The following is a 95527-nucleotide window of genomic DNA, read 5'->3' on the forward strand; positions in this document are numbered from 1 at the left end:
GAAAGTCGCAATCATCGCCGTCGCCAGAAAGCTTCTCACCGTCCTCAACGCCATGCAGAGAGACAAAAAGGCCTTCGCATGAACACAGTTGCCATGCCGTCACCATCCGAAGCGGTATTCCAGTCGAGGAAGACCAAGATAGAAAACCGCAATCGTTTGGGACTTTGAAGTGCGTGCGAGGCATGGGTCCCCGGCCTTGACGGGCCGAGGATGACGACCGGTTTCAACGCTTCGACCAATCGTCAGCCGTTTCCATATGCCGTAGTAGGACTCGAGCGTGATGCCGAAAGCTTGCATGACTTTTCGTATCACGGCTTCTGACAAACATCCGGTTAGAGTGAGCATGAGGACCAATCCTGTCGCGTTTCACTCTAACCGCGTTTTCGTCTTGCTCGCCTTCAGGGCTCGTCATGGCAGGCTTCGCGTCAGTGCCTTGTGCTTGAACGGAGCCCGCTCTATCGCGCATCACCCGATGGCGATGAGTCGCCGCAGGGTTCGCGGCAAAATGCAATGCGGCGAGGGATGAAGGCGTGAAGACGATGGGCAGCGCGGAGCGGGGACACAGCGCGGGACGGGGCGCTCGGCGGACGTCCCTGTTCGAGGCGCTGGCCGGGCGCATCATGCTGGCCAGCGGCTGGCGCCGAGCGCTTCTGGCGGCTCTTTCCGGCGCCATCGCGACCCTCGGCTTGCCGCCCTTCGACATTCCCCTTGCCGGCTTCATCGCCTTTCCGGTTCTCGTTTGGCTCCTCGATGGGCTGGGCCGCGATCCGGGGGCAGGCGCGCTCAAGCGTTTCGCCGCGCCCTTCGCCATCGGCTGGACCTTCGGCTTCGGCTATTTCGTCGCTGGCCTGTGGTGGCTGGGCGCCGCGCTTCTCGTCGATGCAGGGAGCTTCGCCTGGTTCCTGCCCTTTGCCGTTCTTGGCCTCCCGGCGATTTTGGCGATCTTTTTCGGACTGGCAGCCGCGCTCGCGCGTCTCGTCTGGTCCGACAGCGCCTGGCGCATTCTGGGGCTCGCCAGCGCCTTCGCTTTAGCGGAATGGGGGCGCGGCTTCGTCCTGACCGGCTTTCCCTGGAACGAGATTGGCCTCATCGCGCTCAGCCATCCGGTTTTGGTCCAGTCTGTCAGTCTCATGGGGCTTCAAGGGATCACGCTGCTTGCCGTTCTGATCTTTTCGACCCCCGCGATCCTTTCGGATCGGCGCGGACGATGGCCGGTCGCGGCGCTGGCGCTCGCCCTCGTCGTCGGCCAGATCGGCTATGGGATCTGGCGTCTTGACGCCCATCCACCGAGCGCGAGCGAGACTGTCGCCATCCGCATCGTGCAGCCCAATATCCGCCAGAGCCTCAAATGGAACGCGCAAGAGGCCGAGCGCAATTTCGAGAAGCTTCTTGAGCTTACGGCCATGCGCCCCGCTCCCGGCGAGGACGTCGTGGACAGCGAGACTCCGGCAGATGACCGCCGGACGCTGATCGTCTGGCCCGAGACCGCCTTTCCCTTCGTCCTGACCGATAGGCCGGACGCCCTCAACCGTCTGGCCGACACGCTCCAGCCGGGCGAGACACTGATCGGCGGCGCTGTACGGGTGGAGCGTTCGGAGGCCGACCGAGCGCGTTTCTATAATTCGATCTATGTGATCGACGATCAGGGCACGATCGTCGAGGCGGCCGACAAGCTGCATCTCGTGCCCTTCGGCGAATATCTGCCCTTCCAAGACCTTTTGGAAAGTTGGGGCGTCTCCAATCTCGTCCAGATGCCGGGCGGCTTCTCCGCTGGCGCCTCGCGCCGAGCGGTGGAACTCGCGGGCGCACCCTCTTTCCTCCCCTTGATCTGCTACGAGATCATTTTTCCGGACGAGATCACCCTCGAAGATCCGGCCCCTGGCTTCATCCTGAATGTCACGAACGACGCCTGGTACGGCGAAACGCCTGGCCCCTATCAGCATCTGCGAATGGCGCAAGTGACAGCCGTCGCCCTCGGTCTTCCCCTGATTCGAGCTGCCAATACGGGCATTTCCGTTGTCGACGACGCCCTTGGGCGCGAGCGCTCGGGCCTTGGCCTCGGCGCGACCGGAACGATCGATCTCGCCCTGCCGACCGAGACCATCGACACTCCCTATCGGCGCCACGGCGCGCTGCTTTTTTGGGGGCTTTGGTGCGTCTTCACTCTCCTTTCTGTGGTTTTTCGGCTAGATTTGCGCCCTCGGATCGATTGACAGTTCTGTTGAGCGGAGCCTACGCCGATAGAGGACCGCCGTTTGGCGCGCATGGATGGATCCCCGTGTTCCCGCCAGCCGGTTGCTCGTCGAGCCAGCCGGGTCTTTGAGGTCTCGGGCTTTGTAAGCAGCGCATTCGGAAGGGCGAGCGATGCAGGTGAACAAGAAGAAGCCGAATCCGATCGACACCCATGTCGGTTCGCGTGTCCGGCTTCGGCGCACGATGCTTGGCCTCAGCCAGGAAAAGCTCGGCGAGGCGCTCGGGATCACCTTCCAGCAGGTCCAGAAATACGAAAAGGGATCGAACCGGATCGGCGCCAGCCGGCTGCAACGCATCTCCGAAGTCCTGAACGTGCCGGTGTCCTTCTTCTTCGAGGATGCCCCCTCCAGCGGCCAGCCGACGCCGGGCTTCGCCGAATCCTCCGGCGGCGACTATGTCGTCGACTTCCTGTCCTCGTCGGAAGGCCTTCAGTTGAACCGGGCCTTCGTCAAGATCTCTGATCCCAAGGTTCGCCGCCGCGTAGTCGAATTGGTGCGCAGCCTTGCCGAAGAGGAAGAGGCGGGCGACGAGGGGTGAGGCTGCCGCCCGCCTGCGTTACCGGTTTCCATTTCAAGGCTTTTTCATCACACCGACAGACAGGCGCCGTCGTCACCTTGACGACGGCGACGTTATCGCCTTCAAGGCACCTCACTTGACGATGGGGCCGCTGCTGGCGGCGTCCGACAGCGGTTTCGTCTTTCAAAGGAACCGTGTTGGGACCAGGCGAAGCCCTCTCGTCCTGAAGTCCGGGCCATTTCCAAGGACCCGTCCGGACTTCGGTCTGAAGGCATCCGATGGATCGCATCGCCGGCATGGATTTCCAGCCCGCAGCGGGGGCGATCTGCTCAACCGCAAGGGAGCATATACGAATATGGCGCATGCCAATTACGTCTTCACGAGCGAAAGCGTCTCGGAAGGTCATCCGGACAAGGTCTGCGATCGGATTTCGGACGAGATCGTCGATCTCGTCTATCGCGAGGCCCGCAAGGCCGGCGTCGATCCCTGGTCGGTGCGCGTGGCCTGCGAGACCCTGGCGACGACGAACCGCGTCGTGATCGCCGGCGAGGTTCGCCTGCCGCCTTCGCTGATGAAGCAGGACACCAAGTCCGACAAGATGGTGGTCAATGCGGGCCGTATCCGCTCGGCCGCGCGCCGCGCCATTCGCGATATCGGCTATGAGCAGGACGGCTTCCATTGGAAGACTGCCAAGATCGACGTCCTGCTTCATTCCCAATCCGCCGACATCGCGCAAGGGGTCGACAAGGCCCATGAGGTGCGTGACCAGGACGGGGTGAACGAGATCGCCGAAGGCGCGGGCGACCAGGGCATCATGTTCGGTTTCGCCTGCCGCGAGACGCCGGAATTGATGCCGGCGCCGATCTATTACGCCCACAAGATCCTCGAGACTCTGTCGACGGCCCGCAAGGCGGGCGAGGGCGATGTGGCAAAGCTCGGCCCCGATGCCAAGAGCCAGGTCTCAATCCGCTATGAGAACGGCGTGCCGGTCGAGGCAACATCGATCGTCCTGTCCACCCAGCATGTGGACGAGAGCTGGGATTCGAAGAAGGTCCGCGAGGTCGTCGAGCCCTATATCCGCGAAGCCATGGGCGATCTTCCGATTGCCGACGATTGCGTCTGGTACATCAACCCGACCGGCAAGTTCGTCATCGGCGGACCGGATGGCGACGCGGGTCTGACGGGACGCAAGATCATTGTCGACACCTATGGCGGCGCGGCGCCCCACGGCGGCGGTGCCTTCTCCGGCAAGGATACGACCAAGGTCGATCGCTCGGCCGCCTATATGGCCCGCTATCTCGCCAAGAATGTCGTCGCCGCCAAGCTGGCCGATCGCTGCACGATCCAGCTGGCCTACGCGATCGGCGTCGCCCAGCCGGTCGCTGTCTATGTCGATCTCGACGGGACCGGCGCCGACGTCACCGAAAGCGAGATTGAAAAGGCGATTCGTGCGACCGTCGATTTGTCGCCGACCGGCATTCGCCGCCATCTCGACCTCAACAAGCCGATCTATGGCAAGACGGCCGCCTATGGGCATTTCGGCCGTAAGCCGGGCCGCGACGGCTCCTTCTCCTGGGAAAAGACCGATCTCGTCGCCAAGCTGAAAGCCGCTCTCAAGGGCTGATCGAGCGGCACCCCTTTTCGACACTTTGCACGCCGGGCCTTTCAGGGTCCGGCGTCGCCTTTTCCGCCACCGGCTTTTCGCATTCTCGAAGGTCTCGTCATGACCGAGCACGACCATCCGACCCGCCAGAGGGAGGCCTTTTTCGGCCGGCTGAAAGGACCGCGCCTGCGCGATCGCCAGCAGAGCCTCGTCGACGAGCTTCTGCCCAGGCTAACCGTCGATCTCTCAAACCCCGCCCCGGACGATCTGAGCGCTCTCTTCGATGGGCGGGTCGATGGCGTGCGTCTCGAAATCGGCTTTGGCGGCGGAGAGCATCTCCACCACGAATCGGGCCGCCATCCGAATATGGGCTTCATCGGTGTCGAGCCGTTCCTGAACGGCATGGCGAAGATGCTGGTCGCGCTGGACGAAGCGCCGCGGCCCAATCTGCGTCTCTTTGACGACGACGCGACGCTCCTTCTCGACTGGCTGCCCGAGGCGAGCCTGTCCGGCATCGACCTGTTCTATCCCGATCCCTGGCCGAAGAAGCGCCATTTCAAGCGCCGCTTCGTTAATCAACGCAATCTCGACCGTTTTGCCCGGGTCTTGAAGCCGGGGGCGCCCTTTCGCTTTGCCTCCGACATCGACACCTATCTGAATTGGACGCTTCTTCATTGCCGCGACCATGCCGATTTCGAATGGCCGGCGAGCGGGCCGGACGATTGGCATCTGCCTTACGAGGGCTGGCCGGGAACGCGTTATGAAGCGAAGGCCAAGAGGGAAGGGCGCCGGCCTGCCTATCTGACGTTCCGACGCCGTTGATCGGCGCGTCGTCGAGATTGCCCAATCGGGATCGTTTTCCAGTTCCTGCGTGGCCACTTGTGCTCTGAGAGGCGCGAGTCATGGCTTGAATTGGGAAGCAAGACGGCGTATATCGACATCATCTTCTCAACGATGGTTTTCGTGAGAGTGGGTCCCCAAAGGTCCCGCTCTTTTTTGTTTGCGACGACCATTTCGTGAGAGCGTCATCGATAGCGGGCCGCAAGTGGCCCACATAAAACGAACGGGTGAGCGTCATCGCAACGAGCGAGCGGATCGTCAAAGAGCAGGGACTGGAGGCGAAAGTCGCCGAGATCATCGAGCCGGCGATCGAGCAGATCGGCTATCGGCTGGTCCGCGTCAGGATCTCCGGCATGAACGGCATGACCCTTCAGATCATGGCCGAGCGACCGGACGGTACCATGACGGTCGAGGGATGCGAGGAAGTTTCGCGCGCCATCTCGCCGGTCCTCGATGTGGAAGACCCGATCGACAAGGCCTATCACCTGGAAGTCTCGTCGCCCGGCATCGACCGGCCGCTCGTGCGCCATTCCGATTTTGAGACCTGGGCCGGCTTCCTCATGAAGCTCGAGACCTCCCGCCTCGTAGGTGAGCGCAAGCGCTTTCGCGGTAAGGTCGTCAAGGTCGAACCCAATCAGATCACGATCGATCGCGATCAGCCGGCCTATGGCGAGCCGGCTTCGGCCGTCATCCCCCTCGATGCCATTGCCGAGGCCCGGCTCATTCTCACCGACGAATTGATCGAAGCCTCGCTCAAGGCCGACAAGGCGCGGCGCAAGGCGCTCGCCGCCGAAGGTGCGTCGGATGAAGACGAGAGCGATGACGAGGCCGCGACGGCCGACGATCGAACGGGCGCAAGCCGCCCCCATTGAACACGTCGCTTTGCGGCTTGGATCGCCCCGAACCGGGCGGGCCGCAGACGACAAACGCATTTCGAGAAAGCGGACGCCCCGTCACGAGACAAGGGAGCGGACCCGATCGGAGGACAAACCCATGGCAGTCAGTGCGAATAGGCTGGAGCTTCTGCAGATCGCCGACGCCGTCGCGCGCGAGAAGACGATCGATCGCGAGATCGTCATCGAGGCGATGGCCGATGCGATTCAGAAGGCGGCCCGCAGCCGCTACGGCCAGGAGACCAATATTCGCTGCGACATCAACACCAAGACCGGTGAGATGAAGCTGCAGCGCCTGCTCGAGGTCGTCGAGCATGTGGAGGATCCGGCCCGCCAGATCTATCTGGAGCTCGCTCGCGACAAGAACCCCGACGCCGAGCCGGGCGACTTCATCGCCGAGCAGCTGCCGCCGATGGATTTCGGCCGAATCGCCGCACAGTCAGCCAAGCAGGTCATCGTGCAGAAGGTGCGCGAGGCCGAGCGCGATCGCCAATATGACGAGTTCAAGGACCGGGTCGGCGAGATCATCAATGGCGCGGTCAAGCGCGTGGAATATGGCAATGTGATCGTCGATCTCGGCCGCGGCGAGGCGATCATCCGCCGCGACGAGCAGATCCCGCGCGAGCTCTTCCGTCCTGGCGACCGCGTCCGCGCCTATGTCTATGACGTGCGCCGCGAGCCGCGTGGGCCGCAGATCTTCCTGTCGCGCACCCATCCCCAGTTCATGGCCAAGCTCTTCCAGATGGAAGTGCCGGAAATCTATGACGGGGTCATCACCATCAAGGCGGTCGCCCGCGATCCGGGCTCGCGCGCCAAGATCGCCGTCATCTCCTCCGACTCGTCCGTCGATCCGGTCGGCGCCTGCGTCGGTATGCGCGGTTCGCGCGTTCAGGCGGTGGTCGGTGAGCTCCAGGGCGAGAAGATCGACATCATTCCCTGGTCGCCTGATGCGGCCTCCTTCATCGTCAACGCGCTTCAGCCGGCGGAAGTCGCCAAGGTCGTGCTCGACGAGGATGCCGAGCGCATCGAAGTCGTGGTGCCGGACGATCAGCTGTCGCTCGCCATCGGTCGGCGCGGCCAGAATGTGCGCCTCGCCTCGCAGCTGACCGGCTGGGATATCGACATCCTGACGGAGGAGGAGGAGTCCCAGCGCCGTCAGAAGGAATTCACCGAGCGCTCCGACATTTTCATGCAGGCGCTCAATGTCGACGAGATGGTCGGCCAGCTTCTCGCCTCGGAAGGCTTTGCGAGCGTTGAAGAAGTTGCCTATGTTGATGCCGACGAGGTGTCGTCGATCGAAGGCTTCGACGAGGACACCGCGGCCGAAATTCAGGAGCGTGCCCGCGAATATCTCGATCGGCGCGAAGCTGAATTCGACGCTAAGCGCGTGTCCCTCGGCGTATCGGACGATCTGCGCGAGATTGCGGGGCTAACGACGCCGATGCTGGTGGCGTTGGGCGAGGATGGCGTGAAGTCGCTGGACGATTTCGCCGGTTGCGCCGTCGACGATCTGGTTGGCTGGACCGAGCGCAAGAATGGCGAGACCCAGCGATTCGAGGGAGCTCTGTCGGGCTTCGACGTAAGCCGAGCCGATGCCGAGCAGATGATTTTGTCCGCCCGTCTGAAGGCCGGCTGGATCGAAGAAGAGCCGCCGGTCGAAGACGAGGTCGAGAGTGACGGTGAGGGTGAGACCGAACCGATGGACGCCTGACCGTGCCCCGGCACGTAAAGGCGATCATGGGCGAAGGCCCTGGCCGGACCGAAGAGGAATGGGAGAATGACGGAGCGGAGGTGAACGACCGCAGCTGTATCGTCAGCCGGGAGCGGATGGACCCGGAACGGCTCATCCGCTTCGTCCGGGGGCCGGACGGCACTGTGGTTCCCGATCTGAAGCGTCGTCTTCCGGGCCGGGGAGCGCATGTGCGGCTCGACCGGCGGGCGGTGGACGAGGCGATGAAGCGTCGCCTGTTCGCGAGAGCCTTTCGGGCGGAGGTGACGGGCCCGGCCGATCTGGGGGGGCTGGTCGACGAGCTCCTCGCCAAGGCCGCCCTCGGTGCTCTCGGCTTGGCGCGTAAAGCGGGGCAGGTGGCGACCGGTTCGTCCAAGGTCGAGGCCTCGGTGCGGCAAGGAAAGGGGCTTCTCGTTCTCCACGCCAAAGAGGCGGCCGAGGACGGCAGGCGTAAGATTGCAGCGGCGCGCACGGTCGCCGCTGCGGAAGGATTTAACGTTCCTGCCATCGATCCATTCTCCGGAGCGGAAATGGATTTGGCACTGGGTGGGGGGAATGTGATACATGCGGCGATCCTTGCCGGGGATGCAGGCTCGTTCGCTGTCAGGCGCCTTTCGGCGCTCATCGAATACAGGGGCGAGAGCTCCGGGCAGGATTTGGCGAGCGCCGAGGAGGCGCTGATGCGAGGTCCCGCGATGAAATAGGCAAACGATCGGGAACGCGCCGATGGCGACGCGATTTCCCCGGAACGAACGAGCACGGCAAAGCGACCCGTGCAGGAAGCGGAAACGTAGATGAGTGATACCAAGTCCGGCGACGACAAGACGCTGAGCGTGAACAACAAGAAGACGCTGTCCCTGAAGCGGAGCGGCGTCGAGCAGTCCACGGTCAAGCAGAATTTCTCGCATGGGCGCACGAAGGCCGTCGTGGTGGAAACCAAGAAGCGACGGATTTCGAAGCCCGAGGACCGCGAGGCTTCTCCGCAGGTGGCTGCGGGGCTGAAGCCGCGCGTCCAGCCGCCTGCGCCGGGAACGGCCGCGCGCGGCGTCACGCCGCCACCGCCTCCGCCGCAAAATTCCGGAAAGCCGCGCCCGATCGAATTTTCCAAGAAGGCCGAGCAGACCGAGGCGGCAGCGCCTACGGCGCAAGCTGCCGAGGTGAGCGAAGCGGCCGCGCCAGCGGTTGAAGCGCAGCAGGCACCTTCGACGCCGCCGGCCGCCGAAGCCCCGGCACCCGTTGCCGAGACGCCGAAGGAGGCCGTTGCCGAGGCGAAGGCGCCCGAGCCCAAGCCCGAGGCTGCGAAGCCGGCTGTCGCAGAGACCCCGGCAGCGCCGGCTGGCGAAGCTCCGAGCGCTTCGGAGACGCGCGCCGAACCCAAGCCTGCCTCGCCCACTCCGGCGGCGACCTCCCAGGCTTCCGCGCCCGCCAAGCCTGCGGCTCCCGCCCAGCCCCAGACACCCGCCCGCAGCGAGCGTCCGGCCCAGCAGGACCGCCAGAATCAGCCCTCAGGCCCCAATCGCGGTGGCGCGCCGGCCGGTCGCTACGGCAATCAGCCCCAGCGTGGACGCGACGATCGTCGCGATGGCCGCGACGGCCAGGGCCAGCGTGGCAACAATCGTCCGGGTGGTCCCGGCGGCCGTGACGATCGCCGGGGTGGTTCCGGCGGTGGCCAGCAGCCGGGCGGTCGCCAGCCCCGTGGCGCCGTTCTTTCCGATCTGTCTTCGCGTGAGATGGATGCCCGTCGCCGGGCGCTCGAAATCGCCAAGCAGCGCGAAGTCGAGGCTCGCCGCGTCTTCCAGGAGGAAGAGGCACGCCGAGCCGCCGACGACGAGCGCCGCCAGCGCGAGCGCGCGGAGGCGGAGAAGCGTGCGGCCGAAGAGGCCGAGCGTATCGCTCGTGAGGCCGAGGAGAAGCAGAAGGCCGAAGCCGAGGCCAAGCGTCGTGCAGCCGCCAAGCCCACCGCTCGTGGCGGTGCCGCAGCCGCGCCGGCCGCTCCGGTCTCACCCGCCGACGCCGAAGCGGCTCTGGCCCGTGGCATCCGTCCCGACGCCCGCCGCAAGGCTGGCGACGACGAGGACGAGAGCAGCCGCAACCGGGTGCGCAAGGGTGCGAAGGCTCCGGCCGAAGCGCCTCGCGCGACCAAGGGCGCGGGGGATCGCCGCCGTGGCAAGCTGACCCTCGACAAGGCGCTTTCGGGCGACGAGGGCGGTCGCAGCCGGTCCCTGTCCTCGATCCGCCGCCGTCAGGAGAAGTTCAAACGCTCGCAGCAGAGTCAGCCGCGAGAGAAGATTGTCCGCGAAGTGATACTGCCAGAGACCATCACGATCCAAGAGCTCGCCAACCGTATGTCGGAGCGCGCGGTGGACGTCATCAAGTTCCTCATGAAGGAGGGACAGATGATGAAGCCGGGCGACATCATCGAGGCCGATCTCGCCGAGCTCATCGCTTCGGAATTCGGTCATACGGTGAACCGTGTCGCCGAGTCCGACGTCGAGGAAGGCATCTTCGGCGTTCAGGACAACCCGGAAAATCTCACGGGACGTCCGCCGGTCGTCACGATCATGGGCCATGTCGACCACGGCAAGACCTCGCTTCTCGATGCGATCCGCAAGACCAAGGTCGTCTCGGGCGAGGCCGGTGGCATCACCCAGCATATCGGCGCCTATCAGGTGGAGCAGAACGGGCAGAAGATCTCGTTCATCGATACGCCGGGCCACGCCGCCTTCACCGCCATGCGTGCCCGTGGCGCCCAGGCTACGGACATCGCCGTCCTGGTGGTCGCGGCCGACGACAGCGTGATGCCGCAGACGATCGAGTCCATCAATCACGCCAAGGCGGCGGGTGTGCCGATCATCGTGGCGATCAACAAGATCGACAAGCCGGACGCCAATGCGGACAAGGTTCGTCAGGGCCTTCTGCAGCACGAGGTCTTCGTCGAGACCATGGGCGGCGAGGTGCTCGACGTCGAGGTGTCGGCCAAGACCGGTCTCGGTCTCGACAAGCTCCTCGAGGCGATCCTGCTGCAGTCCGAAATTCTCGACCTGAAGGCCGATCCGAGCCGCACCGCCGAAGGCGTCGTCATCGAGGCGCAGCTCGACAAGGGCCGCGGTCCGGTCGCGACCGTTCTGGTCCAGACCGGTACGCTAAAGCAGGGCGACATCGTGGTGGCCGGCGACGAATGGGGCCGCGTGCGCGCCCTCGTCAACGACCAGGGCGCTCAGCTCAAGGAGGCTCCGCCGTCCATGCCGGTGGAAATCCTCGGCATGCAGGGCACCCCGGCTGCCGGCGATCGCTTCGCCGTCGTCGAGAACGAGGCCAAGGCCCGCGAGATCTCCGAATATCGCCAGCGTCTCGCCCGCGAGAAGCAGGTGGCGAAGTCGGCCGGTCAGCGTGGCTCGCTCGAGCAGATGATGTCGCAGCTGCAGGATACGGGTCTCAAGTCCTTCCCGCTGCTCATCAAGGGCGACGTTCAGGGCTCGATCGAGGCGATCGACGGGGCTCTGGAGGCGCTCGGAACCGACGAGGTGCGGGCTAATATCGTCCATTCGGGCGCTGGTGCGATCACCGAATCGGACGTCTCGCTCGCGGCCGCCTCGAATGCGGCGATCATCGGCTTCAACGTGCGTGCCAACAAGCAGGCTCGTGAAGCGGCCGACCGCGAGGGCATCGAGATCCGCTACTACAACGTCATCTACGATCTCGTCGACGACGTGAAGGATGCGATGTCCGGCTTGTTGTCGCCCGAGCGGCGCGAGACCTTCATCGGCAATGCCGAGATCCGCGAGGTCTTCAACATTACCAAGGTCGGCAAGGTCGCTGGCTGTCTCGTCACCGAAGGCGAAGTCGAGCGTGGGGCCGGTGTGCGCCTCATCCGCGACAACGTCGTCATCCACGAGGGCACCCTCAAGACGCTCAAGCGCTTCAAGGACGAGGTGTCGAAGGTCATCAGCGGCCAGGAATGCGGCATGGCGTTCGAGCGCTACGAAGATATTCGCCAGGGCGACATCATCGAGTGCTTCCGCGTCGAGCATGTCGCGCGGACCCTCTGACGCTTCGGGAATTCGAAGCGCTATCCGTTGAGATTGGCGGGCGGGCTTTTTAGAGCCCGCCCGTTTTCGTCTGCGTCGTCGGTAGTCGTTTGCGAAATCTCGATATCGCCGAGTGTCTGAAAAATCAGCGTGCCATGATATCTTGCCCGTCCTAGTGGGAATCGATCACAAATATGTTGCCTCAGGCTTCGTTGAGCGCCATCTTCTCTGTCGCTTCAGCCTCACGCCGATGGACGGGACCGGCATGAGATTGGCAGGAGTTTGACTGTCGCACCGGATCGTCGAGCGCGTCGCGCTCGACGAACTAGCTTTGTGATTAGCGGCTGCGGGGCCGGAGGGTAACGGATATGAAGAAGGGGTTGGGCACGGCGATCGACGCGGTCGAAGAGCGCGTCGAGAACATTTGCGGCTTCCTGCACGATCTCGACAAGGGCGAACCGGTCGACGCCGAAGCCTTGCGCGATGCGGTGCATGACTGTGCGAATGTCACCCAGTCCATGCGGAGCTTGAAGCGCTTGGCGGACCGGATGGATAACAACTCCGCGCCTCAGCCCGAATGATAGGGTCTCCGACTGATCCAGTCGGTCTCCGTATCAAAGCCCGCGCGGCGGTACAGCGGCCTCAATAATCCGTATCGCGAGGCGATCAGATGGGTTTCGTATGAGCCGACAACCGGTCGATCTTTGCGATGTCGTCGCCCTTTACTGGCTAGCGAGAACGATCGCCGGGTCGTGGTCTTCGTGCGGCGAAGTTGGCTGCTCGAACGGGTGGGTTTCTTCTCGCCGGCGCCGCTCCGTATGCCGCTGCCAGTCGTCGGCGAAGCGCTCGAAGGCCAGGCCCATGGCGCGGGTTTCGCTGCCGAGCCAGGGAAAATGCCCGTAGCGGAAGGACAGTTGTGCTTCCGCCTCGTCGCGATCGAGGCCCTCGACTACATACCGATAGATTGCGGAGGCAAGGCCCGAGCGATCCGCGCCCGCTTTGCAATGGACGAGGATGGGGCGCGGCGCTTCCATCATCACATAAGCGAGGCTGCGCAATTCTTCCTCTGATGGGATTTGGGTTGCCGACAAAGGCAGGCCGATGAAATCGACATGGAGGTCCTGAAGAACTCCGCGTTCGGCGGAAAGCCATTCGCTGCCTTCGCCCGACCTGAGATTGATGACGGTCTTGATGCCCGTTTCTTCGATGAGCGCGCGTAGCTTCTTCGGGGACAAGGTCCCCGAGCGATAGAGATCCGGGCTGACTTCATGGATGTTTCCGGTCGCCTGAAGATAGGCGGCATAGCCAATCACCGGCGCGGCAATCGCCGCCACCCCGATCCAAAAGCCGACCGTAAGCCGGCCAATCCAACGCAACATGCCACCCTCGCTATCAGACCTTCGCGTTTGAAAGTCTCATAGGGCAGGTCGATCTCGTTCATGCGTCAGCGAGATGACGATTGGGTGTCGCGATATCGAATTGAAACCACACGGCATCCGCTCGATCGGATCGAGAGTTTTTCCAAAGCCGGGCGCGACTTGGGTCGCGGTCCAAGAGCAAAGGCTGCGGAAGCCGCCAATCATCCAAGCGCGGGGCGATTGAGTCCTTTCGGCAATTGACGGTCGGCAAAAGCGGGTTACCTATATTTGCTCGAATATAACGGTCCTTTGGCGCGAAGGACCAGATCGAGGGTTCAGGATGTCGCCTGTCATCACGTCGTTTCGCCGGGCTGCTCCGATGTCTCGGTCCTTGGCCGGCACTCTCTTTGCGGCGATTGTCGGGGGGCTGCTCCTTGCGCCGCCCATCAAGGCAGCCAATGCCGGCGAAACCCATGTGGCGCTCGCGGCGAATTTCACGGATGCGGCGAAGGAGATCGCGGAAAGCTTCGCGGAGACGACCGGCCATCAGGCCGTGCTGAGCTTCGGATCCACCGGACAGCTCTACAACCAGATCGCTCAAGGGGCGCCCTTCGACGTGTTTCTGGCGGCCGATGCGGAGCGCCCCGCCCGTGCGATCGCGGAGGGCTATGGCGTGCCGGGCTCCGCCTTTACCTACGCCATCGGTCGGATTGTGTTGTGGAGCCCCGATGCAGCGATGGTGAAGGGCGCGGAGACCCTTCGCGGGGGCGATTTCGACAAGCTGGCGATCGCCAATCCTGAAACGGCGCCCTATGGCAAGGCGGCGATCGAGACGCTTCAGGCCCTCGGTGTTTACGAGGCCCTTCGTGGCAAACTCGTCCAAGGCAACAACATCGCCCAAACCTTTCAATTCGTCGAGACCCGCAATGCCGAGCTCGGCTTCGTCGCTCTGTCGCAACTGATGGGAATGCAGAACGGCTCTCGCTGGCTCGTGCCCCAGGATCTCTACCAGCCGATCCTCCAAGATGCGGTTCTCCTCTCGAGCGCGGAAGGAAACGAGGCGGCCAAAGCCTTCGTCGATTTCCTGAAAGGGCCGGAGGCGCGCGCGATCATCGAGGCCTATGGATATGGCACCGAAGCGAGCGTGAACTGATCGCCCATGGTGCCCTTCACCGACGAAATCGGGATGGCAATCCGCCTGACCATCGAGCTTGCGGCACTGACGACGATCATCCTCCTCGTCCTCGGCACGCCGCTCGCCTGGTGGCTCGCTCGATCGAAAGCCCGGTGGAAGGAGGTAATCGCGGCGATCGTCGCCTTGCCGATCGTCCTGCCGCCAACGGTGCTCGGCTTCTATCTTCTGGTGGCGCTCGGCCCCGATGGGCTCGGCGGGGTCCTGTCCGCCTTCGGCGGCGCCCGCACGCTTGCCTTCACCTTCGAGGGGCTGGTCATCGGCTCCGTCATCTATTCGCTGCCCTTCGTGGTCCAGCCGATCCGCAACGCCTTCGAGGCGATGGGGGAGCGGCCGATGGAGGTGGCGGCCACCTTGCGGGCCTCGCCGATGGAGGCCTTCTGGCGTGTGGCGATCCCGCTGGCGCGACCGGGCTTTTTGACCGGCGCCGTCCTCGGCTTTGCCCATACGGTCGGCGAGTTCGGCGTCGTTCTCATGATCGGCGGCAACATTCCCGGCGAGACCAAGGTGCTCTCGGTGGCGATCTACGATTTCGTCGAGACGCTGAGATGGCGGGAGGCCAATATTCTCGCGGCAGGCATGGTCGTCTTCGCCTTTCTGGTCATTCTCGCGATGATGCTTCTGGAGCGTCGCATGCGCCAGGTGGCGCCATGAAGCCGGAGGACGAACTCTCAGGCGAGGATGCCGGCGCGATCGACATCGCCTTTTCCGGGCGTCTCGGAACCTTCGATCTCGACATCGCCTTTCGGGCGCCCGGGAAGGGCGTAACCGCCCTGTTCGGGCCCTCCGGCTGCGGCAAGACGAGCGTGCTTCGATCCGTGGCGGGGCTTCAGAGGCTCGCTGGCCACTGCCGGCTCGGCGCCTCGATCTGGCAGGATGAAACGCGATATCTGCCCACCCATCGCCGGCCGATCGGCTATGTCTTCCAGGAGGCGAGCCTCTTTCCCCATCTATCGGTGCGCGGCAATCTGCTCTTTGCCTCCAAAGGCAAGGCGCCGCGCGAGGGCGAGGCGTTGCGGCGCTTCGAGGAAGCGGTCGAGCTTTTGGGACTCACCGCGCTTTTGTCTCGCGCGCCGGACACTCTGTCGGGCGGTGAGCGCCAGCGCGTCGCCATCGGCCGGGCGCTTCTGTCCGATCCGCGGCTTCTTCTCATGGACGAGCCCTTGTCGGCGCTCGACAAGGAGACGCGCGAGGACATTCTGCCCTATCTCGAACGCCTTCACGAAACCCTGGCGATCCCGGTCCTCTACGTCACCCATGACATGGCCGAAGTTGAGCGGCTCGCCGATCATCTCGTGCTTCTGGAAAAGGGCCGCGTGCGCGCAAGCGGGCCGCTGAGCGCGCTTCAGGCCGATCCCGATCTGCCGATCGCGCGCAGCCGCGATGCCGCCGTGAGCCTTGCGGGAATCGTCTGCGGCTTCGATGCCGATTATGGCTTGATGGAGCTCGACGTCGCGGGCGCGTGCTTCATCCTTCCCGATCCTAAGGGCCACGATCTCGCCGATCCCGTTCGCATCCGGGTCGCGGCCGGCGATGTCAGCCTGTGCCGGGAGGTCCCCGGTGCCACCTCCATCTTGAACATCCTGCCGGTCACGATCGTGATGGCGAGAGCGATCAATGAGCGCGAAATGCTGGTGCAGCTCGCTTTGGGCCACGGGGACGAGAAGGCGCGGCTTTTGTCGCGACTGACGCGCAAGAGCTGGGACAATCTCGACCTGACGGAGGGCGGGCCTTGCTACGCCCAGATCAAGAGTGCGGCTCTCGCCCGCCAGTGAATAAGTGGAGAGCGGGGGGCCAGGCGAGCGTTGATGTTTTCTCAATATAACGGAAGGAGGCGGATATGGCCAGGCTGAGCCTGCGCGTCGATCTCGAACCCGGCGGACGGATCGGGCCGGGCAAGATCGCGCTGCTCGAGACGATTGCCGCCTTCGGCTCGATCTCGGCGGGCGCGAGGGCGATGCAGATGTCCTATAAGCGCGCCTGGGATCTGGTGGAGGAGATGAATGCGCTTTTCGGCCGGCCCGTGGTCGCGGCCAAGACCGGCGGGCGACGCGGCGGGGGCGCCGAGCTGACGCCGCTCGGCCTGTCCCTCGTCACGCGATACCGCGCGATCGAGACAGCCGCGCTCGCTGCCGCCAAGCCGCAGATCGAGGCGCTCGAGGCCGAACTCGGCGATGGCCCGAAATCGACCGCATGCAATTGAAGATTGATTTTCGGATCGCGCTGGAGCCCTGGCGAGGCGGGGTCGATCGGGGCTTAGCGCTGACAACCGATCTCGTTCATGATCGCCACCACCGCCGAGCGCGACTTGCAGACATTCTCGCAGGGAATGCCGTCATGATCCCGGTCTGCGCCGGGGTGGCGCCCTTCACACCAGGCGATCACGGCTTGTCGGCAGGTCGAGTAGCTCTTGCAGGAGGCGGCCACCGCCGGACTGCTCGCTGCCATCGTGGTAAGGATGAGCGCCGCGTAAACAAAGCGACTATGCGCCAAAGTCATTCTGATTCCATTCAATAAGTCATTTTTACGAATATACAACTTTCGCGTTTAGCCATCGAAAAGCAAGTCGAATGTCCGGTGCTGGCAAAAGGGGCGACGGCAGGCGGTTCTGACCCGGTGGCGCGGCCATGCGTGATTGCCAAGACGGTCCGGCATTCGCTCGCCAGGCGCTGCTCGACGTCACTTCATCTCGTCGTCGATCTTCCAAACGTCACGATGGCGTGCTAGCAGCCCTTGCCATCCTTTTTCGCGCTGCGGCAAAGCTCCGCCGCGCCTCATGTTCCGGAAGGACTGGCATGGCCCGCATCATCGAAACCGCGACGGGAGCAATGGCTCTCACCTTTGACGACGTCCTGCTGCAGCCGGGCCATTCGGAGGTCATGCCCGGCCAGACGGATGTTCGAACGAAGATCACGCGAGAGATCGCGCTCACCATTCCGATCCTGTCTGCCGCCATGGACACGGTCACCGAATCGCGCCTCGCCATCGCCGTCGCCCAGGCCGGCGGCATCGGCGTCATCCACCGCAATCTGACCCCGATCGAACAGGCCGAAGAGGTTCGTCAGGTCAAGAAGTTCGAAAGCGGCATGGTGGTCAATCCGGTGACGATCGGCCCCGATGCGACTCTGGGTGACGCCCGCGCGCTGATGGCGATGCATGGCATTTCCGGCATTCCCGTCGTCGCCAATGGCGGGGTGGGCGGCCAGACGCGCGGCAAGCTGGTCGGCATCCTCACCAATCGCGACGTCCGCTTTGCCTCCGAGGACAGTCAACCGATCCACGAGCTGATGACCAAGGACAATCTTGTGACCGTGCGCGAGACGGTCTCTCAGGAAGAGGCCAAGCGCCTTCTCCACAGCCATCGCATCGAGAAGCTGCTCGTCACCGACGAGAATGGCCATTGCATCGGCCTCATCACGGTCAAGGATATCGAAAAGTCCCAGCTCAACCCCCATGCGGCCAAGGACGGGCAGGGCCGGCTTCTGGCGGCGGCCGCCACCAGCGTCGGCGAGGATGGCTTCGAGCGCGCCGAGCGGTTGATCGACGCCGGTATCGACCTCCTCGTGATCGACACCGCCCATGGCCACTCCCAGCGCGTTCTGGACGCCGTCGCCCGCGTGAAGAAGCAGTCCAACCGGGTGCAGATCATCGCCGGCAATGTGGCGACACCCGCCGCGGTGAAGGCGCTGATCGATGCGGGCGCCGACGGCGTGAAGGTGGGCATCGGGCCGGGCTCGATCTGCACCACCCGCGTCGTCGCCGGCGTCGGCATGCCCCAGCTTTCCGCTGTCATGGGCGCGGCGGAGGAAGCCTCCAAGCACGGCGTGCCGGTGATTGCCGATGGCGGCATCAAATTCTCCGGCGATCTTGCCAAGGCGCTCGCGGCCGGTGCGTCCGGCGCGATGATCGGCTCCCTGCTTGCCGGCACCGACGAAAGCCCCGGCGAGGTCTATCTCCATCAGGGCCGCTCCTACAAAGCCTATCGCGGCATGGGCTCGGTCGGCGCCATGGCGCGCGGCTCGGCGGATCGCTATTTCCAGGCGGAGGTGCGCGATACGCTGAAGCTGGTGCCCGAGGGCATTGAGGGTCAGGTCGCCTATAAGGGGCCGGTCTCTGGCGTGCTTCACCAGCTCGTCGGCGGCTTGCGCGCTGCCATGGGCTATGTGGGCGCGAAAGACCTTCCCGAATTCCAGCGCAAGGCGGAATTCGTCCGCATTTCCAATGCGGGTCTGCGCGAGAGCCATGCCCATGACGTGACGATCACGCGCGAAAGCCCAAATTATCCGATGGCTGGATAATACCAGCGGACATATGAAAGCATCGCTTTCGAATGTTCGCTGGTAGCCCGAGCGGCGTTTGAGCCCCTTGCCGGGCGTGGATTGACCCAACGGGTCAATTCATTCGTCCGGCTGTAAAAGCAACTCGACGGCCGCTTCAGGCCTTGCTGCCAAGAAGAAGCCCCCTGGCGCGGTGACGGCGCCAGGGGGCTTTGTCATTTCTTAAGGGGCAGGTTGAGTCGAACGGGCCTCAGCCGAGCGTCTTCGACCACTCGGAATACCAGTCCCTGAACAGATTATATTGCGCTTCGACATAGCCCTTCTGAGCGGGCGTCAACGCATCGGTCTCGTTGAAGTGCAGCGTGTATTCCGCGTCGCCGCTCAGCACCATCAGATGCTTGTAATAGAGGACGAGGTCCGGCCCTTCGTCGAAGGAGGCGAGCACATAGAGCGCCTCGTCGAGTTCCTTGGCCTTCACCCGCGCTTTCGCATCGCCTTGTGCAGCCTTCTGGCAAAGCTCGATGAGATGCAGAACCTCGCGGGGCAGGGCATTGCCGATGCCGGTGATCGTGCCCGTCGCGCCGCAATTCACATAGCCGTGGAAGACATTGGTATCGACGCCGGCCATGAGGACGACGTCCTCGCTTCCCGAGGTGATGTTCTCGGCCGCATAGCGCAGATCGGCCGCGCCGCCGAATTCCTTGAAGCCAACCAGATTGGGATGCTCGGCGCGTAGGGCGAAGAAGAGATCGGCACGTGTCGCAAAGCCATAATAGGGGCTGTTGTAAATGACCGCCGGCAGGTCGGGCGCCGCCGAAAGCACCGCTTTGAAATGAGCCTTCTGAGCCGTCGGCGAGACGCCGCGCGACAGGACGCGCGGGATGACCATCAGGCCCTTGGCGCCGACCTTGGCGGCATGGGCCGCATGGGAGACCGCGCTCTTTGTATTGACCGCGCCTGTGCCGACGATGACCGGCACCCCGGCATCCGCGAGGCGCTTCACGCCCTCTTGGCGCTCTTCATCGGTCAGGAGCGGCCAATCCCCCATCGAGCCGCAATAGACGACCGCCGACATGCCGAGATCGACCAACTCGCGGCCCTTTTTGACAAGCGCGTCGAAATCCGGCGTGCGATCGCTTGTCGCCGGTGTCATTAAAGCCGGGATGCAGCCGGTGAAGATCGAATTATCCATCAAGGAAGTCCTTTCTGACGAGACGGGAGCGGCGGGACGGGCTCGTCCGGCACCGCCGCGTGAGGATTGGTCGAGGCGTCGAATGCGGACCGAAAACTCCAGAGAGGGGCGTTCGGCGCGGCATGCGGGTGTTCGAATTCGTGTCTGAGACCAAGGCCTGCGGCTATCGGCTCAAAGTGCGAATGTTAGGGATCGCTGCGCTCAGAAACCGACGATCTGCGACGGAAGCCATGTGGCGAGCGCCGGAAAGAGGGCGACGATCAGAAGCGTTGCCACCTGCAGCAGGATAAAGGGCACCACGCCGCGACACATCTGGCCATAGGTCATGTCGCTCGGTGCGATCGACTTCAAATAAAAGATCGACGAAGCCATGGGCGGGGTCAGATAGCTCGTCTGAATGACGATGATCACCAAAGTGCCGAACCAGACCGGATCGATCCCCGCCGAGCGAATGAAGGGCGTGAAGAGCGGCACGCAGATGAGGACGTTCGCGGTCCAGTCGAGAACGAAGCCGAGCAGGAAGACGATCAGGAGGAAGAAGACGATCATTCCCGCTTCGCCGAGACCCGCACCCGCCACCGCCGAGCGGATCAGGCTGGAGCCGCCATTGGCCGCGAAGGTGCCCATGAACATGGTGCCGGCCGCCACGATCAGCAGGATCATGGCGGAGATGCGAACCGTGATGTGGAGCGATTCGCGCAGCATGGCGAAACTGAAGCGGCGATAGGCGATCGACAGGATCAGGGCGCCGACCGCGCCGACGGCGGCGGCCTCGGTTGGCGATGCGATTCCGGCCAGAAGCGATCCGAGAACGGCGACGATGAGCGCGATGATCGGCGCAAGCGAGGTCGCGGTTAGCTTCAGTTTGTCCGCGAGCGAGACATCGAGGAGCTCGTCGGCCCCGGCCGATCCGGTTTCGAGGGCGCTCGCTCCCAGAGACACTGGCTGGCGGCGCCGGGCGATCGAGCCGTCGACGAGGATATAGACGACGAAGAGAGCGACCATCAGGAGACCTGGCAGCATCATGCCTGCCAGGAGTTCGCCCACCGACATCTGCGCGAGCGAGGCATACATGACAGCGATCACGGAGGGCGGGATCATGGTCCCGAGCGAACCGCCAGCGCAGATCGTGCCTGCGATCAGGCTGTTGTCGTAGCGCATCCTCTGCATGGCCGGAATCGCCATCATGCCGATCATCACCTCGACGGCGCCGACGACGCCGGCGGCGGCGGCAAAGACCGCGCCCATGGCAATGGTCGCGATGGCGAGCCCGTTGGGCAGGCGCGCCATCCAGAGCTGCATGACCTTGAACAGGCGTTCGGCAATGCCCGACCGCTCGAGGATCGCGCCCATGAGGACGAACATCGGGATGGCGGCCAGGATGAAGTTCGTCGAGGCGGAATAGAACGAGCCATAGAGCTGGGCCGGGGCCAGCATGCCGAAACGGGCGAAGCCGGCAGCCGCCGCGACGAGGGCGAGCGAGAAAGCGATCGGAATGCCGGCGAGGACGAGCGCGAACAACGCCGGAAACATCAGGGAGGCGACGAGCATGGTGATCAGGCCTCGATCTCGAATTCCGCTTCAGTGCGGCCGAGAGCCGCGCGAAGGCCATGGGCGAGGATTTGGAGGGCGAGCGCGACGAGACCGAGCGCGATGAAGGAATAGAAGGGCCACATCAGCGGCGCCCAGGGGCTGACCATCTCGACCTCGCCGCTCTGATAGGCGCGCAGGGCCCGACCGATCGCCACATAGGCGAGAGAGGCGAAGATGGGCGCGAGGCAGAAGAGGAAAATCACGGCCTCGATCCCCAAACGCAGGCGTCTCGGCATCCGTTCGGCGAGAAAGTCGATCCGCACATGGGCGTCCTCGCGCAAGGCATAGGCGGCGCCGAGCACGAAAAGAACGCCGGTGCACATATAGGAGATGTCGAAGGCCCAAAGGGTCGGGGCGGCAAAGACATAGCGCGCGACGACCTCATAGATCATCGCGGCTACCAGGATGAGCGTCACAGCTTCCGCCAACCGGAACAGGGCGCGGGAGACGGCGTCGACCAATTTGAGAATGGGGGTCATCGTCGAGTTCTGTCCCTTGGCGGGTGGGGGCTGAGGCGAGCGTCCTGCCGGCCGAGGTGGAACGATCCGACGGGCGGAGGCGCCCCTTCCTCCGCCCGCCATCCAGCAGGATGGATGATCAATCCTGATTGCGGATGAGATAGCTGCTCTCGGCTGCCCAGCTCTTCTCGAAAGCCATGTAGTTGGCGAGAAGTTCAGCCATTTCGGGCTTGCCTTCGCTCTTCAGCGTCTCGGCCTTCTTGGTGATCCAGTCGACGCCGGCCTCCGAAAGCTCGGTGACGAATTCGGGATCGAGCGTGATGATCTCGTTCGGGCCCTTGCGATAGGTTTCCAGCGCTTTGACGTCCTCGGCATAGAAATGCAGCAGTGCCTGCATGGTGGTGAGATCAGCCGCCTTCTCGATCAAGGGCTTCAGCTCGCCGTCGAGCGCGTCCCATGTCTCCTGCTTCAGAACCACTTCCCAAAGGAAGGTGGGCTGATGGACGCCGGGCACGATGATGTATTTCGCCGCTTCGTGGAAACCTTCCGGCAGATTGCCCGAGGGCGGGCCCCATTCGATCAGGTCGACGCCCTTGCGCTGGAGGAGCGTATAGATCTCGCCTGGCGGCACGACGGTCGGCACCGCGCCGAAATAGTCCTTCATGACCTCGGCCCAGGGACCGGAGGTGCGGTATTTCAGGCCCTTCAGGTCCTCTGCCTTGCGCACGGGCACATTGGAATGAGCCATGATCTCGGAGGAGCCGATGCCCACGACGAGGCTCTTGAAGCCTTCGGAGGCGCGGAAGTCGTAGAGCGCTTCCTTACCGCCGCCCTCATAGATCCAAGTGATGAAGGCTTCCGGCCCCATGCCGCCTGGGAAACCGGCGAAGATCGCGTTCATCGGGTCCTGATTGACGCGGTAGCTGGGGGTCGAGTGACCCGCCTGGACGACGCCATCGGCGACGCCCTCATAGACCTGGAGCGCAGGGACGAGAACGCCGGCGCCGAATGGCTCGATGTCCACGCGCCCGTCGGTGAGAAGCTCGACATTGTCGGCGAAGCGCTCGAGGAAATTGACGTAGTAGGGCGAGCCCTCCGGAACGGAGGTCGGGACCTGCCATGTGACCTCCTGGGCGAGGCCGTTGGTGGGGACGGCCGGCATCATGGCCATGAGGATCGGCGCGGCGAGCGCCCAGCGCTTCATTGTCTGGAGCATCGAATGGTCCTTCCGGCTGTTCGAGCACGCGGCTCGCGTTTGACGACATGATCGAGAAAGGCGCGAACGACCCCGCGCAGCCGCCATGGCGGCTGCGTGCGCGAGTGGTTCCTCGCGATCGTCGGCGACCCTTCAGCGGGTCTCGTTCAGTTGATGACGAAAAGCTAACCCAAGCGGGGGATGCTGTCCACGCTGAAAATACAAAAAAAATACATGAAGCTTGGTCAGACAGCCTCGGTCTCGATATCCGGGGTTTTCGCGACGACAAGAGATTCGGCTCAAGGACCGTTCTGCCCGATCGCGACGGTGTCAAATGCCTGGAACCTGCGCGCTGGAAAGAGCTTGGATGCGGCGCCCCGTCGTCAGAGGGCGATGTCGCCATTGATGCGCCGATCGGCCGCGATATAGGCCTGGATCTGGCGAACGATCTGGTCCGCATGCGCTTTCGCAATTCGATCCGCCGCCTCGACATCGCGTGCCTCGATCGCAGCGACCATCGCCTTGTGCTCGTCGAGATAGGCGCGCGGAAGTTCGTCATTGAACGAGGAATAATAGTAGCGCAGGAGCCGTCGTCCCTCGTCGAGCAACCGCTCGAAGAGCTCGATATAATAGGGGTTCCGGCCGGCCTTCGCGATCGCAAGGTGGAAATCGCGGTTCACCTCGATCATCGCGGCGACGTCACGCGCTGCGACGGCTTTGGCGTAGCCGGCTTCGAGGTCGTGGATGCGACCAATCTCGCCATCGTCCCGATGTTCTGCTGCAAGTCGCGTCGTCACCCGGTACATCAACGTCAGCGCGTCGAAGAAGTGCGAGAGTTCGAGGAAATTGATCGGGGCGACCACCGTCGAGCGATTAGGGAGCGTCACCACCAACCCTTCGCTGGAGAGGCGGATCAAGGCCTCGCGGATCGGCGTGCGGGACATGCCGAAGCGCTCGGTCAGTTCCGTCTCGTCGACCGGGCTACCCGGCGCGATCGTCAGTTCGAGGATCTCGCGCTTCAGCATCTCATAGGCCGTGGCGACGCCGGAGCCGCGGCGGGGCCTGGTCGAGGCCTTGAGGGTGACGTCCTTGTCCTGCATGAGCTTCGTCCCGAATCCTGCCGCCGCCGATCTAGAGGACCGGCCATCTGGCGCGACAGATAGGACGGAATCGACGCTCGTTGCGGTCGTTGATGTCAGGAAAGTGCGATGGCACCAAGCACGGATTGCGGAAAGTGGGGACGAGCCCTCTTTCACGCCATCATGCTAGCGAAGGCCGACGGTCTGCCCTAAGGCCGCATGCGGCGCCGGGTTCCGAAAGAGGGTGCCCATATCAGGGAGGACATCCATGAATCTCTACAGGCTGTTGAAGCGCCGGGAGGATGAGGGGCGGCCGGTGCGCGTCGGGCTCATCGGCTCCGGGAAATTCGGCTCGATGTTCCTAGCGCAGCTTCGCCGGACACCGGGCATGCATCTTCTCGGCATCGCGGATCTCTCCGCGACGCGGGCCCGCGAAGCACTCGCTCGCACCGGCTGGGACGTGGAAGCGGCCGTCGCGCCCGATTTCGAGACCGCACTCAAGACCGGCCGCACCGCGATCACCGAAGATCCGGAGGCGCTGATCGCGGCCTCGGGGCTCGATGTCGTCGTCGAGGCGACGGGCAATCCCGCCGCCGGCATTCGTCATGCTCTGATCGCCGCCCGCGAAGGCCGGCATATGGTCATGGTCAATGTGGAGGCTGACGTTCTGGCCGGCGCCCATCTGGCGGGGGAATTCGACAAGGCCGGCCTTGTCTATTCCATGGCCTATGGCGATCAGCCGGCGCTCACCTGCGAGTTGATCGATTGGGCCCGGGCTTGCGGCTTCAAGGTGGTCGCGGCCGGCAAGGGCACGAAATATCTTCCCGCCTATGCGGCCTCGACGCCGGACACGGTCTGGGACCATTACGGCCTGACGCCGGAAGAGGCCGAAGCGGGTGGTATGAACCCGCAAATGTTCAATTCGTTCTTGGACGGGACCAAATCGGCGCTCGAAATGGCGGCGATTTCCAATGCGTCCGGGCTTCTGGCGCCGCGAGGCGGGCTGCTCTTTCCGCCGGCCGGCACCCACGACCTGGCCAATGTCCTGAAGCCGCGTTCGTCGGGCGGCATGCTGGAAGAAGCCGGCATGGTCGAGGTCGTGTCCAGCGTCGAGCGCGACGGTCGCCATGTCTTCGGCGATCTCAGATGGGGTGTCTATGTCACCTTCGAGGCAGCGGAAGAGGCCGGCGTCGGCGCCGATTACGTGCGCCGCTGCTTCCGGGAATATCAGGTGCTCACCGATCGTTCGGGCCGCTATGCGACGCTCTTCCGCCCGACCCATCTCATCGGGCTCGAACTCGGCATCTCGGTCGCGAGCGCGGCTCTTCGCGGCGAGGCGACGGGACGCACGGAAGGCTTCGTCTCCGATGTCGTCGCTGTTGCCAAGCGCGATCTGAAGGCGGGCGAGATGCTCGACGGGGAGGGTGGCTATACGGTTTGGGGCCGACTCGCCCGCGCAGAGGACTCGCTGGCCGCCCGCGCGCTGCCGATCGGCCTTGCCCATGGCATGGCGCTGAAGAGACCCGTCTCGGAAGGCGCGATGCTGAGCTGGGACGATGTGGAAGCGAGCGACAGCGAGGCGGTGTCCATCCGCCGCATGATGGAGGAAAAGGCCCGCGCCGTGTGAGGCGCGAGTGAGCCTGCCTCGATATGAGGTGTGACCTCAGTCCGCCTTCGGGCGCGAGACGATGGCGAGTGCGTCCTGGAGCGTGCGCACCGCTTCGGCCCGTCCGCTTTCACCGAGCCGGTCCGGGTCGATCTCCACCGTCATGCCCGGCATGCGCCTCGACAGGCTCGGCCCGGTTTCGGTTGCCTGACCGATCAGGATCACCCGATAGGGAACGACGTCTCGGCCGATGCCCTTGAAGCGGACCGGCTCCATCGGCTCTGCCAAGACATCCTCGCGCACCAGGGCATAGGTCTCATAGGACAGGACAATACCCCCCGGCTCGGCGATCTGTTCGAGGCGGGCGGCGAGATTGGCTTCCTTGCCGATGATCGTATAGTCCATCCGGCTTTTGGAGCCGAAATTTCCCACGTTGCAGATGCCGGTATTGATGCCGATCCGCGCTTTGAAGGGATGCTCGACGCCACGCTTTCGCCAATAGGCTTCGAGTTCGCCGAGGCGCTTCTGCATGGCGATCGCCATCGCGACGCAGGCTTTCGCGTCCTCCGCGACGCCGCGGCTGGTCGGATCACCGAAAAAGGCGACGATCGCATCGCCGATGAATTTGTCGATCGTCGCACCATAGGCTTCCGCGATGGTCGACATCTCCGTGAAATATTCGTTCAGGATCACCGTCAGGTCTTCCGGTTGAAGGCGGTCGGCCGTAGCCGTGAAATCCTTGATGTCGGAGAAAAAAATCGTCAGCTTCTTGCGATCGGTGGAGATTTCCGTCGGTTTGGTGCCGGAAAAGATCGAGTGGAAGACCTGGAGCGGAATATATTTGGATATGCCGTCAGAGACGCGGCTCAGAAAGGCGTTCTTGGTTTCCAATTCCTGGCTGAGGGCCTCGAAGCGCTTGGCTTTTCGAAACTGCACTGCGGCGACCATGAGACCACAGGCGCCGGCTGCTACCATATAGGTCATCAGCCATTTGAAAGCCCAGAGATTGAGCGTCAGCGGCTGACGCACCCGAAAGACCTGGAGGCCGCGAACGTCGCCAACCTTCCAGTCGGTTTTCGGACTGTCGGGATGGGTGTTGTGGCAGTTGACGCAGGCTTGCTCCATGACGAGCGGCGTCGCGACGGCGATTTGCCGTGTCAGGAAGTTGCCGGACACGTCGATCACGCGCGCGGCTGGATCGCCGGACGCTTCGAAGGTCGCGAGAGCCTCCTCCTCGAAAGGCGATAGTCGATAGGGCTCGCGGTTCAAGAATGGATAGTGAGAGACGAAACTGTATTCGACCTCTTTCTGCCGGGCGCGGATTTCCTGGCCGAGTTCGATCGACAAGGTCGCGGGCACCGGAATGCCGCCGGAAACGGCATGATAGGCGTTGAGCGGCGTCGCCTTGCCGCCCGCTGCAACCACCCGGTCGACGATATTGCGAGCGTAATAGGTTCGGAAGATCGAAATGACCGCATTGAGCGTGTTGGCTTGGCTCGTCAAATTCTGATCGGACAGATTGCGCAGGTCGAGCCAGACGCAGACTGGCAGAGCGAGGATCGCGGTCATGACGACTATGACAAGCGCGAGCGGCTTATCGAGGATCCGTTCGACGGACTTAAGCATGAAGACGGTCCGGCTCGTTCAGATGGCGATCCCGAGAGAGAATACCCATATGACGCTCCTTGAGAAGCTGAAATCGCCGCAGCTCTCTCGCGGGCGCATCTGATTTGAGTGCGCCTCTCGGCTCCTGCGACCTGCCAATGAGCCGGTTCCGCGCGCCAAGCCGGTTCGCGCCCGCCGGTGCCATCTCCTCTTTGCGGCAGCTTTCCTCTATGGCGGGGCCATGACCGACTTCTCCGATCTCTCACGCGAACTCGATCGCTGGCTGGATATGGGGCGCAAGGCGAACCTTTGGTGGCGCGACGACGACGCTTGCCGGGCGAGCCCGGCGCTGACGCGTCTCGTCGCGGCCGCCCGCCGACATCATGTGCCTTTGGCGCTCGCCGTCATTCCGGCGCGTCTCGATGGCAGTCTCGAAACCTTTATCGAAGAGGAGGGTGGCGCCGACGTTACCATCCTCCAACATGGCTTTGCCCATGAAAATCATGCGGCCGCCGGTGGTCGTGCCGTCGAATGCGGCGGCGCACGGCCGGCGGAGGCGGTGATGGCGGAGTGTGCCGAAGGGCATCGCAGTCTTCGCTCGGCCTTCGGCCGGCGTTTCCGTAAGGTCATGGTGCCGCCCTGGAACCGCATTGAGGGCCCGGTCGCCGAGGCGCTGCCGGCGGCGGGCTATGAGGCGCTGTCGGTCTTCGGCCCGCGCCCGGTCGCTCTGGCCCCTGAAGGGCTGATGGAAGTGAACGCCCATCTCGATCTTCTCACATGGAAGGGCGGTGCGCGCTTTGCCGGCGCCGAAAAGCTCGTGCGTCTCTGCGCCGAACGGCTGGAAGACCGTCGGCTTGGCCGATCCGATTCGGCCGAGCCCTTCGGCATTCTCACCCACCATCTCGATCATGACGAGGCGACCTGGGATTTCCTCGATCGCCTTCTTGCCCTCCTCGCCGCTCATCCGGCCGTGCGTTGGCCGAGCGCGGCCGAGCTTTTCGATGCCAAAGAGCGCGCGACATGAGCGCCGTGGTCCGACCGGCGGGCGAGGCGGATATCGAGCCTGTCGCGGCCCTGCTCCACGAAAGGATGAACGCCAAGATCGCGCCGGAGCGCTGGCGCCGTCTTCTCGACTATCCCTGGCGCCCGAAGGGTGTCGAACGGGGCTGGTTGGTCGAGGACGCCGGGCGCATCGTGGGCTTCATGGGGACGATCTATAGCGACCGGCCGACTCGGCTCGGCCCGCGCCGCTTCTGCGACCTCTCCTCCTGGTATCTCCTCGCCGATTATCGCGGCGACGGGACGGGCGATCGTCTGCTGCGCTCAGGCATGGGGCGTCCCGACGTCACCTATCAGACGATGACGGCGCGCCGCGCGACGGGGCGCAAAATCCGAGCCCTGGGCTTTTCGATTCTCGATGCGACCCGCAGCCTGTTCTCGCCCGATCCCACGCGCCCGCCATTCACCGTTATCGACGAACCGGAAATGATCCGCCAGCGTCTGACGCCGGAGGAACGCGATGTCTTCGATGCCCATCGCGGGCTGGCCATCCATCAGGCGCTGGTCGGAGTCGGCGACCCGAAGGCCGATGGAGGACGCGGCATCTGGCTCCTCTGGCAGCGCAAGCTGAAGGGCGATGCGATCGCCTATCACGACGTCGTCCATGCATCCGACGCGCGATATCTTTCGGCTGAAGCTTCGGCGATCGCGGCGAGCATGGTCAGCGGCGATCGTGGCGTCCTCTCCATCGACACGCGTTTCATGAACCCGCGAGACGATCAGGGCACGGTCGAGACGATACCGCTCGCCAGATGGTATCGCTCGCTCGATCTGTCTCCCGGCGATATCGACCATCTCTTCTCCGAGGTTTTGCTCCTCGATCAGAAACTGCCTTGACCGTCGCTCTTAGCTCCATCTGCCTGATTTATTTGGATGGCTTGGTATTCGGCCGGCCGCTCCGGCGGGTGGTCGGATGCGATTGGGAGGCCTTGCGCAGCCGTTCGAGGAGGGGGCCGCCCCTGTCGCTGCGTTGCGCCACTCGCCGGCGAGATCGCACAAAGCCTTCTCTCACGGGCTTGATCGGGCTATCGCGACGCAATAGGACAAGCAAATCCACTTGGCGGAAGATCGATGACGTTGCCAGGAGTGAGGATGCAGGGCCGGCCTCCGCGCGTTTTGATCTATAGCCACGACACGTTCGGCCTGGGCCATCTGCGCCGATGCCGCGTGATCGCCCAGGCGCTCGTCGCCCATCGGCCCGATACGACGGTGCTGATCATTGCGGGCTCGCCCGTCGTCGGCTCCTTCAGCTTCCCACCCCAGGTCGATTTCATTCGCGTGCCAGGCGTCACCAAGCTCGGCGCCGACAGCTATGCCCCGTCCAATCCCGGCCTGACCATCGAGGATCTGACCGAGATCCGGTCGGAGATCATCAAGAAATCGGCGGAGATCTTCGCGCCCGACATCTTCCTTGTCGATAAGGAGCCGCTCGGCATGCGCGGCGAGGTGGAGGCTTCGCTCCACCATCTGAAGGCAGCCGGCACGCGGCTTGTCCTTGGCCTTCGCGACATCATGGACGAGCCGTCGCGCCTTGCCGAGGAATGGCGCCGCAAGGAGGCCTTCGACGCGCTCGAACATCTCTATGATGAGATCTGGGTCTATGGCTTGCCGGAAATCTGCGACCCTCTTGAGGGAATCGGCGTATCCGACAAGGTGCGGCGCAAGGCGGTTTTCACCGGCTATCTCCAGCGGGCCGATGACCCCTCCGGCGCGCTGCCCGAGGGCATGCCGGCCGAGGGCGAGGAAAAGCCCTTCATCCTGGTGACGACCGGCGGCGGCGGCGACGGCGCCATGCTGGTCGACTGGGTGCTGAGGGCCTATGAAAGCGACCCTTCCATCGGCGTCGGCGCCAAGATCGTCATGGGGCCGTTCATGGACTCCTCGAATCAATCGGATTTCCAGCGCCGGGTCGCCCGGCTTCCCGATGTCGACGCCATCACCTTCGCCGCGAGCATCGAGCCCCTGTTCGAGCGCTCCCTCGGCGTGGTCGCCATGGGCGGCTACAACACCTTTTGCGAGATCCTCTCCTTCGACAAGCCGGCCATCATCGTGCCGCGCCGCCAACCCCGACTTGAGCAGGAAATCCGCGCTCGCCAAGCCGAGAAGCTCGGCCTGACCCGTATGCTGAGCCCGGATTTGTCGGATGATGCGAGCCTGATGGCCGCCGGCATCCGGGCCTTGAAGACCCAACCGCGCCCGCGTTCAGCCGCCGTGCCGGACATTCTGGGCGGCTTGTCGGCCATCTGCAATCTCGCCGATGCGGCCTTTGCCACCTCCGGTAAGGCGTCGACGCCCTCTGTCGTGCCCCATCACTTCGAGCCTGTGCGCCGCCCTGTCTCCGGCTCAGGACACGGATGAAAATCGCCTTCTATGCGCCGATGAAGTCGCCGGAGGACCCTCGTCCCTCGGGCGATCGAACGGTGGCGCGACAGCTTCTCGCCGCGCTTCGGCTTGGGGGCCATGAGGTGGACATCGCCTCGACCTTTCGTAGCTGGGACAGCGGTTCGCCCGAACGCCAGGCGCGGATCGAGGCTCTTGGCAGGCGCCTCGCAAACCGCATCGTCAAGCGCGCAAGGGGCGGACCGCGCCCCTACGATCTCTGGTTCACCTATCATCTCTATCACAAGGCGCCGGACTGGCTCGGACCTCTCGTCGCTCAAAGCCTCGCCATTCCCTATGTCGTTGCCGAGGCCTCGGTCGCGAACAAGCGGCGGGAGGGCGCGTTTGCGACGGGCTATCGGGGGAGCCTCGAAGCGCTTCGTGCGGCCTCGCTGGTGGTCGGCCTCAACCCGGCCGACCGCGCCGGGGTCGAGCCCCATTTGCTGCCAGGGGCGGCCTATCGTGACCTGCCGCCCTGGCTGGATGCGCGGCCTTTTCTCCAGGCGTCGTTGAGCCGTCCTGAGGCTCGTAGCGCGCTTGCCGCCCGGTTCGCCGGTTCGGTCGGGCCCGAGCCGATCCTCCTTGCCGTCGGCATGATGCGTAAGGATCAGAAGCGGCTGTCCTATCTTTGTCTGGTAGAGGCTCTCGCCCGCGTCTCCCAGCCGTTCAAACTGGCGATCGTGGGGACCGGGCCGGTCGAGGCTGAGATCAGGCAAGCCTTCGCGCCTTTCGGGGCGAATGTCGTCTTTCTCGGCGCGCAGCTGCCCGAGGCGATGCCGGAAATCTATGCCGGCGCCGATCTCCTCGTCTGGCCCGCGATCAAGGAGGCCTTCGGTATGGCGCTTCTGGAAGCGCAAGCCGCCGGAACGCCGGTGATCGCAGGCGCGAGCGGTGGCGTCGCCGCGATCGTCGAGGACGGCGTCACGGGCCGCCTGACACCGGAGGGCGATGCGGCGGCTTTTGCGGCCGCGCTTCAGGACTGCCTTGCGGCGGGCGATCGCCTGCGGGCAATGGGGGAAGCCGCGCTTGGCCGGGTGGCGGAGCGGCACGATCTGCCGGCCGCGGCGAAGGCACTCGACGCGATGCTTCAGACGCTTGCCCGAAGCACCGACCCGTTCCTCTCAAAGGCGATCTAATGCGCGTTCTCTTTCATGTTCAGCATCTTCTCGGCGTCGGCCATTTGAGACGCGCCGAACTGATCACTGAGGCACTCGCCGACAAGGGCGCGGAAGTGACCGTCGCGCTTGGCGGCCATCCTGTGCGGGAGATCGCATTTTCCCGCTCGCACGTGGTCCAACTGCCGCCGACCCATATTCGTGGCGCCGATTTCAAGACGCTTTATGACGAGGCAGACCGGCCGATCGACGAGGCGTGGCGGGAAAGACGCCGTGACGCGCTTCTCGATCTTTATCGCGCGGTTCGGCCCGACATCGTGCTGCTCGAACTTTATCCCTTTGGACGCTGGCGCTTCGGTTTCGAGTTGGAGCCGCTCCTCGAGCTTGCCGGCCGAGACAAGCCGAAGGTCAAATGCATCGCCTCCGTGCGCGATATCCTGGTCGAGACCAAGCGCCCGGAGCGGTTGGCGAAAGGCCTTGAAATCGCCAAGGCCCATCTCGACGCCGTGCTCGTCCATTCCGACCCGGCGCTCTTCACCTTCGGCGAGACCTATCCCCATGCCGACGAGATCGCCGACATCACCCGTTATACCGGCTATGTGACCGAGCCCGCGAAACGCGGCAGCGGCGAGCCGACGGGCGACGTCATCGTCTCGGCCGGCGGGGGCGCTGCGGCCGGCGATCTCATGCAGATCATTCTCGACGCCCGTCCGCTGACGGCGCTGAGCGATCGCGTCTGGCGTCTCTATACGGGCCCGCGCTGCTCGCCCGAAGCCTTCGAGGCCTTGAAAGCGCGCAGCGGGCCGACGGTGATCGTCGAGCGATTTGCCAGCGACTTCCAGGCCCAGCTCGATCGCGCGGCACTTTCTATCAGCCAAGCAGGCTACAACACGGTGATGAATCTCCTCCGGGCCGAAGTGCCGGCGGTCGTCGTGCCCTATGACGAGGGCGAGGAGACCGAGCAGATTTTTCGTGCCCGGCGCCTGGAAGCGCTCGGCCATCTCACGGTCCTGCCGACGGCGCAGCTATCCCCCGAGACGATGGCCGAGGCGATCGGCCGAACGCTTGCACATGAACAAAGTGTCGAGCGCCGGCCCATCGATCTCGAAGGGGCGGGCCGGACGGCCGACATCTTGATGGAACTCGCGGGATCGGCTTAGCAGGCGGGCGCGATGCCGCCTGTCACGAAGCCCCCATGCGCAGCGTCCTCTCATGGCGCCAGAGGATCGCGAGCCCTGCGAGAACCATCGCGGCGAGGGCGAACCAGGTGATCGCATAGATCAGATGGCTGTTGCGGAAGGACACGACCGTCAGCCCCGGCACCGGATAGCCGCCCTCGCTCATCCCGGCCGCATCGATGAAATAGGGAGCGACGGGACCCTCGATGCCTTCGGCCTTCGCAATCCCTGCGACATCGCGGGAATACCAGCGGCCGGCCACCGGGTCGTTGTCGCGCAGGAAACCGCCGCCGGTCTGGCTCATGCGCAAGAGGCCGGTGACGCGGCTTGTCTCTTTCTCGTCGAGACCCGTTGACGGATCGAAATCGCGCGATGGAACGAAGCCGCGATTGACGAGGACGGTGAAGCCGCGATCCGTTCGAAGCGGGGTCATCAGCCAATAGCCGCTGCCAAGATCGGTGGAGGCGAGGGCGAATGCGGATTTTGCCGGGAGAAGCCGGCCTTCAGCGGCTACATGGCGATATTCGTCGCCTTCGAAGGAGAGGTTCGGCCAAGTCTCGGGGCCGGGCGCCGGAATGGCCGGGGCGCTCACGCGCTCGTTCACGGCGGCGATAAGATCGAGCTTCCAGGCCCGCCTTTCGATCTGCCAGACACCGAGCGAGACGAAAAGTGCGAAGAGAGCGAGGCCGGCGAGCCCAAGTGCGAGAAGGCTTCCGACCGAGCGCGGACCGCGCTCCGGCTTACGCACGTTTTTCGGATCCATCTCGCGCCGATGCGTCATGAGCGGCGGTCAGCCGCCATGGGCGCCGTGATCCATGCCCGGCATGGCGCCGCCCGATTGGCCCGCGTCCGGTTCGGTGCCGGTGCTCTCCATGGCGCCGCCTTCCGGCATCTCCATCATGTTCATCGGCATCATATTGGTGTTGAGATGGTACATCACCCACAGGGAGCCCGAGACGGTGATGCCGACGAGCACGACCGTGAAGATCAGCGCCATCACCGTCCAGCCGCCTTCCGAGCGGCTGTCCATGTGCAGGAAATAGATCATGTGGACGACGATCTGGGTGACCGCGAAGACGATGACGATCATCGCCGTCGTCGTCGCGCTCTCGATCGGCCGCGCCATGACCAGCCAGAAGGGAATGGCGGTGAGGACGACCGACAGGACGAAGCCGGTCAGATAACCCTTGAGGGTGCCATGGGCGGCGCCGCCCTCGTCATGGACATATTGGGTCGCGCCATGCCCCTCATGTCCATGGTGGGTCGACGTGTCGCCAGCGTCGCCGGCATGCGATCCGGTGCTCATCGAAGGACCCCGAGCAGATAGACGAAGGTGAAGACGCCGATCCAGACGACGTCGAGGAAATGCCAGAACATGGACAGGCACATCAGCCGGCGGCGATTGTCGGCGATAAGGCCGCGCTGCTGGATCTGGACGAGCAGCACGACCAGCCAGATCAGGCCGAAGGTGACGTGTAGGCCGTGGGTTCCGACAAGCGTGAAGAAGGCCGACAGGAAGCCGCTGCGCTGCGGCGTCGCGCCTTCCATGATCAGATGCGCGAATTCGTAGATCTCGATACCGAGAAATGCGAGGCCGAAGAGGCCGGTGATGGCCAGCCAGACCATGACCTGCTTCTGGCGATCATGCTGCATCCCGATCATGGCGAAGCCATAGGTGATCGAGGACAGAAGCAGCATGGTCGTGTTCAGCGCAACCAGCGGGAGCTCGAAGAGGTCGTGGGGGCCGGGCCCCGCGGCATAATTGCCGGAAAGCACGCCATATGTCGCGAAGAGGACCGCAAAGATGAGGCAATCGCTCATCAGATAGATCCAGAAGCCGAGCATAGTGCTCGCGCCTTCTTCGTGCTCGTGCTCCTCCTCGGCGAAGAAGACCGGTGCCGGCCGGTCCGCCGATGCTGCTGCCTGCAATTCGCTCATAGGATCAGCCCCGCTGCGAAATCGCCGCCGCATAGGCGGATTCGGTCGCGCTCACCTTGTCGGCCGGAATGGTGTAGCCGCGATCGTAATTGAAGGTGTGGGCGATCGCCGTGCCGATCAGCGCGATGAAACTGACGATGGCCAGCCACCAGATGTACCAGATCATCGCAAAGCCGAAGACGACCGAAAGCCCCGCCAGAATGATCCCCGCGCCGGTGTTCTTCGGCATGTGGATCGGCTTGAAGCCCTTCATCGGCCGCTGCATTCCGCGCGCCTTCATGTCCGCATAGGCGTCGAGATCGTGGACGATCGGAGTGAAGGCGAAGTTGTATTCCGGCGGCGGCGACGATGTCGCCCATTCGAGCGTGCGGCCGTTCCACGGGTCGCCCGTCACATCGGCGAGGGCCTCCCGGTTGCGGATCGACTGGAAGATCTGGATCAGAAAGGCCGCGATGCCGACCGCGATCATCGCAGCGCCGCAGGCCGCGATAACGAACCAGATCTGCAGCGAGGGATCGTCGAATTCCCGCAGGCGCCGGGTCACGCCCATCAGGCCGAGGACGTAGAGCGGCATGAAGGCAACGTAGAAGCCTCCGACCCAGAACCAGAAGCTGACCTTGCCCCAGAAGGGATCAAGCCGGAAGCCGAAGGCTTTCGGGAACCAGAAATTGATCGCCGCGAACATGCCGAAGAGCACGCCGCCGATGATGACATTGTGGAAATGGGCGACCAGGAACAGCGAGTTATGCACCGTGAAGTCCACCGGCGGCACCGCCAGGAGAACGCCGGTCATGCCGCCGATGGTAAAGGTGACGATGAAGGCGATGGTCCACATCATCGGCAGTTCGAAGCGGATGCGGCCGCGATACATGGTGAACAGCCAGTTGAAGATCTTCGCGCCCGTCGGGATCGAGATGATCATCGTCGTGATGCCGAAGAAGGAATTCACGCTCGCGCCATTGCCCATGGTGAAGAAGTGGTGGAGCCAGACGAGATAGGCGAGGATCGTGATGACCACGGTGGCGTAGACCATCGAGGTGTAGCCGAAAAGGCGCTTGCCCGAGAAGGTCGAGGTGACTTCGGAGAAGACGCCGAAGGCCGGCAGGATGAGGATGTAGACCTCCGGATGACCCCAGATCCAGATGAGGTTGAAATACATCATCGAATTGCCGCCGAGATCGTTCGTGAAGAAGTTCGTTCCCACGTAGCGATCAAGCGAGAGGAGGGCGAGGACGGCGGTCAGCACCGGGAAGGAAGCGACGATCAGGACGTTGGTGCAGAGCGAGGTCCAGGTGAAGACCGGGATCTTCATCATGGTCATGCCCGGCGCGCGCATCTTGATGATGGTAACGAGAAGGTTGACGCCCGACAGCAGCGTCCCGACGCCGGCGATCTGCAGGCCCCAGATATAATAGTCGACACCGACGCCCGGACTGTATTCGGCCCCCGACAACGGCGGGAAGGCGAGCCAGCCGGTGCGCGCGAATTCGCCGACGAAGAGCGACATCATGATGATGACGGCGCCGGCCGTCGTCATCCAGAAGGAGAAATTGTTGAGGAAGGGGAAGGAGACGTCGCGAGCGCCGATCTGCAGCGGCACGACATAGTTCATGATGCCGGTGATCATCGGCATCGCCACGAAGAAGATCATGATCACGCCATGGGCGGTGAAGACCTGATCATAGTGATGGGCCGGCAGATAGCCTTCCGAACCGTTGAAGGCGATGGCCTGCTGCAGGCGCATCATGATCGCGTCGGCAAAGCCGCGCAGAAGCATCACGATCGCCAGGATCATATACATGATGCCGATCTTCTTGTGATCGACCGTCGTGAACCACTCCGACCACAAATAGCCCCAGAGCCGGTATTTGGTGATCGCGTAGAGAAGCGCGCCGCCAGCCATCGCCACGACGAGAAAGGTCGTGACGAGGATCGGATCGTAATAGGGGATGGCATCGAGCGTGAAGCGCCCGAAGATCAGTCGTGCAAGATCGATGTTGCCGAACATGTCTCTGCCTTGGTTCGTCGTCGTGTCGGGTGCGGCACGCTTTCGTCAAGCGCTCGCAGGGTCCGTTTCGCGTCAGTTGTCGTTGAGCTGCGGCGGAGCGACGCTGCCCTCGCCCTCATTGGCATTGTTCTCACCCGCGGGCTGATCGGAATGCGGCTGACGGTCGCTGGCCGGGGCCGTCGCGCCCTGGGGCTCGCCCGTGATGCCGTCCGACCCATGGCCGCCCGGCTCGAACGTGTCGATCGGATGGGCATCGAAGGTCAGCGCCTCGATGGGGATGTTCCGTTCGCCGCTGCCGCCCTGGGCGTTGATGTGATGGATCTCCTGCATGCACAGCTTGCCTTCGCGCACGCACATGCCGAGGATCGCCGGATAGAGCGCCTCGTCGACCGACGAGAAATACTGGACCGGCGCGGCCTCGCTCGGGCGCGCGAGTTCGAGATATTTTGCGCGATCCAGCGTCCCGCCTTCGGTCTTCGCCTTTTCGACCCAGGCGTCGAAATCCTGATCGCTGAGGCCGTGGAACTTGAATCGCATGTCGGAGAAGCCGGCGCCGTTATAATGCGAGGCGAGGCCCTGATAGACGCCCTCGGCATTGATCACGGCGTGGAGCTTGGTCTCCATTCCCGGCATCGCGTAGATCATGCCCGCCAGGGTTGGGACATAGAAGGCATTCATCACCGACTCGGCCGTCAGCTTGAAGGTGATCGGCCGGTCCACGGGCGCTGCCAGCTCGTTGATCGTCGCGATCCCGTATTGGGGATAGATGAACATCCACTTCCAATCGAGTGCGACCACCTCGACCTCCAGCGGCTCGGCGCTCGTGTCGACCGTCTCGCTCGTCGTGATCGCGTCCAGCGGCCGATAGGGATCGAGGAGATGGGTTCCGACCCAGGTCACCGCACCAAGAATGACGATGATCAGGAGTGGCGCGGTCCAGATGACGAGCTCAAGCTTGGTCGAATGGTCCCAGTCGGGATCGTATCCGGAATGGGCCTTGTTCGCCGCGCGGTAGCGCCAGGCGAAAATGAAGGCCATCGCGATCACTGGGATGATGATCAGAAGCATCAGGCCGGTTGCGATCAACAGCATGTCGCGTTGACGCGCGGCAATGTCTCCGGCGGGAAAGAGGACGTCGTAATCGCCGCAGCCTGCAAGGAGAAAGGCGAGCGATGCCAGCGCGAATGTGCGTATGAGTCCCACGCGAACGATCCTGCTTTTTGGACTGTTCAGAGATGGCGGTCGGTGGTTGACTGCCGAACGGCCCTGGTATTGAACAATTTGTGCGATGCCACAAGAGCCGAAGCGCGTATAAGTGCCGCAAGGGGCCGCGCGCCGATGCAATGCGTTTCAATCCCGGCCTCCGTCTTTCCAGGGGCGCCGGCCGCTGTCGGGACAGACCATGAGCCAGGCCACTGCTAACGGATCGTTCGAACGCGATATAGCGGTCACGAATGCCGATCGTCACAGGCTCGATCCGAGCGAGATCGCCATTGGGGTGATCATCGGTCGCACCTCGGAATTCTTCGACTTCTTCGTCTTCGCCATCGCCTCGGTCATAGTCTTTCCCGCGCGCATCTTCTCCTTCACCGACCCGGTGACGGGCACGCTCTATTCCTTCGCGATCTTCGCGCTCGCTTTCGTAGCCCGTCCCTTCGGCACATGGCTGTTCATGACCATCGACCGGCGGCACGGAAAAGGCGTGAAGCTGACGATCGCCCTGTTTGGGCTCGGAACCTCGACGGTCGCCGTCGCCTTTCTGCCCACCTATGACCAGATCGGCATGGCCGCGGTCTGGCTCTTGGTCGCGCTGCGGATCGGGCAGGGCATCTCGCTCGGCGGAACCTGGGATGGTCTGGCCTCTCTCCTGGCAATGAACGCGCCCGAGAAGCATCGCGGCTGGTGGGCGATGGTGCCCCAGCTTGGCGCGCCCTTCGGCCTCATCGTCGCATCCGGTCTCTTCGCCTTTTTCCACGGTTTCCTGCCGAAAGAGCAGTTCCTGGATTTCGGCTGGCAGTTTCCCTTCTTCTGCGCTTTCGCGATCAATGTGGTCGCTCTGTTCGCGCGGCTGCGCATCGTCGCGACGCCGGAATATGTTCACCAGTTCCAGCGTCGGGAGTTGCAGGCGACCCGGTTGCGCCAGACGGTCCGCTCCTATGGCCGCTTCATCGTGATCGGCGCCTTCACGCCCCTGGCGAGCTTCGCGCTCTTCCACATGGTGACGGTCTATCCGCTCTCCTGGATCGCCCTCTTCACCGACGACAACGTCACCCACTTTCTCATCATCGAGGGTTTCGGCGCTGCTGTCGGAGCGATCGCGATCATCACCTCGGGCTTCCTGGCCGACAAATATGGCCGACGTCAGGTCCTCTGGATGTGCGCCGTCCTCATCGCGATCTTCTCCGGCTTCGCGCCTTCAATGCTCGACCAGGGCACGGCCGGCGAGATCATCTTCATGGTCACCGGCTTTGCCCTCCTGGGCGTCACCTTCGGCCAGTGTTCGGGCGCCGTCGCTTCGAACTTCCCGCGCTCCTATCGCTACACGGGCTCGGCTCTCGTCTCCGATCTCGCCTGGCTCTTCGGCGCGGGCTTCGCGCCCTTCGTCGCGCTGTTCCTGTCCGATCTCTTCGGGTTGATCGCCGCCGGCGCCTATCTTCTGTCCGGCGCGATCTGCACCCTGCTCGCCCTGCGCTACAACGAGCGTGTCGAATATTCCGAGGAGTGATCGCGGGCGCGTCCTTGCCGCCCCGCCGGTCGAAGCGTCGGGGCGCGTCATGTCCGAAGAGGGCGGGTCATGGCTGACGGGCTGGAAGGCCTTTCGTGGGACGACATCAGGCTGATCGGGCTGATCGCTGAAACGCGCTCCCTGCCGGCGGCCGCGGCGGAACTCGGCGCCCATCACTCGACCGTCTTCCGCCGATTGCGACAGATCGAGGCGGCGGTGGGCGCGCCGCTCTTCGAGCGCGACGGCACGCAGCTAGTCGCGAGCGGGCCGGGCGAAGAGATCGCGGCCCTGTCGCGCCAGATGCGGGACGCCGTGGATGCCGCCACCTTGAAGCTGAAAGGGCGCGAGGCGCTGCCGGCCGGCGAATTGCGCGTGGCCACGAATGATTCGCTCCTCATCGGTCTGCTCACGCCGATCTTCGCGCGCTTCCGCGCCGCCTGCCCGGATGTCCATCTCGACGTCATCGTCTCGAACCAGGCGCTCAATCTGTCACGGCGCGATGCCGATGTGGCGATCCGCGCAACCGATTCGCCGCCCGAGACGTTGGTCGGGCGCCGGCTGGCACGCATCGCCTGGGCCCAGTTCGGCCCCGCCGGCGGGACGTCTGCCATCGATGCGGGGGGCGATGAGACGCCCTGGATCGCGCTCGGCGAGACCATGGGTGCCATGAAGGTCGTGCGCCACGCGCTGGCGGAAAAAGGCTCAGACCAGCTGCGCTACAGGGTCGATACCGTGCTTGGCCTTGCCGCTGCGGTCGAGGCCGGTATCGGCATCGGCCATCTTCCCTGCTTCGTCGGCGATCGCTCGCCCAGTTTGATGCGTCTTGGACCTGTCGAGCCATCCTTCTCGACTGATCTCTGGCTGCTGACCCATGCGGATCTTCGCCATGCGGCGCGGGTGAGGGCATTTACCGATTTCGTCGCCGCAGAGATCGCAGAGCTGCGGCCGCTCATCGAAGGGGCGCGTTCTGACGAAACGGTGACCGCTTGAGATAGCTTGGTTCGAGAAGAGTTTTCATGCGCCGCTCAGCAAGAAATTCGACCGAAAAGATCGATAGATAGTGCTAAGCTCTTGTTTCGCCGAATAGTCCGTGCCGCAATTCGATAAGGCTGCTCGCGGCCAAGCTCAATCGTCGCCGTTTGATCGCGTGCGACAAATTCCGGGGCCCACCCTGACATCAGTGCGTCAGACCTCTATAAAGGTCAGGAGTGAACGGTCTTAATCGGATTGGTGGACGGGTGAGGGCTACCGATCTTCAGCCAATGACAGCGCTGCTTGCTTCTGCTCGGTCTCAACGACATGACCGGTAAGGTCCGCTGCGTTCGGCCGCCACCGCTCCGCCGTCGGTCGCCTTTCCCGGCCGGCGGAACACAGGACATGCATGATGGATGACGAAGGAAGACCCTTCGGGACAAGCCCGGCGAGTGGTGATCTCGACGCCTGCGCGCGCGAGCCGATCCACGTTCCGGGACATATTCAGCCTCACGGCCTTCTGCTTGTGATCGAGCCGGACTCGCGTGCCGTCTTGCAAGCAAGCGACAATCTGGCGGGCTTCGGGCTATCGGTCGACGGCGCGATCCCTGGGGCGGGGCTGAAAGAGGTCGTCGGGGGCGATGCGGCGACCGAAATCGAATCGGCCCTCAACGCTTTCTCCGCCGGCGAGGGACCGACCCTTCTCGGCCCGGTGACGATCCATGACCGGGTGTTCGATCTCGTCGTTCATCAGGTCGGAGACCGCTTGATCCTGGAATTGGAGGTTGAAACGGCGGACTCGCCGCGCGGCTCTCTCGATGGGCTTTATCCGCATATCCAGGCTTTTGTCGGAAGCCTGCCGGCCTTGTCCGATGAGGAAAGCCTCGGCAGCGCGGCTGCCGCGAAGATTAGGGAGCTGACTGGCTTCGACCGCGTCCTCGTCTATCGGTTCGACGAGGATTGGAACGGCACGGTCGTGGCGGAGGCGCGGGGCGAACGTCTGCCCTCCTATCTCGATCTGCGTTTTCCCGCTTCCGATATCCCCGCCCAGGCGCGCGAGCTCTACAGGCTGAATCGGCTCCGCCTGATCCCGGATGCCGATTATGTGCCAGTCCCGGTTCACCCGGAACGCGATCCTGCGACAGGGGCTTTGCTCGATCTATCGCTTTCGGTCCTGCGCAGCGTCTCGCCGGTCCATGTACAATATATGAAGAATATGGGGACGCCGGCCTCCATGTCAGTCTCCATCCTCGACGAGGGGCGGCTCTGGGGCCTGATTTCCTGCCATCATGGCGAGCCGCGCCGGGTCCCTGCCCATGTGCGCACAGCCTGCGATTTCGTCGGCCAGATCCTCGCCATGCAGATCGGCGCCAAGGCTCGCAGCCAGATGACGAGCGAGCGCGTGAAGCGCCACGAGATCGAGGCCCGGCTCCTCTCGGCCATGAGCGAAGCTTCGAGCTTTGAGGAAGGGCTCGCGGCGATGCCGGACGAGCTCCTCGCGTTAACCGACGCGGCGGGCGCCGCGATCGTTTCAGATGGCCAAGCCTGGCTTCTGGGCCGCACGCCCGACGAGGCGGATGTGCTTGCGATCGGCGATTGGCTCTTTGCCCATCATCCGGCCGAGGGCGTCTATTCGACGCCGTCGCTTGGCCGCGAGAGCGCGCCCTTCGAGGGCCTGGCATCGACGGCCGCTGGTCTCGCGGCCATCGCCATCTCGCAGGTGCGACCGAGCTTCGTCATCTGGTTCCGCCCTGAGGTGATCGAGACGGTGCGCTGGGGCGGCGACCCCCGCAAGCCACAGGAGCCTTCGGAAGGCCGGCTCGACCCGCGCACCTCCTTCGAGATGTGGAAAGAGACAGTGCGCGGCCGATCCGAGCCCTGGAGCCGCCCGCAGATCGAAGCCGCTGGTAGCCTGCGCAACGCCATTGTCGGCATCGTCATGCGCAAGGCCGAGGAGATGGCGGCTTTGACCGAGGAGCTGAAGCGCTCGAACAAGGAGCTTGAGGCGTTCTCCTATTCGATCAGTCATGATCTCCGGGCTCCGTTCCGACACATCGTCGGTTTCGCCGAACTCTTGAAGGAAATGGACCCGGTTGCCGAGGACTCGCGAGCCAGCCGCTATGTGGATACGGTGATCGAATCGGCCCATTCGGCCGGCCGGCTCGTCGACGACCTTCTCGCCTTCTCTCAGATGGGCCGTACGAAGCTGACGCCCATCCGGCTCGACATGAACAAGCTGGTCGACGAGGTCATGCGCATGCTTCGGCCGGACTGGGAGGGGCGAGGCATCGAATGGGAGATTTCGAGCCTCCCGCGTGCTTGCGGAGACCCCTCCTTCATGCGCTCGGTCTGGCAGAATCTCATCGCCAACTCGATAAAATACACGCGCGGCACGGATCCGAGCCGGATCGTCATCGAGGGCGAGGAGCGGGACGACACCTGCGTCTATGTCATTCGTGACGACGGGGTCGGATTCGACATGGCGTATGTCGACAAATTGTTCGGTGTCTTTCAGCGTTTGCACCGTATCGAGGACTATGAAGGCAGTGGTATCGGCCTTGCCAATATTCGGCGCATCGTCGAGCGCCATGGTGGAAAGGTCTGGGCCGAAGGAGAGGTCGGAAAAGGAGCGATCTTCTCCTTCTCGCTGCCGAAACGATCAGAGGGTGACACATGTCAGAACTGAAGCCGATCCTTCTGGTCGAAGACAATCCGAAGGATCTCGAACTGACTTTGCATGCCTTGGAGCGCTCGCAGCTCGCCAATGAGGTCGTGGTCGCGCGCGATGGGGCCGAGGCGCTCACCTGGCTGGCTGGCGGAGGCGCGGATCCGGCCGCTGATGCGCGCGATCCGGCCGTCGTGCTGCTCGATCTGAAACTGCCCAAGGTCGATGGCCTCCAGGTTCTGGAGAACATCAAGCGGGATCCCGATCTGCGACACATCCCGGTCGTCATGCTGACCGCTTCGAAGGAAGAGAGCGATCTCGTCAGCTCCTATTCGCTCGGCGTCAACGCCTTCGTGGTCAAGCCCGTGGATTTCAAGGAGTTCTTCAAGGCGATCCAAGAGATCGGCATGTTCTGGGCGATCCTCAACGAGCCTTTTCCGCGACGGGCGCGTCAAACGCCAATGAAGGTGACCGAAGCGTGACGCGGCCCGTTCAACCCGTGCGCATCCTTCATCTGGAGGATAGCGATCTCGATGCCGATCTCATAACGGAGCATCTGCGGATCGGCGGCGTCGCCCATCGCACGGACCGTGTCTGGGAACGGGCCGATTTCGTGCGTCTCTTGTCGCGCGGCGGCTACGACCTGATTTTGGCGGACTATAAGCTGCCGAGCTTCGACGGTCTGTCGGCGCTCGACATCGCGCGCAATCTGGCGCCGGATCTGCCATTCATCTTCGTCTCCGCGACGCTCGGCGAGGAGGTGGCGATCGAGGCTTTGAAGAACGGCGCGACCGACTATGTCATCAAGTCACGCCTGGGGCGCCTTGCGACCTGCGTCGAACGGGCGATCCGCGAGACCCATGAGAGGCGGCGGCGGGAATCAGCCGAAGCGGAGAATTTCGAGACGAAGCAGCGGCTCAGCGCGGCGCTTTCGGTCGCTCAGATTGGCACCTTCGAGTGGGATGCGGAGAGCGACCAGTTGCTTCTCGATTCTCGCAGCCGGGCGATTTTCGATCTCGGCAATGAGGAGCGCGTGATGGCGGACACGCTGCGCGCGCGTCTCGTCGACGAAGACCGAGAAAATGTGCGCGTCGCGATCAACGAGGCGATGGAGGGGCGCGAGCGGGTCGAGGTGGAGTTCCGTATCGAGCTTCCTAACGGAACGGTCCGTCATATCGGCACGATCTGCGACTGGTATGCCGGTCATGACGGGCGCTATCCGCGCGGCATCGGCGTGTTCAAGGACATCACGGATCGCAAGAACCAGGAGGAGCAGCAGGCGCTCGTCGTGCGCGAGCTTCATCATCGGGTGAAGAACAGCCTGACGACGGCCCAATCGGTGATCAACTTCACCCTGAAGACCTCGCCAAGCTTCGACGATTTTCAACGCAAGATTTCGGCTCGGATCGCCTCGCTCGCCCGCAGCCATTCGCTGCTCACTCAGAACGAATGGGGCGCTGTCAGTCTGGAAGACATTCTGCGCTCCGAACTCGCTCCCTACGATCCGGATGCCATGCGCGGCCAACTCTCCGGCCCGCCGGTCTATCTGCCCTCGGACCTGTCATCGACCTATGCAATGGCCTTTCACGAGATGACGACCAATGCGGTGAAATACGGCTCGCTTTCGGTGCCGCAGGGAGTGGTCAAGATCGATTGGCAGGTGGAACGGCAGGAGGATTGCGAGATCCTCACTCTGTCCTGGACCGAGCGTGGGGGGCCGCCGATCACGACCCCGCCCACCCGGCGCGGCTTCGGCTCAACGCTGCTCGATCGGCTGCTCGCCGTCCAGCTCAATGGGCGGGTCGATACCAATTACGGTGAGAGTGGAGCGCGGATCGTCATCGAGAGCCGGCTCGCCATCCGCAAGCCGCCGGTCGTTCCACCCAGGACCGCAGCCTGAACGTGCGAAGCGTTTGAGCAAGGGCGGCAGACCTGATCGACCGGGCGGTTTCGCGAGCGTCCGATCTTACAAAAATGGAATGCGGAAAACGGGCGATGAGGCCGCCTATCGGCCTTTTGGGATCGTTTCATATTTGTAGTTGAGGGCAGGAAAAGTTGTAAAATAACCCAGCCATGCGGCGAAGATGACGCAACGGAAAATCGAAATCGCTTGTGACGTCAAGCAAATAAATATGCCATCGTGGCGTGGCAAGCCGATTGTCAAGAAATAGAAAGCGATCTATCGATTTCAACCGCTGATGCCCCCACGGTATCATCGGGCTGGGGGAGCCGCTTGGAAGCGGCTCTGGCCCTCGAAGACATCGGTCGATCGAACCATGAATTCCACATCCTTTATGAGCTCGCCGCTCGGTTTCGCGCCGCGGGAAAGCGTAACGCCGCTCGATGCCATCAACTGGACGACCGTGAAGGTCGGGCCCGTCGTCAATGTCTGGTTCGCCCCGGCCTATGAGGCGCCCAATGGCGATCCGGCGGAAACCACTTTGGCCTGGGCGGGCGCCGCCAAGGCAAGCGTCGAAGCTTCGCTGCAGGCGACCTCCAATGTCGCCAACATCACTTTCAACATCGTTCAAGACGCGGCTCAGGCCAATTGGGCCTTCTTTTTGTCGCCCACGATGCCTTCCGATAATAGCGAAGACGAGAGTCTGGGTTTCTTCCAGAATACCCGCAGCGAAATCGATTATGGCGGCGCGAAATACACCTTCGACGGCTACGGCATCTTCAACGCTTCGGCTTCGAGCTGGACCGATGCGGGTCTTCAGATGGGCGGCTCGGCCTTCACGACCGTGCTGCACGAGATCGGCCACGGCCTCGGATTGAGCCATCCCCATGACGACAGCGGCGAAGAGAATGACCCCAATCCGCCGGCAACGATCATGCGCGGCGTAACGGGAGCCTTCGGGTCTTATGGCGACAACGAATTGAACCAGTCCGTCTACACCGTCATGTCCTACAACGACGGTTGGCAGACCTCGCCGGCCGGTCCGCTGACGGATGTGGTCGCTTACGGCGCGAACGGTGGCTTCGGTGCGCTCGATATCGCGGTTCTGCAGGCCAAATACGGCGCCAATACCGGCTTTGCCGCCGGCGACAACGTTTACAATCTCCCGGCGTCGGACGGCGACGGCACCTTCTACATGTCGATCTGGGATACCGGCGGTGTCGACACCATCTCGGCCGCGCGCGCCAGCGCCGGAGCGATCATCGATCTGCGCGCCGCGACGCTCGATTACAGTGACACGGGTGGCGGCGTCGTCTCCTATGTCACGGGTGTCCATGGCGGTGTCACGATCGCCAATGGCGTCGTCATCGAAAACGTCATCGGCGGCCAGGGCGACGACAAGATCACCGGCAATGCAGCGAACAATGTGATCGCCGGCGACACTGGCAATGACACGATCGACGGCGGGGCCGGTCGCGACACCTCGCTTTACGGCCAGTCGCGCGCAAGCGCCGGCGTCACCGTCGAGAACGGTACCGTGACGGTCGCCGCCCAGGGCGGAACCGATACGCTCGTCAATGTGGAGCGTCTTCAGTTCACCGACGAAGGGCTCGCCTTCGATACGGGTGCTGGCGAGAACGCCGGCGTCGTCTTCCGCACCTATCAGGCGGCTTTCAACCGGGCACCGGACGAGCCGGGCATGGGCGTCTGGATCAAGGCCGCAGACCAGGGCATGAGCTTCGAGCAGATCGCGGCCGGCTTCCTCAGGTCGTCGGAATTCGAGACGGCTTATGGCGCCAACCCGACATCCGAGACCTATGTCTCCAAGCTCTATGAGAACATTCTCGGCCGGGCTGGGGAACAGAGCGGTATCGACTTCTGGCAGACCAAGCTGGCCGAAGGCGCGACGCAGGCTATGGTTCTCTACACTTTCGCTGAGAGCTCGGAGAATATTGACCGAACTGCTGCTTCGGTCGTCAATGGCGTGATCTACGATCTCGTTTCGGACGCCCTCGTCGCCTGACGCAGCCGTATCGGACACGATGTTCGAAAGCCCCGGCATCGCTTGGTGCCGGGGCTTTTTCTTTGCCTGCGCCTGTGACAAAGCCTTGCGCCTCATGATCGACCGCCTGTTCGGCGCCGGAAGAAAGACCCATGACGGCAGACCTCGCCATCCTGCTTTTCGCAAGCCTGCTCGACCGATCCGTCGGCGATCCGGATTGGCTATGGCGGCGCGTGCCTCATCCAGTCGTTCTGTTCGGGCGGGTGATCGACAAGGCCGATCGCCTTTTCAATCGCCCCGTCCTGTCGCCCGAAAGGCGCCGCCGCAATGGCACGGTCTTCATCGCCGTTCTTGTCGGTGCCGTGCTTTTGGGCGGGCTCGTCTTGTCGAGTGTCCTTCGACTCTTCGGCCCCTTGGGATACGCCGCCGAAATCTGCCTGGTAGCGGTGTTCCTTGCTCAAAAGAGCCTGTTCGACCATGTAGGTGCGGTGCGCGACGCGCTTTTGGCCGAAGGGCTTGCCGGCGGTCGCCGTGCCGTCTCGCTCATCGTGGGCCGAGATGTCGCGACCCTCGACACGGCCGGCGTTTCTCGCGCGGCAATCGAGAGCCTGGCGGAAAACCAGTCCGACGGCGTCGTCGCGCCCTGGCTGGCTTATCTCATCGGCGGGCTTCCCGGGCTTCTCGCCTATAAGGCGATCAACACCGCCGATTCCATGATCGGCCATTTAAGCGATCGCCATCGTGATTTCGGACGCGCGGCCGCCAAGCTCGACGACGTGGTCAATTGGCCGTCGGCGCGGCTGACCGCGATCCTCTATGTTGCAGCGGCGACGATCAAGGGGCTCGCCGCCTGGCGCCGGGTCTGGACCGTGGTCGAGCGCGACGCGCCGCTTCATCGCTCGCCCAATGCCGGCTGGCCGGAGGCGGCTATCGCGGCGGCGCTTAATCTGTCTCTGGGTGGGCCGCGCCGCTATGGCGATCTCGTCGTCGATGCGCCGAGCCTCAACGGGGAGGGGCGGCGGAGCGCCGGCCCCGGAGAGATCGATCAGGCTCTGTCGCTGACGAAGCTTCTCTTTGCGCTTCTCCTGGCCATCAATGCCGGGCTTCTTGCGATCTCCCTCCTTCTTTGAGGAATAATCATACGAAATCCGTTTGATCGCTTCGCGATACGGATTTCCAAGCTACTCAAACGCCGCGCGGGCTTTGATACAGGATTAGTCTCAATCAGCCGAATCCCGTATCACGCGGTTCCGGCACCGATCGGCTCGACCCGCAGCACGTTTCCATTGGCGCCGACGATGCGCACGCGGGTGCCCTTCGCTAGGTCCGGTCCTTCCACCGTCCACCAGCTGTCGCCGAGCGCGACCCGGCCGCGTCCCGCCTCGATCGCCTCGGAGAGCTTCGCCTCCCGCCCGATGAGGCGGTTGACGGGATTGTCGTCCTCGGAAGGGGGGCCGGTGCGTCCCGCCCGATAGAACCGTCCGCCGAGAAAGATCACGACGGCCGAGACGACGACGAAGGCCACGAGTTGCTGGCCGACGCCGAAAATCGAATCGCCCAGGAAGAAGGCATTGGTTCCGACGATCAGAGCGGCGATCCCGAAGAAGAGGAGATAGACCCCCGGAACCGCGAGCTCGAGGCCGAGAAGCAGGAAGCCGGCGACCCACCAAAGAATTTCGGGCGTGAAGAAGTCTCCCATGGCGCGCTCAGTCGCCTGACGGCATGGGCGGCGGCGCCGACGGGCCGGCGCGGAACTGGACATTCGGGCGCTGAGCCGTCTTTCGGCCGCCAGCCGCGTTTTGCGATCGACCATCGGAGGCATCGTCGCCGAAGGCTGCCCGCGCGAGTTCGGCGATGCCGCTGATTGAGCCAAGAATAGAGGAGGCTTCGAGCGGCATCAGCACGACGCGTTGATTGGGTGCCGTGGCGATCTTGCCGAGAGCTTCGGTGTATTTCTGGGCGACGAAATAGTTGATAGCCTGAACGTCGCCGGCGGCGATCGCCTCGGAGACCATCTGCGTTGCCTTGGCCTCGGCTTCGGCCAGACGCTCGCGGGCCTCGGCCTCGCGATAGGCCGCTTCCCGCTTGCCCTCCGCTTCCAGGATACGCGACGCCTTTTCACCCTCGGCCCTGAGGATCGCCGCATTGCGCGAACCTTCGGCTTCCAGGATTTCGGCGCGCTTTTCGCGTTCGGCCATCATCTGGCGAGCCATGGCGTCCACGAGATTCTTCGGCGGATTGATATCCTTGATCTCGATCCGCGTGATCTTGATGCCCCAGCTTGCCGAGGCCTGATCGACGACCCGCAGGATCTTTTCCGAAATCGAATCCCGGTTCGACAGAATGTCGTCGAGATCCATCGAGCCGAGGACCGAACGCAGATTGGTCATCACCAGATTGAGGATCGCATATTCCAGGCCGGAAACCTCATAGGCTGCCGCGCGCGCATCGAGGATCTGGTAGAAGGCGACGCCATCGGCCGCGACAGAGGCGTTGTCGCGGGTGATGACCTCCTGGGTGGGGATGTCGAGGACCTGCTCCATCATGTTCATCTTGTGCCCGATGCGCTCGATGAAAGGCACGATGATGGAAAGGCCCGGCGTCAATGTGCGGGTATAGCGGCCGAAATTCTCGACCGTGTAGTTATAGCCCTGCGGCACGATCTTGATCGTCGAGGCAAGAACGATCAGTGCCACGACGACGATGACGAGGAGGGCGATCAGCCCTGGCGATAGGATCGGATCCATGGATCGGGTCTCTTCTTATGCGGCCACAGCATGTGGCCGGTTGCCAAGACCCTATCCGATGGCCGGTTCGAAAGAAAAGTCGCACGCGATATGGAGACAAGGAGCGCGTATTGGCCGAAATTTGCGCCGCCGCCGCGTAAGCTCGGTGGGCCAACAGTGCCCGATCAGGCACCTTAAGTTCAAAGATCGGCGATCCAGCCCTTCAGCTCGCGGCGCACCATCGCCTCGATGACATCCATGCCGGGCTCTGAATCATTGAGGCAGGGGATGTGGCTGAACTTTTCGCCGCCCGCCTCGTGGAAGATCTCGCCGGCCTCGCCCGCGATCTCTTCGAGCGTCTCCAGACAATCAGAAACGAAGCCCGGATTGAGCACGGCGATACGCTTGATCCCTTCCTTGGGCAGGGCCTCGACGGTCTTGTCGGTATAGGGCTGGAGCCATTCCTCCGGCCCGAATCGGGACTGGAACGTCGTCATCAGCCGCCCCTCCGGCCAGCCGAGACGTTCGCGCAAGAGGCGCGTCGTCTTGTGGCAATGGCAATGATAGGGGTCGCCCTTGCGGAAATAGCTCTGCGGAATGCCGTGATAGGAGGCGATCACGCGCTCGGGCTCGAAATCGAGCGTTTCGAGATGGGTTTCGATCGAGCGGGCGAGGGCGTCGATATAGACCGGCTCGTCGTGATAGGCGGGCACGGTGCGCACGGCCGGCATCCAGCGCTTGCTCATCATGTGCTGGAAGAACTTGTCATTCACCGTCGCGGTCGTAGACGCCGAATATTGCGGATAGAGCGGGTAGACGAGGATGCGCTCGCAGCCCTGTTCCATCAGGGCGTCGGTGCGCTCGGCGATCGAGGGATTGCCGTAGCGCATGCCCCAGTCGACGACGAGATTGCCATGCATGGCGAGGCGTTGGGCGAGCTTCTCTCCTTGGGCGCGGGTGAAAGTGCGCAAGGGGGATTCGTTCTTTTCGGTGTTCCAGATCTCGGCATAGGCCGCGCCGGATTTCTTCGGCCGCGTATTCAGAACGATGCCGTAGAGAATCGGATACCAGGCGATCTTTGGCCATTCGATGACGCGGCTGTCGGAGAGAAATTCCTTCAGATAACGGCGCATCGGCTTGAAATCCGTGCCGTCGGGCGTGCCGAGATTGACGAGAAGCACGCCGACCTTGGGTTCGCGCACGACCGGATGGCCGTCCGGAAGAGGCCCGATCGCTCGTTCCGCCATGGTCTTCGTCACCGCGTTCATAGTCGCCGCCTCGCTCCTGTTCGTCTCGTCTTATGATGCGCGGGGCCAGAACGAGACCCGCCGCACGACGCTGACCGATATAGTCAATTTCGTGCGGCATGGAACGCGTCGAATCTGCGCGGGGGCAGGAAACGCTGTGTCACCTGCCTTACCGTGCTCGGTCGGTTAGGCGCGGGTCAGCTCGAACCGGCTGCCTGTCGACGTCGCGCAGGCCAGACGGTTGGTCTGAACCTGATTGCAATTGGCCGCGACCTCGTTGTTATTGGTCGTCGACCGATAAACGATGTTGATCTGGCCGGGGCCGAGATTGGAATAGGTGCCGCTCGCCAGGACACCGCCGGTGCCGGTCTCGGTCGATTGAAACCGACCATTTTGCAAAGAGACCGTGTAGGCGATAGGGCCGCCAACGGAGGCCCAGCGGCCTTCGATCCCCTGGGGCTGAGGCGGAAGGGCCTCCTGTCGTGGTTCGCTCACGCAGGCGGCAAGGCCGCTCGAGAGGGCAAGGCTGGCGATCAGGACACTGCGACGCATGATACGGGACCTATCGGTTCGATCCAAGGGAGAGCCTGTCGGCTTTTGCTGCCAGGCCGTTTTCAGGGCATCGGCTGGACGCGGCTGACGCGACCGTCGATCCGAAGCGATGTCCCGGCCGGGGAGGAGGCCGATAAGGCTCCAACTCCACGATCCCCGTCTTGCCGGTGGCGTTCGAATTGGCTCGTATCGCCCTGAATTCCGATTATCGCAATTTTAACGATATGTCATTGCGAGAGCGGACGGCGAAACCCTCCGATCTGAGGACACGGTTAACGTGGCCAAAGGCCGGTGCCGACGCGGAACGGGCGAGAACTCCCTCTTCGCTGTCAGGCGTCGTTCTGGGCGCGCTTCATCGGAATCACCGAGTGGATCGCGCCGAGCGTCTCCAAAGAGCGGATGCGGTCGTCGCCGGTGAAGGCGAACCAATACATGGTCGTGCCGGTCACCAAGGCCCCGGAATTTTCGTCGCGGCGCGACCAGTCGCAGCGGCTGGCCGCTTCGTCGCCTTCGCAGATGACGCCCCGCAGTTCGAACGTCAGATAGCTCGAGCGCTTGAGGAGTTCCTCGATGAAGGCGCGGGTCTCGGTTTCGCCACGCAGCTGGAACTCGCCTTCCATGCGCTCGAACCAGGGTTCGCTGGAGAGGGCGGCGTTGGAGCGCTGCGATACGACGGCGCCAGGATAGAAGTGTCGGGCAATCGTGCCGATCTGGCCCGACATGACAGCCGTCATGACCTCTTCGACCGCGTCTCGTCTCGCCTCTTGATTCGCCATATTGATCTCCGGTCGGCCGGCCCGCTCAGGACGAAGGGTCGGCCAGAAAGAAAGGACCGGCCACTGCCGGACCATCCTTCAACCAGCGAAGCTAAGCATTTGATCCTTATCGGACAAGGATATTGCGGAACTGCCAGGGGTCTTTCTCGTCGATATCCTCAGGAAAGAGGCCGGGACGATCGGTCAGCGGCGTCCAATCGGTGTAATAGCCGTTCACCGGGCCCAGATAGGGCGTCTGAACCTCCAGGCAGCGGCGATAATCCATCTCGTCGGCCTCGACGATACCGGATTCCGGGTTTTCCAGCGCCCAGACCATGCCGGCGAGAACCGCCGAAGTCACCTGCAGACCCGTCGCGTTCTGATAGGGCGCGATGTTGCGGGTTTCCTGGATCGAGAGCTGCGAGCCGTACCAATAGGCGTTCTTGTCGTGGCCATAGAGAAGCACGCCGAGTTCGTCGATGCCGTCCATGATCTCGTTCTCGTCGAGAACGTGAAGCACCGGCTGGGTTTTGCCCGCGGCGCCGAAAAGCTCGTGCAGGGAGAGCACGGCGTCGTTGGCCGGATGGTAGGCGTAATGGCAGGTCGGCCGATAGGTGACCTCGCCATCCTTGTTCTTATGGGTGAAGTAGTCCGCGATCGAGATCGACTCGTTGTGCGTGACGAGGAAGCCGTATTGAGCGCCGGGTGTGGGGCACCAGGTGCGCACACGGGTGTTGGCGCCGGGCTGCTCCAGATAGATCGCCGCCTTGCAGCCCTTTTTGTGCTCCTTGGCGTTCTTCGGCATCCACTTCTCATGGGTGCCCCAGCCGAGTTCCGAAGGCTGCATGCCTTCCGAGAGGAAGCCTTCAACCGACCAGGTGTTCCAGAAGACGCCCATCGGCTTGGGGTTATAGGCGCGCTGGGTGTCGCGCTCGGCGATGTGGATGCCCTTGACGCCGGACTTCTTCATCAGCTTGGCCCAGCCGGCGCGATCGCTGGCGGCAGGCTCCTCGAAGTCGAGACCGGTCGCTTGCGCGATATCGACAAGGGCCTTCTTCACGAACCAGGAGACCATGCCGGGATTGGCGCCGCAGCATGAGACCGCCGTCGTGCCACCCGGATTGGCCTTCTTTTCCTTCCGCACGGTCTCGCGCAGGGCGTAATTGGTGCGCTCGGCATTCGACATGTTCTTGTCGAAATAGAAGCCGAGCCAGGGCTCGACGACCGTGTCGATATAAAGAACGCCAAGCTCGCGGCAGAGCTTGATGAGGTCGAGCGAACCGGTGTCGACGGAGAGGTTGACGCAGAAGCCCTGGCCGCCGCCTTCGGTGAGCAAGGGGGTCAGAACCTCGCGATAATTCTGCTTGGTGATTCCCTGATGAACGAAGCGGATGCCGCGCTGGTCGAGGATCCAGCGATCGGCATCGTTGGGATCGACGACGATGAAGCGTGAGGGATCGTAGTTGAAGTGGCGTTCGATCAGCGGCAGCGTGCCTTTGCCGATCGACCCGAAGCCGATCATCACGATGGGACCATTGATGGTGCCGTGGGTCGGGTAGTCGGGATGGGCCATGAAGAAGAACCTCTCGTCTCGGCGCCGGATGCGGACAGAAGAATGAAACCCGCCTTTAGCTTTATAGACGGGTGGCCGGTCATGCGCTGCGCTAGACGGTTTCTGTGTCAAAGTGAAGGGGGAGCCTGCGGCTTCGAAGCGCCAAAAGGGCCGTGGGCAAGCCGCGACTCAGATCACGGGCTCTTGGAGATGACCGGCCGCGCATCATCGATCCCCTCGTTTCGGCGAAAGGTTGCCGAGTACATACCGCCGGTTTCAACAATGCTCGCGGTACACCTCATATTCGACAAAAGCGTATGACATCGGCTTGATCCAGAAAAATTCCCCTTGTACCGACAGGCGATCGACATCTTCGTTTTCGCGTTCTCACCAAACATTAACGCAACGCCTTCCAAACTTTCGAAAGCATCACCAATGTTCGACCAGCGCGAGAAAATCGCACTTTTTATCGATGGCGCTAACCTATATGCGGCGTCCCGAAATCTCGGATTCGACATCGATTACCGGAAAATGCTGACCTTCTTCCAGAAGAAGGCCTATCTCCTTAGGGCGTATTATTATACTGCATTGATCGAAGACCAGGAATATTCTTCCATCCGGCCATTGATCGACTGGCTCGATTATAATGGCTATCGGGTCGTGACCAAGCCGGCGAAAGAGTTCACCGACCCGTCCGGACGCCGCAAGGTGAAGGGCAATATGGATATCGAGCTCGCCATCGACGCGATGGAGCTCGTGGATACGGTCGATCACTTCGTTCTCTTCTCCGGGGACGGCGATTTCCGCTCGCTGGTGGATGCGCTGCAGCGTAAGGGCCGGAAGGTCTCGGTCGTCTCGACCCTGTCGACCCAGCCGCCGATGATCTCCGACGATCTGCGCCGCCAGGCCGATCACTTCATCGATCTGTCGAGCCTCAAGGCCGATATCGGCCGCAGCCAGGCTGAACGCGAAGCGCGGCTGGCCCGCCGGGCCGAGGCGGAAGCCAATCTGCCGGACGACGAAGACGACGATTATTGAGCGGCTCCGCAATGGCGACCTTTTCGCCTACCGGACAATCGGGTGATATGACCGGCGTTTCAGCCTATCCCGCTCGCGATTGCCCGCTCTGCCCTCGCCTGGTCGCTTTCCGCGAGGAATGGCGCGCAAAGGAGCCCGATTGGCACAATGCCCCGGTTCCAAGCTTCCTGCCGCCTGACGGGGCAGGGGCCGTCGAACTCCTGATCGTCGGTCTCGCGCCGGGTGTGCGCGGGGCCAATCGGACCGGCCGTCCCTTCACCGGCGACTATGCCGGCGATCTCCTCTATTCGACGCTTGCGCGTTACGGCCTCGCCAATGACAAGTTCGATGCGCGGCCCGATGATGGCCTCGTCCTGAATCGCACCGCGATCACCAATGCCGTGCGATGCGTGCCGCCGGAGAACAAGCCGGTAGGGGCGGAGATCGCCACTTGCCGAACCTTTCTCGAAGCGACGATTGCGCGGTTCGACAACTTGTCGGCGATCGTCACCTTGGGCAAGATCGCCCATGACTCGACGCTACGGGCGCTCGGGGTCAAGCTGAAGGATGCGCCTTTCTCCCATGGCGGGCGCTTTGAGATCGGCTCGGTGACGCTATTTTCGACCTATCACTGTTCGCGCTACAATACGAATACGGGCCGGCTGACACCTGAAATGTTCCATGCTGTCTTCGAGGCAGTGAGCACGCATCTCGTGCACTGATCCGGCTATCATCTCATCGCTTGTGCGCTTTGGATTTGGATTCAGCCGAGGGTAAACGGCTTGCGCTACGCCCGCGACGCATCGTCATTCTCGCTACGGAGACCGAGACAGACGATGCGCGGAAGGCGGGTCTGCAGGTTCAGCAGTCGGGACGAATTTCGGATGGCTTGATTGTTCAAGCACGCTGCTGAAGCGCGATGATGTGCGCAGGAGGGAAGCGTTATCCGCGAGCCCGGAGGCTGACATCCGCTTGAAGCTCCGACAAGTCTCGATCATTCCCGAATAGAACGGCGTCGGCAGCGCCCACGGGGCTGACGATGACTGGACGCCGGGGCCGTCCCTTCGCAGCGTCTATCGTCTCAAAGATAGGCTTCGAAGCGAACGCAAGACGCCGGGCGCGGAAGGAGACATCCCGTCTCCTTCCGCGCCCGGCTTTCTTTGCAACATTCGATCAGTTGGCCGCCTCGCCGAAGAATGCGACGGCCTCGAAGCGGGCTGCGATCTCGTCCTGGCTCTTGGTCGCGACTGGCTTGCGCGGTGCCGGGGGCAGGCTGTCGGCGACGCGGATCACACGGCCCCCCTTGCCGGAGAGGTCGGCGGCCATGGCCGCATCCTCTTCGGAGCTGGCCGCCGCCGCGATGGCGGCAATCGTGCGGGCTGTCTCTGAAGACTGTCTGACAACCGGCTCTTTAGCCTCCGCTTTGCGAACGCGCTCAGGTCGAGCTGACGGGGCGACGGCTGCCACTGTCGTCAGGGCCGCCTGCGTTTCGGCTTGTTTCGCAGGCCGGGTCGGAAGCTTCTCGGGCACTGCAGCGGCGACCGCTTCGCTGTTCAGAACCGTTGCGAAGGGCGGGCGCTGGCGCGGTGTCGGCACGGCATAGGCCAGCTCGCCGGCGGCCGTCTCGTTGACGCTTGGGCTCTCGCTTTCGAGGGCGGCGACCATGGTCGCGACCTCGTCTTGGGACGGCTCAGATGCTTCGACGGGCGCCTCGATCGTCGCGGGGACAGCGCGGCCAGGCGCCCAGCGCGGAAGCGGGATCTCGGACGGGGCGAGCGCGGCAATCACCGTGGCCGGCTCGGAGCTCGCGGCGTTGACGGCGGCAGCCGGAGCGTTGCGCGGATCGGAGCGCGTGTCGAAACCGGCGTCGAGCATGGCGACGGTCGGTTGCGGAATGGCGCCCGGCGTCGGGCGCGAGGTCGGGACGACGCTCGCAACGACCGGGGCCTGAGGCTGGCGAGCGGCCGGGGCGGACCGGGCCGGGCTCGTTGCAATCTCGGCCTCGTCCTCGGCCTCATCCGCGCCGCCATCGCCGAAGAGCATGGCGAGCAGGGTCTTGCCGCCGCCCGAGGAGCCGCCCGACGCGTTGGCGACTTCCAGGCTGGAAGACGAACGGCGCGACTTATAGGAGGCGAGGGCCTGCTGATAGCCAGGCAAAGGCTTGCCGTCGGACGGGACGTGGACCGTATTGCCATTCGGGAAGACCGCTAGCAGCTGCTTGCGGCTCATGCGCGGCCAATGGCGGGCATTGCCGGTGTCGAAATGGACGAAGGGCGAGCCGGACTTCGGATAATAGCCGACGCCGCCCACCTGCATCTTCAGGCCAATGGCGCGAAGCTTGGCGAGCGGAACGTCGGGAATGTAGAAGTCGAGCGCCTTGCCGACCATGTGCTGGCTCTTTTGAGCCTGGCCGCCACGGGTGCGCCGAAGCATGCTGTTGGTCGCCGGCGAGCGATAGCCGCAGATGACATGGATATAGTCGCGACTGCCCGACTGGCGATACGCTTCCCAGACCAAGTCGAGAAGCTTCGGATCCATGGTGATCTCCTTGCCCTTGCGCCAATCGCGCATGAACCAGTTGATCTTCTTCAGCTCACCCTGATCGTATCGGCCGTTGCGCTTATAGTCGAAGCTGGCGCGCTCACGGGTGTGAAGATTGTAGAATTTGAGGGTCCGCGTCTCGGCCTGGGCGGCAGGCACGGCCATGAGGAAGCTCAAGGCCATCGTTGCGGCGAGCATGGCCAGACGCCAGGTGCTCGCACCCGGTACGGCAGTCAGTCCGAACATCGAAGTCCAATCCCCTTCCGAATGACCAAATCGATCCCCGTATCCCTCGGGTGATCGCCGATCTCAGGATCTCGTCGACCCTTGCTGTCACAGATTCCGACGAACTGCGGCATAACGATGACAGTATGGCCCAATTCGAACATTCAGCCTTAAAATGCTTAAGGTCGGGTTAAGGTTAAAACTTGGTCGCCTGACAAGCTATTGGTTTCGCAGCCCTCCTGCCGCAAGGTCCGCTTCGCCCCTTAAGAGGCAAAGCGCCAGCGGACAGCGCAGGTCAGGACGCCGAAATATCGTATTCGCGCATCTTTCGATAGAGCGTCGAGCGGCCGATGCCCAGCCGACGCGCGATCTCGCTCATCCGGCCGCCATATTGGACGAGGGCAAGGCGAATGAGGTCGGCCTCGATATCCTCCAGGCGTCGCATATCGCCTTTCGAATCATGCAGCGCGACGGCGGATTGGGCGCCACCGCGCTCAAGATCGCCATAGGGAGACGGGTGCGTCTTCCGGGACATCAGCGGAGGGGCAGGCGTGACGAGGCCGTTGCCCGTGTGCCCTGCGGGCACTTCGGAGGCAGGCCCATCCGAGCCGGCTCGTCTCGCCTCGCTCATGGCGACGATCGGGCCAAAATCCATCGGCTGCAGAACGTCGCTATCGGCCAGGACGACAGCCCGATGAACGGCATTTTCCAACTGGCGGATATTGCCCGGCCAGTCGAAGCGTTCCAGGAGATCGATCGCAGCACCGGACAGGTGGCGGGCTGGCGACTGCGGTTCGCTTTCGCGAAAACGGGCGAGAAACTGCTCGGCAAGCATGCGAATTTCCGCCGGCCGGTCTCTCAAGGGCGGCACTTCGATCTCGAAGGCATTCAGCCGATAGTAGAGGTCCTGGCGAAAACTGCCGCGCCCCACCGCCTCATGCAGGCTGCGATTGGTGGCGGAGAGGATGCGCACATCGACCGGAACGGGCCGATCGCCGCCCACCGGATCGACAGTGCCCTCCTGTAGGACGCGCAGGAGCTTGACCTGCACCGCCGGGCTCAACTCGCCCACCTCGTCGAGAAGCAGCGTGCCGCCATCGGCCTCCCGGAACTTGCCGACATGGTCGCGGCCTGCGTCGGTGAAGGCGCCCTTGGCATGGCCGAAGAGGATCGATTCGGCGAGATCGGAGGGCAGGGCGCCGCAATTGACGGTCACGAAGGGCCTCGTCGCTCGTGGCCCATACGCCTGAATGGCTCGCGCGATCCACTCCTTGCCGACGCCGGTCTCCCCACCGATAAGAACGGGGATGGCCGATCGCGCCGCTTTCGTCGCCACCTGGACGACGGAGGCCATGGGGTCCGGCAGGGACAGGCGCTCGAGACTGACCGGACGACGCGCCGCGTGGGTCCCGGTCTCGAACATTCTGACGGCGCTCTTCAAGGTCTCCTTCAACCGGTCTGGCGCCACAGGCTTGACCACAAAGTCGAAGGCGCCAGCGCGCATGGCGGCGACGACTGTGTCGACCGAATCCTTGGCCGTCTGCACCACGACGGGGATTTCCAACCGACGGCGGCGCATCTCGGCCATCACCTCCGAGCCGCTCTTGTCGGGCATGACGAGGTCCAGCACGATGGCGGCGATGTCGCCGGCCTTGGGCCCCGCAAGGACGTCGAGAGCGGCGCGCCCGCCATCGCAGTGAATCGGCTGAAGACCCATCCGCGAGATATGGGCGTCGAGGAGCCGGCGCTGGATCGGGTCGTCGTCGACGACGAGAACCTTCTTGGTCATGGCTTGGCGTCCCTGTTGGATTTGTCCCCGTCTGAAGCGGGGTTGACCCAGACTGGCACGGTCCGCCTGAAGAGCCGGTCAAGGAACGCGGACAACGCTGTCCTAGCGATTTAAGGACAATTTGAATGGTCTGGACGTCTGGCAGACAGGGAAGCCGGCCTTTATGTAGCCGAGCATGACCAGGCTGACGCTTTGAGTGACCGACACGGCTTCGCTCACGGCGCCTTGCCCTCCTTATTGATGTGCCGAGTGGCCGAGAGACCGCTAATCTTTCGTTCGCTTAGTGCTCGAATCGGAAAGCCAGCAATCCATGACGAATGTCCTGTCCCGTTTCTTCCGCTCTCTCGCCGAAGCCGCCGAGACGAAGGGCGCCGATCTGCCCGAATGGAACCTGGACGACCTCTATCCGGCCATGGACTCGCCGGCGCTCAAATCCGATCTCGACGAAGCAAGACACCGGGCAGAAGCCTTCAAGGAGCGTTGGCGCGGCCACCTTGCCGAGCTCGCCGCGAACGATCCGGCCGAGCTTGCCGCCTCCGTGCGCGAATTCGAGGCGCTGGAAGAGCTTCTCGGCCGCGTTATTTCCTATGCCGGTCTCGTCTATGCCGGCGACACGTCGGACCCGGTGCGCGCCAAGTTCTATGGCGACATCCAGGCGACCATCACCGACATCTCAACCCATCTTCTCTTCTATACGCTGGAGCTGAACCGCATCGAGGATGGGGTGATGGACGAGGCCATGGCGAGCGAGCCGGCGCTCGGCCATTACCGCCCCTGGCTCGTCGATCTGCGCAAGGACAAGCCTTATCAGCTCGAAGACCGGGTGGAGGAGCTGTTCCACGAAAAGGCGATCACCGGGCGTGGCGCCTGGAACCGGCTGTTCGACGAGACCCTGACCAGCCTGCGCTTTACCGTGGACGGGGACGATCTGACGCTCGAATCGGCGCTCAATTTTCTTCAGGACCCGGACCGGGAAAAGCGGCGCAAGGCGGCCGCGGCTCTTGCCAAGGTCTTTTCCGAAAATCTGCGCAGCTTCACCCTCATCACCAACACGCTCGCCAAGGACAAGGAAATTTCCGATCGTTGGCGTGGCTTTGAGGATGTCGCCGATTCTCGCCATCTGGCCAACCGGGTCGAGCGCGAAGTGGTCGATGCGTTGTCGACGGCGGTCACCGCCGCCTATCCGTCGATCTCCCACCGCTATTACGCCATGAAGGCCAAATGGCTCGGCCTCGACGCGCTCGACTACTGGGATCGCAACGCGCCCCTGCCGGACGCCAAGCGCCGCGACATTTCCTGGGACGAGGCCCGGTCGACGGTTCTTTCGGCCTATTCGGGCTTTTCGCCCGAAATGGCGGACATCGCCGGGCGCTTTTTCGACAAGGGCTGGATTGATGCCGCCCTGCGGCCCGGAAAATCGCCGGGCGCTTTTGCCCATCCGACCGTGCCGAGCGCCCATCCTTATGTGCTTCTCAACTATATGGGTAAGCCGCGGGACGTGATGACGCTCGCCCACGAGCTCGGCCATGGCGTTCACCAGGTGCTGGCCGGCGAGCAAGGGGCGCTGATGGCGGCAACGCCCCTGACGCTGGCCGAGACGGCCTCGGTCTTCGGCGAGATGCTCACCTTCCGCTCGCTGCTCGCCCAGGCGAAAACCCCGCAGGAGCGCAAGACGCTGCTCGCCTCCAAGGTCGAGGATATGATCAACACGGTGGTCCGCCAGATCGCCTTCTATCAGTTCGAGCGGGCGCTTCACGAAGAGCGGCGCGCGGGCGAACTGACTTCCGAGCGGATCGGCGAGATTTGGGTCTCAATCCAGGGCAACAGCTTGGGCCCTGCCGTGCGGCTCGGGGCCGGCTACGAGACCTTCTGGACCTACGTCCCCCACTTCATTCATTCGCCCTTCTACGTTTATGCCTATGCCTTCGGCGATTGCCTCGTGAACTCGCTCTATTCGGTCTATGAGAATGCCGAGGCCGGCTTCCAGGACAAATACTTCGCCATGCTGAAGGCCGGCGGCACCAAGCATCATTCGGAGCTTCTCGCCCCCTTCGGCCTCGACGCCTCCGATCCGGCTTTCTGGTCGAAGGGCCTTTCGATGATTTCGGGCTTCATCGATGAGCTGGAGGCGATGGAATAGGCGATTGTCAGCAGTCTCTTGATGGGCCGGCAACCAGATGCCGGCCTACCTCGACAGAACTTCGTGGAGGCTTTGATTTCGTCGTCTGCCGCCTGACCGCAGGCGCCGGCCGGGACTTTCCGGCGGCCGCCCTTGTGATCTGCCCGTAATCGCGTTATGTGCGGGAGAACTCCACCCATACCGCGTTGCACCAGGAGACAGGCATGGCCCGTGTCACCGTAGAAGATTGCGTCGACAAGGTCGACAACCGTTTCGAGCTCGTGCTGCTTGCCAGCCACCGGGCCCGCCAGATTTCCCAGGGCAACCCGATCACGGTCGACCGCGACAACGACAAGAATCCCGTTGTCGCCTTGCGCGAGATCGCCGATGAGACCCTGTCGCCGGGCGATCTGAAGGAAGATCTGATCCATTCCCTGCAGAAGCATGTGGAAGTGGACGAGCCGGAAGAGGCCGCACGCCCGGCTGAGCCGGCGCCCCAGGCCGCGCCGCGTCAGGCGATCACCGCCGAGCCGGAAGAGAACGTCACCTTCGACCGCATGTCGGAGGAAGAGCTCCTCGCTGGCATCGAAGGCCTCGTGCCGCCGGAAAAGAACGACGATTATTGACGCGGCACTGGGCGGACCGCTTCCGCACCGGAGAAATCGAGCCTATCTAAAGGGGCGCGTCGCTTTTCGCAGCGGCGCGCCCCTCGCTTTTCGCGTTTCACCAGCGGCCCAAGATGCTGACGCATCGAGCCGCTGTAACGTTCAAACGCCACGCGGGCTTATACCACCGGCCACCGGTCAGGACCGGGGCCCGGTGGTACGCCCCCTTCAACCGTCCAGCGGAAAGGCCGTCGTCGCCGTCCCATGATGCGTCAATACGAACTCGTCGAGAAGGTCGCGGCCTATAAGGCCGATCTCGATGAAGCGCTCCTCAACCGAGCCTATGTCTATGCCATGCAGAAGCATGGCTCGCAGAAGCGCGCCAGCGGCGACCCTTATTTTTCCCATCCGCTCGAAGTGGCGGCGATCCTCACCGAACTGCATCTGGACGAGGCGACGGTCGCCGTCGCGCTCCTGCACGACACGATCGAGGACACCGACGCCACCCGCAAGGAGATCGATCAGCTCTTCGGCCCGAAGATCGGCCAGCTCGTCGAAGGCCTGACCAAGCTCAAGCGCCTCGATCTCGTCTCCAAGAAGGCGGCCCAGGCGGAGAATTTCCGCAAGCTTCTGCTCGCGATCGCTGACGATGTGCGCGTTCTTCTCGTCAAGCTCGCCGACCGGCTCCACAATATGCGCACCCTCGGGGCGATGGCGCCGGAAAAGCGCGTGCGCATCGCCCAGGAGACCATGGACATCTATGCGCCCCTTGCCGGACGCATGGGCATGCAGGACATGCGCGAGGAGCTGGAAAACCTCGCTTTTCGCCATGTGAATCTCGACGCTTACGAGGCGCTGACGGCGCGCCTGACCGAATTGCGTGAGCGGCACGAGGGCACGATCGCGGCGATCGAACGGGATCTGACCGAACGATTGGCCCGGGAGGGTATCGAAGCCGTCGTTTCCGGGCGCCAGAAGAAGCCCTATTCGGTCTTTTCCAAGATGCAGCGCAAGGCTTTGTCCTTCGAGCAGCTCTCCGACATTTTCGGCTTCCGCGTCATCGTGAAGCGGGAGGAGGATTGCTATCGCACACTCGGCGTCGTCCACCGCACCTGGCCGATGGTGCCCGGCCGGTTCAAGGACTATATCTCGACCCCTAAGCAGAACGATTATCGCTCGATCCACACCACGATCGTCGGCCCCTCGCGTCAGCGTGTCGAACTGCAGATCCGCACCCGCGACATGCATCAGATCGCCGAATATGGCGTGGCCGCCCATGCGATCTACAAGGATGGCAGCGGGTCGAAGCAGATCGAATTGTCGAAGGATTCGCGCGCCTATGCTTGGCTGCGCCATACGATCGAACTGCTCGCCAGCGGCGACAACCCGGAAGAGTTTCTCGAAAACACCAAGCTCGAACTCTTTCAGGATCAGGTCTTCTGCTTCACGCCGAAAGGGCGGTTGATCGCCCTGCCGCGCGGGGCGACGCCGATCGACTTCGCCTATGCCGTCCACACCGATGTCGGCCATTCCTGCGTCGGCTGCAAGATCGACGGGCGCATCATGCCGGTCGTCACCGAGCTGACCAATGGCGACGAGGTGGAGATCATCCGCTCCTCGAACCGCATGCCGCCGCCGGCCTGGGAGACGATCGCCGTCACCGGCAAGGCGCGGGCCGCGATCCGCCGGGCGACACGTCTGGCGATCCGCAAGCAATATTCGGGTCTCGGTCGTCAGATGCTCGAGCGCGCTTTCACGCGTTCGGGGCGCAGCTTCTCGCTGGAGGGTCTGAAGCCGGTGGTGGGCAAGCTTGGCCATCGCGAGGCCGAGGACGTGTTCGCCGCCGTCGGCCGTGGCGAGCTTTCCGCCAGCGATGTTCTGAAGGCGGTTCATCCCGATTATCAGGAAACCCGGGCCAAGAAGGCGCCAAGTGTCGAGGCGGAGGAGGGCTGGTTCAATCTGCGCAGCGCCGCCGGCATGATCTTCCGCATCCCCGGACGCGGCAAGCAGAAGGCGCGCAGCGCCGAAATGGCCATCCCGATCCGGGGCGCCGGCGACGATCTGCCCGTCAGCTTCGCGCCCGATGGCGCGGTCCCGGGCGATCGGATCGTTGGCATCATCGAGCCGGGCAAGGGCATCACCATCTATCCCATCCAGTCGCCCGCCTTGGTCGCCTTCGACGACCAACCCCATCGCTGGGTCGATGTGCGCTGGGATTTGGATGCGGCGATGGAGGCGCGTTTTCCGGCCCGCATCACCGTCTCGGCGATCAACGCCCCAGGCTCGCTCGCCGAAATCGCGAAGACGATCGCCGACAACGACGCCAATGTTCATACGATGTCGATGGTTTCGACGGCCGAGGACATCACCAAGATGGTCTTCGATCTGGAAGTCTGGGATCTCAACCATCTCAACCGGACCCTGACCCAGATTCGCGGCAAGGATTGCGTCTCGCTGGTCGAACGGGTGAATGGTTGATGGCGCGGCGGCGAGCGCCTACAGCATCGAGCAGGATTAATCCGCTTGGAGAGCAAAGCCGTGACCATGACGACCGACGAGGTGCTGGCGATCTTTCGTGAGGCGGGGGCCTATCTGGAGGGTCATTTCATCCTGACCTCCGGCCTGCGCAGCCCGGTCTTCCTGCAGAAGGCGCGCGTCTTCATGCATGCCGGGCCGACCGAGCGGCTCTGCCGGGCCATGGCCGAGGCGATTTCCGAGCGCATCGAGGGGCCGATCGATTATGTGGTGGGGCCCGCGGTCGGCGGTATCATTCCGGCGTACGAGACCTCGCGCCATCTCGGCGTGCCGGCCGTCTGGGTGGAGCGCGAGAACGGCGTCTTTCGCCTGCGGCGATTCGAAATCCCGCGCGGAGCGCGAGTGGTGGTCGTCGAAGATATCGTCACGACCGGCCTGTCGATCCGCGAGACCGTAACGTGCCTGAAAGAGCTTGGCGCCGAAGTGCTCGCCGCCTCCTGCATCATCGATCGCTCGGCGGGGAAGGCCGATGTGGGCGTTCCGCTCGTCGCGCTCGCCGAATATGAGGTGCCGGCCTACTCGCCGGACGCCCTGCCGGCGGAACTCGCCGCCATCGAACCGGTGAAGCCGGGCAGCCGCAGTCTCTGATCAGCCCTGCTCGGGCGCATTCTCTGGCGCCCGAGTCTTGCATCCGCTTGCCGTCAGATCTCCGGACCGGTCAGCTTCTCCGACAGGCGCCCAACGGCGTCCTGGGCGGATTTGAGCGCCGGATAGACGTTCAGCACTTCCTGATAAGCCGTGAGCGCCTGAGCCTCGCGCCCGGTGCGTTCAAGGATGAGGGCCAGCCCCATCATCGCCCCCCAATGGCGCGGCTCGCGCGCCAGGACCTGTTCGATATCGGCCAGCGACTTGCCGAGATCGCCAAGACCGAAATGGGCCGTCGCGCGGCGGTTCCAGGCCTCGGTGAAATCAGGGTCGAGCACCAAGGCTTGGTCGAGAACGTCCAGCGCGACGGCGCCCTGTTTATGGCCGATGGCCTGCGCCGCGCGGCGCATGAGAAGATCGACGGTCGCACTGCCGCTATTGCGCCAGGACCGCTCGATCCGACCCGCGATGCGCTGGGCCTCTCTCTGGTCGGCCGTGCGCTTCAATTCGGCAAACAGCCGGTCGATCCGCTCTGCCTCGCTTTCGCCTTCCGGCGCCTGCGCCTCCTCCGACGGCGTATCGGCGGCAGGGGCCTCCTCCGCTGCCTGCTCGTCGCCGGTCAAAGGTCCGCCAAAGGCTTCCGGCGGGGCTTCCGGGTCCTGGTCGGGGGCGGGGCGCACCATCGGCCCCTGATCGCCGGGCGGTGATGGTATTTCAGGCATGGGCATGTCGGGGGTGGCGCCCGGCGGCAGATCGTCGGGCATGATCACCGACGGATCGTCAGGGTTCGGCGCGGACTGAGCGAAACTCAGAGGCGGCATCGCCAATGCGGCCAGTGTGACGACGGCCAGCGGCCATGAGGACATAAAAAAACGCATGGATCGGAGGGTAACCGGCCCATGCGTTTCGTCAAATTGAAAACTCGGTGAGCGCAAAAAGCTTTTGCGAATCCGGTGCTTTCGAAAGGTCAGCCCTGGCGCGCCTTGAAGCGCGGGGCCTCCTTGTTGATGATGTAGATGCGGCCCTTGCGGCGCACCATGCGGTTGGCACGATGGCGGGACTTCAGAGCCTTCAGCGAGTTCTTGATTTTCATGTCGATCCCCAGACCGTCTCTTAAGGCGACGGGATCGCGTGATGCTCCGCCGCTTCCAATAAAAAACGCGCCCATGGACGCGTTCGGGATATTCCCAAAGATGGTGTTCGAAATATCCGCGAGCGTTCCACTTGTCAATGTCGTGATAGCGTCTCGAAGGCAGCGCCGCGCTGTTTCGAGGCGCCCTGTGGCTCTGCGTTATCCGCGCGGTGTCAGCCTTGTGAAATGCCCCATCTTTCGACCGGCGCGGATTTCGAGCTTGCCGTAAAGATGCAGGACGAGATCCTTCTCCTCCAGAAGTTTCGGCGCACGTCGCACCTCCTCGCCGATGAGATTTTCCATGACGCAGTCGGAATGGCGGTTCGGATCGCCGAGCGGCAGGCCGCAAACGGCGCGGATATGCTGCTCGAATTGGGATATGGCGCAGGCCGCTTCCGTCCAATGGCCGGAATTATGGACGCGCGGGGCGAGCTCGTTGACGAGGAGGCTCTCATCGGAGCGCACGAAGAACTCGATGCCGACGACCCCCACATAATTCAGCTTCCCGACGATCGCGGCGGCGATCTCGCGGGCTTTGTGAGCGACGGTCTCGCTCACCCGGCCCGGCACGGTCGAGCGTCTCAGGATACCGAGCCCATGGACGTTCTCGGCCGGCTCGAAACAGGCGATGGCCCCGTCCTGACCCCGAGCCGCGATCACGGAGCATTCGTAGTCGAAGGCGATCTTGGCTTCGAGAATCGAGGGGCGCGACCCCAGACTCTCGAAGGCGTCCGCCACAGGGCCCTCGCGGCGGATGCTCGCCTGGCCCTTGCCGTCATAGCCGAAGCGACGGGTCTTCAGGATACAGTCTGAATCGAGGTCGACCAGGGCATGTCCCAGCTCCTCGACGCTGTCGATCGCCCGCCAGGGCGCGGTCTCGATGCCGATCCCGTTGAGAAAGGCCTTTTCCACCACCCGGTCCTGGGACACTTCCAGCGCTTCGGCCGGCGGAAACAGAGAGACGCCGGAAACGGCCTCGCGCACCGGCCCGACGGGAACGTTCTCGAACTCGTAGGTGACGACGTCGGCGCGGCTGGCAAGCGAGGCCAGGGCCTTCAGGTCGTCATAAGCGGCGATGATACCCTCATTGGCGACTTGCAGGGCCGGGCAGGCGGGATCGGGATCGAGCGCGATGGTGCGATAGCCGAGCCGTGCGGCCGCGATCGCCAGCATGCGGGCGAGCTGGCCGCCGCCCAGTATGCCGATCGTCGCGCCAGGAGGCAGTGGGGTCAAGCGTGGCCTCCATCATCGTCTTTCGGCGTCTCGGCGACGCTCGCCGTCTGACGTTCGCGATAGGCGTCGAGCCGCTCTGCAAGGGCCTCGTCACCGAGAGCGAGAACCGAAGCTGACAGAAGCGCGGCGTTCACCGCGCCGGCGCGGCCGATGGCGAGCGTGCCGACGGGAATGCCGGCCGGCATCTGGACGATCGACAGAAGCGAATCCTTGCCCGACAGAGCGCGGCTCTCGACAGGCACGCCGAAGACGGGAAGCGGGGTGAGGGCGGCCGTCATGCCCGGCAGATGGGCGGCACCGCCAGCTCCGGCAATGATGACCTTGAAGCCTTCGCCCTTGGCCCCGCTGGCAAAATCATAGAGCCGCTTAGGCGTACGATGGGCCGAGACGATGCGCGCCGAATAGGCGATGCCGAGCGCGTCGAGCGTCTCTGCGGCATTGCGCATCACGGGCCAGTCCGACTGGCTGCCCATGATGATCGCGACGGGTGGTGCTGCGGTGTCCTCAGTCACGCGATGATATCCGGGATGATCTGGTCTTCGAGTTCGTGCAGGCGGTCCTTGATCGCAAGCTTCTTCTTCTTCATTCGCTGAATTCGAAGTTTGTCGCAGCCTTGCGCTTCCATTGCCTCGATCGCCACGTCGAAGTCGGCGTGCTCCTGACGAAGCCGCGCCACCTGCAATCGAAGTGCCGCCTGTTCCTGATCCGCCATCGCCACTCCTTGCGCATGGTCATGCCGTCGTCACGAATCGCTCTCGCGACAGATTTCGCGAGACGTTCAACGAGATGTGTACCAAAAGGCGTCGAGAGCCGATACCGCCACGAATTTGCCATTCGACATGACGACGTTTGTGTGACACCTTTTTCACGTTGTGCCCGATAGGGCTCGTCCAATCGGGCAAACCATAACTAGGGAGATGCCCATGTCCTTGGATGCGCATATCGCGACGCTCGAGCAGCGTCATACGGCTCTGGATCACGAGCTTGCGGCGGCGGTTCTGACCAATCCAGCGATGAGCGATGAGGAAATCCGGGAGATGAAGCGGCGCAAGCTGCGGCTCAAGGACGAGATCGAGAGGTTGCGCCGGAACAACTGATCCGGCTTTACCAATCTTTCGCTCGGGCACGTCCTCTCGTGCCCGGGCAATATTCTGATTTCAAAATCCAAAATGACGGCATTTTCCGTGGCTGCGAGCCCTCGCTCGTCGCAATCTCGCTTCAGCCCGCGATCCCAGCAAAACCATCATAGGCGAGCTTTAGCCCGACCGGCACCAGCAGCGCATAGATGATCCTGTAGAAGGTCTCAGGCGCGATCCGCTTGACCAGCCAGACCCCGCACAAGGTTGCCACCGGCGCGACCGGCAAAAGCGCGAGCGAGATGGCAAGATGGTCCGCCGAAAACTGTCCCAACAGAAAATAAGGCAAAAGCTTCACCGCATTGGTGACCGCGAAGAAGACGACGGCGGTTCCCGCATAATCGGCCGGTGCGAGCTTCAGCGGCACCACATGGATCTGAAAGGGCGGGCCGCCGGCATGGGAGACGAAGCTGGTGAAGCCCGAGGCCGCGCCCCAGAAGAGCGCGCGCGGCGTGTCGCGTTGCTTCGCTTCCGTTCGATGCCGGGCGCTGAAGTACCAGTTGACGGCGAATCCGAGCGCGAGAAGGCCGACCACGATGCGCACACCGTCGGCGGAGATCGACGCCGAGGTGAAGTAACCGGCCGCAACGCCCGCGATCGAAGCCGGCAGCATGCGTTTCAAAAGGTCGCGATCGAAGCGTCCCCGCCAAGCATAGAGTGCGATCAGGTCCATCACGATCATGATCGGCAGAAGAATCCCAGCGGCTGCGACGGGCGAAATCACCAGCGCCATCATTGGCACTCCGATCAGTGCGATCGTGCCGCCGAAACCACCCTTGGACAGGCCGACGAGAAAGACGGCCGGCACGGCGGCGAGATAAAAGAATGGGTCTGTGATCACGGTAAGTGCGGGTCGGAAGGATCGATGGGAATGCGACGTCTCGCCATCGATTGCCTCTTCATCCCTATGATTGCAACTTTGTGATTGCATGAGCCGGGCAATGGGACGTCGGCTGATTTGTCCGTCTGCATCAAGCTTTTGCGGCTAGAAATGGTGGTCCAGAGATCCACGAAGCCCATTGTGGGGGGGACGCTGCGACGGGCGAGATGGCATCACGAGTTTCGGCTTATCAGCAGCAATTGCGAGGTTGTTGATAGAGTTTCTCTATTGCCAGACGGAGAAACAGTCTTGATTTCCCCCTTCACGGGGTGTTCCGTTTCTAAAACAATTCCAATTGCGTGTGGGAGGCAGGCATTGGCTCCAAAGGCCGAATTCGATAGCGAAGACGTTGCCGCGATCGTCGAGGATCTCAAGGGTCTCGAAGGTCCGCTGCTTCCGATCCTGCATGCCGTTCAAGACCGCTTCGGCCATGTCCCAGACGAGGCCGTGCGGGTGATTGCCCATAGGCTGAATCTGACCCGGGCCGAAGTCTACGGCGTTGTCTCCTTCTATCATGACTATCACCGTGAGCCCCATGGTGCGCATACGCTGAAGGTCTGCCGGGCCGAGGCCTGTCAGGCTGCCGGTGGCGACGCGATCGCCGACCGCATCGAGAAGGCGCTCGGCATCAAGTTCGGCGAGACAACGGCGGATGGACGTGTCACGCTGGAGGCCGTCTATTGCCTGGGCCTCTGCGCGACCGCGCCGTCGGCCATGCTGGACGATCGGCTGTTCGGCCGCTTGAACGCCGCCAAGGCCGACAGGCTCACTGCGGAGGCCCAGCTATGACCACACGCATCTTTATTCCGCTCGATTCCTTCGCGGTCGCCAACGGCGCCGACGAGCTGTGTGATGAGCTAACCCATCTCGCCGCCCGCCGTGGGCTCGATATCGAGATCGTGCGCAATGGTTCGCGCGGCATGGCCTGGCTGGAGCCCTTGGTCGAGGTCGAGACCCATCAGGGTCGCATCGGTTACGGGCCGATCGAGCCCGGCGAAATGGAAGCGCTCCTCGATGCGGGGCTGATGAATGGCGGCGCCCATGCCAAATGCATCGGCGATCCAGAAGAGCACCCCTTCATGAAGGGGCAGACCCGGCTGACCTTCAAGCGCTGCGGCGTGACCGATCCCCTGTCGCTGGACGATTACGAGGCCCATGGTGGTCTCATCGGCTTGAAGCGCGCCATCGAAATGGGCGGTGCCGGCGTCGTCGACGAAGTCACCGAATCCGGTCTGCGCGGTCGGGGCGGCGCAGGCTTTCCGACCGGCATCAAGTGGAAGACGGTTCGCGAGGCGGCGGGCGAGCGCAAATATATCGTCGCCAATGCCGACGAGGGCGATTCCGGCACCTTTGCCGACCGCATGATCATGGAAGGCGATCCCTTCTGCCTGATCGAGGGCATGGCCATCGCCGCCGTCGCGACGGGCGCGACCAAGGGCTATATTTATCTGCGCTCCGAATATCCGGTGGCGATCCGGGTGATGCGCGAGGCCATCCGCCGCGCGACGGCCGCCGGTGTCCTCGGCGTTTCCATGATGGGCTCGGCGCAAGCCTTCGATATCGAGGTTCGGGTCGGCGCGGGCGCCTATGTCTGCGGCGAGGAGACCTCGCTGCTCGACAGTCTTGAAGGCAAGCGCGGTCAGGTGCGCTTCAAGCCGCCGCTGCCGGCCATTAAAGGTCTGTTCGGCCGCCCGACGGTGATCAACAACGTCATCTCGCTCGCCTCGACGCCGGAGATTCTGGCCAAGGGCGCCAAGTTCTACAAGGATTTCGGCATGGGCCGCTCGCGCGGCACCATCCCCTTGCAGATCGCCGGCAATGTTCGCCATGGCGGGCTTTTCGAGGTCGCTTTCGGCCTGACGCTCGGCGAGATCGTCGAGGGGATCGCCGGCGGTACCGATACGGGCAAGCCGATCCGCGCCGTCCAGGTTGGTGGTCCGCTCGGCGCTTATTTCCCACGCGCTCTGTTCGACACGCCCTTCGACTACGAGGCTTTTGCCGAGAAGAACGGTCTGATCGGCCATGCCGGCATCGTGATCTTCGACGAAGACGTCGACATGAAGAAGCAGGCCCGTTTCGCCTTCGAATTCTGCGCGATCGAATCCTGCGGCAAATGCACACCCTGCCGCATCGGCGCCGTGCGCGGTCTGGAGACCATGGACAAGGTGATCGGCGGTGAGAATGTCTCCGGCAATCTCGAGCTCGTCGAAGACCTCTGCAACACCATGCAGTTCGGCTCGCTCTGCGCGCTCGGCGGTTTCACGCCCTATCCGGTGATGAGCGCGATCCGGCACTTCCCCGAGGATTTCGAGGGAACGCCCATGCGGGTCGCGGCCGAATAAGGCCGACGGGTTCGAAAGCCTCCCCGTCATGACGGGGAGGCGCATCGTTTCAACGCCGTGTCCTGGGTGACCGGCGGTTTGGGAGAGGACTTCTCGATGAGCCTCGTACACGAAAAAGACTACGGCACGCCGAAATCCAAGGCGGAGAAGACCGTCACCTTGACGATCGACGGGCAGTCCGTGAGCGTTCCCGAGGGGACGTCGGTCATGCGCGCGGCCGCCGATCTCGGAATTTCCGTCCCGAAGCTTTGCGCCACCGACATGCTGGACGCCTTCGGCTCCTGCCGAGTCTGCGTCGTCGAAGTGGAGGGGCGCGGTGGCACGCCTGCCTCCTGCACGACGCCCGTCGCCGAGGGCATGGTGGTGAAGACGGAGAGCGACCGCCTGTCGCGCATCCGCAAGGGCGTGATGGAGCTCTATCTCTCCGACCATCCGCAGGAATGGGACGCGCGCAAGGGCGGCGCCGATTGCGAGCTGCATGACGTTGCCGAGCAGGTGGGCGTCGAAACCATTCGCTACGGGGATGGCGGGCGCAATCATCTGGATTGCGGCGTCGACGACTCGAACCCCTATTTCAGCTTCGATTCCTCCAAATGCATCGTCTGCTCGCGCTGCGTCAGAGCCTGTAACGAGGTTCAGGGCACCTTCGCGCTGACCGTCGAGGGCCGAGGCTTCGACAGCCGCATCTCGGCCGGCACGCCGATCGATGACTTCATCTCCTCCGATTGCGTCTCCTGCGGCGCCTGCGTCCAGGCCTGCCCGACCGAGGCGCTTCAGGAAAAGGCGGTGATCGAGAAGGGCGTCCCCACCTCGTCGGCCGTCACCACCTGCGCCTATTGCGGCGTCGGCTGCTCCTTCAAGGCCGAGATGCAGGGCGAAGAAGTCGTCCGCATGGTGCCTTACAAGGACGGCAAGGCCAATCGCGGCCATTCCTGCGTCAAGGGCCGCTTTGCCATCGGCTATGCGAATCACGAAGATCGCATCCTCAATCCGATGATCCGCGACCACTACAGCCAGCCCTGGCGGGAAGTCTCCTGGGACGAGGCGATCGGTTTCGCGGCCGGTAAGATCAAGGACATCCAGGCGAAATACGGGCGCGGCGCGGTCGGCGGCATCTCCTCCTCGCGCTGCACCAATGAGGAAGTCTATCTCGTCCAGAAGATGGTCCGCGCCGGCTTCGGCAACAACAATATCGACACCTGCGCGCGCGTCTGCCATTCGCCGACGGGCTATGGGCTGAAGACGACTTTCGGCACCTCCGCCGGCACCCAGGACTTCGATTCGGTCGAAAAGACTGACGTCATCCTCCTGATCGGCGCCAATCCGACGGACGGCCATCCGGTCTTCGCATCGCGGATGAAGAAGCGGCTGCGAGAGGGCGCGAAGCTGATCGTCATCGATCCGCGCCGCATCGATCTGGTGCGCACGGCCCATGTGAAAGCGGATGTCCATCTGCCGCTGAAGCCCGGCACCAATGTCGCGATGCTGACGGCGATCGCCCATGTGATCGTCACCGAAGGCCTGATGAACGAGGCCTTCATCCAGGAGCGTTGCGACTGGGACGAGTTCCAGGACTGGGCCGCCTTCGTCGCCCAGGACGAGCGCTCACCCGAAGCGATGGAAGCCGTTACCGGCGTCGATCCCGACCTCGTGCGCCGTGCCGCGCGCCTTTATGCCAAGGGCGGCAACTCGGCGATCTATTACGGCCTCGGCGTCACCGAGCACAGCCAGGGCTCGACCTCGGTCATCGCGATTGCCAATCTCGCCATGGCGACCGGCAATATCGGCCGCGAGGGCGTCGGCGTGAACCCGCTGCGTGGGCAGAACAATGTCCAGGGCTCCTGCGACATGGGCTCCTTCCCGCACGAGCTGCCGGGCTATCGCCATGTCTCGGAAGAGGGCGTGCGCTCGATCTATGAAAAGCTCTGGGGTGTCGAGATCGACAAGGAGCCCGGCCTGCGCATCCCGAATATGTTCGATGCGGCGGTCGAGGGCACCTTCAAGGGGCTTTATTGCCAAGGCGAGGACATTCTCCAGTCCGACCCGGACACCAAGCATGTCTCGGCCGGCCTCGAAGCGCTCGAACTCCTGATCGTTCACGACCTCTTCCTGAACGAGACGGCCAATTACGCCAATGTGTTCCTGCCCGGTTCGACCTTCCTGGAGAAGAACGGCACCTTCACCAATGCCGAACGCCGCATCAACCGCGTTCGCCGGGTGATGACGCCGAAGAATGGTTATGAGGATTGGGAAGTCACCCAGATGCTCGCAAGGGCCATCGGGATGGACATGAATTATTCCCATCCGAGTGAGATCATGGCCGAGATCGCGGACACGACGCCGTCCTTCGCAAATGTCACCTATGAGCTTCTGGACGAGAAGGGCTCGGTCCAGTGGCCTTGCAATGACGCCCATCCCGAGGGCTCGCCGGTCATGCATGTGGACGGCTTCATGCGCGGCAAGGGCAAGTTCGTCGTCACCGAATATGTGGCGACCGACGAGCGTACGGGCCCTCGCTTCCCGCTGCTCCTGACCACTGGGCGCATCCTGTCCCAATACAATGTGGGCGCCCAGACGCGTCGGACCCAGAACACGGTCTGGCATGCCGAGGATGTTCTGGAGATTCATCCGCATGACGCGGAAGATCGGGGCATTCGCGACAAGGATTGGGTGAAGCTGTCGAGCCGTTCCGGCGAGACCTCGCTGCGCGCCAAGATCACCGATCGCGTGGCGCCCGGCGTCGTCTATACGACCTTCCACCATCCGGTGACCCAGGCAAACGTCATCACCACCGACTTCTCCGATTGGGCGACCAACTGCCCGGAATACAAGGTGACAGCGGTGCAAGTGGCGCCCTCCAACGGTCCGACCGACTGGCAGGAGGATTATCAGGAGCTCTCGGAGGAAAGCCGGCGCATCCAGTCCCTGGAAGCGGCGGAGTAATTCGACGCTGACGATCGCTCCTCTTCGCTGGACGGCGAGGGGGGAGCGTTCCTCGTCCCGACGCCTTCTTGATCTATGGATCGGGTTGCCTAGGCGGGGAAGCCATCCGGAAAGGCATAATGACCGAGAGCGACGCGACCAGCCTGACCTCCATCGCCTATCGCGGCGGAGGGTTCCGTGCCGAGACGCGCAACGTTCCGGCCGAACGGGCGGTGGCAATCTCAGTCGGTGGTTCGACCCATGCGGTGATGATGGCGACCCCTTCGGCGCTCGAGGATTTGGCGATCGGTCTCGTCCTCAACGAGCGGATCGCCGATGCGTTTGGTGAAATCGAGCGCATCGAGGTGGTCGAGACCGACATGGGCACCGACGTTCAGCTTTGGCTGACACCGGAGCGGGCGAAGACCTATGTGGCGCGTCGGCGCCAGATGACTGGGCCAGTGGGTTGCGGTCTCTGCGGCGTCGAGAGCCTGGAACTTGCCGCCCGTGATCTGCCGAGGGTCGCTGAACACCCCAGGCCGCTGGCGCCCCAGGACATCACGCGAGCGATGGACCGGATGGCGGGCGCGCAAGCGCTTTCGCGCCTCACCCGCGCCGTTCATGCCGCCGCTTTTCATCAGCGAGAGGGCGATGGCACGACCATGCTCGTCTGCCGGGAAGATGTCGGCCGGCATAATGCCCTGGACAAGGTCGCCGGCCATCTCGCGCGGCAAGGCGTCGATCCGGCCTCCGGCTTTCTGACGATCACCTCGCGCGTGTCGGTCGAACTCATCCAGAAGGCGGCGGTCATGGGCTGTCCCGTGATCGCAGCCGTCTCGGCGCCAACTGAGCTTGCCATCCGCGAGGCGGCTTCTGCCGGCGTCACCCTTGTCGCCGTCACACGCGGCGACGAATTCGAGATTTTCACCCATCCGGAGCGGATCGAGGGCGCGGCGGTCGCCGCCCGAGCCGCCGGACATCAGGAGCAGGCATTGACCCAGAGTGGTATGCGATAAAACGGAATCGCCGATCTGCTTCCAGTTTTTGTTTCAACGCATGATGTGATCCGAAAAGTCATGCAACTTTTCGGCATCATGCTCTCTTCGGCCAGGGAGGGCCGTTTCGATGCAGCGTGACAAGCTGGCCTATATGGCCAATCAGATCGCCACCTTCTTCCAGTCCTCGCCCGAGGGCGCCCGGTCGGACGGCGTCGCCGACCATATCAACATGTTCTGGGAGCCGCGCATGCGCACCCAGCTTTTCGAGCGCATCGACGCCGGCAAGACCGACGACCTGCACCCGCTCGTGCTGGAGGCGCTGCCCAATATCCGCCGGCCCGAAAAGCCGCTCGAAGAGCGTGCCAGCCACCAGGGCTGATCCGAGCTTCTGAGGTGAAGGCTCGCCTCCGCCGGTCAGAAGGGGACGGCAAAATCGATGCGTCGCCGCCGATTGTGCCTGCCGGCAACTCCCCGCGCTTGATCTCGGGAGTGAACAGAGCCTGCCGACCAACGGAACATTAACCTTAACACGACATGGTTTCGAAACGTCACCAACGGTTTTCGGAACATCGTCATGTCGCTTACTCGCCTCGGCGCGGCCCTCTTGAGCCTCGCGAGCCTTTCGGCCTGCGCCTCGAACGAAGCGGGGCGGCTTGCGCTCTCTTCGCCGCCAGCCCAGCCGACCGCGCTCTCGGCGCCGACATTGGCCTTTGGGGCGCAGCCGGTCGCGGTGGATGGCGGTTTCCCGCTCTATCAGTCGTTCCAGCCGGCCCGCCGTTCAGCGCTGGCGGGACGCACCATTGCGGTTGCTCAACTGTCCGACATCGACCTTCAGCCCGGCGAGGTCGTTCTGACCTTCGACGACGGTCCGATGCCCGGCAAGACGCCGAAGATCCTCGATGCGCTCGAAAAGGCTGGCGTCGGCGCGACCTTTCTGATGGTCGGTCAGATGGCGAAAGCCTATCCGTCGATCACCCGCGAGGTCGCGGCCAAGGGCCATACGATCGGCACCCATACCGAGAGCCATAAGAACCTCCGCACTTTGGGAACGGAAGCGGCGATGGCGGAAATCCGGCGCGGCGAAGCCTCCGTGGCAAAGGCGCTTGCCCCCGCCGGCTTCCACCCGGCGCCCTTCTTCCGCTTTCCCTATCTCGCCGACACACAGGCGCTTCGCGGCCGCCTGGCGGGTGAGGGCGTCGTGACGATCGACGTCGATATCGATTCCAAGGACTATTTCCGCGACGGCCCGAGCCGGGTCATGGCGCGCACATTGGATGCCGTCGAGCGCAAGCGCCATGGCATCATCCTCTTTCATGACATCCAGGCACGGACCGTCGCCATGCTGCCGGACTTTCTCGCCGAGCTCGAGCGGCGCGGCTATAAGGTGGTGGACCTGAAGCCGGCCGAGCCGATGGGGCCGCAGCTTCTCGCCCAGCGCTGACGACGGGCCATGCCGGGGTCAAAGCACCCCAGAATAACGCCGGTCGAGGTCGCGCACGGTCCGCTCGCGCCAGTCGGCGTCGCGGGCCGAACGGTCGCGATCGATGACCTCGACCCCGCGTATGCGAGCGGGGCGTTCGGTCAGAAACACGATGCGGTCCGAGAGCTGCACCGCCTCGCGCAGATTGTGGGTGACCATCAGCGCCGTTGTTCGCCGCGCCGACCAGACCGTGACAAGAAGCTGCCTCAGCCGTGTCGCCGTCATCTCGTCGAGGGAAACGAAGGGCTCGTCTAGAAGGAGAAGGCTCGGCTTGATCGCGAAGGCGCGGGCAAGGGCCACGCGACGCGCAAGGCCGAGCGAGAGTTCGGACGGATAGCGATTGCGCATCTCGGAGAGCCCGACGATCGCAAAGAGATCGTCGAGATTTTCGCTCTCCATGGCGTCCGGCAAAGCGAGACGGACATTGTCCTCCGCCGTCCGCCAGGGCAGGAGCCTCGGCTCCTGGAAGACGACCGCCGTGCGCCCCTCCTTCTCCGGCAAGCGGATATGGCCGGCAAAATCGTCGTCGAGGCCGAGAATGATGCGCAGCGTCGTCGTCTTGCCGCAGCCGGACGGGCCGATCAGCGTCGTGAAGCTTCCCGCCGGCACGTCGAATGCAATCTCGTCGATTGCATGGACGAGCACGCCGTCGGCGCCGCGAAAGCGCTTGTCGCGGACAAGGACCTCAAGCGCGCTTGGGGCGCCAGCGGGTCGAACGGGCTTCGAGGGGTTGGACAAGGAGGAACTCGATCAGGAGCATGACGACGACGAAGGCGAGCGTATAAGCGAGGATCGCGGCGACGTCGAAAAGCTGGAAATAAAGGTGGATCTGGAAGCCGACGCCGTTGGAGCGGCCGAGAAGCTCGACCACGAGAGCGATCTTCCAGATGAGGGCGAGGCCCGATCGCGAGGCAGCCGCAAAATAGGGCTGCAGTTGCGGCAAGATGACATGGCGCAGGGTCTTGGCGCGGCCGAAACGATAGACCTTCGCCATCTCCGCCAATTGAGGATCGAGCGCTCTTGCCCCCTCGCGCATGGTGACGACCACATTGGGGATCTTGTTGACCGCGATGGCCCCGATCGCCGCCACCTCGTTGAGGCCGAACCAGATATAGGCGAGAACGATGACGACGAGCGCCGGGATGTTGAGAAAGAGGATCAGCCAGGGGTCGAAGAAGCGGTTCGCCGAAGCGCTCATGCCGAGCGCGATGCCGATCGCCGATCCGATCACCATCGCGGTGACGAAGGCGAAGAAGACCCGCATTAAGGTCATGGCGAGATTGAACCATAGCTCGCCCGTCACCGCGTCGCGATGAAGCGCGTCAAGGACCGCCGGCGGCGCCGGTAGAACGCGGCTGTCGGCGATGATGGCCGCGATCCACCAGATCGCCAGAAGCCCCAGAAGCGAGACGAAGGTGAGCGCTTTCGGCGCCCATCCGCGCGACGCCAGACGATGGAGCCGGCTTTCGGTCTCCGCCGACTCTGCCTCAACCGCCATTTCCCTCACCGGTGAAATAGGTGCCTTCGACGAGGACCGGGCTCGGCCCGACGAGCCGCTCGCCGCCGATCCTTGCCAGAAGCTCATAGAGTTTGGCCGTATCCGCCGCTTCCGCCTCGGCGCTGCGGCCGGGAATCCCTTCGCGATATCGGGCTTTCAGCGTCTCGAAAGCGTCTTCGCTTTCGGCCTTCATCAAGGGGCGCAAGGCCTCCCAGGCCTCATCGGATGTCGCCAGAAGCGCCTTTGTCGCCTGGTCCGCTGCGATGAAGCCGGACACCGCCTCCGGATGCTCTTCTGCGAATTGATCCCGGAACACCCAGCCGATGGAGGCCACCGGCCCGTCGGTGCCCATCTGCATTGCGGCATCAGTTCCCGAGACGAGGGTGCGGAAGCCTTCGGCCTCCAGCCGGGCGGCGTAATGCCAGTAATTCAGAACCGCGTCGAGTTCGCCGGAGCGGGCCTTTTCGGCCAGGAGCGGCGGTGCCCCATAGGCAATCTCGTTCTCGGCCGACAGATCGATCTCAAAGTCGCGCGAGGCCAGGGCCTGGATGAGCAGCCAGTTCTTGTCGAGCGGGCCGCCGGCGACCCCGATCGTCTTGCCCTTCAGATCGCCGAGGGTCTCGACCTCGCTTTGCGCCGGCACCATCAGTGAGCCGACCGAGGTCGAATAGGGCAGAAAGGTGAAGTCGGCGCCTTCGGCCCGCTGGCGGGAGACCCAAAGCCAGTCGGAGACGATCATGTCGACGGCACCGGCCTGGAGCGCGACAGTGGAGGCATCCTCGCTGGCGAAGGGGACGATCTCAACATCGACGCCATGGGCCGTGTCGAGCCCCTCGCGCGTCATCGCGTCGAGTTCCCAATTGACGGTGCCATATTTTAGGACGCCGATTCGAACGCTTTCCTGGGCCCCCGCAGGGCCGGCAATGGCGAAAAGACAGGCGGCGACGGTCGCAATGAACCATGCTCGCATTTGGACGGTCCTCCCAAAACCCGTTCAAGTGCCCGGTGCGGTTCTAGCCCAAGGCAGTCGGCGTCGTCACGGCCTTCGCGCCCGGACTTTCGACCAGTGGAACACTTTTCCGTGGATGTCTCGGTTCAGATCGATGGGCTTCTCGCAGCCATTCAGCTTCGCGCATCGATCGCTTCGGCGATCTCGTCCCCCATCTTCAGGAGGCGCACGATCAGCGGCACGGCAAGCGCGATGGCGGAGCGATCGCGGCCCCGCGCCGCTTGCGCCTCCCTTATATCGGAGAAGACGGCGGCAATCACCGGCATGAAGCGGATCGCGAGGGAAATGGCGAGGCTGACCTTGGCCGTGTCGACCCCGAAACGGGCAAAAGGCGAGAGGCCGCGCTCCAGCGTCTCGACGAGGTCGCCCGTCTTTGTGGTGAGCGTGACGAGACCGGCCGCGAGGATCAGGGCGGCAAAGCGCAGGAAGAGAAGGAGGCCGGCCTCGAAGGAGACGAGCCAGGTTTGAACGGCCAAGAGGACGATGAGGACAAGAAGGAGCGGGCGGATTTGCGCAAACGCGATCCGCCAGGAAAGCCCGCCGATCGGATAAGCGAGGCTCGCAAGCGCGAGCCCGGCGCCTGCGATGAGCGGCGAGGAAAAGGCGAGCATGCCGATCGCGAAGAGAAGCAGCGCAAGGAGTTTCGCGCCGGGTTTCATGCGATGGATCGGGCTATCGCCCGGCCGGTAGAGGCCGCCGATCATCCGACGAGCCTTTCATAGGCGGCAATGGCGGCCGCCGGCCGATCGTCGCAAAGGATGCGGCCCTCGTCGATGACGAGCACCCGGTCGAAGTCTTCGAGGCGCTTCAGATCATGGGTGATCATGATGGCGCGTTGATCCAGGCGCTCGATATGGCTCATGATCCGCTTGGCGTTGCGAAGATCGAGCAGGGTCGTTGGCTCGTCGAGAACGAGCCAGTCCGGCTTAAGCACCAGAACGCCGGCCAAGGCCACCATTTGCCGCTCGCCGCCGGACAGTTCGTGGGCGAGCCGGTCCTTCAGCGCCGACAGTTCGAGGCGCGAAAGGATCGCCTCGACCTTTGCAGCGATCTCGGCCTTGGAATAGCCTCGGTTCTTGAGGCCGAAAACGATGTCCTCGCCCACCGTCGGATAGACGATCTGATTGTCCGGGTTCTGAAAGACAAAGCCGACCTTGCGGCGCACGGCCTTCGTGTCGCGCCGCGTGTCGAGACCGTCGACGGTGACCTTGCCCTCACTCGGCAGGACGAGACCATTGAGAAGCCTTGCAAAACTGCTCTTGCCCGAGCCATTGGCGCCGATGATCCCGACCCGGCGCTCTTCGATCGTCAGGGTGATATCACGCAGGACAAGCCGTTCCGATCGCTCCAGGGCAACGCCCGACAGATCGATGGACAAGGGGGAAGCCGATCAGGCCCGGGATCGGGAAAGCTGCGGCGTGATCAGCGGATAGGCGCGCTTTACCGCGACGATGACCGCGGCCGCAATGCCCGCCTTGATCAGGTCGCCCGGAATGAAGGCGATCATCGATCCGGTGAAGGCCTCGACCAATCCCATGCCGGACATGGCCGAATACCATGGAACGCCGACGCCGTAGATAATGCCGATGCCGCCGAGAACGGAAATCCCGAAGGCGCGGACGAAATCGAGCCTGGACCAGACGCGCTCGATGAGGAAGCCGATGACGAGAGCCGCGAGCGCCCAACCATAGATGAAGCCGGACCACGGGCCGACAAAGGCCGCGAGCCCTCCGCGCCCTCCCGACAAGAGCGGCATGCCGATCGCCACGAGGGCGAGAAACAGGAGCATCGAGAGAAAGCCGCGCCGGGCGCCCAGAATGCCGCCGATGAGCATGGGCCCCATGGATTGGGCGGTGATCGGAATGCCGAGGCCGGGGATCATCAGCGGCGGGAAGAGGCCGAGTGCGGCCATGAGCGCGGCGAACAGCGCGATGAAGACGATGTCCCGGGTGGCCATTTGTGTACCCCTCTCCGCTGGTCGATCCACGACCGCGTTTTTTCGCATCCGCCCGCAAATTGCAATGCAGCAAAGCGAGGGTATAGGGGATCGCATCTGATTGCCGTGTCCGATCGCGACGTCAGCATTTGGATCGAAGCCCTCAGAGGGGTCGTCATCCTCGGCACACAGGGTCCCCTTTCTCTAGGAGAGCGAGGATGACGAGTCGTTGGGGGCGCTCAGATTGCGGTGCGCTCGGCTTCCGCTATGTAGATGTCGCGCAGACGCTTGGCGGTTTCGCCGGGCGTACCTTTGCCGATGGCGACGCCGTCGATCGAAACGATCGCCGTGACGAAGGAACTCGCCGAGGTGATGAAGGCCTCGCTCGCGGCCTTGGCCTCGTCCGGCGTGAAGCTGCGTTCCTCGATCGACAGCCCCATCTCGCTCGCCAGCCGAAGCACCGAGGCCCTCGTGATGCCGTGAAGGATCGAATGAGACAGGGCTCGTGTGACCAGGGCGCCGTCAGCCGTCACGATATGGGCGTTGTTGGAGGTGCCTTCGGTGACGAGCCCGTCCTCGCCAACCATCCAGGCATCCTGTGCGCCGGCGGCCTTCGCCTGCATCTTCGCCATGGAAGGGTAGAGAAGCTGAACGGTTTTGATGTCCCGCCGGGCCCAGCGAAGATCGGGAACTGTGATCACGGATAGGCCGCGCTCAGCGGCCTCGGTCTGCCTCAGCGCCTTGGCCTGGGTGAAGAGGACGAGACCCGCTGGCGTCTCCTTCGGCGGAAATAGAAAGTCTCGATCGGCGGCGCCACGGGTCGACTGCAGGTAGACGAGCCCCTCGTCGAGCCCGTTGCGCTGAACAAGCTCACGATGAATGGCAAGCAGCTCGTCGTCGCTGCCGGGTGAGGGGAGGTCGAGTTCGGAAAGCGAGCGTCTGAGACGCGCCATATGGCCGGAAAAGTCGACGAGCTTGCCGCCGAGAACGCTCACCACCTCATAGACCGCATCGGCAAACAGAAAGCCGCGATCGAAGACGGAAATCGTCGCTTCCGCCTCGGGTAGATAGGCGCCGTTGCAATAGACGATGCGGGACATGGGGATGCTCCGGACATGTGGGCTTTTCAGTCAGGTCCATAAGCCGGGACTGCGCGCAAGAGAAGGCGCTTAAGCGTCACCGCGACAGGATCGAAGTCTGAAGCCCGGCTGAGTTCGGCTCGGGCGAGCAGCCGCAAGACGGGGCTGGCGGGCGAAGACCGGAAAAAGCGAAGGGCCCCGGCGCAATCGCGCCGAGGCCCCTCGATAAAGATCAGCCAAAGCGCCTTATCGACGCTTGGCCTTGAGGCGGTGAACCTCAGTTGGTCTTGGCTTCGCCGTCGTCCGACGTCGCCTTTTCCATGGAGGCGCCTTCGCCTTCCTTCAGCTGGTCACCGCCCTTGCCCGTCATGTCGGTGTCGGTCGCCACCTGATAGTAGTCGTATTGGCCGTTGTCCCACTCATAGACGACATAGCCAGGCAGGGTGACGTCGCCCTTGTCGTCGAATTTCAGGTCACCGATCACCGTGTTGAAATCGCCGGTGTCGAGCGCCTCGACGACGGCGTCGTAATCGGTCGAGCCAGCCGCCTCGACGGCGTCCTTCCAAGCCTGGATCGCGGCATAGGTGTAAAGGACATAGCCCTCGGCCGTCTTGCCGGCCTTTTCCAGCTCCGCGACGACCGGGGCGGCCGCCTCGTTCTTGCGCGGATCGGGCGAGAAGGTCATCAGCGTGCCGGCGCCGGCATCGCCCGTGATCGCCCAATATTCCTCGGCGACCAGCGCGTCACCCGACATCAGGACCGTGTCCATGCCCTGCTCGCGCATCTGGCGAACCATAAGGCCGGCCTCGGTGTGGTAGCCGCCGACATAGAGAAGGGTGATACCCTGCTGCTTCAGCTTGGTGACGAGAGCCGTGTAGTCCTTCTCGCCGGCTGTGTAGGATTCGACCAGGGTCGGCGTGATGCCGAGCTTTTCGAGGTTCTTCTGGGTCTCGTCGGCAAGGCCCTTGCCATAGGCGGTCTTGTCGTTGATCACCGCGATCTTGGCATCGGGAAACTGCTCGGCGATGAAAGCCGCCGCCACTTCGCCCTGCTGATCGTCACGGCCGCAGACGCGATAGATGCCGTCGCTCGGCCGCTGGTCGGTGAAGGCCGGGTTGGTCGAGGCCGGCGAGATCTGGACGATCTGCTCGTCGGCATAGACCTGGCTCGCCGGGATCGAGGAGCCCGAGCAGAAATGACCGGCGACAAAGGGAATGCCCTGCGACGCGAATTGGTTGGCGACGGCCACCGCCTGCTTCGGATCGCATGCGTCATCGCCGATCGAGAGCTTCAGCATCTCGCCATTGACGCCGCCAGCGGCGTTGATGTCCGCGACAGCCTGTTCGGCGCCGACGCGAAGCTGCTCGCCGAAGCTCGCATACTGACCGGTCATCGGGCCAGCGACGCCGATCGTGATGTCGGCGAAGGCCGCGCCCGCAAAGACGAGATTGAGCGCTGCGCCGGCTAGAAGTGCCTTTTTCATGAAACTCCCCTGTTGTTCATTCTTAGGCTGCCCGGTGGGCGTTGGTCAGGAACGGACATGGCCGACCTGGGGCGGATTAAAGACCGGTTTGGCGATGTTGAACAGAGGCTTGGCGATTTTTTCATCAAAGCGGAAAAATTCGCCAGGCATGAGGTCTCCGTTCAGCCGGCTTTCAGGAAACCATATTGGCGAGCCATTTGCCGGCTTCGCACGAAGCTGCGTCCGGCGGCGGCGATTGCAAAGAGAACGACATAGTCGACGAGGCCGTAATGGAGCGCCGTCCAAAAGCCGGACAGGGGCAGGAAGAACGTCCCTCCGAACAAGCTGAAATGGATGAAGCGCACGGCGAGCGTCAGGAGGAAGACGTAGAAGGCCATCAGCCCCCAGCCGCTCCATCCCAGGGCGGTCGAGCGGCCGATGGCGAAGGCACCGCCGCCGCCGAGAATGACGGTGACGAAGAGAAACTCGACGATCGAGACTTCCCACAGAAGGCCCATTTCGTTTTCCATCAGTGGGCTCCTCCTTCGAGATAGGCGCTGCGCACCTCTTCGCGCGACAGAAGCTCGCGCCCGGTACCGCTCATGGTGATGCGTCCATTGACCATGACATAGCCGCGATGGGCGAGGCGCAGGGCATGGAAGGCGTTCTGCTCGACCAGGAAGACAGTCAGGCCCTCGCTGCGATTGAGTTCGGAGATCGCCGAGAAGATCTGCTTGACGATGATCGGAGCAAGACCGAGCGAGGGTTCGTCCAGAAGCAGAAGCTTCGGCCGGCTCATCAAGGCGCGTCCGATGGCGAGCATCTGCTGCTCGCCGCCCGACAAGGTGCCGCCGCGCTGGTTGCGCCGCTCCTTCAGGCGCGGAAACAGTTCGAAGACCTTGTTGAGGTCGGCATCGAAATGCTTCGGATCCTCCAGAAGCGCGCCCATCTGGAGATTTTCCATCACCGTCATGCGCGGGAAGATGCGCCGCCCTTCCGGAGATTGGGCGATCGAACGCGACATGATGTCATGCGTCGGCAGGCGCGTGATGTCATCGCCGCGATAAAGGATCTCGCCGGACCGGGCCTGCGGATTGCCGCAGATCGTCATCATCAGCGTCGACTTGCCGGCACCGTTCGCCCCGATGAGTGTGACGATCTCGCCGGCATAGACGTCGATATCGACGCCGCGAAGGGCTTGGATCTTGCCATAGAAGGTCTCGACACCGCGCACCGAGAGCATGAGTTCGCGCGACGATGCCTCGGGCGCCGCGTTCGACGTCTGAGCCACCGCGCTCATGCCATGCCTCCTTGCGTGGGTTGCGGCCCGGTCGGTTTCACCGTGCCGGCCTGGAGGTCCTCTTCTACCTCGTCGACTTCCTCATCGTCGACGCCGAGATAGGCGGCGATGACCTTCGGATCGGACCTGACGCTCGCCGCATCGCCATCGGCGATCTTGCGGCCATAATCGAGCACGACGATATGGTCGGAGATTTCCATCACGACGCCCATGTCGTGTTCGATGAGCAGGATCGACACACCGTCCTTGTCGCGGATCGAGCGCAGAAGCTCGTTGAGCTCGGTCGATTCGCGCGGATTGAGACCGGCCGCAGGCTCGTCGAGGCATAAGAGACCCGGATTGGTGCACATGGCACGGGCGATTTCCAGACGCCGCTGATCGCCATAGGCGAGGTCGGCAGCCGGATCGTCCGCCCGGTCAAGGAGCGCGGTGCGCTCCAGCCAGTCGATCGCCCGGTCCTTGGCCTCGGCCGCCTTGCGCCGATAGCCCGGCAGGCCGAGGAGACCGGCGATCGAGAACCCGGAGGCGCGCATCAACTCGTTGTGCTGGGCGACGAGAAGGTTTTCCAGAACGGTCATGCCGCCGAAGAGGCGAATGTTCTGGAAGGTCCGCGCAACCCCCGCCGTCGCCGTGATCCGGAAATCGGACATGCGCTCGAGAAGATAGATGCCGCCGTCTTGGCTCTCCTGATACTGGCGGCCGGATTTCGTCAGCGTCTCGACCTCATGGTCGCTGCGCGCCGCGCCGCGATTGAAGACGATCCGTCCCTCGGTCGGGCGATAGAAACCGGTGACGCAGTTGAAGACCGTCGTCTTGCCGGCACCGTTCGGGCCGATCAGGGCGGTGATGTCGCCGCGCCCGACATTGAAGGAGAGGTCGTCGATGGCGACGAGGCCGCCGAAGCGCATGGTAAGATGCTGGACGGACAGGATCGGATCGCGTGTCCAGCGCTGTGCGGTGCTCGCCATTAGTGACCCTCACCCTGAGAGACGAGATCGGCGCCGATCTTCTTTCTTTCCTTGTAGATGACCGACGGCGTTCGGGTGGAGACCAGCCCGCGCGGCTTCCAGACCATGATCACGACCATGGCGAGGCCGAAGATGAGCATGCGGTATTCCGTCGGGTCGAAGCCCGATCCGAAGACCGCCTGCAGCGCCGTCAGATTTCGCAAAAGCTCGATGCCGCCGATCATCACCACCGAGGCGATGACGACGCCGAGCTGCGAGCCGAGGCCGCCAAGCACCACGATGGCGAGGATGATCGCCGATTCGATGAAGGTGAAGCTCTCGGGCGAGATGAAGCCCTGACGGGTGGCGAAGAAGGAGCCGGCAAAGCCGCCGAACATCGCACCCGTCGCAAAGGCCGAGAGCTTGACATTGACGGTGTTGATGCCGAGCGCCCGGCAGGCGATCTCGTCCTCCCGCAAGGCCTCCCAGGCACGGCCGACGGGGAGCTTGCGCAGGCGCATGGTGACGAAATTGGTCAGAAGCGCCAGCGCCAGGATGATGTAATAGAGGAAGACGAAGCGCTGAACGGGGTCGTAGTCGATCCCGAAGAATTCCGCGAAGGAGCCTTCGCCGCGGGAGAATTCGAGGCCGAAAAGGGTCGGCTTCGGAATGCCGAGAATGCCGTTCGGGCCGCCGGTGAAGTCGTACCAGTTGAGGAGGACGACACGGATGATCTCACCAAAGGCCAGCGTGACGATGGCCAGATAGTCTCCCCTCAGCCTCAGCACCGGGAAGCCGAGCATGATGCCCCAAAGCGCCGCGAAAAGCCCGGCCATCGGCAGGCAGACCCAGAAGCCGAGGTCGAAATTCGTCGCCAGCAGCGCGAAGGAATAGGCGCCCACCGCATAGAAGGCGACATAGCCAAGATCGAGCAGGCCGGCGAGGCCGACGACGATGTTGAGGCCCCATCCGAGCATCACATAAGTGAGGATGAGTATCGCGAGATCGAGGAGATAGCGGTTCTGGCGCGGCAGAAAGCTGTCGAGCAGGAAGGGCAGGGTGAGCGCCACAACGAGAAGCACGGCGCCGATGATCTTGCCGATCGGCAGCGATTTGCCGCCAGCCTTCGTCATCTTGAAGGCGCGGGTGATCGGTCGGTCCGACTTGAAGATGAAGTAGGACAGAAGGAATCGGCCGACAAAGGCGATCGCGGCCCAGACCAGCCAGACATCCGGTCTGAAGGACAGTTCCAGCCCGCCGCCGTCGATATTGGTGCGAAAGGCGAAGAAGAAGATGGTCAGCCCGGCGACGAGGGCGCCGGTGATCGCCGCTTCCTTAAGCGCTGCGACAAGACGCGAATCATCGGCCGGCGCCGGGTTGAAGGGCGGCTCGCCGCGCATGGCCGCGCGCCGCTCTTCGCTTTCAAGCTCAGCGCCTTCCGGCCGCTGTGTGGAGGTCGGGGACATCGAAGAGGCCATGATCGATCAGACCTTCTCGACTTCGGGGCGGCCGAGAAGGCCGGAGGGCAGGAAGATCAAGACGATGGCCAGGATCGAGAAGGCCGCGACGTCCTTGTACTCCACCGAGAAATAGCCGGACCAGAAGGTCTCGATGAGGCCGATGGCGAGCCCGCCGAGCATGGCGCCGGGCAGCGAGCCGATGCCGCCGAGAACCGCTGCGGTGAAGGCTTTCACGCCAGCGATGAAGCCGATGTAGAAGTCGATGACGCCGTAATAGAGCAGGTACATCGTGCCGGCGACGGCGGCGAGACCCGCACCCATCACGAAGGTCAGGGAGATGGTCCGGTCCACATTGACGCCGAGGAGCGAGGCCATCTTGCGATCCTGTTCGCAGGCGCGCTGCTGGCGTCCCAGGGACGTCTTGCCGATGATCAGCGAGAAGGCGGTCATCAGCACGACCGTCATGACGATGATGATCAGCTGCATCCAGGAGAGCTGGACCACGATGCCGCTCGGGCTGTCCATTAGGGTGATGCCGCCCTGGATCTGCGGGGGCAGCGGCTTGACGCGCGCGCCTTGCGTGATCTGAACGAAATTCTGCAGGAAGATCGACATGCCGATCGCGGTGATCAGCGGGGCGAGGCGGAAGGAGCCGCGCAACGGACGATAGGCGACCCGCTCGATGGTCCAGCCCCACAGCGCCGTGAAGATCATCGCGACGGCAAGAATGATGAGGAGGACGAGGGGAAGAAAGGTGATGCCCAGCGCCGCCAGTGCCAGAAAGCTCGTCAGCGCAATGAACGCGCCGATCATGAACACTTCGCCATGGGCAAAGTTGATCATGCCGATAATACCGTAGACCATCGTGTATCCGATGGCGATCAGCCCATAGATCGAGCCGAGCGTGATCCCATTGATCAGCTGCTGCAGAAAATATTCCATTCGCGCCCGTGTCGTTCTTCTGTCTTAAGGACTGGATCGCGGAGGGCTCTGTCAGGAACGCCGCGTCCATAGGCATGATGCATTCCATAGCAGACGGCCGCTGGCAACCCCGGCGCATCGCCTATCGAGGCCCTGTCCCCGCACTTTGTTCAACTTGTCTGACCCCGCGAACAGCCGGCTTGACACCTGAAAGCGCAGGCTATGCCGAGAGTTGGCGTGAGTCGTCCTGCTACAGAACGGCGAAGACCCTCTTGGCATTTGGAGAAGAGGCGAAGATTAGCTGCCGCTGCTTGTCGGCTCCGCCAGTTTTGATTATTTCTAAATTCGGGAGATGGCGGAGGCCGGCCCGTGCGGCCCTACCTTGACCGGCAGGCGCTCGGGGCGGATGGGAGGAGACGCGATGCGGGATGCGCCCACCAACGGCGATCTCCGGGCAACTGGCATCGAGACGATCGTCTATCGCGGCGACGATATCGCAGAACTCTGCACCGAGGCGGCGGCGATCGCCGACGAGCGCGAGCACACGCTGCTCGTCGCCATGTTCGACCCGGCCTTCGACGCCGACGAGTTGGCGCTTGCCTTGAAAAGGCGAGTCGCTGTCCCGACCCAGATCTGCTGTTCGACGGCCGGCAATATCTCGCCTTTCGGCTATATCGACGGCGGCGCCGTGCTCGTCTTGTTTCCGGCAGACAGCTTCGAGGCGCTCGCTGCGGTCGTGCCCGACATTTCGTCGGAAGGTCTTGATCGGGGCGCCAAGATCGCGGCCGACCTCCTGTCGAGCTTCGAGCGCCAGGTGGCGCATCGGCGAGGCGAGAGCCGTATCGAGGGTGGGCCCTTCGCTCTGACCTTCATCGATGGCCTGTCGAATCACGAGGAGGTAACAGTCGCCGCTTTCCAGCGGGCCCTGCCGGCGATCCCCCTCGTCGGCGGTTCGGCCGGAGACGGCCTTAGCTTTCGCAGCACCCGTGTCTGCCATGAGGGGCGCGCCCATGCCGATGCCGCCGTCTTGTGTCTCGTCTGGTCGCGGCTGCCCTTCCGTCTGTTCAAGTCCGAGCATTACCGCCCGAGTGACACGCGGCTGGTCGTCACGGCCTGCGACGCGGAGAAGCGTCTCGTCACCGAGCTCAACGGCGTCGATGCGGCACTCGAATACGCCAATGTTCTGGGTCTCGACCCTAAAAGCCTGACGCCCTTCTCCTTCGCCTCTCATCCGGTCGCCGTGCGCGTCGGAGGCGAACATTACTGCCGGTCGATCCGGCGCATGGAGCCGGAGGGTCTGTCCTTCTTCTGCGCCATCGAAAACGGCGTCGTCCTGACGATTGCCGAGGGGCGCGACATGATCGGGACGATGCGCGAGACCCTAGATTCGGTCGCCGAGGAGATGGGCGGCATCGACCTCGTCATCGGATTTGACTGCATCTTGCGGCGCATCGAGGCGGAGGAGCGGCAGATGAGCCGGCAGGTCGCCGAGGTGTTCAGGGACTACAACGTCCTTGGCTTCACCACCTACGGTGAGCAATATATGTCGATGCATCTCAACCAGACCCTGACGGGGATCGCTTTTGGTCGTGCCGCCGGCAGCGCCGGTGGGCTTTCGGCATGAGCGGAGCGACGGACGGCCCCATCGTCCTTGGAACGCTCGGCCCGATCGAGGAGGCGGGCACCAAGGCCTCGTCGGAAAGCGAGGAGGTTCGCCGTCTGAAGCGGATCAATCTCGCTTTGTTGCGGCGGGTCGAGCAGGTCATCGACAGCCAGGCCGGGGCCTATAGCCTGTTTCAGACCGCAATCCAGCGTGAACTCCTCGTCCAAAAGCGCACGACAGAGCTCTCCGAGGCCTTGAAGCGCCTCGAACAGACCAATCGCGAGAATCTTGCCGCCCGAGAGGCGGCCGACAATGCCAACCGCTCCAAATCGAAATTCTTGGCGGCGGCCGGCCACGACATTCTTCAACCGTTGAATGCGGCGCGGCTTTCCCTGTCGGCGCTCCTCGCGTCGGGCGTTCCCGAAGAGGGGGAGCGCTTCGCGGCGGCCGTCGACCGGGCGCTCGACACGATGGAAGATCTCATCGGCAGTGTTCTCGATATCGCCCGGCTCGATGCTGGCGTGATGGAGCCGGAGATCGGCGAAATTCGCCTGCGCGAGCTGATCGATACGCTCGTCGCCGAATATCAGCCGCTGGCCACGGGCAAGGGCCTACGCCTGCGCTCGGGCGGCGCCAATCTCATCGCGGCATCCGATGGCGCGCTGCTCAAACGACTTCTGTCCAATCTTCTGTCCAACGCCATTCGCTATACCGACGAAGGCGGCGTTCTTATCGGCTTGCGGCGCCGGGGCCAGATGGTGCGCATCGACGTTGCCGATACCGGCCATGGCATCGCGGCCGATCAGTATGAAAAGATATTTGAGGAGTTCCATCGTGGACGGCTGGCCGAGCGAGGGCCGTCGTCACGGCCGGGCCTCGGTCTCGGCCTCTCCATCGTCAAGCGGATTGCCTCCTCGCTCGATCATCGCCTAACCTTTCGCTCTCGCGTCGAGCGCGGCACGGTTTTCTCACTCACCCTGCCGCTTGCCGCCGTCTCGATGGCCGAGCCGCGCATCGCCCAGCCGACCGTCAAGACAGCCGGCTTCGGCCTCGCTTTCGCGAAGGTGCTTTTGGTCGAGAATGATCCGACGGTGATGGAGGCGACGCTCGGCCTTTTGGAGCGCTGGTCCTGCACGGTGCGCACGGCCACGGGAATTCGCGAGGCACAGGCCGTCCTCGCCTCGGACAGCTTCTATCCCGACGTCGTGCTCGCCGATTTCTGGCTCGACAAAGGCCAGGTCGGCACCGACGTCGTCGAAGCCGTGCGCTCGACGATGGGGTGGGTGGTCCCGGCCTGCATCATGACAGCCGACTATTCGGACGAGACCGCAGAACAGGTCCAGAAGGCCGGCTGCGAGCTGCTGCGCAAGCCGGTCCGCCCGGCCGAGTTGCGGGCCTTGCTCGCGCACATGACGGGTTGATCCGGCCTCCGGTGATCGCGCCGATCACCGGATCAAGCCTTGCGCGGCGCGTGAGCCTCTTGCAAATCCATCATTGCGAAGCGATCCCGTGGATCTTGCAAGTCACGGCCGCTCACGTCCCTCTGCAGGTGCCGAGGCGCGCCATGCGGACGGGGCGCGCCGATCAGGCGGTGGCCGCTGCAGAGCGCAGCGGGTCGGCCGTACTCTCCTTGCCGCCTTCATCCCTGGGGGCGAGATTCTCGAAGTCGAGCTTCGCCACCTCGATCACCGCCTGGGTGCGGCTGAAGACATTGAGCTTTCGCAGGATTTCCGAGACATGCGCCTTCACGGTCGTTTCGCCGACCGACAGCTCATAGGCGATCTGCTTGTTCAGGAGCCCTTGGCGGATCATGCCGAGAACGCGCAACTGCTGGGGCGTCAGGCTGGCGATGCGCGAGGCGATGGCGGCGATGTCCGGATGGTCTTCCGGTCCGTCCGGAATGAGGCCATTCTGCACATAGACCGAACCCGAGAGGACTTCCCGGATGGCGGCGGCCAGATCCATCTTCTTGGCCGCCTTCGAGACGAAACCGGCGACGCCATAGGACAGGACCTGTCGGACGATCTTCGGATCGTCGAGCGCCGAGACGACGAGAAGTGGCAGACGAGGAAAGCGGGCGCGAAGCTCCAATAGGCCCTCGAAGCCGGATACGCCCGGCATGGTCAGATCGAGAAGGGCCAGATCGAGCCTGTTCGAATCCGCCCCGATGACTTCGATCGCGACATCGATCGAGTCGGCCTCCAGCGTTTCCGACTCCGGCACGGCGGCGTGGACGGCCATGCGCAACGCTTCGCGGAAGAGCGGGTGATCGTCGATGATGAGGAATTTGTTCATGGCTGCGGATCCTTCACGCCGCGGGACGTCGCATCGCGCGCGCCCGCATCGTTCGGAGCCAGAGTAAAAATTCGAACCGCGCGAAGCAATTGGCCTTTTGTGCGATCATAGCCTTCGACCCTCGGGACACAACGCCAAGCCGATCCGCCATTCGGGCGTCGCGTCATACGAAATCCGTTTGATCGTTTCGCGATCATGGATTCCCAAGCCGCTTAAACGCCGTGCAAGCTTTGATACGGAGGAGCCCGACTGAATCAGTCGGACACCATATCGGAGCTTCCACCATCATCATTCGCCGATTGCGGCTCGACTGCACCGCGGCTCTCCAGCCATTTGGCGATGAACCACCAAAGGATCGCCCATGTCGCGCCGAGGGTCCAGCCGGCGAGGACATCGCTCGGCCAATGAACGCCGAGATAGACCCGGCTGATGCCAACGAGAATAGTGAGTAAGGCGGCCACGGCGATCAGATAGGCCCTCACGCGCCGCTTCTCTTCAACGCGGGCGGTCAGGATCGCCAGCGTCAGATAGGTGACCGCGGACATCATGGCGTGGCCGCTCGGAAAGCTCGCCGTATAGACATAGGAGCCGTGCGGCACGAGGTCGGGACGTGGCCGCGAGAACCCCCATTTGAGAAGCTGGCTCATGGCAAAGCCCGAGGCGATCGCCGCGACGACGAGCCAGCCGGAACGCCACTGGCCGCGCATGCCGAGATAGATTGCGGTGACGGCGGTGATGAGAATCAGAACGCCGGTTCCCCCGAAGGCCGTCATGTCGCGCCCGAACTCTTCGACCCAATGGGGGCCGACCGGATCTGTCGGATCGGCGGGGCTGCGAAGGGCGAGCAAGATTTCGGTGTCGAGGCCCTTGGTGTCGCCTTCCAGCACCTCGCCAGCCAGAGCGATGAAACCCCAGATTGAAACTGCCGCGATCAGGATGGCGATGAGGCTGCGGCTTTCAATCCGTCGTGCTGCGACCGTCAGGAGGCGTAGAAAGCGCTTGAGCGATTCGGGCATTCGTATCTCACTTATCGATCCGGTCCTCAAAAAGAGAACGGTGCGTTAATTTCACGGCAAACAATATGCGTTGACTGATAATTCGCCGAGATGGAAGCGTGAAGGGAGTGCAAGGACAGCAGGTGTTCGACGACAGTATGGGGATAAAAATGTATGCTAGGTAAGACATTTGTCTCTGTTGACAGGCACAGCCTTTGGTTTGCCATCTGCTGTTTTAGGCTGACGCCTAGCCGTATGGCCGCTTGAGGGGCCGAAATGTCGACCGGCGCGCGGATTGATCTGAGCCGAGCCAATCTGTAACCCGCTGTGACGATTATGAGAGTCGAAGTGAGGCAATGGACGTTCGAGGCGCGCGAAAGAGCGGGATGCTCAAGATCGGGGAAGTCGCCGCGCTGCTGCGCACGACGCCCCGCACGCTGCTCTACTACGAGGAACAAGGGATCATCCGGCCGGCCAAGACTTCTGGCGGGACCCGAATGTTCAGCGATATGGACATCCGGCGTTTCGCGGTGGCTTACGAGTTGGCCGGGCTCGGCGTGTCTATCCGAGCAATCCGTGAACTGACCGCCGTCGTCGAAACCGAGACCTCGCCCCAAGAGGCCGCGCGCAAGCTCAGCGTCATGCTCGATGGTCTGCAGGACGACATCCGGGCGCGCGTCAAACAGCTGGAGCGCATTTCCGGCGACATCGCGGAAGCCCATCGATGGCTGGAAGAGGTGGGCGAAGGCGAAAATGCTGGCGTCTCTGACGGTCTGACCATCGGCGAAGCGGAAGCGGCGACCCGGCCGATCCTGTCTCTGATCGTCCATCAGCCCGGCGCCATCGAGGACATGGGCAAGGAGACGAACTCGCGGGACTGAGCCTCTGCCCCTTCGAGCTTTGTAAACTGCTGTAAACCCTCTGGGGTCTTTGGTGGCTTATCTCGAGAGTTGGCGACGAGCGCTCAAGACTTCGCCACCGTGGGGAGAGCGACTGTCTTTCCGGTCAAGCGCTTTGCCATGGTCTTTTGTCCCTTATGATGGCGTTGAGGATGGTGAGGAGCTTTCGGTTGGTTGCGACGGTTGCAACGATCTTCGGCTTGCCTTGTGCGACGAGCCGATCGCGGAAGGCCTTGATGACCGGGTTGTGCCGGCTGGCGACGAGGGCTGCCATGAACAGCACCGCGCGCACCTTGCCCCTGCCGCCGCCGATGAAGCTCTTGCCCTTCCACGTGCCTGATTGCCGCGTCCAGGGTGCAAGCCCTGCCAGCGAAGCGATCTGACGCCGGTCGAG

The 95527-nt window shown here is 63.4% G+C and carries 85 protein-coding genes and 1 pseudogene; 43 read left to right on the forward strand and 43 right to left on the reverse strand.

Going from position 1 to position 95527, the window contains the following annotated elements; genetic code table 11:
• The first annotated feature begins 539 nt into the window (after positions 1-539).
• The 9 genes from lnt (at position 540) to B9A15_RS17105 (ending at position 12443) form a co-directional block, all read left to right on the forward strand.
• Positions 540-2213 (forward strand): apolipoprotein N-acyltransferase, encoded by a 1674-nt coding sequence (gene lnt, locus B9A15_RS17065; RefSeq protein WP_084411738.1) that lies wholly within the window; start codon positions 540-542, stop codon positions 2211-2213.
• 151 nt (positions 2214-2364) lie between these two features.
• On the forward strand, positions 2365-2790 hold the full coding sequence (locus B9A15_RS17070; protein ID WP_084411739.1) for a helix-turn-helix domain-containing protein: 426 nt from the start codon (positions 2365-2367) through the stop codon (positions 2788-2790).
• A gap of 334 nt (positions 2791-3124) precedes the next feature.
• Positions 3125-4393: a methionine adenosyltransferase gene (metK, locus tag B9A15_RS17075; protein ID WP_084411740.1), complete on the forward strand. Its 1269-nt coding sequence runs from the start codon at positions 3125-3127 to the stop codon at positions 4391-4393.
• A gap of 99 nt (positions 4394-4492) precedes the next feature.
• Positions 4493-5194 (forward strand): tRNA (guanine(46)-N(7))-methyltransferase TrmB, encoded by a 702-nt coding sequence (gene trmB, locus B9A15_RS17080; RefSeq protein ID WP_084411741.1) that lies wholly within the window; start codon positions 4493-4495, stop codon positions 5192-5194.
• A gap of 245 nt (positions 5195-5439) precedes the next feature.
• Positions 5440-6084 (forward strand): ribosome maturation factor RimP, encoded by a 645-nt coding sequence (gene rimP, locus B9A15_RS17085; protein WP_084411742.1) that lies wholly within the window; start codon positions 5440-5442, stop codon positions 6082-6084.
• A 121-nt stretch (positions 6085-6205) separates the two neighbouring features.
• Positions 6206-7816 (forward strand): transcription termination factor NusA, encoded by a 1611-nt coding sequence (gene nusA / locus B9A15_RS17090; protein WP_084411743.1) that lies wholly within the window; start codon positions 6206-6208, stop codon positions 7814-7816.
• A gap of 26 nt (positions 7817-7842) precedes the next feature.
• Complete coding sequence (locus B9A15_RS17095) at positions 7843-8538, forward strand: RNA-binding protein (protein WP_084411813.1); 696 nt, start codon at positions 7843-7845, stop codon at positions 8536-8538.
• A 90-nt stretch (positions 8539-8628) separates the two neighbouring features.
• Positions 8629-11883: a translation initiation factor IF-2 gene (gene infB / locus B9A15_RS17100; protein WP_084411744.1), complete on the forward strand. Its 3255-nt coding sequence runs from the start codon at positions 8629-8631 to the stop codon at positions 11881-11883.
• 347 nt (positions 11884-12230) lie between these two features.
• The gene (locus tag B9A15_RS17105; RefSeq protein WP_139798456.1) at positions 12231-12443 is read left to right on the forward strand and encodes a hypothetical protein; all 213 of its coding nucleotides are present in this window, start codon (positions 12231-12233) and stop codon (positions 12441-12443) included.
• 141 nt (positions 12444-12584) lie between these two features.
• Here the strand turns inward: B9A15_RS17105 and B9A15_RS17110 are convergent, their stop codons facing one another.
• Positions 12585-13241 (reverse strand): dual specificity protein phosphatase family protein, encoded by a 657-nt coding sequence (locus B9A15_RS17110; protein ID WP_084411746.1) that lies wholly within the window; start codon positions 13239-13241, stop codon positions 12585-12587.
• Positions 13242-13599: 358 nt separating this feature from the next.
• Here B9A15_RS17110 and modA point away from each other — a divergent pair, with 358 nt between their 5' ends.
• From modA to B9A15_RS17130, 4 genes are all read left to right on the forward strand, one after another.
• The gene (gene modA / locus B9A15_RS17115; protein WP_084411814.1) at positions 13600-14373 is read left to right on the forward strand and encodes a molybdate ABC transporter substrate-binding protein; all 774 of its coding nucleotides are present in this window, start codon (positions 13600-13602) and stop codon (positions 14371-14373) included.
• 6 nt (positions 14374-14379) lie between these two features.
• Entirely contained in the window at positions 14380-15066 is a 687-nt protein-coding gene (gene modB / locus B9A15_RS17120) for a molybdate ABC transporter permease subunit (protein WP_084411747.1), read from the forward strand.
• The gene (modC, locus tag B9A15_RS17125; protein WP_084411748.1) at positions 15063-16187 is read left to right on the forward strand and encodes a molybdenum ABC transporter ATP-binding protein; all 1125 of its coding nucleotides are present in this window, start codon (positions 15063-15065) and stop codon (positions 16185-16187) included. Before modB ends, modC begins: the two co-directional genes overlap by 4 nt.
• A 65-nt stretch (positions 16188-16252) precedes the next feature.
• Positions 16253-16615, forward strand: coding sequence for a winged helix-turn-helix domain-containing protein (locus B9A15_RS17130; protein ID WP_084411749.1), 363 nt, complete (start codon positions 16253-16255; stop codon positions 16613-16615).
• A 53-nt stretch (positions 16616-16668) separates the two neighbouring features.
• On the opposite strand, the gene B9A15_RS17135 is transcribed toward B9A15_RS17130, so the two are convergent.
• Positions 16669-16911 (reverse strand): excalibur calcium-binding domain-containing protein, encoded by a 243-nt coding sequence (locus B9A15_RS17135; protein WP_139798457.1) that lies wholly within the window; start codon positions 16909-16911, stop codon positions 16669-16671.
• 296 nt (positions 16912-17207) lie between these two features.
• On the opposite strand from B9A15_RS17135, the gene guaB reads away from it, so the two are divergent.
• Entirely contained in the window at positions 17208-18710 is a 1503-nt protein-coding gene (gene guaB / locus B9A15_RS17140) for an IMP dehydrogenase (protein WP_084411750.1), read from the forward strand.
• A gap of 229 nt (positions 18711-18939) precedes the next feature.
• Here the strand turns inward: guaB and B9A15_RS17145 are convergent, their stop codons facing one another.
• The 5 genes from B9A15_RS17145 to B9A15_RS17165 form a co-directional block, all read right to left on the reverse strand.
• Entirely contained in the window at positions 18940-19881 is a 942-nt protein-coding gene (locus B9A15_RS17145) for a dihydrodipicolinate synthase family protein (protein ID WP_084411751.1), read from the reverse strand.
• 201 nt (positions 19882-20082) lie between these two features.
• A complete protein-coding gene (locus B9A15_RS17150; protein WP_170923341.1) occupies positions 20083-21432 on the reverse strand; it encodes a TRAP transporter large permease in 1350 nt (449 codons plus the stop codon).
• Between the two features lie 5 nt (positions 21433-21437).
• Positions 21438-21953, reverse strand: coding sequence for a TRAP transporter small permease subunit (locus B9A15_RS17155; protein WP_084411753.1), 516 nt, complete (start codon positions 21951-21953; stop codon positions 21438-21440).
• Between the two features lie 118 nt (positions 21954-22071).
• Positions 22072-23148 carry a TRAP transporter substrate-binding protein DctP gene (gene dctP, locus B9A15_RS17160; protein WP_084411754.1) on the reverse strand — a complete coding sequence of 359 codons (1077 nt, stop codon included), beginning with the start codon at positions 23146-23148 and terminating at the stop codon, positions 22072-22074.
• Positions 23149-23510: 362 nt separating this feature from the next.
• A complete protein-coding gene (locus B9A15_RS17165) occupies positions 23511-24227 on the reverse strand; it encodes a GntR family transcriptional regulator (RefSeq protein ID WP_084411755.1) in 717 nt (238 codons plus the stop codon).
• 247 nt (positions 24228-24474) lie between these two features.
• Here B9A15_RS17165 and B9A15_RS17170 point away from each other — a divergent pair, with 247 nt between their 5' ends.
• Positions 24475-25833, forward strand: coding sequence for an NAD(P)H-dependent oxidoreductase (locus tag B9A15_RS17170; RefSeq protein ID WP_084411756.1), 1359 nt, complete (start codon positions 24475-24477; stop codon positions 25831-25833).
• A 36-nt stretch (positions 25834-25869) separates the two neighbouring features.
• Here the strand turns inward: B9A15_RS17170 and B9A15_RS17175 are convergent, their stop codons facing one another.
• A complete protein-coding gene (locus tag B9A15_RS17175; RefSeq protein WP_084411757.1) occupies positions 25870-27438 on the reverse strand; it encodes an adenylate/guanylate cyclase domain-containing protein in 1569 nt (522 codons plus the stop codon).
• Between the two features lie 220 nt (positions 27439-27658).
• Here B9A15_RS17175 and B9A15_RS17180 point away from each other — a divergent pair, with 220 nt between their 5' ends.
• From B9A15_RS17180 to B9A15_RS17200, 5 genes are all read left to right on the forward strand, one after another.
• Positions 27659-28441 (forward strand): polysaccharide deacetylase family protein, encoded by a 783-nt coding sequence (locus B9A15_RS17180; protein WP_084411758.1) that lies wholly within the window; start codon positions 27659-27661, stop codon positions 28439-28441.
• Positions 28438-29313 (forward strand): GNAT family N-acetyltransferase, encoded by an 876-nt coding sequence (locus B9A15_RS17185; RefSeq protein WP_084411759.1) that lies wholly within the window; start codon positions 28438-28440, stop codon positions 29311-29313. The genes B9A15_RS17180 and B9A15_RS17185 overlap by 4 nt, the downstream gene beginning before the upstream one ends.
• A 255-nt stretch (positions 29314-29568) precedes the next feature.
• Positions 29569-30834 (forward strand): glycosyltransferase family protein, encoded by a 1266-nt coding sequence (locus B9A15_RS17190; protein WP_244557010.1) that lies wholly within the window; start codon positions 29569-29571, stop codon positions 30832-30834.
• Positions 30831-31991: a glycosyltransferase family 4 protein gene (locus tag B9A15_RS17195; RefSeq protein WP_084411761.1), complete on the forward strand. Its 1161-nt coding sequence runs from the start codon at positions 30831-30833 to the stop codon at positions 31989-31991. Before B9A15_RS17190 ends, B9A15_RS17195 begins: the two co-directional genes overlap by 4 nt.
• The gene (locus tag B9A15_RS17200; protein ID WP_084411762.1) at positions 31991-33130 is read left to right on the forward strand and encodes a glycosyltransferase family protein; all 1140 of its coding nucleotides are present in this window, start codon (positions 31991-31993) and stop codon (positions 33128-33130) included. Before B9A15_RS17195 ends, B9A15_RS17200 begins: the two co-directional genes overlap by 1 nt.
• A gap of 22 nt (positions 33131-33152) precedes the next feature.
• On the opposite strand, the gene B9A15_RS17205 is transcribed toward B9A15_RS17200, so the two are convergent.
• The 5 genes and pseudogenes from B9A15_RS17205 to cyoA form a co-directional block, all read right to left on the reverse strand.
• The gene (locus B9A15_RS17205; RefSeq protein WP_244557011.1) at positions 33153-33896 is read right to left on the reverse strand and encodes an SURF1 family protein; all 744 of its coding nucleotides are present in this window, start codon (positions 33894-33896) and stop codon (positions 33153-33155) included.
• Between the two features lie 138 nt (positions 33897-34034).
• Positions 34035-34454, reverse strand: a pseudogene (cyoD, locus tag B9A15_RS17210) (cytochrome o ubiquinol oxidase subunit IV); the annotation flags it as partial.
• Positions 34451-35086, reverse strand: coding sequence for a cytochrome o ubiquinol oxidase subunit III (gene cyoC / locus B9A15_RS17215; RefSeq protein WP_084411764.1), 636 nt, complete (start codon positions 35084-35086; stop codon positions 34451-34453). The pseudogene cyoD and the gene cyoC, both read right to left, overlap by 4 nt.
• A gap of 4 nt (positions 35087-35090) precedes the next feature.
• Positions 35091-37094: a cytochrome o ubiquinol oxidase subunit I gene (gene cyoB, locus B9A15_RS17220; protein ID WP_084411765.1), complete on the reverse strand. Its 2004-nt coding sequence runs from the start codon at positions 37092-37094 to the stop codon at positions 35091-35093.
• 72 nt (positions 37095-37166) lie between these two features.
• The gene (gene cyoA, locus B9A15_RS17225; protein WP_084411766.1) at positions 37167-38297 is read right to left on the reverse strand and encodes a ubiquinol oxidase subunit II; all 1131 of its coding nucleotides are present in this window, start codon (positions 38295-38297) and stop codon (positions 37167-37169) included.
• A gap of 199 nt (positions 38298-38496) precedes the next feature.
• On the opposite strand from cyoA, the gene B9A15_RS17230 reads away from it, so the two are divergent.
• The 7 genes from B9A15_RS17230 (at position 38497) to cbiB (ending at position 48488) form a co-directional block, all read left to right on the forward strand.
• Complete coding sequence (locus B9A15_RS17230) at positions 38497-39819, forward strand: MFS transporter (protein ID WP_084411767.1); 1323 nt, start codon at positions 38497-38499, stop codon at positions 39817-39819.
• Between the two features lie 69 nt (positions 39820-39888).
• The gene (locus B9A15_RS17235) at positions 39889-40809 is read left to right on the forward strand and encodes a LysR family transcriptional regulator (RefSeq protein WP_084411768.1); all 921 of its coding nucleotides are present in this window, start codon (positions 39889-39891) and stop codon (positions 40807-40809) included.
• 391 nt (positions 40810-41200) lie between these two features.
• Positions 41201-43477 carry an ATP-binding protein gene (locus B9A15_RS17240; protein ID WP_244557012.1) on the forward strand — a complete coding sequence of 759 codons (2277 nt, stop codon included), beginning with the start codon at positions 41201-41203 and terminating at the stop codon, positions 43475-43477.
• Positions 43465-43938 (forward strand): response regulator, encoded by a 474-nt coding sequence (locus B9A15_RS17245; RefSeq protein ID WP_084411769.1) that lies wholly within the window; start codon positions 43465-43467, stop codon positions 43936-43938. The genes B9A15_RS17240 and B9A15_RS17245 overlap by 13 nt, the downstream gene beginning before the upstream one ends.
• Positions 43935-45356 (forward strand): sensor histidine kinase, encoded by a 1422-nt coding sequence (locus B9A15_RS17250; RefSeq protein WP_084411770.1) that lies wholly within the window; start codon positions 43935-43937, stop codon positions 45354-45356. The genes B9A15_RS17245 and B9A15_RS17250 overlap by 4 nt, the downstream gene beginning before the upstream one ends.
• Positions 45357-45732: 376 nt before the next feature.
• Positions 45733-47379 (forward strand): DUF4214 domain-containing protein, encoded by a 1647-nt coding sequence (locus B9A15_RS17255; protein WP_170923342.1) that lies wholly within the window; start codon positions 45733-45735, stop codon positions 47377-47379.
• A gap of 131 nt (positions 47380-47510) precedes the next feature.
• Positions 47511-48488 (forward strand): adenosylcobinamide-phosphate synthase CbiB, encoded by a 978-nt coding sequence (gene cbiB / locus B9A15_RS17260; RefSeq protein WP_084411772.1) that lies wholly within the window; start codon positions 47511-47513, stop codon positions 48486-48488.
• A 110-nt stretch (positions 48489-48598) separates the two neighbouring features.
• Here the strand turns inward: cbiB and B9A15_RS17265 are convergent, their stop codons facing one another.
• The 6 genes from B9A15_RS17265 to B9A15_RS17290 form a co-directional block, all read right to left on the reverse strand.
• Complete coding sequence (locus B9A15_RS17265; RefSeq protein ID WP_084411773.1) at positions 48599-49057, reverse strand: NfeD family protein; 459 nt, start codon at positions 49055-49057, stop codon at positions 48599-48601.
• Between the two features lie 7 nt (positions 49058-49064).
• Complete coding sequence (locus B9A15_RS17270; protein WP_084411774.1) at positions 49065-50105, reverse strand: SPFH domain-containing protein; 1041 nt, start codon at positions 50103-50105, stop codon at positions 49065-49067.
• 179 nt (positions 50106-50284) lie between these two features.
• Positions 50285-51352: a ferrochelatase gene (gene hemH, locus B9A15_RS17275; protein WP_084411775.1), complete on the reverse strand. Its 1068-nt coding sequence runs from the start codon at positions 51350-51352 to the stop codon at positions 50285-50287.
• Between the two features lie 165 nt (positions 51353-51517).
• A complete protein-coding gene (locus tag B9A15_RS17280; RefSeq protein ID WP_084411776.1) occupies positions 51518-51883 on the reverse strand; it encodes an Omp10 family outer membrane lipoprotein in 366 nt (121 codons plus the stop codon).
• Between the two features lie 329 nt (positions 51884-52212).
• Positions 52213-52659 (reverse strand): nuclear transport factor 2 family protein, encoded by a 447-nt coding sequence (locus B9A15_RS17285; protein ID WP_084411818.1) that lies wholly within the window; start codon positions 52657-52659, stop codon positions 52213-52215.
• Positions 52660-52765: 106 nt separating this feature from the next.
• Positions 52766-54211, reverse strand: coding sequence for a homospermidine synthase (locus B9A15_RS17290; protein WP_084411777.1), 1446 nt, complete (start codon positions 54209-54211; stop codon positions 52766-52768).
• Between the two features lie 414 nt (positions 54212-54625).
• Between B9A15_RS17290 and B9A15_RS17295 the strand changes: the two genes are divergently transcribed.
• Entirely contained in the window at positions 54626-55228 is a 603-nt protein-coding gene (locus tag B9A15_RS17295) for a LabA-like NYN domain-containing protein (RefSeq protein WP_084411778.1), read from the forward strand.
• Positions 55229-55275: 47 nt separating this feature from the next.
• Positions 55276-55929 carry a uracil-DNA glycosylase gene (locus tag B9A15_RS17300; protein WP_084411819.1) on the forward strand — a complete coding sequence of 218 codons (654 nt, stop codon included), beginning with the start codon at positions 55276-55278 and terminating at the stop codon, positions 55927-55929.
• Positions 55930-56380: 451 nt separating this feature from the next.
• Here the strand turns inward: B9A15_RS17300 and B9A15_RS17305 are convergent, their stop codons facing one another.
• Both B9A15_RS17305 and B9A15_RS17310 read right to left on the reverse strand, forming a co-directional pair.
• Complete coding sequence (locus B9A15_RS17305; RefSeq protein WP_084411779.1) at positions 56381-57994, reverse strand: peptidoglycan L,D-endopeptidase MepK; 1614 nt, start codon at positions 57992-57994, stop codon at positions 56381-56383.
• 274 nt (positions 57995-58268) lie between these two features.
• Positions 58269-59762: a sigma-54-dependent transcriptional regulator gene (locus tag B9A15_RS17310; protein ID WP_084411780.1), complete on the reverse strand. Its 1494-nt coding sequence runs from the start codon at positions 59760-59762 to the stop codon at positions 58269-58271.
• A 310-nt stretch (positions 59763-60072) separates the two neighbouring features.
• Between B9A15_RS17310 and B9A15_RS17315 the strand changes: the two genes are divergently transcribed.
• The 4 genes from B9A15_RS17315 to pyrE all read left to right on the forward strand — a co-directional run bounded on the left by B9A15_RS17315 (position 60073) and on the right by pyrE (position 65609).
• Positions 60073-61902, forward strand: coding sequence for a M3 family oligoendopeptidase (locus tag B9A15_RS17315; RefSeq protein ID WP_084411820.1), 1830 nt, complete (start codon positions 60073-60075; stop codon positions 61900-61902).
• 203 nt (positions 61903-62105) lie between these two features.
• On the forward strand, positions 62106-62507 hold the full coding sequence (gene rpoZ / locus B9A15_RS17320; protein WP_084411781.1) for a DNA-directed RNA polymerase subunit omega: 402 nt from the start codon (positions 62106-62108) through the stop codon (positions 62505-62507).
• Positions 62508-62750: 243 nt separating this feature from the next.
• A complete protein-coding gene (locus tag B9A15_RS17325) occupies positions 62751-64964 on the forward strand; it encodes a RelA/SpoT family protein (RefSeq protein WP_084411782.1) in 2214 nt (737 codons plus the stop codon).
• A 66-nt stretch (positions 64965-65030) separates the two neighbouring features.
• Complete coding sequence (gene pyrE, locus B9A15_RS17330; RefSeq protein ID WP_084411821.1) at positions 65031-65609, forward strand: orotate phosphoribosyltransferase; 579 nt, start codon at positions 65031-65033, stop codon at positions 65607-65609.
• A 53-nt stretch (positions 65610-65662) separates the two neighbouring features.
• Here pyrE and B9A15_RS17335 read toward each other — a convergent pair whose 3' ends face one another.
• The 5 genes from B9A15_RS17335 to B9A15_RS17355 form a co-directional block, all read right to left on the reverse strand.
• Complete coding sequence (locus tag B9A15_RS17335) at positions 65663-66472, reverse strand: tetratricopeptide repeat protein (protein ID WP_170923343.1); 810 nt, start codon at positions 66470-66472, stop codon at positions 65663-65665.
• A 101-nt stretch (positions 66473-66573) separates the two neighbouring features.
• The gene (ykgO, locus tag B9A15_RS17340; protein ID WP_084411784.1) at positions 66574-66699 is read right to left on the reverse strand and encodes a type B 50S ribosomal protein L36; all 126 of its coding nucleotides are present in this window, start codon (positions 66697-66699) and stop codon (positions 66574-66576) included.
• 198 nt (positions 66700-66897) lie between these two features.
• Positions 66898-67971, reverse strand: a complete 1074-nt coding sequence (locus B9A15_RS17345) for a 5-(carboxyamino)imidazole ribonucleotide synthase (protein ID WP_084411785.1) — start codon at positions 67969-67971, stop codon at positions 66898-66900.
• Entirely contained in the window at positions 67968-68444 is a 477-nt protein-coding gene (gene purE, locus B9A15_RS17350) for a 5-(carboxyamino)imidazole ribonucleotide mutase (protein WP_084411786.1), read from the reverse strand. Before purE ends, B9A15_RS17345 begins: the two co-directional genes overlap by 4 nt.
• A gap of 35 nt (positions 68445-68479) precedes the next feature.
• Positions 68480-68683 carry a YdcH family protein gene (locus tag B9A15_RS17355; RefSeq protein ID WP_084411787.1) on the reverse strand — a complete coding sequence of 68 codons (204 nt, stop codon included), beginning with the start codon at positions 68681-68683 and terminating at the stop codon, positions 68480-68482.
• 211 nt (positions 68684-68894) lie between these two features.
• On the opposite strand from B9A15_RS17355, the gene B9A15_RS17360 reads away from it, so the two are divergent.
• On the forward strand, positions 68895-69068 hold the full coding sequence (locus B9A15_RS17360; protein ID WP_084411822.1) for a YdcH family protein: 174 nt from the start codon (positions 68895-68897) through the stop codon (positions 69066-69068).
• Positions 69069-69189: 121 nt separating this feature from the next.
• Here B9A15_RS17360 and B9A15_RS17365 read toward each other — a convergent pair whose 3' ends face one another.
• Positions 69190-69948 carry a sulfite exporter TauE/SafE family protein gene (locus B9A15_RS17365; RefSeq protein WP_244557013.1) on the reverse strand — a complete coding sequence of 253 codons (759 nt, stop codon included), beginning with the start codon at positions 69946-69948 and terminating at the stop codon, positions 69190-69192.
• A gap of 354 nt (positions 69949-70302) precedes the next feature.
• On the opposite strand from B9A15_RS17365, the gene B9A15_RS17370 reads away from it, so the two are divergent.
• The 6 genes from B9A15_RS17370 (at position 70303) to B9A15_RS17395 (ending at position 77690) form a co-directional block, all read left to right on the forward strand.
• Positions 70303-70776 carry a formate dehydrogenase subunit gamma gene (locus tag B9A15_RS17370; RefSeq protein ID WP_244557014.1) on the forward strand — a complete coding sequence of 158 codons (474 nt, stop codon included), beginning with the start codon at positions 70303-70305 and terminating at the stop codon, positions 70774-70776.
• A complete protein-coding gene (locus tag B9A15_RS17375; RefSeq protein ID WP_084411790.1) occupies positions 70773-72329 on the forward strand; it encodes a formate dehydrogenase beta subunit in 1557 nt (518 codons plus the stop codon). Before B9A15_RS17370 ends, B9A15_RS17375 begins: the two co-directional genes overlap by 4 nt.
• Before the next feature lie 96 nt (positions 72330-72425).
• Positions 72426-75272 (forward strand): formate dehydrogenase subunit alpha, encoded by a 2847-nt coding sequence (fdhF, locus tag B9A15_RS17380; protein WP_084411791.1) that lies wholly within the window; start codon positions 72426-72428, stop codon positions 75270-75272.
• Between the two features lie 119 nt (positions 75273-75391).
• Positions 75392-76267, forward strand: coding sequence for a formate dehydrogenase accessory sulfurtransferase FdhD (gene fdhD / locus B9A15_RS17385; protein WP_084411792.1), 876 nt, complete (start codon positions 75392-75394; stop codon positions 76265-76267).
• A gap of 109 nt (positions 76268-76376) precedes the next feature.
• Positions 76377-76628 carry a formate dehydrogenase subunit delta gene (locus tag B9A15_RS17390; RefSeq protein WP_084411793.1) on the forward strand — a complete coding sequence of 84 codons (252 nt, stop codon included), beginning with the start codon at positions 76377-76379 and terminating at the stop codon, positions 76626-76628.
• Positions 76629-76823: 195 nt separating this feature from the next.
• Positions 76824-77690: a polysaccharide deacetylase family protein gene (locus B9A15_RS17395; protein WP_084411794.1), complete on the forward strand. Its 867-nt coding sequence runs from the start codon at positions 76824-76826 to the stop codon at positions 77688-77690.
• 18 nt (positions 77691-77708) lie between these two features.
• Here B9A15_RS17395 and B9A15_RS17400 read toward each other — a convergent pair whose 3' ends face one another.
• From B9A15_RS17400 to B9A15_RS17460, 13 genes are all read right to left on the reverse strand, one after another.
• On the reverse strand, positions 77709-78467 hold the full coding sequence (locus B9A15_RS17400; protein ID WP_084411795.1) for an ABC transporter ATP-binding protein: 759 nt from the start codon (positions 78465-78467) through the stop codon (positions 77709-77711).
• The gene (locus B9A15_RS17405; protein WP_084411796.1) at positions 78415-79227 is read right to left on the reverse strand and encodes an ABC transporter permease; all 813 of its coding nucleotides are present in this window, start codon (positions 79225-79227) and stop codon (positions 78415-78417) included. The genes B9A15_RS17400 and B9A15_RS17405 overlap by 53 nt, the downstream gene beginning before the upstream one ends.
• Positions 79217-80197, reverse strand: a complete 981-nt coding sequence (locus tag B9A15_RS17410; RefSeq protein ID WP_084411797.1) for an ABC transporter substrate-binding protein — start codon at positions 80195-80197, stop codon at positions 79217-79219. Before B9A15_RS17410 ends, B9A15_RS17405 begins: the two co-directional genes overlap by 11 nt.
• A gap of 152 nt (positions 80198-80349) precedes the next feature.
• On the reverse strand, positions 80350-80940 hold the full coding sequence (locus B9A15_RS17415; RefSeq protein ID WP_084411798.1) for an energy-coupling factor transporter transmembrane component T family protein: 591 nt from the start codon (positions 80938-80940) through the stop codon (positions 80350-80352).
• A complete protein-coding gene (locus tag B9A15_RS17420; RefSeq protein ID WP_084411799.1) occupies positions 80937-81614 on the reverse strand; it encodes an energy-coupling factor ABC transporter ATP-binding protein in 678 nt (225 codons plus the stop codon). The genes B9A15_RS17415 and B9A15_RS17420 overlap by 4 nt, the downstream gene beginning before the upstream one ends.
• Positions 81615-81626: 12 nt before the next feature.
• A complete protein-coding gene (locus B9A15_RS17425; protein ID WP_084411800.1) occupies positions 81627-82193 on the reverse strand; it encodes a biotin transporter BioY in 567 nt (188 codons plus the stop codon).
• A gap of 218 nt (positions 82194-82411) precedes the next feature.
• The gene (locus B9A15_RS17430) at positions 82412-83272 is read right to left on the reverse strand and encodes a D-amino-acid transaminase (RefSeq protein WP_084411801.1); all 861 of its coding nucleotides are present in this window, start codon (positions 83270-83272) and stop codon (positions 82412-82414) included.
• Positions 83273-83528: 256 nt separating this feature from the next.
• The gene (locus tag B9A15_RS17435; protein ID WP_084411802.1) at positions 83529-84734 is read right to left on the reverse strand and encodes a branched-chain amino acid ABC transporter substrate-binding protein; all 1206 of its coding nucleotides are present in this window, start codon (positions 84732-84734) and stop codon (positions 83529-83531) included.
• Positions 84735-84895: 161 nt separating this feature from the next.
• On the reverse strand, positions 84896-85243 hold the full coding sequence (locus tag B9A15_RS17440) for a DUF6867 family protein (RefSeq protein WP_084411803.1): 348 nt from the start codon (positions 85241-85243) through the stop codon (positions 84896-84898).
• Positions 85243-86013, reverse strand: coding sequence for an ABC transporter ATP-binding protein (locus B9A15_RS17445; protein WP_084411804.1), 771 nt, complete (start codon positions 86011-86013; stop codon positions 85243-85245). The genes B9A15_RS17440 and B9A15_RS17445 overlap by 1 nt, the downstream gene beginning before the upstream one ends.
• Positions 86010-86981, reverse strand: a complete 972-nt coding sequence (locus tag B9A15_RS17450; protein ID WP_084411805.1) for an ABC transporter ATP-binding protein — start codon at positions 86979-86981, stop codon at positions 86010-86012. The genes B9A15_RS17445 and B9A15_RS17450 overlap by 4 nt, the downstream gene beginning before the upstream one ends.
• Positions 86981-88438 (reverse strand): high-affinity branched-chain amino acid ABC transporter permease LivM, encoded by a 1458-nt coding sequence (gene livM, locus B9A15_RS17455; protein ID WP_084411806.1) that lies wholly within the window; start codon positions 88436-88438, stop codon positions 86981-86983. The genes B9A15_RS17450 and livM overlap by 1 nt, the downstream gene beginning before the upstream one ends.
• 6 nt (positions 88439-88444) lie before the next feature.
• A complete protein-coding gene (locus B9A15_RS17460; RefSeq protein ID WP_084411807.1) occupies positions 88445-89362 on the reverse strand; it encodes an ABC transporter permease subunit in 918 nt (305 codons plus the stop codon).
• Between the two features lie 400 nt (positions 89363-89762).
• Between B9A15_RS17460 and B9A15_RS17465 the strand changes: the two genes are divergently transcribed.
• Positions 89763-90965, forward strand: a complete 1203-nt coding sequence (locus B9A15_RS17465) for an FIST N-terminal domain-containing protein (protein ID WP_170923344.1) — start codon at positions 89763-89765, stop codon at positions 90963-90965.
• Positions 90962-92365 carry an ATP-binding response regulator gene (locus tag B9A15_RS17470; RefSeq protein ID WP_084411809.1) on the forward strand — a complete coding sequence of 468 codons (1404 nt, stop codon included), beginning with the start codon at positions 90962-90964 and terminating at the stop codon, positions 92363-92365. Before B9A15_RS17465 ends, B9A15_RS17470 begins: the two co-directional genes overlap by 4 nt.
• Before the next feature lie 163 nt (positions 92366-92528).
• Here the strand turns inward: B9A15_RS17470 and B9A15_RS17475 are convergent, their stop codons facing one another.
• Both B9A15_RS17475 and B9A15_RS17480 read right to left on the reverse strand, forming a co-directional pair.
• Positions 92529-93239: a response regulator gene (locus B9A15_RS17475; protein WP_084411810.1), complete on the reverse strand. Its 711-nt coding sequence runs from the start codon at positions 93237-93239 to the stop codon at positions 92529-92531.
• Positions 93240-93493: 254 nt separating this feature from the next.
• Positions 93494-94255, reverse strand: a complete 762-nt coding sequence (locus B9A15_RS17480) for a phosphatase PAP2 family protein (protein ID WP_084411811.1) — start codon at positions 94253-94255, stop codon at positions 93494-93496.
• A 365-nt stretch (positions 94256-94620) separates the two neighbouring features.
• Here B9A15_RS17480 and B9A15_RS17485 point away from each other — a divergent pair, with 365 nt between their 5' ends.
• Positions 94621-95115 (forward strand): MerR family transcriptional regulator, encoded by a 495-nt coding sequence (locus B9A15_RS17485; protein WP_170923345.1) that lies wholly within the window; start codon positions 94621-94623, stop codon positions 95113-95115.
• Positions 95116-95239: 124 nt separating this feature from the next.
• On the opposite strand, the gene B9A15_RS17490 is transcribed toward B9A15_RS17485, so the two are convergent.
• The coding region (locus B9A15_RS17490) for a transposase (RefSeq protein ID WP_139798459.1) at positions 95240-95527 on the reverse strand (288 nt) is incomplete at its 5' end.

Source organism: Fulvimarina manganoxydans, assembly GCF_900176465.1.
Classification (GTDB): Bacteria; Pseudomonadota; Alphaproteobacteria; order Rhizobiales; family Rhizobiaceae; genus Fulvimarina; species Fulvimarina manganoxydans.

Coding starts and splice junctions, on each gene's coding strand:
- B9A15_RS17440 (WP_084411803.1), bottom strand. CDS start 85,243: ATGGAAAACGAAATGGGCCTTCTGTGGGAAGTCTCGATCGTCGAGTTT.
- B9A15_RS17300 (WP_084411819.1), top strand. CDS start 55,276: ATGACCGGCGTTTCAGCCTATCCCGCTCGCGATTGCCCGCTCTGCCCT.
- B9A15_RS17375 (WP_084411790.1), top strand. CDS start 70,773: ATGACCACACGCATCTTTATTCCGCTCGATTCCTTCGCGGTCGCCAAC.
- dctP (WP_084411754.1), bottom strand. CDS start 23,148: ATGCTCCAGACAATGAAGCGCTGGGCGCTCGCCGCGCCGATCCTCATG.
- B9A15_RS17485 (WP_170923345.1), top strand. CDS start 94,621: ATGCTCAAGATCGGGGAAGTCGCCGCGCTGCTGCGCACGACGCCCCGC.
- B9A15_RS17110 (WP_084411746.1), bottom strand. CDS start 13,241: ATGTTGCGTTGGATTGGCCGGCTTACGGTCGGCTTTTGGATCGGGGTG.
- cbiB (WP_084411772.1), top strand. CDS start 47,511: ATGACGGCAGACCTCGCCATCCTGCTTTTCGCAAGCCTGCTCGACCGA.
- B9A15_RS17145 (WP_084411751.1), bottom strand. CDS start 19,881: ATGGATAATTCGATCTTCACCGGCTGCATCCCGGCTTTAATGACACCG.
- modC (WP_084411748.1), top strand. CDS start 15,063: ATGAAGCCGGAGGACGAACTCTCAGGCGAGGATGCCGGCGCGATCGAC.
- B9A15_RS17475 (WP_084411810.1), bottom strand. CDS start 93,239: ATGAACAAATTCCTCATCATCGACGATCACCCGCTCTTCCGCGAAGCG.
- B9A15_RS17180 (WP_084411758.1), top strand. CDS start 27,659: ATGACCGACTTCTCCGATCTCTCACGCGAACTCGATCGCTGGCTGGAT.
- B9A15_RS17450 (WP_084411805.1), bottom strand. CDS start 86,981: ATGGCGAGCACCGCACAGCGCTGGACACGCGATCCGATCCTGTCCGTC.
- B9A15_RS17360 (WP_084411822.1), top strand. CDS start 68,895: ATGTCCTTGGATGCGCATATCGCGACGCTCGAGCAGCGTCATACGGCT.
- B9A15_RS17190 (WP_244557010.1), top strand. CDS start 29,569: ATGCAGGGCCGGCCTCCGCGCGTTTTGATCTATAGCCACGACACGTTC.
- hemH (WP_084411775.1), bottom strand. CDS start 51,352: ATGAACGCGGTGACGAAGACCATGGCGGAACGAGCGATCGGGCCTCTT.
- B9A15_RS17175 (WP_084411757.1), bottom strand. CDS start 27,438: ATGCTTAAGTCCGTCGAACGGATCCTCGATAAGCCGCTCGCGCTTGTC.
- B9A15_RS17290 (WP_084411777.1), bottom strand. CDS start 54,211: ATGGCCCATCCCGACTACCCGACCCACGGCACCATCAATGGTCCCATC.
- infB (WP_084411744.1), top strand. CDS start 8,629: ATGAGTGATACCAAGTCCGGCGACGACAAGACGCTGAGCGTGAACAAC.
- B9A15_RS17245 (WP_084411769.1), top strand. CDS start 43,465: ATGTCAGAACTGAAGCCGATCCTTCTGGTCGAAGACAATCCGAAGGAT.
- B9A15_RS17415 (WP_084411798.1), bottom strand. CDS start 80,940: ATGATCGGCGGCCTCTACCGGCCGGGCGATAGCCCGATCCATCGCATG.
- B9A15_RS17305 (WP_084411779.1), bottom strand. CDS start 57,994: ATGTTCGGACTGACTGCCGTACCGGGTGCGAGCACCTGGCGTCTGGCC.
- B9A15_RS17315 (WP_084411820.1), top strand. CDS start 60,073: ATGACGAATGTCCTGTCCCGTTTCTTCCGCTCTCTCGCCGAAGCCGCC.
- pyrE (WP_084411821.1), top strand. CDS start 65,031: ATGACGACCGACGAGGTGCTGGCGATCTTTCGTGAGGCGGGGGCCTAT.
- B9A15_RS17325 (WP_084411782.1), top strand. CDS start 62,751: ATGATGCGTCAATACGAACTCGTCGAGAAGGTCGCGGCCTATAAGGCC.
- B9A15_RS17335 (WP_170923343.1), bottom strand. CDS start 66,472: ATGTCCTCATGGCCGCTGGCCGTCGTCACACTGGCCGCATTGGCGATG.
- B9A15_RS17255 (WP_170923342.1), top strand. CDS start 45,733: ATGAATTCCACATCCTTTATGAGCTCGCCGCTCGGTTTCGCGCCGCGG.
- B9A15_RS17425 (WP_084411800.1), bottom strand. CDS start 82,193: ATGGCCACCCGGGACATCGTCTTCATCGCGCTGTTCGCCGCGCTCATG.
- B9A15_RS17445 (WP_084411804.1), bottom strand. CDS start 86,013: ATGAGCGCGGTGGCTCAGACGTCGAACGCGGCGCCCGAGGCATCGTCG.
- B9A15_RS17170 (WP_084411756.1), top strand. CDS start 24,475: ATGAATCTCTACAGGCTGTTGAAGCGCCGGGAGGATGAGGGGCGGCCG.
- modB (WP_084411747.1), top strand. CDS start 14,380: ATGGTGCCCTTCACCGACGAAATCGGGATGGCAATCCGCCTGACCATC.
- modA (WP_084411814.1), top strand. CDS start 13,600: ATGTCTCGGTCCTTGGCCGGCACTCTCTTTGCGGCGATTGTCGGGGGG.
- B9A15_RS17295 (WP_084411778.1), top strand. CDS start 54,626: ATGTTCGACCAGCGCGAGAAAATCGCACTTTTTATCGATGGCGCTAAC.
- cyoC (WP_084411764.1), bottom strand. CDS start 35,086: ATGAGCGAATTGCAGGCAGCAGCATCGGCGGACCGGCCGGCACCGGTC.
- B9A15_RS17150 (WP_170923341.1), bottom strand. CDS start 21,432: ATGCTCGTCGCCTCCCTGATGTTTCCGGCGTTGTTCGCGCTCGTCCTC.
- B9A15_RS17310 (WP_084411780.1), bottom strand. CDS start 59,762: ATGACCAAGAAGGTTCTCGTCGTCGACGACGACCCGATCCAGCGCCGG.
- B9A15_RS17270 (WP_084411774.1), bottom strand. CDS start 50,105: ATGGATCCGATCCTATCGCCAGGGCTGATCGCCCTCCTCGTCATCGTC.
- B9A15_RS17410 (WP_084411797.1), bottom strand. CDS start 80,197: ATGCGAGCATGGTTCATTGCGACCGTCGCCGCCTGTCTTTTCGCCATT.
- B9A15_RS17480 (WP_084411811.1), bottom strand. CDS start 94,255: ATGCCCGAATCGCTCAAGCGCTTTCTACGCCTCCTGACGGTCGCAGCA.
- purE (WP_084411786.1), bottom strand. CDS start 68,444: ATGGGCAGCCAGTCGGACTGGCCCGTGATGCGCAATGCCGCAGAGACG.
- B9A15_RS17465 (WP_170923344.1), top strand. CDS start 89,763: ATGCGGGATGCGCCCACCAACGGCGATCTCCGGGCAACTGGCATCGAG.
- B9A15_RS17240 (WP_244557012.1), top strand. CDS start 41,201: ATGATGGATGACGAAGGAAGACCCTTCGGGACAAGCCCGGCGAGTGGT.
- lnt (WP_084411738.1), top strand. CDS start 540: ATGGGCAGCGCGGAGCGGGGACACAGCGCGGGACGGGGCGCTCGGCGG.
- B9A15_RS17230 (WP_084411767.1), top strand. CDS start 38,497: ATGAGCCAGGCCACTGCTAACGGATCGTTCGAACGCGATATAGCGGTC.
- trmB (WP_084411741.1), top strand. CDS start 4,493: ATGACCGAGCACGACCATCCGACCCGCCAGAGGGAGGCCTTTTTCGGC.
- fdhD (WP_084411792.1), top strand. CDS start 75,392: ATGACCGAGAGCGACGCGACCAGCCTGACCTCCATCGCCTATCGCGGC.
- B9A15_RS17265 (WP_084411773.1), bottom strand. CDS start 49,057: ATGGGAGACTTCTTCACGCCCGAAATTCTTTGGTGGGTCGCCGGCTTC.
- metK (WP_084411740.1), top strand. CDS start 3,125: ATGGCGCATGCCAATTACGTCTTCACGAGCGAAAGCGTCTCGGAAGGT.
- B9A15_RS17395 (WP_084411794.1), top strand. CDS start 76,824: ATGTCGCTTACTCGCCTCGGCGCGGCCCTCTTGAGCCTCGCGAGCCTT.
- B9A15_RS17235 (WP_084411768.1), top strand. CDS start 39,889: ATGGCTGACGGGCTGGAAGGCCTTTCGTGGGACGACATCAGGCTGATC.
- B9A15_RS17165 (WP_084411755.1), bottom strand. CDS start 24,227: ATGCAGGACAAGGACGTCACCCTCAAGGCCTCGACCAGGCCCCGCCGC.
- cyoB (WP_084411765.1), bottom strand. CDS start 37,094: ATGTTCGGCAACATCGATCTTGCACGACTGATCTTCGGGCGCTTCACG.
- fdhF (WP_084411791.1), top strand. CDS start 72,426: ATGAGCCTCGTACACGAAAAAGACTACGGCACGCCGAAATCCAAGGCG.
- B9A15_RS17355 (WP_084411787.1), bottom strand. CDS start 68,683: ATGGCGGATCAGGAACAGGCGGCACTTCGATTGCAGGTGGCGCGGCTT.
- B9A15_RS17280 (WP_084411776.1), bottom strand. CDS start 51,883: ATGCGTCGCAGTGTCCTGATCGCCAGCCTTGCCCTCTCGAGCGGCCTT.
- nusA (WP_084411743.1), top strand. CDS start 6,206: ATGGCAGTCAGTGCGAATAGGCTGGAGCTTCTGCAGATCGCCGACGCC.
- B9A15_RS17405 (WP_084411796.1), bottom strand. CDS start 79,227: ATGGCGGTTGAGGCAGAGTCGGCGGAGACCGAAAGCCGGCTCCATCGT.
- B9A15_RS17135 (WP_139798457.1), bottom strand. CDS start 16,911: ATGACTTTGGCGCATAGTCGCTTTGTTTACGCGGCGCTCATCCTTACC.
- B9A15_RS17200 (WP_084411762.1), top strand. CDS start 31,991: ATGCGCGTTCTCTTTCATGTTCAGCATCTTCTCGGCGTCGGCCATTTG.
- livM (WP_084411806.1), bottom strand. CDS start 88,438: ATGGCCTCTTCGATGTCCCCGACCTCCACACAGCGGCCGGAAGGCGCT.
- B9A15_RS17155 (WP_084411753.1), bottom strand. CDS start 21,953: ATGACCCCCATTCTCAAATTGGTCGACGCCGTCTCCCGCGCCCTGTTC.
- B9A15_RS17390 (WP_084411793.1), top strand. CDS start 76,377: ATGCAGCGTGACAAGCTGGCCTATATGGCCAATCAGATCGCCACCTTC.
- B9A15_RS17470 (WP_084411809.1), top strand. CDS start 90,962: ATGAGCGGAGCGACGGACGGCCCCATCGTCCTTGGAACGCTCGGCCCG.
- B9A15_RS17185 (WP_084411759.1), top strand. CDS start 28,438: ATGAGCGCCGTGGTCCGACCGGCGGGCGAGGCGGATATCGAGCCTGTC.
- B9A15_RS17130 (WP_084411749.1), top strand. CDS start 16,253: ATGGCCAGGCTGAGCCTGCGCGTCGATCTCGAACCCGGCGGACGGATC.
- B9A15_RS17460 (WP_084411807.1), bottom strand. CDS start 89,362: ATGGAATATTTTCTGCAGCAGCTGATCAATGGGATCACGCTCGGCTCG.
- B9A15_RS17285 (WP_084411818.1), bottom strand. CDS start 52,659: ATGGCGAATCAAGAGGCGAGACGAGACGCGGTCGAAGAGGTCATGACG.
- B9A15_RS17435 (WP_084411802.1), bottom strand. CDS start 84,734: ATGAAAAAGGCACTTCTAGCCGGCGCAGCGCTCAATCTCGTCTTTGCG.
- ykgO (WP_084411784.1), bottom strand. CDS start 66,699: ATGAAAATCAAGAACTCGCTGAAGGCTCTGAAGTCCCGCCATCGTGCC.
- B9A15_RS17070 (WP_084411739.1), top strand. CDS start 2,365: ATGCAGGTGAACAAGAAGAAGCCGAATCCGATCGACACCCATGTCGGT.
- B9A15_RS17095 (WP_084411813.1), top strand. CDS start 7,843: ATGGGCGAAGGCCCTGGCCGGACCGAAGAGGAATGGGAGAATGACGGA.
- B9A15_RS17105 (WP_139798456.1), top strand. CDS start 12,231: ATGAAGAAGGGGTTGGGCACGGCGATCGACGCGGTCGAAGAGCGCGTC.
- guaB (WP_084411750.1), top strand. CDS start 17,208: ATGGCCCGCATCATCGAAACCGCGACGGGAGCAATGGCTCTCACCTTT.
- B9A15_RS17195 (WP_084411761.1), top strand. CDS start 30,831: ATGAAAATCGCCTTCTATGCGCCGATGAAGTCGCCGGAGGACCCTCGT.
- B9A15_RS17430 (WP_084411801.1), bottom strand. CDS start 83,272: ATGTCCCGCATCGTCTATTGCAACGGCGCCTATCTACCCGAGGCGGAA.
- rpoZ (WP_084411781.1), top strand. CDS start 62,106: ATGGCCCGTGTCACCGTAGAAGATTGCGTCGACAAGGTCGACAACCGT.